Source organism: Pseudomonas sp. EpS/L25 (assembly GCF_001512295.1).
Classification (GTDB): Bacteria; Pseudomonadota; Gammaproteobacteria; order Pseudomonadales; family Pseudomonadaceae; genus Chryseomonas.
Window position 1 is genome coordinate 186326 of the sequence record NZ_LNUP01000011.1, and the last position, 111560, is coordinate 297885.

105 protein-coding genes, 1 other RNA gene and 2 pseudogenes (1 of these 108 cut by a window edge) are annotated in these 111560 nt (G+C 66.5%); 61 read left to right on the forward strand and 47 right to left on the reverse strand.

From position 1 onward, the window contains the following. The 3 genes from AR540_RS09940 to choV all read left to right on the forward strand — a co-directional run. Positions 1 to 299: glycine betaine ABC transporter substrate-binding protein (locus AR540_RS09940; RefSeq protein ID WP_330219589.1), on the forward strand; the 299-nt coding region annotated here is incomplete at its 5' end. A 116-nt stretch (positions 300 to 415) separates the two neighbouring features. After that, positions 416 to 1258: a choline ABC transporter permease subunit gene (gene choW, locus AR540_RS09945; RefSeq protein ID WP_059228469.1), complete on the forward strand. Its 843-nt coding sequence runs from the start codon at positions 416 to 418 to the stop codon at positions 1256 to 1258. A gap of 3 nt (positions 1259 to 1261) precedes the next feature. Further along, on the forward strand, positions 1262 to 2494 hold the full coding sequence (gene choV / locus AR540_RS09950) for a choline ABC transporter ATP-binding protein (RefSeq protein WP_059228471.1): 1233 nt from the start codon (positions 1262 to 1264) through the stop codon (positions 2492 to 2494). Between the two features lie 268 nt (positions 2495 to 2762). Here the strand turns inward: choV and AR540_RS26040 are convergent. Further along, positions 2763 to 2891, reverse strand: a pseudogene (locus tag AR540_RS26040) (IS110 family transposase); the annotation flags it as partial. A gap of 104 nt (positions 2892 to 2995) precedes the next feature. Here AR540_RS26040 and AR540_RS09955 point away from each other — a divergent pair. Together AR540_RS09955 and AR540_RS09960 are read left to right on the forward strand one after the other, a co-directional pair. Next, positions 2996 to 3580 (forward strand): Rhs element Vgr protein, encoded by a 585-nt coding sequence (locus AR540_RS09955; protein ID WP_177339215.1) that lies wholly within the window; start codon positions 2996 to 2998, stop codon positions 3578 to 3580. Next, positions 3577 to 4266 carry a DUF2931 family protein gene (locus AR540_RS09960; RefSeq protein ID WP_059228473.1) on the forward strand — a complete coding sequence of 230 codons (690 nt, stop codon included), beginning with the start codon at positions 3577 to 3579 and terminating at the stop codon, positions 4264 to 4266. Before AR540_RS09955 ends, AR540_RS09960 begins: the two co-directional genes overlap by 4 nt. A gap of 226 nt (positions 4267 to 4492) precedes the next feature. Here the strand turns inward: AR540_RS09960 and AR540_RS09965 are convergent, their stop codons facing one another. Next, the gene (locus tag AR540_RS09965) at positions 4493 to 5611 is read right to left on the reverse strand and encodes an aminopeptidase (protein ID WP_082706970.1); all 1119 of its coding nucleotides are present in this window, start codon (positions 5609 to 5611) and stop codon (positions 4493 to 4495) included. Between AR540_RS09965 and AR540_RS09970 the strand changes: the two genes are divergently transcribed. Both AR540_RS09970 and AR540_RS09975 read left to right on the forward strand, forming a co-directional pair. After that, positions 5610 to 6032 (forward strand): PA0061/PA0062 family lipoprotein, encoded by a 423-nt coding sequence (locus AR540_RS09970; protein ID WP_059228475.1) that lies wholly within the window; start codon positions 5610 to 5612, stop codon positions 6030 to 6032. The genes AR540_RS09965 and AR540_RS09970 overlap by 2 nt on opposite strands. Before the next feature lie 35 nt (positions 6033 to 6067). After that, positions 6068 to 6499, forward strand: a complete 432-nt coding sequence (locus AR540_RS09975; RefSeq protein ID WP_059228477.1) for a PA0061/PA0062 family lipoprotein — start codon at positions 6068 to 6070, stop codon at positions 6497 to 6499. A 23-nt stretch (positions 6500 to 6522) separates the two neighbouring features. On the opposite strand, the gene AR540_RS25720 is transcribed toward AR540_RS09975, so the two are convergent. Next, complete coding sequence (locus AR540_RS25720) at positions 6523 to 6699, reverse strand: hypothetical protein (RefSeq protein ID WP_177339216.1); 177 nt, start codon at positions 6697 to 6699, stop codon at positions 6523 to 6525. A gap of 103 nt (positions 6700 to 6802) precedes the next feature. Continuing rightward, positions 6803 to 7033 (reverse strand): DUF1161 domain-containing protein, encoded by a 231-nt coding sequence (locus AR540_RS09980; RefSeq protein WP_059228479.1) that lies wholly within the window; start codon positions 7031 to 7033, stop codon positions 6803 to 6805. Positions 7034 to 7427: 394 nt separating this feature from the next. Here AR540_RS09980 and AR540_RS09985 point away from each other — a divergent pair, with 394 nt between their 5' ends. Beyond that, positions 7428 to 8090 (forward strand): hypothetical protein, encoded by a 663-nt coding sequence (locus AR540_RS09985; protein ID WP_059228482.1) that lies wholly within the window; start codon positions 7428 to 7430, stop codon positions 8088 to 8090. Here the strand turns inward: AR540_RS09985 and AR540_RS09990 are convergent. Both AR540_RS09990 and AR540_RS09995 read right to left on the reverse strand, forming a co-directional pair. Continuing rightward, positions 8085 to 8176: non-coding RNA, sX9 sRNA (locus tag AR540_RS09990), on the reverse strand. The two genes, AR540_RS09985 and AR540_RS09990, sit on opposite strands and share 6 nt — an antisense overlap. Positions 8177 to 8237: 61 nt before the next feature. Continuing rightward, positions 8238 to 9467 (reverse strand): nucleoside recognition domain-containing protein, encoded by a 1230-nt coding sequence (locus AR540_RS09995; protein WP_059228484.1) that lies wholly within the window; start codon positions 9465 to 9467, stop codon positions 8238 to 8240. 127 nt (positions 9468 to 9594) lie between these two features. On the opposite strand from AR540_RS09995, the gene AR540_RS10000 reads away from it, so the two are divergent. The 3 genes from AR540_RS10000 to ubiA all read left to right on the forward strand — a co-directional run bounded on the left by AR540_RS10000 (position 9595) and on the right by ubiA (position 11714). Then, positions 9595 to 10164 (forward strand): DUF2780 domain-containing protein, encoded by a 570-nt coding sequence (locus AR540_RS10000; protein ID WP_059228485.1) that lies wholly within the window; start codon positions 9595 to 9597, stop codon positions 10162 to 10164. Next, positions 10148 to 10705 carry a chorismate--pyruvate lyase family protein gene (locus AR540_RS10005; RefSeq protein ID WP_059228487.1) on the forward strand — a complete coding sequence of 186 codons (558 nt, stop codon included), beginning with the start codon at positions 10148 to 10150 and terminating at the stop codon, positions 10703 to 10705. The genes AR540_RS10000 and AR540_RS10005 overlap by 17 nt, the downstream gene beginning before the upstream one ends. Before the next feature lie 61 nt (positions 10706 to 10766). After that, a complete protein-coding gene (gene ubiA / locus AR540_RS10010) occupies positions 10767 to 11714 on the forward strand; it encodes a 4-hydroxybenzoate octaprenyltransferase (RefSeq protein ID WP_059228489.1) in 948 nt (315 codons plus the stop codon). Here the strand turns inward: ubiA and AR540_RS10015 are convergent. Further along, a complete protein-coding gene (locus AR540_RS10015; RefSeq protein ID WP_059228490.1) occupies positions 11699 to 12679 on the reverse strand; it encodes a DMT family transporter in 981 nt (326 codons plus the stop codon). The two genes, ubiA and AR540_RS10015, sit on opposite strands and share 16 nt — an antisense overlap. Before the next feature lie 427 nt (positions 12680 to 13106). Beyond that, entirely contained in the window at positions 13107 to 14048 is a 942-nt protein-coding gene (locus AR540_RS10020) for a LysR family transcriptional regulator (RefSeq protein ID WP_059228493.1), read from the reverse strand. A gap of 244 nt (positions 14049 to 14292) precedes the next feature. Here AR540_RS10020 and AR540_RS10025 point away from each other — a divergent pair, with 244 nt between their 5' ends. Genes AR540_RS10025 through AR540_RS10040 form a run of 4 tightly spaced genes read left to right on the forward strand, consistent with a single transcriptional unit; the run spans position 14293 to position 19048 of the window. Then, the gene (locus AR540_RS10025) at positions 14293 to 15795 is read left to right on the forward strand and encodes an efflux transporter outer membrane subunit (RefSeq protein WP_059228495.1); all 1503 of its coding nucleotides are present in this window, start codon (positions 14293 to 14295) and stop codon (positions 15793 to 15795) included. Continuing rightward, complete coding sequence (locus tag AR540_RS10030) at positions 15792 to 17948, forward strand: FUSC family protein (protein ID WP_059228497.1); 2157 nt, start codon at positions 15792 to 15794, stop codon at positions 17946 to 17948. The genes AR540_RS10025 and AR540_RS10030 overlap by 4 nt, the downstream gene beginning before the upstream one ends. Beyond that, positions 17938 to 18138, forward strand: a complete 201-nt coding sequence (locus tag AR540_RS10035) for a DUF1656 domain-containing protein (RefSeq protein ID WP_059228499.1) — start codon at positions 17938 to 17940, stop codon at positions 18136 to 18138. The genes AR540_RS10030 and AR540_RS10035 overlap by 11 nt, the downstream gene beginning before the upstream one ends. Before the next feature lie 10 nt (positions 18139 to 18148). Further along, on the forward strand, positions 18149 to 19048 hold the full coding sequence (locus tag AR540_RS10040; protein WP_059228501.1) for an efflux RND transporter periplasmic adaptor subunit: 900 nt from the start codon (positions 18149 to 18151) through the stop codon (positions 19046 to 19048). A gap of 322 nt (positions 19049 to 19370) precedes the next feature. Here the strand turns inward: AR540_RS10040 and AR540_RS24405 are convergent, their stop codons facing one another. From AR540_RS24405 to AR540_RS10050, 3 genes are read right to left on the reverse strand one after another with little or no spacing between them, the layout of a single operon-like run. Continuing rightward, on the reverse strand, positions 19371 to 19532 hold the full coding sequence (locus AR540_RS24405; protein ID WP_007160206.1) for a DUF1328 domain-containing protein: 162 nt from the start codon (positions 19530 to 19532) through the stop codon (positions 19371 to 19373). Between the two features lie 29 nt (positions 19533 to 19561). After that, on the reverse strand, positions 19562 to 19786 hold the full coding sequence (locus AR540_RS10045; protein ID WP_177339217.1) for a hypothetical protein: 225 nt from the start codon (positions 19784 to 19786) through the stop codon (positions 19562 to 19564). Between the two features lie 10 nt (positions 19787 to 19796). Next, positions 19797 to 20051, reverse strand: a complete 255-nt coding sequence (locus tag AR540_RS10050; RefSeq protein WP_059228505.1) for a hypothetical protein — start codon at positions 20049 to 20051, stop codon at positions 19797 to 19799. 446 nt (positions 20052 to 20497) lie between these two features. On the opposite strand from AR540_RS10050, the gene algB reads away from it, so the two are divergent. Then, positions 20498 to 21847, forward strand: coding sequence for a sigma-54-dependent response regulator transcription factor AlgB (gene algB, locus AR540_RS10055; RefSeq protein WP_059228507.1), 1350 nt, complete (start codon positions 20498 to 20500; stop codon positions 21845 to 21847). Next, the gene (locus AR540_RS10060) at positions 21844 to 23634 is read left to right on the forward strand and encodes an ATP-binding protein (RefSeq protein ID WP_059228509.1); all 1791 of its coding nucleotides are present in this window, start codon (positions 21844 to 21846) and stop codon (positions 23632 to 23634) included. The genes algB and AR540_RS10060 overlap by 4 nt, the downstream gene beginning before the upstream one ends. A gap of 472 nt (positions 23635 to 24106) precedes the next feature. On the opposite strand, the gene AR540_RS10065 is transcribed toward AR540_RS10060, so the two are convergent. The 3 genes from AR540_RS10065 to AR540_RS10075 form a co-directional block, all read right to left on the reverse strand. Next, positions 24107 to 25579: an FGGY family carbohydrate kinase gene (locus tag AR540_RS10065; protein WP_059228511.1), complete on the reverse strand. Its 1473-nt coding sequence runs from the start codon at positions 25577 to 25579 to the stop codon at positions 24107 to 24109. A 175-nt stretch (positions 25580 to 25754) separates the two neighbouring features. Beyond that, entirely contained in the window at positions 25755 to 26711 is a 957-nt protein-coding gene (locus AR540_RS10070; protein WP_059228513.1) for a transketolase family protein, read from the reverse strand. Next, positions 26701 to 27537 (reverse strand): transketolase, encoded by an 837-nt coding sequence (locus AR540_RS10075; protein ID WP_027597272.1) that lies wholly within the window; start codon positions 27535 to 27537, stop codon positions 26701 to 26703. The genes AR540_RS10070 and AR540_RS10075 overlap by 11 nt, the downstream gene beginning before the upstream one ends. A gap of 351 nt (positions 27538 to 27888) precedes the next feature. On the opposite strand from AR540_RS10075, the gene AR540_RS10080 reads away from it, so the two are divergent. The 6 genes from AR540_RS10080 (at position 27889) to AR540_RS10105 (ending at position 34325) form a co-directional block, all read left to right on the forward strand. Continuing rightward, positions 27889 to 28884 (forward strand): ABC transporter permease, encoded by a 996-nt coding sequence (locus AR540_RS10080; RefSeq protein ID WP_059228516.1) that lies wholly within the window; start codon positions 27889 to 27891, stop codon positions 28882 to 28884. Between the two features lie 56 nt (positions 28885 to 28940). Next, a complete protein-coding gene (locus tag AR540_RS10085; RefSeq protein ID WP_059228518.1) occupies positions 28941 to 29873 on the forward strand; it encodes a sugar ABC transporter substrate-binding protein in 933 nt (310 codons plus the stop codon). A 187-nt stretch (positions 29874 to 30060) separates the two neighbouring features. Further along, on the forward strand, positions 30061 to 31566 hold the full coding sequence (locus AR540_RS10090; RefSeq protein WP_059228520.1) for a sugar ABC transporter ATP-binding protein: 1506 nt from the start codon (positions 30061 to 30063) through the stop codon (positions 31564 to 31566). A 14-nt stretch (positions 31567 to 31580) separates the two neighbouring features. Further along, the gene (locus tag AR540_RS10095; protein WP_059228522.1) at positions 31581 to 32345 is read left to right on the forward strand and encodes an SDR family oxidoreductase; all 765 of its coding nucleotides are present in this window, start codon (positions 31581 to 31583) and stop codon (positions 32343 to 32345) included. Positions 32346 to 32399: 54 nt separating this feature from the next. Continuing rightward, positions 32400 to 33200: an SDR family oxidoreductase gene (locus tag AR540_RS10100; RefSeq protein ID WP_059228524.1), complete on the forward strand. Its 801-nt coding sequence runs from the start codon at positions 32400 to 32402 to the stop codon at positions 33198 to 33200. 174 nt (positions 33201 to 33374) lie between these two features. Next, positions 33375 to 34325 (forward strand): sugar-binding transcriptional regulator, encoded by a 951-nt coding sequence (locus AR540_RS10105; protein ID WP_059228525.1) that lies wholly within the window; start codon positions 33375 to 33377, stop codon positions 34323 to 34325. Between the two features lie 52 nt (positions 34326 to 34377). On the opposite strand, the gene AR540_RS26475 is transcribed toward AR540_RS10105, so the two are convergent. From AR540_RS26475 to AR540_RS10115, 3 genes and pseudogenes are all read right to left on the reverse strand, one after another. Beyond that, positions 34378 to 35250, reverse strand: coding sequence for a methyl-accepting chemotaxis protein (locus AR540_RS26475; protein WP_442963782.1), 873 nt, complete (start codon positions 35248 to 35250; stop codon positions 34378 to 34380). Beyond that, a pseudogene (locus tag AR540_RS26480) lies at positions 35236 to 36009 on the reverse strand (MCP four helix bundle domain-containing protein); the annotation flags it as partial. The pseudogene AR540_RS26480 and the gene AR540_RS26475, both read right to left, overlap by 15 nt. Before the next feature lie 96 nt (positions 36010 to 36105). Continuing rightward, complete coding sequence (locus AR540_RS10115) at positions 36106 to 39576, reverse strand: acyl-[ACP]--phospholipid O-acyltransferase (RefSeq protein ID WP_059228529.1); 3471 nt, start codon at positions 39574 to 39576, stop codon at positions 36106 to 36108. 268 nt (positions 39577 to 39844) lie between these two features. Here AR540_RS10115 and AR540_RS10120 point away from each other — a divergent pair, with 268 nt between their 5' ends. Further along, complete coding sequence (locus AR540_RS10120) at positions 39845 to 40054, forward strand: cold-shock protein (RefSeq protein ID WP_007160189.1); 210 nt, start codon at positions 39845 to 39847, stop codon at positions 40052 to 40054. A 390-nt stretch (positions 40055 to 40444) separates the two neighbouring features. Here AR540_RS10120 and pap read toward each other — a convergent pair whose 3' ends face one another. Then, positions 40445 to 41929: a polyphosphate:AMP phosphotransferase gene (gene pap, locus AR540_RS10125; protein WP_059228531.1), complete on the reverse strand. Its 1485-nt coding sequence runs from the start codon at positions 41927 to 41929 to the stop codon at positions 40445 to 40447. A gap of 200 nt (positions 41930 to 42129) precedes the next feature. Between pap and AR540_RS10130 the strand changes: the two genes are divergently transcribed. The 8 genes from AR540_RS10130 (at position 42130) to AR540_RS10165 (ending at position 49004) form a co-directional block, all read left to right on the forward strand. Next, positions 42130 to 43095, forward strand: a complete 966-nt coding sequence (locus tag AR540_RS10130; RefSeq protein WP_059228532.1) for a CHAD domain-containing protein — start codon at positions 42130 to 42132, stop codon at positions 43093 to 43095. 75 nt (positions 43096 to 43170) lie between these two features. Beyond that, positions 43171 to 43434 (forward strand): PepSY domain-containing protein, encoded by a 264-nt coding sequence (locus AR540_RS10135; protein ID WP_059228535.1) that lies wholly within the window; start codon positions 43171 to 43173, stop codon positions 43432 to 43434. 105 nt (positions 43435 to 43539) lie between these two features. Beyond that, the gene (locus AR540_RS10140; protein WP_059228536.1) at positions 43540 to 44379 is read left to right on the forward strand and encodes an STAS domain-containing protein; all 840 of its coding nucleotides are present in this window, start codon (positions 43540 to 43542) and stop codon (positions 44377 to 44379) included. Positions 44380 to 44391: 12 nt separating this feature from the next. Beyond that, a complete protein-coding gene (locus tag AR540_RS10145) occupies positions 44392 to 44814 on the forward strand; it encodes an STAS domain-containing protein (RefSeq protein WP_059229719.1) in 423 nt (140 codons plus the stop codon). Positions 44815 to 44818: 4 nt separating this feature from the next. Continuing rightward, positions 44819 to 45172: an ATP-binding protein gene (locus AR540_RS10150; protein WP_082706971.1), complete on the forward strand. Its 354-nt coding sequence runs from the start codon at positions 44819 to 44821 to the stop codon at positions 45170 to 45172. After that, on the forward strand, positions 45163 to 46149 hold the full coding sequence (locus tag AR540_RS10155) for a SpoIIE family protein phosphatase (RefSeq protein ID WP_236712043.1): 987 nt from the start codon (positions 45163 to 45165) through the stop codon (positions 46147 to 46149). The genes AR540_RS10150 and AR540_RS10155 overlap by 10 nt, the downstream gene beginning before the upstream one ends. Continuing rightward, positions 46142 to 47899 carry an ATP-binding protein gene (locus AR540_RS10160; RefSeq protein ID WP_059228541.1) on the forward strand — a complete coding sequence of 586 codons (1758 nt, stop codon included), beginning with the start codon at positions 46142 to 46144 and terminating at the stop codon, positions 47897 to 47899. Before AR540_RS10155 ends, AR540_RS10160 begins: the two co-directional genes overlap by 8 nt. Continuing rightward, positions 47892 to 49004, forward strand: coding sequence for a hybrid sensor histidine kinase/response regulator (locus AR540_RS10165; RefSeq protein ID WP_059228543.1), 1113 nt, complete (start codon positions 47892 to 47894; stop codon positions 49002 to 49004). The genes AR540_RS10160 and AR540_RS10165 overlap by 8 nt, the downstream gene beginning before the upstream one ends. A 159-nt stretch (positions 49005 to 49163) precedes the next feature. On the opposite strand, the gene AR540_RS10170 is transcribed toward AR540_RS10165, so the two are convergent. Beyond that, the gene (locus AR540_RS10170; RefSeq protein WP_059228545.1) at positions 49164 to 49781 is read right to left on the reverse strand and encodes a TetR/AcrR family transcriptional regulator; all 618 of its coding nucleotides are present in this window, start codon (positions 49779 to 49781) and stop codon (positions 49164 to 49166) included. A gap of 135 nt (positions 49782 to 49916) precedes the next feature. On the opposite strand from AR540_RS10170, the gene AR540_RS10175 reads away from it, so the two are divergent. From AR540_RS10175 to AR540_RS10190, 4 genes are all read left to right on the forward strand, one after another. Continuing rightward, the gene (locus AR540_RS10175; protein WP_059228547.1) at positions 49917 to 51134 is read left to right on the forward strand and encodes a serine hydrolase domain-containing protein; all 1218 of its coding nucleotides are present in this window, start codon (positions 49917 to 49919) and stop codon (positions 51132 to 51134) included. A 101-nt stretch (positions 51135 to 51235) separates the two neighbouring features. Then, positions 51236 to 52534 (forward strand): alginate export family protein, encoded by a 1299-nt coding sequence (locus AR540_RS10180; RefSeq protein WP_059228548.1) that lies wholly within the window; start codon positions 51236 to 51238, stop codon positions 52532 to 52534. Positions 52535 to 52749: 215 nt separating this feature from the next. Beyond that, positions 52750 to 53844 carry a polyamine ABC transporter substrate-binding protein gene (locus AR540_RS10185; protein ID WP_059228551.1) on the forward strand — a complete coding sequence of 365 codons (1095 nt, stop codon included), beginning with the start codon at positions 52750 to 52752 and terminating at the stop codon, positions 53842 to 53844. Next, positions 53834 to 54358 carry a DUF3237 domain-containing protein gene (locus AR540_RS10190; protein WP_059228553.1) on the forward strand — a complete coding sequence of 175 codons (525 nt, stop codon included), beginning with the start codon at positions 53834 to 53836 and terminating at the stop codon, positions 54356 to 54358. The genes AR540_RS10185 and AR540_RS10190 overlap by 11 nt, the downstream gene beginning before the upstream one ends. 450 nt (positions 54359 to 54808) lie before the next feature. Here the strand turns inward: AR540_RS10190 and AR540_RS10195 are convergent, their stop codons facing one another. Next, positions 54809 to 55906 carry a hybrid-cluster NAD(P)-dependent oxidoreductase gene (locus AR540_RS10195; RefSeq protein ID WP_059228555.1) on the reverse strand — a complete coding sequence of 366 codons (1098 nt, stop codon included), beginning with the start codon at positions 55904 to 55906 and terminating at the stop codon, positions 54809 to 54811. A 328-nt stretch (positions 55907 to 56234) separates the two neighbouring features. Here AR540_RS10195 and gbcA point away from each other — a divergent pair, with 328 nt between their 5' ends. The 5 genes from gbcA (at position 56235) to AR540_RS10220 (ending at position 62448) form a co-directional block, all read left to right on the forward strand. Next, the gene (gene gbcA, locus AR540_RS10200; RefSeq protein ID WP_059228557.1) at positions 56235 to 57527 is read left to right on the forward strand and encodes a glycine-betaine demethylase subunit GbcA; all 1293 of its coding nucleotides are present in this window, start codon (positions 56235 to 56237) and stop codon (positions 57525 to 57527) included. 171 nt (positions 57528 to 57698) lie between these two features. Then, complete coding sequence (locus AR540_RS10205) at positions 57699 to 59321, forward strand: methyl-accepting chemotaxis protein (protein WP_059229720.1); 1623 nt, start codon at positions 57699 to 57701, stop codon at positions 59319 to 59321. 350 nt (positions 59322 to 59671) lie between these two features. Further along, positions 59672 to 61297 (forward strand): methyl-accepting chemotaxis protein, encoded by a 1626-nt coding sequence (locus tag AR540_RS10210; RefSeq protein ID WP_059228559.1) that lies wholly within the window; start codon positions 59672 to 59674, stop codon positions 61295 to 61297. 97 nt (positions 61298 to 61394) lie between these two features. Beyond that, complete coding sequence (locus AR540_RS10215) at positions 61395 to 62027, forward strand: HAD hydrolase-like protein (RefSeq protein WP_059228561.1); 633 nt, start codon at positions 61395 to 61397, stop codon at positions 62025 to 62027. A gap of 10 nt (positions 62028 to 62037) precedes the next feature. Continuing rightward, positions 62038 to 62448, forward strand: a complete 411-nt coding sequence (locus AR540_RS10220) for a DUF2141 domain-containing protein (protein ID WP_059228563.1) — start codon at positions 62038 to 62040, stop codon at positions 62446 to 62448. Between the two features lie 721 nt (positions 62449 to 63169). Here the strand turns inward: AR540_RS10220 and trpA are convergent. Together trpA and trpB are read right to left on the reverse strand one after the other, a co-directional pair. Then, the gene (gene trpA, locus AR540_RS10225) at positions 63170 to 63976 is read right to left on the reverse strand and encodes a tryptophan synthase subunit alpha (protein ID WP_059228565.1); all 807 of its coding nucleotides are present in this window, start codon (positions 63974 to 63976) and stop codon (positions 63170 to 63172) included. After that, positions 63973 to 65181: a tryptophan synthase subunit beta gene (gene trpB / locus AR540_RS10230; protein WP_059228567.1), complete on the reverse strand. Its 1209-nt coding sequence runs from the start codon at positions 65179 to 65181 to the stop codon at positions 63973 to 63975. The genes trpA and trpB overlap by 4 nt, the downstream gene beginning before the upstream one ends. Positions 65182 to 65273: 92 nt before the next feature. Between trpB and AR540_RS10235 the strand changes: the two genes are divergently transcribed. Next, positions 65274 to 66170, forward strand: coding sequence for a LysR family transcriptional regulator (locus AR540_RS10235; RefSeq protein ID WP_059228570.1), 897 nt, complete (start codon positions 65274 to 65276; stop codon positions 66168 to 66170). A gap of 234 nt (positions 66171 to 66404) precedes the next feature. Here AR540_RS10235 and AR540_RS10240 read toward each other — a convergent pair whose 3' ends face one another. Beyond that, positions 66405 to 66728: a DUF883 family protein gene (locus tag AR540_RS10240; protein WP_059228573.1), complete on the reverse strand. Its 324-nt coding sequence runs from the start codon at positions 66726 to 66728 to the stop codon at positions 66405 to 66407. Between the two features lie 220 nt (positions 66729 to 66948). On the opposite strand from AR540_RS10240, the gene AR540_RS10245 reads away from it, so the two are divergent. Next, positions 66949 to 67164 (forward strand): dodecin, encoded by a 216-nt coding sequence (locus AR540_RS10245; RefSeq protein WP_007160169.1) that lies wholly within the window; start codon positions 66949 to 66951, stop codon positions 67162 to 67164. Positions 67165 to 67202: 38 nt separating this feature from the next. Next, positions 67203 to 67430: a DUF1161 domain-containing protein gene (locus AR540_RS10250; RefSeq protein WP_059228574.1), complete on the forward strand. Its 228-nt coding sequence runs from the start codon at positions 67203 to 67205 to the stop codon at positions 67428 to 67430. 100 nt (positions 67431 to 67530) lie between these two features. Here AR540_RS10250 and hmpA read toward each other — a convergent pair whose 3' ends face one another. Then, positions 67531 to 68700, reverse strand: a complete 1170-nt coding sequence (hmpA, locus tag AR540_RS10255) for an NO-inducible flavohemoprotein (protein ID WP_059228576.1) — start codon at positions 68698 to 68700, stop codon at positions 67531 to 67533. Positions 68701 to 68831: 131 nt separating this feature from the next. Here hmpA and norR point away from each other — a divergent pair, with 131 nt between their 5' ends. After that, on the forward strand, positions 68832 to 70370 hold the full coding sequence (gene norR / locus AR540_RS10260; RefSeq protein ID WP_059228578.1) for a nitric oxide reductase transcriptional regulator NorR: 1539 nt from the start codon (positions 68832 to 68834) through the stop codon (positions 70368 to 70370). A 234-nt stretch (positions 70371 to 70604) separates the two neighbouring features. Here the strand turns inward: norR and AR540_RS10265 are convergent, their stop codons facing one another. The 3 genes from AR540_RS10265 to betC all read right to left on the reverse strand — a co-directional run bounded on the left by AR540_RS10265 (position 70605) and on the right by betC (position 74905). Continuing rightward, positions 70605 to 72245, reverse strand: a complete 1641-nt coding sequence (locus AR540_RS10265) for a methyl-accepting chemotaxis protein (RefSeq protein WP_059228580.1) — start codon at positions 72243 to 72245, stop codon at positions 70605 to 70607. Between the two features lie 221 nt (positions 72246 to 72466). Then, positions 72467 to 73384 (reverse strand): choline ABC transporter substrate-binding protein, encoded by a 918-nt coding sequence (gene choX / locus AR540_RS10270; RefSeq protein WP_059228582.1) that lies wholly within the window; start codon positions 73382 to 73384, stop codon positions 72467 to 72469. Between the two features lie 21 nt (positions 73385 to 73405). Continuing rightward, positions 73406 to 74905, reverse strand: coding sequence for a choline-sulfatase (gene betC / locus AR540_RS10275; protein ID WP_059229721.1), 1500 nt, complete (start codon positions 74903 to 74905; stop codon positions 73406 to 73408). A 117-nt stretch (positions 74906 to 75022) separates the two neighbouring features. On the opposite strand from betC, the gene AR540_RS10280 reads away from it, so the two are divergent. After that, a complete protein-coding gene (locus AR540_RS10280; protein ID WP_059228583.1) occupies positions 75023 to 76009 on the forward strand; it encodes a choline sulfate utilization transcriptional regulator in 987 nt (328 codons plus the stop codon). A 7-nt stretch (positions 76010 to 76016) separates the two neighbouring features. On the opposite strand, the gene gloA2 is transcribed toward AR540_RS10280, so the two are convergent. The 5 genes from gloA2 to prlC form a co-directional block, all read right to left on the reverse strand. After that, a complete protein-coding gene (gloA2, locus tag AR540_RS10285) occupies positions 76017 to 76406 on the reverse strand; it encodes an SMU1112c/YaeR family gloxylase I-like metalloprotein (protein WP_059228585.1) in 390 nt (129 codons plus the stop codon). A gap of 158 nt (positions 76407 to 76564) precedes the next feature. Next, a complete protein-coding gene (locus AR540_RS10290; protein ID WP_059228588.1) occupies positions 76565 to 77731 on the reverse strand; it encodes a lactonase family protein in 1167 nt (388 codons plus the stop codon). A 291-nt stretch (positions 77732 to 78022) separates the two neighbouring features. Then, positions 78023 to 78340, reverse strand: coding sequence for an RcnB family protein (locus tag AR540_RS26485; protein ID WP_177339219.1), 318 nt, complete (start codon positions 78338 to 78340; stop codon positions 78023 to 78025). Between the two features lie 521 nt (positions 78341 to 78861). Then, a complete protein-coding gene (locus AR540_RS10300) occupies positions 78862 to 79134 on the reverse strand; it encodes a YheV family putative zinc ribbon protein (RefSeq protein WP_059228589.1) in 273 nt (90 codons plus the stop codon). Continuing rightward, a complete protein-coding gene (gene prlC, locus AR540_RS10305) occupies positions 79131 to 81227 on the reverse strand; it encodes an oligopeptidase A (protein ID WP_177339220.1) in 2097 nt (698 codons plus the stop codon). The genes AR540_RS10300 and prlC overlap by 4 nt, the downstream gene beginning before the upstream one ends. A 44-nt stretch (positions 81228 to 81271) precedes the next feature. Here prlC and AR540_RS10310 point away from each other — a divergent pair, with 44 nt between their 5' ends. Further along, positions 81272 to 81823: a gamma carbonic anhydrase family protein gene (locus AR540_RS10310; RefSeq protein WP_059228593.1), complete on the forward strand. Its 552-nt coding sequence runs from the start codon at positions 81272 to 81274 to the stop codon at positions 81821 to 81823. Between the two features lie 193 nt (positions 81824 to 82016). Here AR540_RS10310 and aroE read toward each other — a convergent pair whose 3' ends face one another. Both aroE and hemF read right to left on the reverse strand, forming a co-directional pair. Further along, complete coding sequence (aroE, locus tag AR540_RS10315; RefSeq protein WP_059228595.1) at positions 82017 to 82832, reverse strand: shikimate dehydrogenase; 816 nt, start codon at positions 82830 to 82832, stop codon at positions 82017 to 82019. A 5-nt stretch (positions 82833 to 82837) separates the two neighbouring features. Then, the gene (gene hemF, locus AR540_RS10320; RefSeq protein ID WP_059228597.1) at positions 82838 to 83767 is read right to left on the reverse strand and encodes an oxygen-dependent coproporphyrinogen oxidase; all 930 of its coding nucleotides are present in this window, start codon (positions 83765 to 83767) and stop codon (positions 82838 to 82840) included. Positions 83768 to 83884: 117 nt separating this feature from the next. Between hemF and AR540_RS10325 the strand changes: the two genes are divergently transcribed. Together AR540_RS10325 and AR540_RS10330 are read left to right on the forward strand one after the other, a co-directional pair. Then, the gene (locus AR540_RS10325) at positions 83885 to 84862 is read left to right on the forward strand and encodes an NADPH:quinone reductase (RefSeq protein WP_059228598.1); all 978 of its coding nucleotides are present in this window, start codon (positions 83885 to 83887) and stop codon (positions 84860 to 84862) included. Positions 84863 to 85030: 168 nt separating this feature from the next. Beyond that, positions 85031 to 88417 (forward strand): PAS domain S-box protein, encoded by a 3387-nt coding sequence (locus tag AR540_RS10330; RefSeq protein WP_059228600.1) that lies wholly within the window; start codon positions 85031 to 85033, stop codon positions 88415 to 88417. A 3-nt stretch (positions 88418 to 88420) separates the two neighbouring features. Here the strand turns inward: AR540_RS10330 and AR540_RS10335 are convergent, their stop codons facing one another. The 3 genes from AR540_RS10335 to AR540_RS10345 all read right to left on the reverse strand — a co-directional run bounded on the left by AR540_RS10335 (position 88421) and on the right by AR540_RS10345 (position 91351). Further along, positions 88421 to 88975: an L-threonylcarbamoyladenylate synthase gene (locus AR540_RS10335; RefSeq protein WP_059228602.1), complete on the reverse strand. Its 555-nt coding sequence runs from the start codon at positions 88973 to 88975 to the stop codon at positions 88421 to 88423. A gap of 205 nt (positions 88976 to 89180) precedes the next feature. Next, positions 89181 to 90266 (reverse strand): DNA-processing protein DprA, encoded by a 1086-nt coding sequence (gene dprA, locus AR540_RS10340; RefSeq protein WP_059228604.1) that lies wholly within the window; start codon positions 90264 to 90266, stop codon positions 89181 to 89183. A gap of 53 nt (positions 90267 to 90319) precedes the next feature. Continuing rightward, positions 90320 to 91351 carry a LysM peptidoglycan-binding domain-containing protein gene (locus tag AR540_RS10345; RefSeq protein ID WP_059228606.1) on the reverse strand — a complete coding sequence of 344 codons (1032 nt, stop codon included), beginning with the start codon at positions 91349 to 91351 and terminating at the stop codon, positions 90320 to 90322. 233 nt (positions 91352 to 91584) lie between these two features. Between AR540_RS10345 and def the strand changes: the two genes are divergently transcribed. From def to rsmB, 3 genes are read left to right on the forward strand one after another with little or no spacing between them, the layout of a single operon-like run. Further along, on the forward strand, positions 91585 to 92091 hold the full coding sequence (gene def, locus AR540_RS10350) for a peptide deformylase (protein ID WP_007160149.1): 507 nt from the start codon (positions 91585 to 91587) through the stop codon (positions 92089 to 92091). A gap of 58 nt (positions 92092 to 92149) precedes the next feature. Beyond that, positions 92150 to 93094, forward strand: a complete 945-nt coding sequence (gene fmt, locus AR540_RS10355; protein WP_059228608.1) for a methionyl-tRNA formyltransferase — start codon at positions 92150 to 92152, stop codon at positions 93092 to 93094. Then, entirely contained in the window at positions 93091 to 94392 is a 1302-nt protein-coding gene (gene rsmB / locus AR540_RS10360) for a 16S rRNA (cytosine(967)-C(5))-methyltransferase RsmB (protein WP_059228610.1), read from the forward strand. The genes fmt and rsmB overlap by 4 nt, the downstream gene beginning before the upstream one ends. Here rsmB and AR540_RS10365 read toward each other — a convergent pair. Genes AR540_RS10365 through AR540_RS10375 form a run of 3 tightly spaced genes read right to left on the reverse strand, consistent with a single transcriptional unit; the run spans position 94376 to position 96183 of the window. Next, a complete protein-coding gene (locus AR540_RS10365) occupies positions 94376 to 94852 on the reverse strand; it encodes a bactofilin family protein (protein ID WP_059228612.1) in 477 nt (158 codons plus the stop codon). The genes rsmB and AR540_RS10365 overlap by 17 nt on opposite strands. 16 nt (positions 94853 to 94868) lie before the next feature. Then, on the reverse strand, positions 94869 to 95228 hold the full coding sequence (locus tag AR540_RS10370; RefSeq protein ID WP_059228614.1) for a hypothetical protein: 360 nt from the start codon (positions 95226 to 95228) through the stop codon (positions 94869 to 94871). Then, positions 95209 to 96183 carry a M23 family metallopeptidase gene (locus tag AR540_RS10375; RefSeq protein WP_059228615.1) on the reverse strand — a complete coding sequence of 325 codons (975 nt, stop codon included), beginning with the start codon at positions 96181 to 96183 and terminating at the stop codon, positions 95209 to 95211. The genes AR540_RS10370 and AR540_RS10375 overlap by 20 nt, the downstream gene beginning before the upstream one ends. A 217-nt stretch (positions 96184 to 96400) precedes the next feature. Here AR540_RS10375 and AR540_RS10380 point away from each other — a divergent pair, with 217 nt between their 5' ends. Then, the gene (locus AR540_RS10380) at positions 96401 to 96718 is read left to right on the forward strand and encodes a tetratricopeptide repeat protein (protein ID WP_059228618.1); all 318 of its coding nucleotides are present in this window, start codon (positions 96401 to 96403) and stop codon (positions 96716 to 96718) included. Here the strand turns inward: AR540_RS10380 and AR540_RS10385 are convergent. The 3 genes from AR540_RS10385 to AR540_RS10395 all read right to left on the reverse strand — a co-directional run bounded on the left by AR540_RS10385 (position 96709) and on the right by AR540_RS10395 (position 98675). Further along, positions 96709 to 96981 (reverse strand): PilZ domain-containing protein, encoded by a 273-nt coding sequence (locus tag AR540_RS10385; protein ID WP_059228619.1) that lies wholly within the window; start codon positions 96979 to 96981, stop codon positions 96709 to 96711. The two genes, AR540_RS10380 and AR540_RS10385, sit on opposite strands and share 10 nt — an antisense overlap. Positions 96982 to 97112: 131 nt before the next feature. Continuing rightward, positions 97113 to 98000 carry a lysophospholipid acyltransferase gene (locus tag AR540_RS10390; RefSeq protein WP_059228623.1) on the reverse strand — a complete coding sequence of 296 codons (888 nt, stop codon included), beginning with the start codon at positions 97998 to 98000 and terminating at the stop codon, positions 97113 to 97115. Positions 98001 to 98114: 114 nt separating this feature from the next. Next, the gene (locus AR540_RS10395) at positions 98115 to 98675 is read right to left on the reverse strand and encodes a DNA-3-methyladenine glycosylase I (protein WP_059228624.1); all 561 of its coding nucleotides are present in this window, start codon (positions 98673 to 98675) and stop codon (positions 98115 to 98117) included. A 381-nt stretch (positions 98676 to 99056) separates the two neighbouring features. Here AR540_RS10395 and glyQ point away from each other — a divergent pair, with 381 nt between their 5' ends. From glyQ to AR540_RS10415, 4 genes are read left to right on the forward strand one after another with little or no spacing between them, the layout of a single operon-like run. After that, positions 99057 to 100022, forward strand: coding sequence for a glycine--tRNA ligase subunit alpha (gene glyQ / locus AR540_RS10400; protein WP_059229722.1), 966 nt, complete (start codon positions 99057 to 99059; stop codon positions 100020 to 100022). Next, positions 100022 to 102079 carry a glycine--tRNA ligase subunit beta gene (gene glyS / locus AR540_RS10405; protein ID WP_059228626.1) on the forward strand — a complete coding sequence of 686 codons (2058 nt, stop codon included), beginning with the start codon at positions 100022 to 100024 and terminating at the stop codon, positions 102077 to 102079. The genes glyQ and glyS overlap by 1 nt, the downstream gene beginning before the upstream one ends. 3 nt (positions 102080 to 102082) lie before the next feature. After that, a complete protein-coding gene (gmhB, locus tag AR540_RS10410; protein ID WP_059228628.1) occupies positions 102083 to 102625 on the forward strand; it encodes a D-glycero-beta-D-manno-heptose 1,7-bisphosphate 7-phosphatase in 543 nt (180 codons plus the stop codon). Then, positions 102625 to 103374, forward strand: coding sequence for a lysophospholipid acyltransferase family protein (locus AR540_RS10415; RefSeq protein WP_059228630.1), 750 nt, complete (start codon positions 102625 to 102627; stop codon positions 103372 to 103374). Before gmhB ends, AR540_RS10415 begins: the two co-directional genes overlap by 1 nt. A gap of 385 nt (positions 103375 to 103759) precedes the next feature. Here AR540_RS10415 and gyrB read toward each other — a convergent pair whose 3' ends face one another. Genes gyrB through dnaA form a run of 4 tightly spaced genes read right to left on the reverse strand, consistent with a single transcriptional unit; the run spans position 103760 to position 109898 of the window. Beyond that, the gene (gyrB, locus tag AR540_RS10420; protein WP_059228632.1) at positions 103760 to 106180 is read right to left on the reverse strand and encodes a DNA topoisomerase (ATP-hydrolyzing) subunit B; all 2421 of its coding nucleotides are present in this window, start codon (positions 106178 to 106180) and stop codon (positions 103760 to 103762) included. Continuing rightward, positions 106177 to 107286, reverse strand: coding sequence for a DNA replication/repair protein RecF (gene recF, locus AR540_RS10425; protein ID WP_059228634.1), 1110 nt, complete (start codon positions 107284 to 107286; stop codon positions 106177 to 106179). The genes gyrB and recF overlap by 4 nt, the downstream gene beginning before the upstream one ends. A 10-nt stretch (positions 107287 to 107296) precedes the next feature. Beyond that, entirely contained in the window at positions 107297 to 108400 is a 1104-nt protein-coding gene (gene dnaN, locus AR540_RS10430) for a DNA polymerase III subunit beta (protein ID WP_058761357.1), read from the reverse strand. Between the two features lie 28 nt (positions 108401 to 108428). After that, a complete protein-coding gene (dnaA, locus tag AR540_RS10435; protein ID WP_059228636.1) occupies positions 108429 to 109898 on the reverse strand; it encodes a chromosomal replication initiator protein DnaA in 1470 nt (489 codons plus the stop codon). A 525-nt stretch (positions 109899 to 110423) separates the two neighbouring features. Between dnaA and rpmH the strand changes: the two genes are divergently transcribed. The 4 genes in view from rpmH to yidC are tightly spaced (at most 12 nt apart) and all read left to right on the forward strand, a layout consistent with a single transcriptional unit that may run on beyond the window. Beyond that, positions 110424 to 110558, forward strand: a complete 135-nt coding sequence (gene rpmH, locus AR540_RS10440; RefSeq protein WP_017641476.1) for a 50S ribosomal protein L34 — start codon at positions 110424 to 110426, stop codon at positions 110556 to 110558. A 12-nt stretch (positions 110559 to 110570) separates the two neighbouring features. Further along, on the forward strand, positions 110571 to 110972 hold the full coding sequence (rnpA, locus tag AR540_RS24800) for a ribonuclease P protein component (protein ID WP_082707002.1): 402 nt from the start codon (positions 110571 to 110573) through the stop codon (positions 110970 to 110972). After that, complete coding sequence (yidD, locus tag AR540_RS24805) at positions 110965 to 111213, forward strand: membrane protein insertion efficiency factor YidD (protein ID WP_082706972.1); 249 nt, start codon at positions 110965 to 110967, stop codon at positions 111211 to 111213. Before rnpA ends, yidD begins: the two co-directional genes overlap by 8 nt. Positions 111214 to 111215: 2 nt before the next feature. Next, positions 111216 to 111560, forward strand: partial view of a membrane protein insertase YidC gene (yidC, locus tag AR540_RS10450; protein WP_059228639.1) — the 5' end (the start) only. It continues 1371 nt past the right edge of the window; only the first 345 of its 1716 coding nucleotides appear in the window; the start codon lies at positions 111216 to 111218; its stop codon lies beyond the right edge, outside the window.

Genomic DNA, 111560 nt, shown 5'->3' on the forward strand with positions numbered 1-111560 from the left:
CGGGCGGCGACGACGTCTTCGGCCCCAACTACGGCGGCGCCACCATCTACACCAACGTGCGCAAGGGCTACGTGCAGGAATGCCCGAACGTGGGCAAGTTGCTGACCAACCTGTCCTTCACCCTGGATATGGAAAACCAGTTGATGGACAAGGTCCTCAACGAGAAGCAGAACGCGAATGCGGCGGCCAAGGTGTGGCTCAAGGCGCATCCGCAGGTGCTGGACCAATGGCTGGCCGGCGTGACCTCACGCAATGGCGAACCTGCTGCACAGGTGGCCAAGGCCACTCTGGCACCCTAGTAGACCAGAACATCAGACTGACTCGCGCCGGTTCGGGCGGGTTTTGCCGCAGCCGCCGCACGAATTCTCTGGATCTCGTGCGTCGACCTGTCCACTCCTAGCTGACGGGCACCGTTATGTTGATAACAGACCACAAACTTCCTCTCGGCCAGCAGATCGCTGACTTCATCGACTGGCTGACGCTGCACGGCGCCGGCGTCTTCGACAAGATCTCCGACGTCCTGTCCGGCCTGATCCATGGCCTGACCGCCGGCCTGATGTGGTTCAACCCCCTGGCCTTCATCGCCCTGGTCGTGGTCGGTGTCTATCTGTTGCAACGCAGCATCGGCCTCACGCTGTTCGCCCTCGCATCGCTGCTGCTGATCCTCAACCTGGGTTACTGGCAGGAGACCATGGAAACCCTGGCCCAGGTGGTGTTCGCCACCCTGGTCTGCATCGCCGTCGGCGTGCCGCTGGGCATCGTCGCAGCGCACAAGCCCTGGTTCTACACCGGCCTGCGCCCGGTACTGGACCTGATGCAGACGGTCCCCACCTTCGTCTACCTGATCCCCACCCTGACCCTGTTCGGCCTGGGCGTGGTGCCCGGCCTGATCTCCACGGTGGTGTTCGCCGTCGCCGCGCCGATCCGCCTGACCTGCCTGGGCATCCAGGACGTCCCGGCGGAGCTGATGGACGCCGGCAAGGCCTTCGGCTGCTCGCGCTGGCAACTGCTGACCCGCATCGAGTTGCCCCACGCCATGCCCAGCATCGGCGCCGGTATCACCCAGTGCATCATGCTCTCGCTATCGATGGTGGTGATCGCCGCCCTGGTGGGTGCCGACGGCCTGGGCAAACCGGTGGTGAACGCCCTCAATACCGCGGATATCGCCCTGGGCTTCGAAGCCGGCCTGTCCATCGTCCTGATCGCCATCCTGCTCGACCGGGTGTGCAAGCAACCCGCCCCACGCGAGGTTAAATAAGTCATGACCGCCATTCGTTTCGAACACGTCGACGTCATCTTCGGCAAGCAGAGCAAGCGTGCCCTGGAGCTGCTCGACCAAGGCAAGGGCCGCAGCGAGATCCTGCAGGAGACCGGCCAGGTGCTGGGCGTCGAGGACGCCTGCCTGGAGGTCCAGAAGGGCGAGATCTGCGTGCTCATGGGCCTGTCCGGTTCCGGCAAGTCCAGCCTGCTGCGCTGCATCAACGGCCTGAACACCGTGAGCCGTGGCAAGCTGCTCATCGAGCACCAGGGCAGCGAGGTGGATATCGCCAACTGCTCGCCTGCGGTGCTCAAGGACATGCGCACCACCCGCATCGCCATGGTGTTCCAGAAGTTCGCCCTGATGCCCTGGCTGACCGTGGCCGAGAACGTCGGCTTCGGCCTGGAAATGCAGGGCCGCTCCGCGGCCGAGCGCAAGAAGCTGGTCGACGAGAAGCTGGAGCTGGTGGGGCTGACGCAGTGGCGCAACAAGAAGCCCGATTCCCTCTCCGGCGGCATGCAGCAGCGCGTCGGGCTGGCTCGCGCCCTGGCGATGGATGCCGACATCCTGCTGATGGACGAGCCGTTCTCCGCCCTCGATCCGCTGATCCGCCAGCAGCTGCAGGATGAACTGCTGCAGCTGCAGGCCAAGGTCAACAAGACCATCGTCTTCGTCAGCCACGACCTGGACGAGGCGCTGAAGATCGGCACCAACATCGCCATCATGAAGGACGGCCGCATCATCCAGCACGGTCGCCCCGAGGACATCGTCCTCAACCCGGCCGACGAGTACGTGCGCACCTTCGTCGCCCATACCAACCCGCTCAACGTGCTCAGCGGCTACAGCCTGATGCGCGGCATGGACAAGTGCGGCCGCGAGGGCAACGAGATCTGCCTGGAGCGCAGCCACGACATCTGGCTGGCACTGGATGGCCAGAAGGTCAAGGCGCTGCGCCGTGGCGGCGAGAGCCTGTCCCTGCAACGCTGGACCCCGGGCATGCCGGTCACCAGCCTGCAACGCCAACCGACCCTGGCCCCGGCCGATATCCGCATGCGCGATGCCCTGGAAATCCGCTATCACACCGGGCACAAGCTGGTGCTGGAAACCGACGGCCATGCCGTGGGCATCCTCGGCGACAAGGAGCTCTACCACGCCCTGCTGGGCAAGAATCTGGAAAAGGCCGGCGAAGACATCGAACCGCCCGCGGTCCACTCCCCGCTGTCCCAGGCGGGCTGATACCACGCCCCGGCACCCCGTCTACTGGAAAGGCGCGGGTGCCGGGCCCTCTCTCCCGCTGGCCGCCACCACAGCCATGCTCCCGCGCCCACTGCCACGCCCTACGGTCACCACCCCACCCCCTGGCTCTTGCCACATGATCGACCCGTAGGAGCAACTGTCTTGTCGCGGTCATGCCGGTGCGCCGTAGCGACCGCTCTGGCTTGGACTATCGCGGCCATGGGCCGCTCCTACAAAAGCCTCACCCCCTGTAGGAGCAACTGTCTTCTCAATCGGGCTCAGATCGCCAAGGAGTACCGTCCCTGAGCATGGCATTGAGCCGAATCAGCAAGACGCGTAGGCAGGCGATCAGGGCTACCTTGGCGGGTTTTCCACGCTGGCGCAGGTCTTGGTAGCGTCGAGCAGCGGCGCAATTTCGCCCTCACCCGCGTCGCGCCCCAGCACGAGGAAATCGTCCTGCCCGGCGCCCATGCCGACCTGGGTGGCGGCTATCCGGCCGAGATGACCGAGCGCCTGCTGCTGACCCGGCCGCTCGTCTCGCGCGAGCGCTATGGCACCGACAGTCACGCTGCCTGGAGCTATCGCCAGGCCCAGGTCGAGCTGGCGCGCATCCAGCAGGAATCCTGGTTCGATCCAGGCCAGGCCCGGCTGACCCTAGACACTTGGCGCACCAGGCTGCCAGCCACTCGCGGCGAACTGCCGGAGTCCGAGATCTTCGCCGCCGTACGCCTGGAGCGCCAGGTGCGGGGTGAGTTGTCCCTGGTCTATCTGCGGGTGATGCAGCGCCTAGCCAGTGCCCACGGGGTGCCCTTCTCCCCCATTCCTGGCACACCGGACCTGGCCATTCCCGACGAGTTGCAAGGTATCGCCGCCAAGCTCCAGGCCCATGCTCAGGGTGGCGCGCTAAAGCTCGACCAGGCCGAAACCCGGCTGCTGTTCGGGCGCTACGTGCACCTCTCCGCCCATTGGCAGGCCCAGATCGGCCGCGGCCTGGGCAATGTGGACGCGGTCTTCGTCCATGCCCCCACGCCCGATGGTCGGCGTTACGTCTATCCCAATCGTCCTCAGGCAGGCTATCCGCAATGAGCCGCTGGCTGCTCTGCCTCATCCTGGCGCTGGGCCTGGCCGGCTGCCAATCCAGCGCCGTGCCCAAAGCCAAGCTGCCCTATGCTGCTTGGTACCTGGGCTTCCTGGCCCCCAACTATATGCAGGTCTGGCTGGAGCGGGCCGACATCAGCGACATCAACGGTCTCATCTTTCCCAATGCCATGGGGGGCGTGGTCGCCATGGGTGAGCCTGCCAGTCTATCGGCCACCGCCAAGGGCTGGCCCAAGCGAATCGGCTCGGGCAAAGGCCGCTCTATGACCGGCTTGGATCTACCCTATGTGGTTTCGCTGCGTTGGCAATCCCTGGTCGAGCCCCAGACCTACCATGCGGCGTTCCTTATCCCCGACTGGGCGCGGAAGAAGATGGTCGAGCGTCTGCCGGCAGAATGCCCCGTCAGTGGTCGTACCTCGGATTATCGCAAGGATCTCACCATCGGCTTGGCGCCCGGTGGTGTGGTCAAGGTCTGGATCATGGGGCCCTGCCTGGACCCCATCGAGGTCCTGACCCTCCAGGCCGAGATCGAACCCCAGGGGCCCTATCAGGGAAAGATGAAAGGCCAATACGCCCTGCCACTGACCGAGGTCACCCAGGCCTATATCGCCAAGTACGGCGTCCCCTATGGCAGCTGGTGGGCACCGATCCCCTACACTACGGTGGGACCTTGAGGGGTGCCGGCGACCGGCGAGATCCTCCTGGCTTGACACCACCTGTCGGAAGGACCAAGACGAAAGAGCAGCAGGGAGCCACCGGCCGAGCCAAGGAACGCTCGGGTCGAAACGATGTGGGGCGCCTCGCCCCCATCGAGCCCCTGGTCGCCTACGGTGGGCGAGCCTGTCGCTCTCGGGCCCTCAGGAAGACACCGCTGCTTCAAGGCGAAAACCGCTCGGGCATTCAGGGCGCGCTGGACTGGCCAAGCAGTGCCTTGAGCACCTGCTCCCGCTCGGCGGCCGGGCGCTCGCCGAGCAGCTGGACCCGATGGAAGAACGCTGGCCAGTTGCCCGGATGTTGGGCATAGAGGGCGGCGAAGGCCGGTACCCACTGTTCGTAGAGGCCGTAAGGTACCAGCCGTGCATTGTTGAGCGGCTGGCTCATCCAGCCATCGAAGCGCCGATCTTCTCGCCAGGCCAGGGTGGCGCGCAGACGCTGGTAGTCGGCGCGCAATCGCGCGAAACGCTCGGCCTTGGCCGCGCGCATGGCGGCCGGACTGAGCGGCTGGGCATAGAGCCTGGCCAGGTCCGCGCGGGTGGTCAGCAGCAGGTCGCGGAATTGCTGGTAGCGCGCTTCCCGCCCCGGGTCCGGGGGCGGCAGGCCACGACTGACACGCCACTGGCGCAGGCCTTCCTGCTCGACGAAGGTGGCGTAGGACTCGTTGAAGGCCGTATCGCCCGGCAGGTAGAAACGCTGGTGGGCCAGCTCGTGGAAGATGGTCGCCGCCACCTGGTCGTCGTCCCAGCGCAGCATGCTGCTCAGCAGCGGATCGCTGAACCAGCCCAGGGTGGAATAGGCCGGTACGCCGCCGACATAGGTGTCGAGGCCCTGCTGCTGCAACGCCAGGGCAGCGGCGCGGGCCGCGGCCTCCCGGTAGTAGCCGCGATAGGCCACGCAACCGGCGATGGGAAAGCAGTGGGTGGTGGGCTGGGTAGAGAATTCGGCGGTGGCGAAGACGTTCCACAGCACGAAGGGCCGATGCAGCTCGACGAAGCTGCGGTAGCTGGCATTGTCCGGCAGCGCCAGTTGGGCACTGGCGAAGCGCCGAGCAGCGGCCGCGGCGGCGAGGCGCTCGCGCAAGGCGGCGGGACGCACCGGGTCCGCGACGACTGTCGCAATGGGCTCGCGATCACGGATCAGCGCCCACTGGCCCTGTACCATCTGACCGTAGTACCCGACCGAGGTACAGCCGCCCAGTCCGATGGCCAGGGACAGCCACGCCAGCCAACGGCCCGCGCGTCGCGCAGGCAGGATGCTGGATTGGGCATCGCGCCCTTCCCTGCCTGGAGTTGTAGCCGTCATGCGTAGACTGTGCCTGCTGTTACCTGTGCTGTTCCTCAGCGCCTGTTCCCTCTGGCCGCTGCCGAAACCCGATCCGGCGCAGGCCTGGATCGATCTGGACAGCGACGGCAAGGCCAAGCTCGAGGCCCTGCGGGCCGACCGCAAGGAACTCGAGGACAAGCGCTACTTCCAGGTCTGGCCGGGAAGCCATGACCTGCAGGTACGCTATCAGTTCGAGGTGCAGCCCACCAACATCGGCGCTCAGGTCGCCGATCCACAGGCGCGCACCTGCCTGGTGACCCTCAACTACAAGCAGTTCGCCGCCGGCGAGCGCTATCGCCTGGAAGCCGGCCAGACCGGCTGGCGGCCCTGGGCGCGGCTCTATGACGAACGCAACCAGGAAGTGGCGCGCAGCAATGCCAGCCGCTGTGGCGACGTGTAGACTGGATTCGTCCTTCCTGTCACGAGTCGTCGACCATGCGCCTGCGGTTGTTGGCCCCCCTGCTGCTGCTCAGCGGCTGTACCACGCCGCTGCCTCCCGTCGATCCGAACCAGGCCTGGGTCGATCTCCAGCTGCGCGAACCCGCCGTTGGCGCCTCGCTGCTGGCGGAATCCCAGGATGGCCGGCGCCTGGACGATGGCCGTTACTTCCAGCTCAGCCCGGGCGCCCATAGCCTCAAGGTGAGCTACAGCTACGAACTCTATGGCGGCGGTGGCTTCGGCCCACGTTTCGGCTGGAACGAACCGCTGCGATTCCAGTGCTACCTGGAGCTGGACTACCCCGACTTCCAGGCCGGCAAACGCTATCGCCTGGAAGGCCGGCACACCTTCGGTCGCGGGGAGATTACCCTCTACGACGGCCAGCGGGAGCTGGTGAGTTCGGAGCGGGGCATCTGTACCCCTATCTGAATCAAACGCCTTGGTCCCGGCGCTCAGGCCGGTACGCTGAGCCAATCGTCCTGGCTGTGATCCAGTGTGCGGACGGCCATAGCGCGTGGCTTCTGCTCGCGCAGTTGACGGCTCAGGCGCAGGAAATCCTCGCGCTCCATCCAGCGCGGAGCGGGTTGGGCAAGGGACAGAGCTTGGCGAATCCGGGCGAACAGCGACATGGCATTACCCTCTTGGCTAGATACTGTATGCGCAAACAGTACTAAGCCAAGCGAAACTGTACAAGCATCCAGCTGATGAACGGTCCGCCTTCTGCTCGGAGGCTCAGTCGTTGCGCTGGTAGATGATCTTGTAGGTACCGTTGGCGCAGCTGCCCACCACCATGTTGGGATCACGGACTTCGGCGTTGGGTACCGCTTCCAGGGTATAGGCGGTCACCCCGGCCGACTGGATCTTGACCTCGATGTCCGCCTTGAGCTGTTCGCAGGACAGGGGTTCGGCCAGCACCGAGGTGCTCAGCAGAGCGGTACAGCAGATCAGCGATAGACGCAGCATGGCGATTTTCCTTGGTGGGATGACCTCAGAACCTGTTCAGACCCTCGCGAGCCAGAGCCAAACAGGGCGCAACGACCAACGGGAGTAACAGCCAACGGCTGGCCCGCAGGGTGAGCGCCAGCGAATCAAAGACCTGAGGAAGCGGACCGGACTCGCGCTCGAGTCTACGAGGGGTAAATGAGCATGGCGACGGGGCCGCCCAGGCCGGGCTGGCGACCCAAGGGCTTTTAAACGCCGTTTGGCCGACGCGCAGCAGATCATGAACAGGTTCTAAGGCTTGGACGCCTGAGCTGTGGCGACGTTCTCAGGCCTGTTCATCGGCCAGCGAAGCGGTGGAACCAGCCACCCGAACGTTCTTTCCGATGAGGTTCCTCATCCGCGAAGTACCCCCACCATGTTCCAGTGGTTGAAAGACAATTCCCAGGTGCTCACGCTGTTCGCCCAGTGCTGCACCCTGGCCGTCTGGATTCTCTACGCCCAGTTGCTGCTCAACAACTACAAGCGCCAGCGCCAGCCGCGGCTGATCATCAACCGCGGCGCCGGCAAGGGCGTGGGCGCCCTCTGCCTGCTGTCGAACATGAGCGCCGAACCGGTGTTCATCAACCAGCTCACGGTGATCCTCAAGACCAATAGAGGAACGCTGTTCACCGACGTCACCGACATCCGCGAGAGTGGCCAGGATGACTTCGATCCCGATCTGGTGCTGGGCGAGGCGACCCACCAGGGCCCGCTCAATACCGGTGATTTCACCCATATCGGTACCTTTCAGGGGCTGATCCGCCGCGCCGCCGAGCACAACGGCCTGGCCTTGGAAAACCATCGGCCGCCCGAGGGCTGGGTGTTCGAGGGCCTGGAGATCCGCGCCGTGGCCTTCTACGGTTCGGATCATGATCCCATCGGGGTACGCCGACGCTTTCGCCTGGGCCAGCACGACGGCACCTACTGCGCCCTGATCGCCGAAGACTGGCAGACCCAGCAGCTGACCTCCCGTCGTCAGCGACGCATGGTGCAGGACGTCTGGATGCTCGAGCCGGAGCACAAGGATCAGAGCGGCTAAGAAAACGTAGCGAGCGGTTGTCAGACGGGCGCGCGCGGCGCGCAGGAACCGCACCGGGCTCGCGCACGAGTGTACGAGTGGTACGTGAGGATTCCGAGCACTGCACGCGCCCGTTTGGCGAACGCGCAGTAGTTTTATTAGCTGCTCTCAGCCGAAGAACCAGTAGCAGACCAGGATCGAGGCCGTCACCCCGGTGAACTCAGCCAGCAGGGCGCAGCCCACCGCGTGGCGGGCACGCTGGATGCCCACCGCGCCGAAGTACACCGCCAGCACATAGAAGGTGGTCTCGGTGCTGCCCTGGATGGTGGCCGCCACCAGCGCCGGGAAGCTGTCCACGCCATGGGTCTGCATGGTCTCGATGAGCAGGGCGCGGGCGGCGCTGCCGGAGAAGGGCTTGACCAGGGCGGTGGGCAGGGCCTCGACGAAACGAGTGTCCCAGCCGAGAAAGGTCACCGCGTGGCGGATGCCTTCGAGGATGGCCTCCAGGGCACCGGAAGCACGCAGCACCCCTACCGCGCAGAGCATGGCCACCAGATAGGGCAGCAGCGACTTGGCGACGTCGAAGCCTTCCTTGGCGCCTTCGACGAAGGCCTCGTAGACCTGCACCTTGCGCAGGGCGCCGAGGATCATGAAGGCCAGGATGATGCCGAACAGGGTGAGGTTGCCGAGCAGCGACGACAGCCCGGCCAGCGCCGTGGCGGTGAGGGTGAAGAGGAAGGCGACGAAGGCGCCGAAGGCCAGGGCGCCGCCGCCGATCCAGGCCAGCACCACCGGATCCCAGAGCTTCAGGCGCTGCATGAAGGCCACCGACAGCAGACCCACCAGGTTGGCGCAGGTGTGCGCGAGCAGGATCGGCAGGAACACCAGGGTCGGGTCCGGCGCGCCCTGCTGGGCGCGGTACATGAACACCGTCACCGGTAGCAGTGTCAGCGAGGAGGCGTTGAGCACCAGGAAGAGGATCTGCGCATTGCTCGCCGTGGTGCTGCTCGGGTTGAGCTCCTGCAGGGCGCGCATGGCCTTGAGGCCGATGGGCGTGGCGGCGTTGTCCAGGCCCAGGCCGTTGGCGGCGAAGTTGAGGGTGATCAGCCCCAGCGCCGGATGACCGCGCGGCACCTCGGGCATCAGGCGGGCGAACAGCGGGCCGAGCAGCCGCGCCAGGGCGTCCACCAAGCCGGCCTTTTCGGCGATGCGCAGGATGCCGAGCCAGAGGGTGAGGGTGCCGAACAGGAGCACCATGACCTCCACCGACAGCTTGGCCATGGCGAACAGGCTCTCCACCATGGCGGCGAAGACCCCGGCGTTGCCGGCCACCAGCCACTGCCCGAAGGCGCTGATCCCGGCGACGATGAAGAAGCTCAGCCACAACCCGTTGAGCATCGGTGTTCTCCCGGCAAAACGGCGATGATAACCGCAGCGTCGGGTCCGCGCCGGGAAGCCGTTCAGTCTGCGGTCATCGCCGCCGGGTTATCCTGTGATCTTTCAGGAAAATCGCTGGAGTCCGCTCATGCGTCTGCCCCTTCTCGCCCTGCCGCTGGTACTCGCCGCCAGCCCGGTGTTCGCCTTCAATCTCAACGACGCCGTCAACGCCTATAACGGTGCCAATGGCAACAACAACGCCAAGGCCACCGCCGCCGCGGCCGCCACGCCCCAGGCCCAGGGCCTGCTGCAGGCCCTGACCACCCAGCTCAACGTCACCCCGCAACAGGCGGTGGGCGGCACCGGCGCGCTGCTCGGCCTGGCCAAGAACCAGCTGGTGGGCAACGACTACAGCCAGCTGGCCAAGGCCGTGCCGGGGCTGGACCAGCTCGCCGGCGCCAACGCCGCGGGCGGTCTGGCGCAACTCGGCGGCCTGGGCAATCTACTCGGCGGCGGTGGCCAGGATGCCAAGCAGAGTCCGCTGGGCAGCCTGCTGGGCAACGCCGACAGCCGTCAGGACGTCAACAAGACCTTCAATGCCCTGGGCATGAACAGTGGCATGAGCACCCAGTTCGCCCAGGTCATCCTGGGTTATCTCGGCAAGCAGGGCACCCAACCCTCCCTGCTGAGTACCCTGGGCAATGTCTGGGGCCTGTGACGGCTCACCGCGCTGGCTGACCCGCGCAGCGGCAGGCACGGAGCCGGACTATGCCGAGGCGCCTCTCGGCTGGCTCTACGCCGACCGGGGCTCCCTCACCGAACGCTTGACCGCCCTGAGTGGGGGGCACTTCGCCGTGGAGGTGCTAGCCCAGGGCTGGCAGCCCCTGCGCCCGGACGAATGCCAGGCGCTGGACGTGCCGTCGGCCAGCCCCGGCTGGGTACGCGAGGTCTGGCTGCTGGGTGCTGGCGAGCCTTGGGTGTTCGCTCGCAGCGTGGCGGCGCGCGAGGCCCTGGAGGCGGCCGACTTCGACCTGGCGGCGCTGGGCGATCGCCCGCTCGGCCACTGGCTGTTCCAGGCGCCGGCCTTCGTCCGCGGGCCGCTGCAGGCCTGTCGCTATCCTCAGGCCTGGCTGCCCGAGGGTACGGAGGCCACGGCCTGCTGGGCCCGCCGCTCGGTGTTCCGCCGCGCGCCCCTGGCGATCCTGGTAGGCGAGGTGTTCCTGCCGGCGTTCTGGCTCCACGCCGAACGCGAGTCCTGAGCGCTCCATTGCCGCGGCAGGGCCCTTATAATCGCCGGGCCCTTCGCCACGCAGTCGCCCGATGAAAAAGAACGCCTCCCGTCCCCGTGATCGCCGTCCTGCCGCGCCCCGCGGCCCCGAGCCCAGCGCCCGGGTGATCGCCACGCGTCCGCGCCGCGAGCGCATCCGCGACTTTGTCCAACTGACCCGGCTGGACCGACCCATCGGTATCTATCTGCTGCTCTGGCCCACCCTCTGGGCGCTGTGGATCGCCGCCGAGGGCGTGCCGAGTCTGAAGAATCTGCTGATCTTCGTGCTCGGCGTGGTGCTGATGCGCTCGGCCGGCTGCGTGATCAACGACTTTGCCGACCGCAACTTCGACGGCCACGTCGCCCGCACCAAGAATCGTCCCCTGGCCACCGGGCGCATCTCGCCCAAGGAAGCCCTGCTGTTCTTTGCCGTGCTGGTGCTGCTCAGCTTCGGCCTGGTGCTCTGCACCAATGCCACCACCGTCTGGCTGTCCTTTGGCGCCCTTGGCGTGGCGGCGCTCTATCCCTTCATGAAGAGATATACCTACTACCCGCAGGCGGTACTGGGTGCGGCCTTTTCCTGGGGCATGCCCATGGCCTTCACCGCCGAGACCGGCCAGTTACCGGCAGCCGCCTGGCTGCTGTTCGTCGCCAACGTGATCTGGACGGTGGGCTACGACACCTACTACGCCATGGCCGATCGCGAGGACGACCTGAAGATCGGCGTGAAATCCACCGCCATCTTGTTCGGTGACGCCGACCGGGTGATCATCGCCATCCTGCAGGGCCTGACCCTGCTCTGCCTGGCGTTGGCCGGCGGCCGCTTCGGCCTGGGGCTGCCGTTCTACCTGAGCCTGGTGGTGGCGGCCGGTTGCTTCGCCTGGGAGTTCCACGCCACCCGCCATCGTGAGCCGCTGGTGTGCTTCAAGGCCTTCCTGCACAACCACTGGGCGGGCCTGGCGATCCTCTTGGGGATCATCGCCGACTACGGGCTACGCTGAGCCGGCGAGCCCTCGGCGGCGTCGGCCACCACTTCCGGCGACGCCTCGGGTTGCGGTGCCGGGACCGGCTTGGCCTTGGGCCGCTTGCGACTCTGCTGCCAGGCCACCGCCAGGCCACTGGCACAGATGATGAGGATGCCGATCAGCGCGCCGCCATCCGGCACGTGGCCGAAGACGAAGTAGCCGATGATGCCGGCGGTGACGATCTGGCCGTAGCTGAAGGGCGCCAGCAGCGCCGGCGGCGCATAGCGGAAGGCCTGGGTCAGCAGCAGGTGGCCGGACATGCCGAAGAAGCCGAGCAGCGCCAGCATGAAGCCATGGGTCAGCGTGGGGATCTCCCAGAAGAAGGGCACCACGCTGCTCAGCACCAGGGTATTGATGATGCCGGTGAGGAAGTTGCTGGTGGTGGGGCTATCGATGCCGCTGAGCAGCCGGGTCAGCAACTGGTAGAGGCCGAAGCACACCGCCGAGCAGACCGGCAAGAGCACCGCCGGGGTGAACAACTGGCCACCCGGCCGGACGATGATCAACACCCCGACGAAGCCGGCCAGTACCGCGGCCCACTGGCTGCGGGTGACCCTCTCCTTGAGCAGCGGCACCGACAGCGCCGTTACCATCAGCGGTGCGAGGAAGTTGACCGCCGTGGCCTCGGCCATCGGCAGATAGCGCAGCCCGGTGGTGAAGAACAGGCTGCAGCCGATCAGGCACAGCGCCCGCAGCACCTGCAATCCGGGGCGCTTGGTGCGGATCACCGCCAGGCCCGAGCGGGGGATGAAGATGCCCATCATCAGCAGGGTGTGGGACAGGTAGCGGGCCCAGACCACCATGACCACCGGATAGAAACCGGACAGGTACTTGGAGAGGGCATCGTGGGAAGCGAACAGCCAGACCGCCAGGCAGATCAGGGCGATACCCTTGAGCGGCTGGTCGGCGAATCTCAGAGTGGGTCCTGCTGGGGCGCTCATTGGACTCCCGTGGCGCTTGGAGTCTGTTCAAAGTCTGCTGCGCGTCGGTCACACGGCGTTGAAGATGCCTTCGGAATGCTCATTTACCCCTCGTAAACTCGAGCGCGAGCCCGGCCCGCTTCCTCAGCCATTTTCCTGGGGCCACCCAGGCCTTGTTTGTCTCCGGCTCGCGAGACATCGAACAAACTCGTCGGCGGTTTGCGACCACCTACATGATCCGGCCGTCCTGCACGGCGGTCCGTCGGCGAGAGCGCCGACTCGGGACATGGACCTCGACGACCGCGAAGCGTGCCGCGAGGAAGCCGTCCTGTCGCCCCCCAGGACCGCGATACCGGGCGATATTTCAATAGCTTACTAACTATGACCGCGGCCTCGCCGCCGTCTCCCCGAGCTTAGTCCAACCGCCCCGCGAAGCTCAATGCGATTGTCAGACAAGTCCGCTGGCAGCACGCACCACGGCTTCGTCCGCCGCCAGCGCCTGGGGGATCTGCTCGCGCAGGTAAGCGACCCAGGTCTTGATCTTGGCATCCAGGTATTGCCGCGAGGCATAGAGGGCGTAGGCGTTGAGACGTTGCAGGCGATAGGCCGGCAGCACCCGTACCAGGCTGCCGTCGCGCAGACCGTCCACCGCCGAATAGATCGGCAGCACGCCGATGCCCAGGCCCTGGCGCAGGGCCTCGGTCATGGCGTCGCCCACGTTGACCTGGAAAGGCGTCTCGCCGAGGCGGAAGGTTTCCAGTCCGTTGGGTCCCTCGAAGTTCCAGCGGTCGAAGGACACCACCGGGCTGATGAATCTCAGGCAAGCATGGCCTGCCAGTTCCGCCGGGGTCTGCGGCTGGCCGTGCTCCGCCAGGTAGGCGGGCGAAGCGCAGAGGATGCTGTAGGTCTGGCCGATCTGCTGGGAGACGAAACCGGAATCGGGCAGCTCGGCGGCGACCACGATGGCCAGGTCGAAGCCCTCTTCCAGCAGGTCGGGGATGCGATTGGCCATGGTCAGGTCGAAGCGCACCTCGGGATGCAGCTGGCGATAGCCGGCAACGGTGCGGATCACGTAATGCTGGCCGATACCGGTCATGCTGTGCACCCGCAGCCGGCCTTCCGGCCGGGCCTGGGCATGGCCCGCCTCGGCCTCGGCCTCCTCGACGTAGGCGAGGATCTGCTCGCAGCGCGCCAGGTAGCGCTGGCCGGCCTCGGTCAGGGCGATGCGTCTTGTCGTCCGGTGCAGCAAGCGGGTGCGCAGGTGGGTCTCCAGGTGGGCCACCGCCCGGGAGACGTGGGCCGTGGTGGTCTGCAGGGTCTGGGCCGCCCCGGTGAAGCTGCCGCTTTCCACCACGGCGACGAAAACGCGCATGTTGTGCAGGGTATCCATGCCGCCTCGACAGTCTGACGAAAGTGCCATTTTCCACATTATTTCAGTATGTGAAACAAAGATTCGCTGGCTGATGCCCTAATCGCTCTACAGAGAATTTTATAGAATCGTTAGCATCCTAATGGTAACCCCGCCCGGCCGTTCGCCCTGAGGGATGCCCGCTTCTCGTTCCAGCCCATTCCGCCGTCCTGCCCGCGCCGCCGGCGCCACCCCAGGGACGGCCTCGTTGCAAACGGACCCCCACGTGCCGCCTTCCCCTTGCAGAGGATGGCCCGCGCTGGCGGTGGTCGCTCTGGCGACCCTGCTGGCCGGGTGCATCAGTACCGGTCATAACGCGCCCCAGGCGCAGCGTCTCGACGATCAGGCCCTGGCCACCGATGCCGCCATCCAGGCCGCCGCGCGCCAGGCGGCCTGGCCCGAGCGCCAGTGGTGGCGCGCCTATGGCGATGCCCAGCTGGATGACTGGATCGTCAGCGCCCTGGCCGACAACCCCCGTTTGGCCACCGCCGCCGCCCGGGTACGCCGCGCCGAGTCCCTGGCCGGTCTGGCGGAATCCCGCGAGGCCCTGCAGATCGAGGCCAAGGGCGCCTTCAAGCGCTACAGCTGGCCCACCGATGGCTTCTACGGCCCCGGTGAGCTGGCCGACCGCACCACCTGGAACAACAACGCCGAGCTGGGGCTGAGCTACGCCCTGGACTTCTGGGGCCGCGAGCGCGATGCCAGCGCCCAGGCCCTGGACCAGGCCCACCAGGCCGCCGCCGAGGTACGCGCCGCCGAGCTGGAGCTGGCCGGCAACATCGTCCGTACCTACATCGGCTTTGCCCTGCACCACGACCAGCGCGATATCCTCGCCGCCACCCTGGAGCAGCAACGCCAACTGGCCGCCCTGGCCCAGCGGCAGCTGGACGGCGGCCTCGGTACCCAGTTCGAGGTGAGCCAGGCCCGCGCCCTGTTGCCCGAGACCGAGCGCCAGCTGGAAGCCCTGGACGAGACCCTGGCGCTGGATCGCAACCAGCTCGCCGCCCTGGCCGGCAAGGGCCCGGGTGCCGGTGCCGGCCTGCAACGGCCACGCCTGACCCTGGGTGCGGCGCCGCGGCTGCCCAGTGCCCTGCCGCTGGAGCTGATCGGCAAGCGCCCCGACGTGGTGGCGCGCCGCTGGCAGATCGCCGCGGCGGCCAAGGGCGTGGACGTCGCCCGCGCCAGCTTCTATCCCAACGTCGACCTGGTGGCCAACGTCGGCCAGTTCCTCACCCTGGGCCGGCTCAGCGAAATGCTGACCCACGCCAAGACCGGCTCCTTCATAGGTCCCGCGTTCTCCTTGCCTATCTATGATGGCGGTGCCCTGCGCAGTCACCTCGGCGCGGAATCGGCAACCTACGACCTGGCCGTCAGCGCCTACAACCAGACCCTGGTGGACGCGCTCAAGGACGTCTCCGACGCCCTGATCAAGGCCGACTCGACCGCCAGGCAGGCCACCCTCGCCGACCAGGCCAGCCAGGAGGCCCAGCGCACCTACGACATCGCCCGCGAGGCCTTCCGCCGTGGCCTGACCGACTACCTGCACGTACTCGATGCCCAGACCCGGCTGTTCGCCCAGCAGCGCGTCACCGTCCAGGTGCACGCCCTGCGCCTGGCCGCCCAGGCCGACGCCCTGGTCGCCCTGGGCGGTGGCGCGGCGCTGGAACCCAGTCCGGCCGACCAGGACCTGGTACCGGCCCGCGTGGCCGTCGAGCGGGCGGCTCGATGAGCGCCAGCGCCGCCACCGCCACGCCACTGCGCCAGGCCCTGGTCGCCTGGGCGCGCAGCGACGGCAGCCTCTGGCTGTACCAGGCCAAGGTGCTGCTCGCCGCCAGCCTGACCCTTTGGCTGGCCATGCGCCTGCAGCTGCCGCATCCCAGCTCGGCGGTGATCACCGTGTTCATCGTCATGCAGCCGCAGAGCGGCCAGGTCCTGGCCAAGAGTTTCTACCGGGTACTGGGTACCCTGTTGGGACTGGCGGTGATGCTGGTGCTGATCGCCCTGTTCGCCCAGGAGCGGGTGCCCTTCCTGATCTTCCTGGCGCTGTGGATAGGTCTCTGCGTGGCCGGCTCGGCGCGCTACCGCGACTTTCGCAGCTACGCCTGCATGCTGGCCGGCTACACCGCCGCCCTGATCGGCATTCCTGCGGCGCTGAACGCCGATACCGCCTTCATGTCGGCGGTGATGCGGGTGCTGGCCATCACCCTGGGGGTGCTCTGCAGCGGCGCGGTGAGCGCGGCGGTCTTTCCGCAGACCAGCACCACGGCCATGCGCGCGGCGCTCCATCGGCGCATGGGCGGCTTCGCCGGGCTGGCCGCCGATGTCCTGCGCCGGCGCCTCGACCGCACCACCCTGGAAGCCGCCGGGGTGCGCCTGGCCGCCGAAGCGGTGGGGCTGGAGAGCCTGCGCAGTGCCACCGCTTTCGAGGACCCGCACATGCGCATGCGCAGCGGGCGGTTGGCGCGCCTCAATGCCGAATTCATGGGGCTCACCACTCGCCTGCATGCCTTGAGCCGGCTACTGATGCGCCTGCGCGAACGCGAGGCCGAGGTGCCGTTGCAGGCGCTGGAACGCCTCTGGGCGCCGCTGCTCGAATGCCTTGAGGAATGGCGCGGCCAGTCCATCAGCGATCGCGCGGCACCGGCGGCAGCCGCGCGGCTGGACGCCCTGCACCAGGCCCTGCGCCCCCGCATCCGCGCCCTGCGCGCCGAGTTGCCCCCACTGAGCGAGCTGGACCGGCGGGATTTCGAGACCGCGGTGGAGCTGCTCTTCCGCTTCATCGGCCAATGGCACGCCTATCTGCAGACCCACGCCTCCCTCGCGGCGCCGCGGCACAGTCGCGAGCTGTGGAAGCCGCGCTTCGTGGCCAAGGCCAATGCCTTCGGCGCGGCGGTCACCGGAATTCGCAGTGCCTTCCTGGTGCTGGTGCTCGGTGCCTTCTGGATCGCCAGCGCCTATCCCAGCGGCGGCATGCTGGCACTCAACGCGGCGGCCGTCTCGGCGCTGGCCTCGGCCTCGCCCGATCCCAAGCGCACCGCCCTGCAGATGGCCGTCGGCGCCAGCGGCGGCGTGCTGCTGGGCTTCTTCCTGACCTTCTTCGTCTTTCCCTGGATCGCCGGCCTGCCACTCTTGCTGCTGACCCTGGCGCCGGTGTTCATGCTCGGCACCTGGCTCTCTCTGCGCCCGGGCTGGCTGGGCTACGGCCTCGGCTGCCTGGTGTTCTTCTGCTTCACTTCGATCCCCGACAATCCACCGGTCTACGATGCCTACGCCTTCATCAACAACGGCATCGCCGTGGTGCTGTCGATGGTGATCACCGCGGCGGTCTCGGCGGTGTTGCTGCCGCCCAATAGTCCCTGGCTGTGGCGCCGCCTGGAGCGCGACCTGCGCCAGCAGCTGGTGCGGGCGGTGAGCGCACCGCTGCCGCACCTGGCGCCCACCTTCGAAGGCCAGACCCGCGACCTGCTCAACCAGGCCTATGGCGTCAGCGCGGGTCGGGACGAAGCCCAGCGGCGGCTGATCGGCTGGGCCTTCAGCGTGCTGGAGATCGGCCACGCGGTGATCGAGCTGCGCCAGTTACAGGCGCGGCTGCCCGCTGCGCCGCACTATGCCGAGCGCAGCCCCTGGCGCCAGGCCATCCGCGTGCTCGGGCGCGCCCTGGTGCGGCTCTTCCTCAAGCCCGACGCGGAGAACCTGCGCCGCGCCCTGGCGGCGGTGGAAGCGGCCATGACGGCCGTGAGCACAGTGACCGAGCCGCCCGAATTGCCCTACGACGACTCGCCCCTGCGCCAGGTGCAGAGCGACCTGCACTTCATCCGCAGCGCCCTGCTCGATCCCCAGGGACCGCTGGCCCGCTACCTCGAGATCCCCCATGCCGCGTGAAATCGCCTTCCATGGCCTCTACCTGCCCACCGTGACGGTGCTGTTCCTGGTCGCCGCCCTGCTCGCCTGGGCGCTGGACCGGCTGCTCGCCGCGGTGGGGCTCTATCGCCTCGTCTGGCATCCGGCGCTGCTGCGCCTGGCCCTCTTCACCTGCCTCTACTGCGCCCTGGCGCTGTGCGTCTATCGCTAGGACTTTTGCCATGATCCTCAAGAAACTCTTCGGCGTGCTTTTCACCCTGCTGGTGGTCTGCCTGGCCCTGATCCTCGGGCGGCTGCTCTGGGTGCACTACATGACCGATCCCTGGACCCGTGACGGCCGGGTGCGCGCCGAGGTCATCACCATCGCCCCCGACGTCGCCGGGCTGGTCACCGAGATCGCCGTGCGCGACAACCAGTGGGTGAACAAGGGTGACCTGCTGCTGCAGATCGATCCGGAACACTACGAGATCGCCGTCCACCAGGCCGAAGCCACGGTCGCCGCGCGCAAGGCCACCCTGGCCATGCGGCAGCAGAATGCCCGCCGCCGCGCCGACATCGACAGCCTGGTGGTTTCCCGCGAGAACCGCGAGGATGCCAGCGCCGCCGCCCTCGCCGCCGAGGCCGATCTGCGCCAGGCCCTGGCCCAGCTGGAAGCTGCTCGCCTCAATCTCAAGCGCACCCGGGTGCTGGCGCCGGTCGACGGCTACGTCACCAACCTGTCGGTGTTCAAGGGCGACTATGCCGCCGCCGGTGCACCCAAGCTGGCCGTCATCGACGCCCATTCGTTCTGGGTCTATGGCTACTTCGAGGAAACCAAGCTGCCCCACGTGCAGGTGGGCGCCGCCGCCGAGATGCGCCTGATGAGCGGTCAGGTCCTGCATGGCCACGTGGAAAGCATCGCCCGTGGCATCTACGACCGCGACAATCCACAAAGCCGTGAACTCACCGCGGACGTCAATCCCACCTTCAACTGGGTGCGCCTGGCCCAGCGGGTACCGGTACGCATTGCCCTGGACCCAGTGGCGGACGGCGTGCTGCTGGCCGCCGGTACCACCTGTACGGTGGTACTGGAAGACGCCCGCGGCGAGCGTTCCTGGTGGGATGCCTTCTGGCAGGGCTGAGCGGTTCACTGCGCGTCACGCTTTCCAGGTGCCTGAAACGACAACACCCCTGACATCGACAGACCTCGGCAATAGCCGAATTCGGTCGAGTTCAGGGGTGTAGTCGTATCCAGCCCAGTCCGCTACGCGTGCGAAGGTACTCCCTGTACCCTTGGAACGCGCTCTTACTGCAGAGCGTCCCGACCTTGTGGCCCTTGCGTCTCCTCGGGTAAGACGGCTTCGAGGTTGTTCATTGAACCGGCTTAAAGCTGCAGTTCGATGACAGCGCCTCGGCTACCGGTCGTCACGACCGGTAGCCTGTCCAGCCTTCCGGGGTCTGGCGTCAGGGACGCCGGCGACCCATGAAGAAGGACACCACGAACAGCACCAGGAACAGCACGAAGAGGATCTTGGCGATACTGGTAGCGGTACCGGCGATGCCACCGAAGCCCAGGACGCCCGCGATGATGGCGATGATCAGGAAAGTGATAGCCCAGCTCAGCATGGTGTTTCTCCTATGTATTGCAAGTGCACTCAGCGGACGACAGCACCTGTCCAGCGAGCAGTGGTTGTAGTAGCGATATCCTGGGTGTCCAGACTCGCCATCCGTGGTTCCACATCGGTTACTTCAAGATCTATACCGTTGAGGTTGTGCGTCTGGTTGAGCGCGCGACCCATCATCAAGGCGCTGAGCAACATCCCGACACTCACGACCGCAGCTGCGACGAACAACGAAATCAATAGCAGCATCCAGGTCATGGCCATCTCCTCAGAACACCCAGCGGGTCTGCTTTACCAGACGGTCACCGTTGGACTGTGCAGGGATGGCCTTGAGTTCCCCACGACCTTGGCTCGCCAGCGGTTTGGCAGCGGGCACCATGGCCTGGGCGGCGATGCGGGTGGAGTCGATGAGTGCCTGTTCGCGGCTGACGTCCTGCCCCTGGGGAGCGGCGACGGCGGCGCTGGCGAAGCAAGCGAAGAGCGCAGTACCTACCAAGTGCTTGCGAAGGGTCTGGCTGATCATCGGGTCTCTCCTGCATTGCGTTGGCCCTCTTGGGGCCGGCTTGCCAAGGAGACTGCAGACTGCGTGCCAGCTTTTTCTAAATAAAATAATCTATAAAAATCAATAACTTAATACTTTTTAGCGAGTACTGGGAACTTGCACCTTGCAAGGTGCAACGCCTGGAGCATTGCGTTTTGCATGATGCCTGGCGGCCCTGGCTGGCCTGTCAGCAGTCGGACTCGACACTCAGGCTCGAAGACGCGGGGCGGAAAGTGGCCTTTTTCTGTCTTGAACGCCCTTTCGTTGGCCTTCATCGCGTGAGGATTGCGTTCTGCACGACCTTCACCAACGGACTCTCCCGATCTCCGCCGGTCCAGCGGATTGCAACTTGCACGATGTATCATGGACTAACTGCCAGCTCTGTCCTTTCGCGCGTGTCGGCCTGCGGGCCCGGAGTCTTTCCCGTCATGGAACAAACCAGCGGTCGCATCCTGCTCGTGGACGACGAAGCCGCCATCCTGCGTACCTTCCGCTTCTGCCTGGAGGACGCCGGCTACAGCGTCGCCACCGCCAACAGCGCCGCCCAGGCCGAAGCCCTGTTGCTACGCCAGGTCTACGACCTCTGCTTCCTCGATCTGCGCCTGGGCGCGGACAACGGTCTGGACGTCCTGCAGCAGATGCGCATCCAGGCGCCCTGGATGCGGGTGGTGATCGTCACCGCCCACTCGGCCATCGACACCGCGGTGGACGCCATGCAGGCCGGTGCCGCCGACTACCTGGTGAAACCCTGTAGCCCGGACCAACTGCGCATGGCTGCGGCCAAGCAGCTGGAATTCCGCCAGCTCTCGGCGCGCCTGGAGGCCCTCGAAGGCGAGGTGCGCAAGTCCAGCGCCGGCCTCGACTCGCGCAGCCCGGCGATGATGAGCATCCTCGAGACCGCGCGGCAGGTCGCCACCACCGACGCCAACGTACTGATCCTCGGCGAATCCGGCTCCGGCAAGGGCGAACTGGCCCGCGCCATCCACGCCTGGAGCCGCCGCGCCAAGAAGACCTTCGTCACCATCAACTGTCCGTCGCTGTCCGCGGACCTGATGGAAAGCGAGATGTTCGGCCATACCCGCGGTGCCTTCACCGGCGCCAGCGAGAGCACCCTGGGCCGGGTCAGCCAGGCCGACGGTGGCACCCTCTTCCTCGACGAGATCGGCGACTTTCCCCTCGCCCTGCAACCCAAGCTGCTGCGCTTCATCCAGGACAAGGAATACGAGCGCGTCGGCGATCCGGTGACTCGCCGCGCCGACGTACGCATCCTTGCCGCCACCAACCGCAACCTGGAACAGATGGTGGCAGAAAACGAATTCCGCGAAGACCTGCTCTACCGCCTCAACGTCATCGTGCTCACCCTGCCGCCGCTGCGCGAACGCAAGGAAGACATCGTCGACCTGGCCGAGCGCTTCCTTGCGCGCTTCGTCAAGGACTACAACCGACCGGCCCATGGCTTCAGCGAGGCGGCGCTGGAGGCCCTGCGTACCTATGGCTGGCCGGGCAACGTCCGCGAGCTGCGCAATGTCATTGAGCGGGCCAGCATCATCTGCGGCCAGGACCTGGTGGACGTCAACCACCTGGGCCTGGGCGACGGTCCGACCCCCAGCGGCGCTGCCAGCGCACCGCGGGTCGGCGAGGCGCTGAGTCTGGAGGCGCTGGAACGCGCCCATATCGCCGCGGTGATGGCCACCAGCGAAACCCTCGACCAGGCCGCCAAGACCCTGGGCATCGATGCCTCCACGCTCTATCGGAAACGCAAGCAGTACGGGCTATGAAACTGCCGATCAAGCTGCACACCCGCCTGTTCCTCAGTATTTCCGCCCTGATCGCCGTGGCCCTCATCGGGCTGCTGGTAGGACTGGTGAGCGTCCTGCACCTGGCCCGGGAGCAGAGCGTCCAGACGCGCAGCAACCTGGACTTCATCAACCTGACGCTGAACATGCGCCAGGAGCTGAGCAACAGTCTGTTCCAGATGCTCGACGGGGCGCCCGATCCCCGGTCGCTGGCGGCGGCCCAGCAACGCTTCGAGCAGTACCTGCATATGGTCGAGGGCCAGATGCGCAAGCCCGAGCAGTTGGCCATCCTGGAAGACGTCAAGCAGCGCTACCAGCGCTTTGCCGACTACCTGCGGTCTCCGCCCACGGGCTATGGCGAGCTGCGCGCCGATCAGGGCTTCCAGCAAACCCTCAATGCGCTCCGTACCCGCATCTACGATCTGCAGCGCAGCTACGTGGTGACCCTGGAGCGCATGCAGGACGAGGCCCATGACCGGGCCGTGATCATCGCGCTGCTGCTGGCGCTGATCGGCGTGGCCATCCTGGTCACCGGGGTAGTGACCGCCAACGGCATCGCCAAGCGCTTCACCGGCCCCATCGATGGCCTGGCCAAGGCCGCCGAGCGCATCAGCCAGGGCAACTTCGACGTCCAGTTGCCCACCTCGCAGATCGCCGAATTCACCCTGCTGAGCCGACGCTTCGGCAACATGGCCCAGGCCCTGCATCGTCTCAGCCAGACCAACGTCGAGGCCCTGGTGGCCGGCCAGCGACGCCTGCAGGCGGTGCTCGACAGCATCGACTACGGCCTGGTGATCCTCGATCCCCAGGGCAATATCGAGCACGCCAACCCGGTGGCCTGTCGCCAGCTCGGCTGGAACGAGAATCACCTGGGCGAATCCCTGATCGCTGCCCTGGAACGCCCGGAGATCGAGGCGAGCCTGCAGCGCGTGCTCGAAGGTGGCGCCCTGAATGCGGCGCCCGAAGACCTGGAGATCCGGGTCGACGACGAGGTGCGGCTGCTGGCCTGGAGTCTGACCCCGGTCAACCATGCCGATGGCCGCAGCGTCGGTGCGCTCATGGTGCTGCGCGACGTCACCGAACAGCGTGCCTTCGACCGGGTACGCAACGAATTCGTCCTGCGCGCTTCCCATGAGCTGCGCACCCCGGTCACCGGCATGCACATGGCCTTCGGGCTGTTGCGCGAAAGACTCAAGGTGGCGCCGGAGTCCCGCGAGGCCTATCTGCTGCAGACGGTGGACGAGGAAACCCATCGCCTGGTGCAACTGATCAACGACCTGCTGGACTACTCCCGTCACCAGAGCGGCCTACAGCGCCCGGAAAAGCTGCCGAGCGAGATCGGCGACCTGCTCGAAGAGGCCCGCGCCCGCCATGCCGACGAAGCCCGCGAGCGCGATGTCGAATTGACCGTGGAGTTGCTGCACACGCCGCTGCCGCGGGTCAGCCTGGACCCCAGGCAGCTGGCCCGGGTGTTCGACAACCTGCTGAGCAACGCCTTGCGCCATACCCCGGCGGGGGGCCGTATCGTCATCCAGGCACTGCGCCAGAACGACCAGTTGCTGATGGCGGTACAGGATAATGGCGAAGGCATCGCCTACGCCCAGCAGGGCCGGGTGTTCGAGCCCTTCGTGCAGATCGGCAGCCAGAAGGGCGGCGCCGGCCTGGGCCTGGCGCTGTGCAAGGAAATCATCCGCCAGCACGGGGGCCGCATCGGCGTGGTCTCCCGCCCCGGCCAGGGCACCCAGATCTTCATGACCCTGCCGACCTGAGCCAGGCGGAATCGCCGGCTGATCGCGAGCTTGCCTGGGCTGATGGCGATCAACGCCCGCTCGGACAGCCCCCTCTCCCCTCGGGAGAGGGTTGGGGTGAGGGCCTCCTCGCCACCAAGTCTCCAGTGGAAAAGGCTACGCCGTTTTCCACGCTACGTGAGGTATCCCCACAGCGATAGGACAGTTGCTCCTACAGGCTGAATCGGTGTCTGTAGGAGCGACCGCATCGGCGGACCCCCCTGGCCGCGGTCATCGCCGTAGCGTGGAAAACGGCGCAGCCTTTTCCACGGGGAGTGCGAAACTGGGTGTTCCCTCACCCCAGCCCTCTCCCAAAGGGAGAGGGGGCGCTTCGAGCGGATGTTCGTCTCCGGTGGCTCAGGCGATAAGACAGTTGCTCCTACAGGTACAGATGCCACTGTAGGAGCGGCCGCATCGGCGGACCGCCATGGCCGCGATAAAGACAGCTCCTGGTTTACAGCAGCGTCCGCGTCAGGGCCTGGCGCCAGCCGGCGTACAGCTCGGGGACGGCATTGGCGCGGGGCTCGTAGCGGCGCCGTGGGCGGTCGAGATCGGCCAGGGCCGTCGCGTCCTGCCACCAGCCCAGGGCATGGCCGGCCAGGTGCGCGGCGCCCAGCGCCGAGACTTCCGGCGACAGGCTGCAGATCACCGGGCGCTGCAGCAGATCGGCCTGGAACTGCAGCAACCATTCGTTGCGCGTCGCCCCGCCGTCCACCCAGAGTTCGTCCAGGGGCGTGGGGCTGTCCTGCCGCATGGCGTCGAAGACGTCGCGGATCTGGTAGGCGATGGCCTCCAGCGCCGCGCGCATCAGGTGCGCCCGGCCACAATTCTCGGTGAGACCGCAGAACAATCCACGGGCTTCGGCCCGCCAGTGCGGCGCCCCAAGGCCACCCAGGGCCGGGACGAAGTAGACGCCGCCGTTGTCCGGCAGCGCCGCGGCCTCGGCGGCCAGGACATCCAGCTCGCCAGCGTCGCCCAGCAGCCGCGCCGTCCAGCCCACGGCAGCGCCGGTGTGGACGATGTTGCCTTCCAGGGCGTAGGTCGGGGTGTCGCCCAGGCGCCAGGCCAGGGTGGTGGCCAGGCCGTGAGCAGAAACGACCGGTTCGGCGATGGGGGTCATCAGCGAAGAGCCGGTACCCAGGGTGGCCTTGACCTTGCCCGGGACGAAACCGCCCTGGCCGAACAGGGCCGCGTGGGAGTCGCCGAGCATGGCCAGGATCGGCAGGCCGCCCGGTAAGGTGCCCTGGGCACGGGTCTCGCCGAAGCAGCCGGCGCTGGGCCGGATTTCCGGCAGCGCCGCACGGGGAATGTCGAACAGCTTGAGCAGTTGCTCGTCCCAGGCGCCACCGCGCAGGTCGAGCAGCTGGGTACGGGCGGCGTTGGCCGCATCGATGAGGAAATGGGCGCCGCCGCTGAGCTGCCAGAGCAGCCAGCTGTCCACGGTGCCCAGGCAGATCTCGCCGGCAGCGGCGCGAGCCGAGCCGTTGGGGATGTGGTCGAGCAGCCAGCGCCATTTGCCGGCGGAGAACATCGGGTCCAGCGCCAGGCCGCTGCGCTCGCGGATCAGCTCGTCGTGGCCGGCGGCATGCAGGGCCTCGCACTGCGGCTGGGATCTCTTGCACTGCCAGCTCACCAGCGGACCGAGCAACTGGCCGCTGCTGCGCTCCCAGGCCAGGGCGGACTCGCGCTGGTTGCTGATGGCGATGGCCGCCAAGGGTGCGTCCGTCTGGGCCAGGCAGTCGCCGATGGCGCCCTGCAGGGCCTGCCAGATGGCCAGGGGGTCCTGCTCGGCATAACCCGCTCGCGGATGCTGGACGCTGAGCGGCCGGGAACCACGGGCCACGACGCGGCCGGCGCGATCCACCAGGATCGCCTTGGCATTGGTGGTGCCCTCGTCGAGGGCGAGGATCAGCGGTTCGGCGGCCATGGCAGCTCCTGTTGTTCTTAGAACCTGCTCACGATCTGCTGCGCGTCGGCCAAACGGCGTTGAAAATGCCTTCGGAATGCTCATTTACCACTTGTAAACTCCGCTTCCTCAGGCTTTTTCGCCTTGTTTGTCTCTAGCTCGCGAGATCGTGAACAGGTTCTTGTAGTCCTGCGGCTCAGCGCAGCCGCTGCACCGCGGCGACGATACCGGCGGCATCGATGCCGTGCTTGGCGCGGGTCGGTCCGCGGGCACCGGCGGACGCATACTCGCCATCGGCGATGCCCAGGCGGATCAGTGGCACGCCCAGCGCGGCCTCGGCCATGACCTCGGCGACCAGGCTGCCCACCCCGCCGTTGGCGTTGTGCTCTTCCACCGTGACCACCCCACCGCGAGCGGCGCAGAGGGCTTCCAGCAGCACCTGGCGCTGCAGCGGACGGATCGACGACAGATTGATCACCTGGGCGCTGATGCCCTGCTCGGCCAGCAGTCGGGCGGCGTCCACCGCCTCGTGGACCACCGAGCCCAGGGCCACCAGGCTGACGTCATGACCCTGGCGCAGCACGTCGACCTGACCGGGGACGAAGCGGTAGTCGGGACCGTGCAGATCGGGCAGCGCCTTGCCGTCCAGGCGGACATAGACCGGGCCGTCATGGGCCAGGGCGTGCTCGACGATCTGCCGACACTCGCTGCCATCGGCCGGCGCATAGATTTCCACGTTGCCGAAGCCGCGCATCACGGCGATGTCGTCCAGGCTGTGGTGGGTGCTGGCCAGGGGACCGTAGCTGGCCCCGGCGTTGAGGCCGAACATCTTGACGTTGGACCTGTTGTAGCAGACGTCCACCTTGACCTGTTCATTGGCCCGGGAGATCAGGAAGGGCGCGGCGTTGCAGGTCACCGCCACCTTGCCGGCGAGGCCCAGGCCGGCGGCCACCCCGACCAGGGTCTGTTCGGCGATGCCGACGTTGACCAGGCGCTCGGGGAAGCGTTTGACGAAGGGGCCGATCTTGGCCGTGGAGGTGGAATCGCTCACCACCGGCACCAGGTCGACGCCGGCGTCCACCGCGGCGATGAAGGCCTCGACCATGACGCTGGCGAGATGGGCTTCGCCCGGGGTCTGGGTATCAGTGGCCATGGTCGAGCTCCTCCAGTGCAGCGGCGATCTCGTCGCCCTTGGGCACCCGGTGGTGCCATTCGGGTTTGCCCTCGATGAAGGAAACCCCCTTGCCTTTCACGGTGTTGGCGATCAGCACCTGGGGCTGGCCGCGGTGTTCGCGCAGCGCCTCCAGGGTTTCCACCAGTTGGGCGACGTCGTTGCCGTCGCACTCGACCACATGGAAGCCGAAGGCGCGCCATTTCTCGGCCAGGGGCTCCAGCGGCAGGATCTCCGCGGTGGGGCCGGCCAGTTGCAGGCGGTTGTGGTCGACGATCACCGTGAGATTGTCCAGCCGGTACTTGGCGGCGGTGAGGGCCGACTCCCAGTTGGAGCCTTCGCCCAGTTCGCCATCGCCGGTCAGCACATAGACGCGGCGCGGGCTGCCATCACGCTGGGCGGCCAGGGCGATGCCGGTGGCCACGGGCAGGCCGTGGCCCAGGGCGCCGGTATTGAGCTCGATGCCGGGGGTCTTCTGCCGCACCGGATGGCCCGGCAGGTGGGAGTCGAAGTGCTGGTAGGTGTCGAGCCATTCCGGCGGGAAATAGCCGGCTTCGGCCAGGCAGCAGTAGAGGCCGCCCACGCCATGGCCCTTGCTCTGGATGTAGATGTCGCGCCGGGGATCGGCGAGGCGTTCCGGTGCGACGTCGAGCAGGCGAAAGTAGAGGGTGGCGAGGATGTCGGTCTCCGACAGATCGGCCCCGGTGTGGCCGCCGGCGGGCGAGGCGGCGTTGAGCTGGATGACGCGCCGGCGGATCAGCCGGGCCTTCTCGCGAATCTGCGCGACGTCGTACTGGAACGGATTCATCAGGCGACCCCCTCGGGTATCCGAAGCTGCGATGGAGCAGACGCCTGCCGAGGTTTCAGTGGGCGTCTTATGAATATTTATTCGTCACTGAAAATATATTTATCATTTAGACCCCATTCCGGGAGGTCGTCAATAGCCATCGACGGACCTCGTTCGGCTGCTCGAGCGGGTAGGATGGGCGGCTGGCAAAAGGATTGCCGAACGCATCGCCTTCCGGAGGACGTAACCAAAAGGCGCTTGACTTCCATTCGGAACAGGCGGAGTCTGAATTAAAAATCAGGCACGCATAAATATTCAGGCGAGCCGTCACAAGAACACTCACTACAAAAACAATAACCCCAGGAGAAGCTCGTGGACGCCAAAGCCCCGACCGCCTCGCCACCCGCCAAGCCCCTCGCCCGTCTGGCCTTGCGCCTGCCGCGCAACATCGGCGGCCCGCTGATCGGGCTGGCGCTGCTGATCGCCGTGTTCTCCTTCGCCTCGGAGTACTTCTTCTCCGTGCGCAACGCCCTCAACATCCTCGATCAGGTGACGGTGCTCGGCATCCTCGCCATTGGCATGACCCTGGTCATCGTCATCGGCGGCATCGACCTCTCGGTGGGCTCGGTGTTGGCCTTCGCCATGATGCTGCTCGGCTGGCTCTACCAGGACATCGGCTGGCCCCTGGGGCTGGCGATTCCGGCCGCCATCCTCGGCGGCCTGGTCTGCGGCCTGGTCTCGGGACTGCTCATCGCCAGGGCGCGGCTACCCGCCTTCATCGCCACCCTGACCATGATGTCGGTGGCCCGCGGCCTGGCCAACATCCTCACCGATGGACGCCAGATCGTCGGCTTCCCGGACTGGTTCACCAGCCTGGCCACGGTGCGCCACTTCGGCTTCCTCTCGGTCACCGTCGGGCTGTTCCTGCTGATGCTGCTGGTGGCCTGGGTGTTCCTGCGCTTTCGCGCCGGTGGCCGCAACCTCTACGCCATGGGCGGCAGCGCCGAGGTGGCGCGGTTGTCGGGCATCAAGGTGCGCACCCTCACCGTCTGGATCTATGCCCTGAGCGGCGCCCTGGCGGGCCTGGCCGCGGTGGCCATGGCAGCGCGCCTGGACTCGTCCCAGCCCAGCGCCGGCCTGTCCATGGAGCTGGATGCCATCGCCGCGGTGGTGATCGGCGGCGCCAGCCTCAGCGGTGGCGTCGGCAGCGTCGGCGGTACCCTGGTGGGCGTGCTCATCATCGGCGTGCTGCGCAACGGCCTGAACCTGCTAGGGGTCTCGCCCTTCGTGCAGCAAGTGGTCATCGGCATCGTCATCGCCCTCGCCGTCACCCTGGACACCCTGCGCCGCCGTAACGGGCAGCGCTAGGTCCGATCCGCTTCGTCTCGTCACCGCAGTACAACAATAACAACGGAGTGCCATCCATGCTGACCCCCAAGAAGCTGTTGCTCAGTACCCTGTTCGCCGCCATCACCTGCACCGGCGCCCTCAATGCCCAGGCCAAGGAACTCACCGTGGGCCTGGCCGTGGCCAACCTGCAGGCCGACTTCTTCAACCAGATCAAGCAGGCCGTCGAGGCCGAGGGCAAGGCCAAGGGCATCAAGGTCATCACCGTGGACGCCCAGGGCAACTCGGCGACCCAGGTCAACCAGATCCAGGACCTGATCACCCGCCAGGTCGACGCCCTGATCTACATCCCGGCCGGCGCCACCGCCGCCGGTGTCCCGGTGAAGGCGGCCAAGGCCGCCGGCATCCCGGTGGTGGCGGTGGACCGCAACGCCCCCGATGCGCCGGGTGACACCTTCATCGCCAGCGACAGCGTCGCCGCCGCCCGCACCCTGGCCGAGTACGTCGGCAAGGTCACCGGCGGCAAGGGCCGCGTCGCCATCCTCCAGGGCCAGATCGGCACCACTCCGGAGAACGACCGCGCCAAGGGCTTCGCCGAAGGCCTGGCCACCTTTCCCGAGCTGAAGGTAGTGGCCCAGCAGCCCGCCGAATGGGCCCAGGACAAGGGCTTCGCCGTGGCCCAGGACATGCTCCAGCGCGATCCCAACATCACTGTCTTCTTCGGTCGCGCCGACGCCATGGCCCTGGGCGCCGCCCAGGCGGTCAAGGTGGCCAACCTCGATCATCCGGTGACCGTCGTCGGCTTCGACGGCGACGTGGCCGGGCTCAAGGCCGTGGCTGCCGGCACCCTGTCCGCCACCATGACCCAGCAGACCCGCAAGATGGGCCGCATGGCCCTGGAATCGGCCGTGGCGCTCAAGGAAGGCAAGCAACTGCCCAAGGAGCAGCTGCAGGAGGCGATCCTGACCACCAAGGAGAATGTCGCCCCCTTCATCGAGAACCACCCGTAACCACGATCTGCTGCCCGTCGGCCAACCGGCGTTGAACCCCGCTGCGGACTGCTCGTTTACTACGTGTAAACGCCGCGTCCTCAGAGGGGTTCGACTGGGTTGGCTCCAGCTCGCGAGATCGTGTCGGCTCCCGCATCAGGTGCTTCCCGCGTGGGAGGCATCGTTCAAGCTCTCCCTCGGAGGCCCCATGTCCGTCGTCATGCCCCTGGAACAGCCCGCAGCCCTCAGCCTGAGAAACATCGGCAAGAAATACGCCGGCATCGAGGTGCTGGCCGGCGTGGACGTCGACATCCAGCCGGGTGAGGTCCTGGCCCTGCTCGGCGAGAACGGCGCCGGCAAGTCCACCCTCTCGTCGATCATCGCCGGCCTGGTACCGCCCGAAGCCGGCGGGCGCATGACCTGGCTGGGACGGGACTACGCCCCGGATTCCCCCGGCGCCGCCCTGGCCGCCGGCATCGGCCTGATCCACCAGGAAATCCGCCTGCTGCCGGAGCTGACCATCGCCGAGAACATGTTCGTCGGTCGCCTGCCCATGCGCGGCGGCCGTATCGATCGCACCTTCATGGAAACCGAGGCCCAGCGCCAGCTGGATCGCCTGGGCCTGAAGGTACCCGCCACGCGCACCGTGGCCGGCCTCAGCGTGGCCGCCCAGCAGCTGGTGGAGATCGCCAAGGCGCTGACCCTCAAGGCGCGCCTCCTGATCCTCGACGAGCCCACCGCGGCCCTCGGCGGGGAAGAAACCGAGTTGCTGTTCGCCCAGGTCGAGCGCCTCAAGGCCGAGGGCGTCTCCTTCATCTACATCAGCCATCGCCTGGAAGAGATCGCACGGATCGCCGACCGGGTGCTGGTCCTGCGCGACGGTCGCCAGATCGCCCTGCACGCCACCGCCCAGGTGCCGGTGCGGCAACTGGTGGAAGAGATGGTCGGCCGCAGCGTGGAGCGCATCTTCCCGGCCATGGCCGCCCCCGCCGCCCGTGAGGTGCTCAGGGTCCGGGGCCTCAACTGTCGCGAGATGCCGCTCAAGGACATCGACTTCAGCGTGCGCGCGGGCGAAGTGTTCGGCGTGGCCGGGGTGGTCGGCGCGGGGCGTACCGAGCTGGTCCGCGCCATCGCCGGCGCCGCCGAGCAGGTCACCGGCGAACTGGTGCTGGAGGGCCAGGCCTGTCGCTTCGCCAGTCCCTACGACGCCATCCACGCCGGCATCGTGCTGGTCCCCGAGGATCGCAAGCAGCAGGGTGTGGTGGTCGACCATGCTATCGAGGAAAACCTCATCTATGGCAACACCGACCTGCTCGCCGCCGGTGGCTGGGTCTCCCCCGGCGGCCTGCGCGCCTTCGCCCGCAAGGCGGTGGCGCGGCTCGGCGTGAAGGGCCAGCCGGAACAGGCCATCGCCGCCCTCTCGGGTGGCAACCAGCAGAAGGTGATCATCGCCAAGTGGCTGGCGCGCAATCCCAAGGTCTTCATCCTCGACGAGCCCACCCGCGGCATCGACGTCGGCGCCCGCGCCGCCATCTACCAGGTGATCGCCGAACTGGCGGCCACCGGCATGGCGGTGATCGTGGTCAGCTCGGATCTCGACGAGGTCCTCGGCCTGTCGCACCGGGTCATGGTGATGAGCCGTGGCCGGCAGATGGGCATTCTGGAACGTGAACAGGCCACTCCGGTGGCCGTGATGGAATTGGCTACCGCCTGACTAGGAGTTTTCCCATGCGTCTCTTCGATCTCGGCGGCCAGACCGCCTTCGTCACCGGTGCCGGCAGCGGCATCGGCCAGGCCATCGCCGTCGGTCTCGCCGAGGCCGGTGCCCAGGTGGCCTGCTTCGACCTGCCCGGGAGCCGCGACCTGGCCGGTACCGTCGAGCGTATCCAGGCCCACGGCCGCCGTGCCCTGGCCCTGGAAGGCTCGGTGACCAGCGCCGCCGATCTCGAGGCCGCCGTGGCCCGCACCGAGGCCGAACTTGGCCCCCTGAGCCTGGCCGTCAACAGCGCCGGCATCGCCAACGCCCAGGCCGCCGAAGAGCTGGAGCTGGAGCGCTGGCAGCGCATGCTCGACATCAACCTCACCGGGGTGATGCTCAGCTGCCAGGCCCAGGCCAGGGTCATGCTGCCGCGTGGTCGCGGCGCCATCGTCAACATCGCCTCCATGTCCGGCAGCATCGTCAACCGCGGCCTCCTGCAGGCGCACTACAACACCTCCAAGGCCGGGGTCATCCACCTGACCAAGAGCCTGGCGATGGAGTGGGCCGAGCGCGGCATCCGGGTCAATTGCATCAGCCCCGGCTACACCGCCACGCCCATGAACACCCGCCCCGAGGTGGCCGAGCAAGTGAAGATCTTCGAGCAGACCACCCCGCTGGGCCGCATGGCTGAGGTGGAGGAAATGGTCGGTCCGGCGATCTTCCTCTGCAGCCCGGCCGCGTCCTTCTGCACCGGGGTCGATCTGATCGTCGATGGTGGTTTCGTCTGCTGGTAACAACCCGCTGGCGATCACGCGCGCCGGATCGCCAACCGCTCTAGGAGGTTTCACGTGGAACGTCGCTTCGCAGGTCAAACCGTGGTCATCACCGGCGGCTGCCGGGGTATCGGCGAAGGGATCGCCGAGCGCTTCGGTCGTGAGGGCGCCAACCTGGTGCTGGTATCCAACGCCGAGCGGGTGTACGCCACCGCTGCACGCCTGGCTGCAGACACCGGCGCCGAGGTGCTGCCGCTGGTGGTGGACATCACCGATGAGGCGGCGGTGGCCGACCTCTATGCCCAGGCCGAGGCGCGCTTCGGTCGCATCGACGTCTCGGTGCAGAACGCCGGGATCATCACCATCGACGCCTTCGACCGCATGCCACGCGAGGACTTCGATCGCATCCTGCAGGTCAACACCACCGGCGTCTGGCTGTGCTGCCGCGAGGCGGCCAAGCGCATGGTCGCCGCCGGACGTGGCGGACGCCTGATCAACACCAGCTCCGGCCAGGGTCGCCAGGGCTTCATCTACACGCCGCACTATGCGGCGAGCAAGATGGGCGTCATCGGCATCACCCAGAGTCTGGCCCACGAACTGGCGCGCCACGGCATCACGGTCAACGCCTTCTGCCCCGGCATCATCGAAAGCGAGATGTGGGACTACAACGACCGGGTCTGGGGCGAGATCCTTTCCACTCCGGAAAAGCGCTACGGCCAGGGCGAACTGATGCGCGAATGGGTCGGCAACATCCCCATGAAGCGCGCCGGCACCCCCGCCGACGTGGCCGGCCTGGTGGCCTTCCTCGCCTCGGCGGACGCCGCCTATATCACCGGCCAGGCGATCAATGTGGACGGTGGCCTGATCATGTCTTGATCGCCACCCCGGGACGCCAGGCCGCAAAAGCCTTGGCGTCCAGCGGAGGCTGAGGGAAAATAGCGGGAAAATGCGTCTTTCTAACAGGTAAGTGCCCGCTTTTTCGCACTTCGTCATGGCCAGGCCGGCCCGGCGACCCTGGGCGCAACCTAGCCGCTGGTACCGGGAATCTGGATGAGTAACCTCGAAGAACAACGCCTGCTGACCAAGATCGCCTCCCTCTACTACGAAGAAGGGCTCAAGCAGTCGCAGATCTCCGAACAACTCGACCTGTCGCAATCCTTCGTCAGCCGCGCCCTGAGCCGGGCGCTCAAGGAAGGCATCGTCCGCATCTCGGTGCAGCGACCGCGCAACTTCCATCTGGAACTGGAGCGCCAGCTGCAGCAGCGCTACGGCATTCGCCAGGCCATCGTCGTCGAGCCCACCGGCGACGACGAAGAGGCCATCAAGCAGGCCATCGGCTCGGCCGCCGCCCACTACCTGGAAACCAGCGTCACCGAAAAGGACCACATCGGGATCTCTTCCTGGAGCTCCACCATCCGCGCCATGGTCGGCCACATGCATCGCGGCAGCAGCCGCCAGGGCGCGACCGAGGTGGTGCAACTGCTCGGCGGGGTCGGCAACAAGGGCGCCTTCGAGGCCACCCTGCTGACCCAGCAACTGGCCAACCTGCTGGGTTGCCCGGCCTATCTGCTGCCGTCGCAGAGCATCGAGCAGTCCCCGGAGAGTCGCCAGCGCATCCTGCGGCTGGACGAGGTCCGCGAGGTCACCGAGCGCTTCGCCCGGCTCACCGTGGCCCTGGTCGGCATCGGCGAGCTGGAGCCTTCGCAGCTGCTGCGCAACAGTGGCAACTACCACGGTGAAGCCATGCTGGAAGTGCTCGCCGCCCGTGGCGCGGTGGGGGACATCTGCCTGAGGTACTTCGACGCCCAGGGCCGCCCGGTGCTGGACGAGAGCGAGGAAACCGTGGTCTCGGTGGACCTGCCGCAACTGCTCGAGATCGACCGCGTCGTCGGTCTCGCCGGTGGCCTACGCAAGGTCAACGCCATCCGCGGCGCCCTGCAGGGCGGCTACCTGGATGTGCTGGTGATCGATCTGCGCACCGCGCTGGCCCTGGTGCCCTGAGCCTGCCGCGCAGCTGATTCGACCCGGGAAGCCGCGGCTTCCCGAACGCGGCTCAGAGGTGGAATTGCCGCACCGTGCCGTGCAGATCCCCGGCCAGGCGGGCCAGGTCGTTGCTGGCGGCGGCGGTCTGCCCGGCCCCGGCGGCGTTCTGGGTGGAGAGATCGCGGATGCTGGTGAGATTGCGATCCACCTCGCGCGCCACCTGGGCCTGCTCCTCGGTCGCCGCGGAGATGCTCAGGTTACGCTCGGTGATCTGCACGATGTGCCGGCCAATCTCGGCGAGGGCCTCGCCCGCCGCACCGGCCACGGTCAGACAGGCACCGGCCTGCTCGGTGCTGGTGAGCATGGCGTTCACCGCCTTGCCCGTCCCGCCCTGGATGGCACCGATCATGTTCTCGATCTCACCGGTGGACTGCTGGGTCCGGGCCGCCAGGGCCCGCACCTCGTCGGCCACCACGGCGAAGCCCCGCCCCGCTTCGCCGGCGCGCGCGGCCTCGATGGCGGCATTGAGGGCCAGCAGGTTGGTCTGTTCGGCGATGCCACGGATGACGTCGAGCACCCCGCTGATGCGCTGGACCTGGGCGGCCAGGCCATCGATCTCCTCGCTGCTGCTGGTGACGGCGGCGTGCAGGGCATGGATGGTCTGCAGGGTCTCGCCCACCCGGCGCTGACCGAGATCGGTGGAGACACGGGAGTCCTGGGCGGCGGCACTGGCGGCGGCGGCATTGCGCGCCACCTCCTCCACCGCGGCGGTCATCTGGTTGACCGCCGTGGCGGCCTGGGCCAGCTCGTCGTTCTGCCGCTGGATGCCGCGCAGCCCCACCTCGGTCACCGTCGACATCTCCTCGGAGGTGGCGGCCAGGGTGGTGGAGGACTGGCTCAGCCGCTCCAGGGTGCCACGCAGGTTGTCCTGCATCCGCGCCATGGCGGCCAGCAGCCGGCCGGGCTCGTCGTTGCCGTCGCGCTCGACCGGCCGGCTGAGGTCGTTGGCGGCGATGCGCTCGGCCACCGCCAGCGCCTTGGCCAGCGGCCCGGTCAGGCTGCGGGTGAAGCGCCAGGCCAGCAACAGGGTGCCGGCCAGGGCCGCCAGCATCACTGCCACGGTAATGGCGATGACGGTGCGGTAGCTGTCCGTGGACGCCGCGGTGAGCTCACTGACCTTGCCGTCGACCAGGCCGGCGAGTTCGGTGACGGTGGCGCTCAGGGCATTGCCGCTGCGCGCCATCTCGCCCTCCTGGCCGGTGAGCTTGAGCAACTCGGCGTCGTTCTGGTCGTCCAGCGCCTTGAGATAACGGGCCTGGTTGTTCAGGTAGGTAGCCAGCTGGCTCGTCAGCCGGGCATAGACTTCACGGCCCTTGTCGGTGACCAGCAGCGTCTCGAACTGGCGCACATGCTTTTCCAGGATGACCCTGGCCTCGTCGAGGTTCCTGTGCACCGCCTGGGTTTCGGCGTTCGAGGTGGCCAGCATCAGCCCCTGGTTGTACAGCCGCACGGTCAGCAGGTCGGCGCGGATCTCGCCGATGATGCGTACGCTGGGAATCACGTTGCCGACGATCTGCTCTTCGCCCTCCTTGATGACGCGGCTCTGGCCGAGGGAAAACAGGCCGAAGCCGGTCACCAGCAAGGCGAAGAAGCCAAAGGCGACCAGGGCGCGCGGAGCGATGTTGAGGGAGCGAAGCTTCACCGGAGACTCCTCGGAAAAATGAATAGCCCCCTCATGATCGGCAGGACAGCGTCAGGCTTTAGCGCTCTTCTGACGACAGTCCTGCGATGTATCGCCTCAGCTAGACACCTCCGCCGCCAGTCGCTCCTGTGCCAGGCGCTTCGCACCGGCCACGTCGGCCTTGCCGGTGCCCAGTTTCGGTAGTGCCTCCACCGCCAGCCACGCCGAGGGCAACAGCAGCCCACTCACGCCCTGGGCCAGCAGGGTCTTCTCCACGTCGTCGCCGTCCAGGGTGCCGGTATGCAGCACCACGATGCGCTCGCCCTTCCTGGCATCCGGCAGGTTGACCGCCAGCAGTTCGATCTCCGGATCGGCCACCGCCTTGGCCAGGGCCTGCTCCACGGCGCCCAGGCTGACCATCTCGCCGCCGATCTTGGCGAAGCGTGAATAGCGGTCGACGATGGTGAGAAAGCCGTCTTCGTCCAGCCGGCCCTGGTCGCCGGTCACGTACCAGCGCTCGCCGTCCAGCTCGCGGATGACCTTGGCGGTGCGCTCGGGATCGTTCAGATAGCCCTGCATCAGTTGCGGACCACCGATCAGCACCATGCCGGCTTCGCCGGTGGGCAGCTCGGCGAAGGTCTGGGGATCGACGATCTTCAGGCCGGTCCCCGGCAACGGCATGCCCACGGTGCCCAACTTGCCACCGCGCTGCACCTGCAGGTAGCTGACGTCCAGGGCATCGGGCAGGTTGACCGAGGCCACCGGCGCCGTCTCGGTGGCGCCGTAGCCTTCGTAGATGTCCTGGTTGAACTTGAGCTTGAAGGCCTCGCGCACCGCCGGGTCCAGGCGCTCGGCACCGGCCACCACGATGCGCAGGCTCTCCAGCATCAGCGGATGCACCTTCTGGTTGCGCACGAACAGCCGCAGGAAGGTCGAGGTGCCGCAGAGCACCGTGGCGCGATGGGTAGCCACGGCCTTGGCGATGCCGGCCACGTCGGTGGGGTCGGCCTGGCAAACCACCGGCAGGCCCTCGATCAGCGGCAGGAACTGGGTCACGGTGAGACCGAAGGCGTGGAACAGCGGCAAGGACGCCATGAAGACGTCGTCGTCCTGGGTGTTGAGCACGTCCGAGGTCTGCTTGAGGTTGGCCATGAGATTGCGATGGCTGAGCATCACCCCCTTGGGCGTGCCCTCGCTGCCACTGGAGAAGAGGATGGCGGCGGTGGCCTCAGGGTCGTGGGCACGACTTACCAGCACCTGCAGCATGGCGGTGGGCAGCAGCCAGACCGCCAGCCAGTTGGCCAGCAACTCGGCCTTGCCGATGCCGGCGCGCAGGCTCTCCAGATCGATTACCTCACGCCCGGCGAGCAACTCGTCCACCGGCAGACCGCGCTTGCGCAGGCGCTCGAGAAAGCGATTGGAGGTGTAGACGGTACGGATGCCCGCCTGGTCCAGGCCGGAGCGTAGCGCCTCGGGGGTAGCCGTGTAGTTGAGGTTGACCAGGGTCTTGCCGGCCAGCAGCACCGCCATGTTGGCCAGCATGCCGCCACTGCTGGTGGGCAGCAGCAGGCCGAGATTCTGCTCGGGCCGCTTACGCATCCGCCGGGCCAGGCAGGCGGCACCGGTGAGCGCCTGGGCGGCCTTGAGCGGCGCGCCCAGGTCATCCACCAGGGCCAGGCCATTGGGCCGACGCTTCACGCTGGCGACCCAGGCATCGGCCAGCGACGGCAGTCCTTGCATGTAGCGCTCCCAGGAGCGGATCGACAGCTCGAAGATGCGCCGCTTGAGGACGTCGGCCGGGGTATCCTTGGCCAACGGCCTGCCGAAGGCCACCACCACCTCGCGGTGCAGCGGACTGTCGCGCAACTCCTTGAGCTTGCTCGACGAACGCGAGAACTGGCTGCCCCAGAGGCCGCGCAGATAGAAGGGCACGATCTGCACCTCGGGGCCGACCTGCTGGCAGGCCTTCTCGTAGCCGCGGCGGAATTCGCCGAGCTGGCCGGTGCGGCTGATCGCCCCTTCCGGGAACAGGCAGACCACCTCGCCGGCCTGGAGCAGGCCGGCCACCTGTTCCAGCGCCGAACCGGCGCCGCTGCCCTGGGCGATGGGCAGGCAACCCATGGCCTTGAGGAAGGGCTTGAGGTACCACCGCTCATAGATCGACCTGAGCATCACGAAGCGCACCGGGCGCGGGCTGGCGATCTGCACCATGGCCCAGTCCACCCAGCTGATGTGGTTGCCCAGCAGCAGCACCCCGCCCTGGGCCGGCAGATTCTGCAGGCCCTGTACCTGGATGCGATAGTGGCGGGTCACCATCAGGCCGAGCAGGAAGCGCACCAGACTCTGCGGCAGCTTCCACACCGTGTAGGCGCCGCCGATCAGCGCCACGGCGGCGATCAGCAGGAGCAACCAGCGGCTGTCCAGGCCGAGCAGGGCGATCACCGCGGTGAGCACCAGGAAGCCCAGCATGGCAACGTTCTGCACCCAGTTGTTGGCGGCCAGTACCGTGCCGAGCTGGTCCTCGCGGGCATGGAACTGGATCAGGGCGTTGAGCGGCACGATGAACAGGCCGCCCATCAGGCCGATGAAGATGAAGTTGAGCGCATGCACCCAGGCCGAGCTGGGCGCCGGCAACCACCATAGGCCGAGCGCGATGCCCAGGGCACCCACCGGGATCAGCCCGGTCTCGATGCGTCCGCGCGAGGCGCGGCTGGCCAGCGCCGAGCCGATGGCGATGCCGATCCCGGCGCAGGCCAGGATGCCCTGCAGCACCAGCACGTTGTCGATGCCCAGATGGTCCTTGGCGTAGGCCGGAAAGCTCGCCAGCAGCACCTGGCCCACCGACCAGAACACCGCCAGGCCAACGATCGACAGGCGGATCACCGGATTCTCGCCGATCACCGCCAGGTTGCGCCGGGCGCTGCGCAGGCGCACATAGGCATGCCAGTCGAAGGGTTCGCGCGGCTTGGGCTCTTCGAGGAACGGCAGGCGATAGAGCAGCGCCACCTCGGCCAGGCTGCACAGCACCAGCAGCCAGCCCAGCGGGGCGATGTCCTGCAGGATGGCGTGGGGCGTGGCATGGCCCTCGCCCAGGTGCAGCTGGAAGAAGGCGGTGAAGACCACGGTGCCGGCGAGGATGGCGATGATGGAATTGGCCTGCACCAGGCCGTTGCCCTCGGCCAGCCGCTGCTTGCCGAACAGCGCCTTGATGTAGCCGTACTTGGCCGGCGAGTAGAAGGTCGCCTGGGTGGCCAGCAGGAGCGTCATGGCGAAGGCCAGCTCGAACAGCCCGGCGTAGTAGGCCAGGGTGATGCCGAGGGTGATGGCCACCGCCGCCCAGGCCCCGAGGCGCAGCACCCGCACCTTGGCGAAGCGATCGGCCACATGGCCGGAGGGACTGAACAGCAGGATGAAGGGTAACAGCATCATGCCGTTGACCAGGGACGTCAGCACTACCTGGGTGGAGCCGTCGTAGACCTTGAACACGGTATTCTGGATGACGATCTTGTGGCCAAGATCGACGAAGGCGTTGAGAAAGACGGCGATCAGGTAGGGCCAGGCCCCCTTGATCCGGTGCAGCTTGTCCATGCGGAGTCTCTTTCGAGCAGGGGAATCCGTAGCCTGAGTGAGACGCTCTGGCAGCGCAAGCAGCGTCATTGGTCAACAAATATGCGAATCAGGACTATACAAGCTCGCGAAAGCGAGTATGGTGTGGGCACTGCTACTGCAATAGTTACTCGATACCTGCTTGATGTTGCTTCATTTTCATCTCCTGGCTCGTCTCACTCTCGCATTACAGTCCCGGTGGCGAATGTCTCGCTAACGTGGTTGTTCCCCCTACATCCTGGAGATACTCATGTCCAATCGTGAAAATGGCACCGTCAAGTGGTTCAACGATGAGAAAGGCTACGGCTTCATCACCCCGGAAAGCGGCGCCGACCTGTTCGTGCACTACCGCTCCATCGAAAGCGCCGGCTTCAAGAGCCTGAGCGAAGGCCAGAAGGTCACTTTCGTGGCTGTCAAAGGCCAGAAGGGTATGCAAGCTGACCAGGTTCAAGTCGTCTAACGACTGATCCGGTTGCAGAAAGGCCCCGCTTCGGCGGGGCTTTTTCGTTTCTGGGATTTGGCGATTGCCTGGGATTTCGTCGCTTAGCTGATTATCGCGTTTGCCGGCGACATTTGTTTCGCCCTCCCGGGCGAGTCACTTTTGCCAGTCGCGGCAAAAGTAACCAAAAACGCTTGCCCCGCCATCGGCCCCGGCTGCGCCGGGGTTCGTTCGCTCCATCGCCGCTCCAGGGGCACGCCGCGAAGGGCCATCCTTGGCCCTCGCGACTCTCGCGGCATCCATGCCGCTCGACCCCCTACGCAACGATTCCGCTCACCCTTCTGGAAGGGGCGTAACCTCCGCGCCTGATCGTCCCCGGTAAGGTCGCAGCCTAGGAATGAAGCGAAGCGCCTAGCCCTTATCGTATACCCGCTCCAATGCCTCATTGAGCGTCCGCAACACCTTCACCCGCGCGAACCTCTTGTCGTTGGCCTCCACCAGCGTCCAGGGCGCCACGGCGGTGCTGGTCTGCCCCACCATGTCGTCGACCGCCTGGCTGTAGAGATCCCACTTGTCGCGATTGCGCCAGTCGTCCTCGGTGATCTTGAATCTCTTGAAGGGCGTCTCCTCGCGGGCCTTGAAGCGTTCCAGCTGGGTGTCCTGGTCGATGGCCAGCCAGAACTTGGCCAGCACGATGCCGGCATCGCTGAGCTGCTCTTCGAATTCGTTGATCTCGCCATAGGCGCGCTGCCAGTCGGCCACCGGGGTCAGCTCCTCTACCCGCTCCACCAGCACCCGGCCGTACCAGGACCTGTCGAAGATGGTGAAGTCACCCTGCCGCGGGATGTGCCGCCAGAAACGCCAGAGATAGGGCTGGGCCAGTTCCTCGTCGCTGGGTGCGGCGACCGGGACGATACGGTACTGACGTGGGTCCAGCGCACCGGTGACGCGGCGGATGGCGCTACCTTTGCCCGCCGCGTCGTTACCCTCGAAGGCCGCCACCAGGGCGTGCCGGCGATACTTCTTGTCGCGCAGCAGCTTGGCCAGGCGGGCCTGCTGGGCGAGCAACTGGTCCTCGTAGTCGGCCTTGTCCAGGTGCTGGCTCAGGTCCAGCGCTGCCAGCACGCCCCGCCCATCCACTGGCGGCGGACTCACGGCAGCAGCCTTGCGTGGCTTGCGCGGCTTGCTGGCCAGGGCGCGCTGCAGCGCCTTGAGCAGCACGGTACCCACGGTCAGGCTGCGAAAGCGCTCGTCGAAGCCGGGCACCACGTGCCAGGGCGCGTAGTCGTGATGGGTGCGGCGCAGTACCCGCTCGCCCTGCTTGACGAAGCGGTCATAGACCTTGGCCTGGCGCCAGTCCAGCGGGCTGAGCTTCCAACCCAGGCGCGGATCGTTCTTGAGGTGCTTGAGCCGCTGCTTGAGCTGGGGCTTGGAGAGGTGGAACCAGAACTTGAGGATCAGCGCGCCTTCGTCGGCGAGCATGCGTTCGAAACGCTCGGCCTGGTCGATGGCGGCGTCCAGCTCGAGCCTGGACAGCTCCTTGTTGACCCGGGCGTGCAGCATCTGGCTGTACCAGTTACCGAAGAAGACGCCGATGCTTCCCTTGCCCGGCAGGCGCTGCCAGTAGCGCCAGGCCGGCGGGTGCTGGCGCTCTTCGGCGGTGGGCTGCAGGAAGGTCTCGACGCGGATCAGGCGCGGGTCCATCCATTCGTTGAGCAGCTTGACGGTCTCGCCCTTGCCGGCGCCTTCGATGCCGTTGATCAGCACAATCACCGGGAAACGTCCCTGCGCCTTGAGCTCGTACTGGGCGGCGAGCAATGCCTCGCGCAACTTCGGCAGCTTGGCCTCGTAGGTGGCCTCGTCGAGCAGGTGTTCGTTCTCGGCGGCTTCGAACATCCGGATCTCCTCGCTAGCGTGGTGGGGGCAACTATAGCCCTTCTGACCCATTGCGCGGCAGGCGGTGCCAGAAGTGGAGTTGCATGACGGCAATATGACGATTAAATGAAATTTGGCATCAACCGCTGTTGTAGAGGTCTTCCTTACCGTTACGCTCCCGCGCCAGCGGGCGCTGCAGTCCACCTATTGAGGAGAGTTCGATGGCCTTTCGTTTCGATGCGCGGCAACCGGCAGACGAAGAAGTACGCCGTGTGGTGACGGATCGTCTGGTTCAGGCTGAGGCGTCACTGGCGAGCGGTACCCCCAAGGGGGTGCATGAAACCCGCAAGCGACTCAAGGAATTGCGCGCCCTGCTGCGCCTGTTGCAGGCCGCGCTGGGCAAGCGCGCCTTCGCCAGCCGCAATCGCCGCCTGCGTGACCTGGGCCGCGAACTGTCGTCGCTGCGCGACAGCGCCGCCCTGGTGGAAAGCTGGGACAAGCTCGGCGAGACCGATCGCAAGAGATTCGCCTCGCCGGCCATGAAGCGGGTACGCCAGCGCCTGCAGGAACGCGCCGACCAGCAGACCGCCGCGGCCAGCAGCCATCCCGAGCTGCTCGCCGAGCTCGTCGCCCTGCGCCAGGACGTACCCGGCTGGAAACTCGCCGGCCAAGGCTTCGGTCTTTTCATCCGCGGCCTGGAAGACAACTACAAGGCCGGTCGCCAGGCGCTCAAGACCGCTCGCGACAAGCCCACCGACGAGACCCTGCACGATTGGCGCAAGCGGGTGAAGGACCACTGGTACCACACCCAGCTGCTCGCCGCCGCCTGGCCGACGGAGTTCAAGACCCGCCAGAAGAGCCTCAAGCGGCTCTCCGAGTACCTGGGCGACGACCACGACCTGGCGGTGATGCAGCAACTGCTGGACAGCGAGCCCACGCTGTTCGGTGCCAGCAACACCCGCCAGGCCATCGCCGAGAGCCTCGCCCGCCAGCGGGAGGTGCTGCAGACCAAGGCCTTCACCCTCGGCCGCCGGCTGTACCTCGACAAACCCACGGCGCTGGCCGAGCGTTGGCGCGATCTTTGGCGCCTGGCCAGCCGGCCCCACAGCCCGCGCAAGAGCAAGGCTAAGGACAGGACCGCGCCGCTGGGGCTGCTGCCGCACCTGGTGGACCAGGCCGATACCTGAGGCCTGGGTACTACGGGATTTGTCGCGCGTCGTGGTGGTCCAAGCGGGGACATACCACCACGACGAGGTCTCGCGATGAAATCCAAGCTGCTCGCTTCCCTGTTTGCCTGTTCCGTCCTGGCCAGCGGTGCGGCCCTGGCCGACCAGCCCGGTGCCGACTGGATGCCGATGAACGAGGTCAAGACCAAGCTCATGGAACAGGGTTACACCTCGATCACCAAGATCGAAGCCGATGACGGCCAATGGGAAGGCGAGGGCCTGAAGAAGGACGGCATGAAGTATGACTTCCATGCCGACGCCAAGACCGGCAAGATCACCAAGGAAAAGATGGACATGTGATCACCTGGAGACCGGGTCTCGGTGCCCGGTCTCCCGCGTCCCTCCGCCTCTCGCTACGCCAGATCGCCCCCTCCCGGGTCGCCTGCCTTCTCCCTAGGAATTCCCATGTACAGTACCGCTTTGGTCGAGCTGCTGCGCACCCATGAGCGCACCCTGCTCGACGCCTGGATCGGAGCCCAGCGCGCCGCCGGCATGCGCGTCGACCTGCTCGACGAAACCACCATCCTGGCCAATTCCGCCGAATTGCTGCGGCGCATCACCGTGGCCAGCGCCCAGGGCATCGGCGACCTGCGCGAACCCCATTGGCAACCGGTGCGCGCCCTGCTGGAGCGCTTCTCCTTCGACCAGAGCCGCGCGGGCCTCACGCCCTCGCAGACCGCCACCTTCGTCTTCTCGCTGAAGGAGCCGCTGTTCACCCTGATCCAGAACGAATGCGACGATCCCCTCGCCGAGATGTGGGCCGCTACCCGACTGATCGACGCCCTGGGCCTCTACAGCATCGAGAGCTACGTGAGCGGCCGCGAGACGGTGATCCGCGAGCAGCAGGAGAGCCTGCTGGAGTTGTCGACCCCGGTGGTGGAGCTGTGGGACGGCATCCTCGCCATCCCGCTGATCGGCGCCCTGGACAGCAACCGCACCCAGGTGGTGATGGAGTCGCTGCTGGAGAAGATCGTCCAGACCGAGTCGGACATCGCCATCATCGACATCACCGGCGTACCCACGGTGGACACCATGGTCGCCCAGCACCTGCTCAAGACGGTGACCGCCGCGCGGCTGATGGGCGCCCAGTGCATCATCAGCGGCATCCGTCCGCAGATCGCCGCCACCATCGTCCACCTCGGCGTGGACCTGGGCGACGTCATCACCAAGGCTTCCCTCGCCGATGCCTTCCGCCTGGCGTTGCGCCAGCAGGGCGTGCGCCTGGCCGCGCCGGCCAAGGGCTGAGGACCAGACATGATCGACAGGATCCCGATCCTCAAGCTCGGCCCCTTCCTGCTGCTGAGCATCCAGGTGGACATGCACGACCAGCTGGCGCTGGACCTGCAGGAAGACCTCACCGAGCAGATCGTCCGTCACAAGGCCAAGGGCGTGCTCATCGACATCTCGGCGCTGGAGATCGTCGATTCCTTCATTGGCCGGATGCTGTCCCATATCGCCCAGGTCTCGCGCATCCTCGATGCCAAGGTCATCGTGGTCGGCATGCAGCCGGCGGTGGCCATCACCCTGGTGGAACTGGGGCTGTCGCTGGAGGGCATCGCCACGGCGCTGAACATGGAAAAGGGCATGCGCCGACTCGAGGCCATGGTGGCCGCGGACGAACTGCCGGGGGAGTCAGAGGGTGGCGAAGATGCAGACGCTTCCACTCCGCCAGGAGACTGACATCGTGCTGATCCGTCAGCAGGTGCGCAAGGTCGCCGAAGCCCTTCGCCTGGGCCTGATCTCCCAGACCAAGATCGTCACCGCGGCCAGCGAGATCGCCCGTAACGGCCTGGTCTACGGCCTGGGCGGCGAATGCCTGATCGAGGAGACGGTGCGGGCCGGCAGGCCGGCGATCCGCCTGGTGATCCGTGACAACGGTCCGGGGATCGCCGACCTCGACCGTGCCATGGTCGACGGCTATACCTCGGGCAAGGGGCTGGGGCTGGGGCTGTCCGGCTCGCGCCGGCTGGTGGACGACTTCCGCATCGAAAGCCAACCCGGTCAGGGCACCACCGTGGAGCTGTGGAAATGGCGCTGAGCGGTCAGCCGTCCAGCCTGGTGCTGCCGGTGAGTACCGCGGTGCACGTGGATGCCGCCCGGCGCGCCCTGGTGCGCCTGGCCGGCAACGTCACCCAGGACGAAACCCTGCTCGGCCGCCTGACCATCGTCGCCCAGGAACTGGGCTACAACCTGGTCCGCCATGCCGGCCATGGCGAGCTGTGCGCCACCCTCGGCGACGCCGGCGTGCTCGATGTGCTGGCGGTGGATCGCGGCCCGGGCATGCAGGACGTCGCCCGCTGCCTGACCGATCACTACAGCACGGCGGCCACCCTGGGCGCCGGGCTGGGCGCGATCCGCCGGCAGTCCGACGTCTTCGACATCCATTCGCGTCCAGGCCAGGGCACCTTGGTGCTGGCGCGCTTCCACCTGGTCGGCGCGCCGAATAGCCGGCTGCAACTCGGCGCCCTCTGTACCCCGCACCCCGAGGAGCAGGTCTGTGGCGACACCTGGGCGGTGAGCGGGCGGCGCCTGCTGGTGTGCGACGGCCTCGGCCACGGCCAGCAGGCCGCGGCGGCCAGTCGTCGCGCCCGCGAGCTGTTCCTGCGCCAGGCCGCCCATCTGCCGTTGCAGCAGCTGATGGAGAATCTGCACCAGGCGCTGATGGAAACCCGTGGCGCTGCCCTGGCGCTGGCCGAGCTGGATGCCGACCAGGGCCAGGTGAGCTTCTGTGGCATCGGCAACATCGCCGGGCGCCTGTTCGGCAACGGTACGCGCAGCCTGGTGTCCAACAACGGCACCCTGGGCTATCGGATCGGCCGCATCCAGACCTTCACCTACCCCTGGACGCCGGGCACCCTGCTGGTGCTCAACTCCGACGGCCTGACGTCCAAGGTAAGCCTGGGCGAGCACTCGGGCCTGGCCGGGCGTCATCCGGCGCTGATCGCCGCGCTGCTGCACCGCGACTTCCGTCGTCCCGCCGACGACGCCACCGTTCTGGTACTCAAGCATGTCTGATGCCCCGCCCCTGCTGACCCTCACGCTGCGCAGCGAGCAGGACGTGGTGCATTGCCGCCAGGCGGCCAAGCGTCTCGCCGCGGCCCTGGACTGGCCGCCGCTGGAGCAGATCCGCCTGGCCACTGCCGTCTCCGAGCTGGCCCGCAACATCCACCAGTACGCCGGCCAAGGCCGCTTCGAATTCGTCCTGCTGCCCGGCGAGGGCCAGGTGCTGCGCGGCCTGCAGATTCGCGCCCTCGACCAGGGTCCGGGCATCGCCGCGATAGAGGCCATCCGCGACGGCAGCTATCGCTCCGCGACCGGCATGGGCATCGGCCTGCGCGGCGCCCAGCGGCTGTTCGACGACTTCGACCTGCACACCTCCCCCGCCGGCACCCGCATCATCGCCTGCAAGTACCAGGCGCCCCGCCCGTCGCCCGACCCGGCCGCCCTCGCCGCCCTGGTCAGCGAACTGCAGGGCGCGCCAGCTCCCGATCCCTACCAGCAGATTCGCCTGCAGAGCGAGGAATTGCTGGTGACCAACACCGAGTTGCAATCCAAGCAAACGGAGCTGGAGGCCACCAACAAGGAGCTGGAGAACACCAACCAGGGCGTGGTGGCGCTCTACTCCGAGCTGGAGAAGGCGACCCAGGAACTCAAGGAGGCGAGCGAGGCCAAGGCGCGCTTCTTCTCCAACATGACCCACGAATTCCGCACCCCGATCAACATCATCGAGAACGTGGCCAAGTTGCTGGCCAGCGGGGTGGACGGCGCCCTCAACGCCGAACAGCAGCGCCAGGTGCGCTTCATCAGCGACGCGGCGCTGGAGCTGGCCAACCTGGTCAGCGAACTGCTCGCCCTGGCCGAGGTACAATCCGGGCGCCTGACCATCGTGCCCCAGCCCTTCCTGCTGGGTGACTTCATGGAGCGCCTCGCCCAGTTCGCCGCGGCCCTGGCGCCACGCTATCCCCAGGTCAGCTGCGAGATCGTGCCGGCACCGGACGCCACGACGCTGGAGACCGACGAGACGCGGCTGTTCCAGATCCTGCGCAACCTGATCTCCAACGCCTTCAAGTACACCCCCCAGGGCCGGGTACGCATCCAGGTGTTCCAGCCCGACGACGACCATCTGGAATTCCTGGTGGAAGACAGCGGCGTGGGCATCGCCGCGGCGGACCAGCAGAAGATTTTCGAGGAATTCGAGCGCATCCGCTCGCCGCACCTGACCCACATCGAGGGTACCGGGCTCGGCCTGCCCCTGGCCCAGCGCCTGGCGGTGCTGCTCAGGGGCGAGCTGTCCCTGGATAGCGAGGTCGGCCGCGGCAGCCGCTTCATCCTGCGCCTGCCCCGCCGCTACCTGACCTCCGGCGCCGCCGAGGAGCCGCTCGACCTGAGCGGTCTCACGGTGCTGGTGATCGAGGACAACGAAGGCGATCGCTACCTGGTCCGGCGCACCCTCGAGGTCGCCAACCCGGTGCTGCTGGAGGCCGACAGCGCCCGCAGCAGCCTGGACCGCCTCAACGCGGTGCGGCCCGACATCATCATCCTCGACCTCGACCTGCCCGACATCAACGGCGAGGACCTGCTCGCCAGCATGGACTGGAGCATGCATCGCCGGGTGCTGATCAACACCGCCCAGCCGCTGGACGACACCCGGCGCGAGCGGCTGCAGGAGAGCTGCCATGCCATCCTGTCCAAGCACCAGCCCGACCATGCCGAGCGCCTGCTCGCGGAGGTCTATGCCCTGGCGCGGAGTCTGAGCCATGAATAGCGCCGCGCAGCGCATCGTCATCATCGACGACACCGAGGCCAATCGCTACGTGCTGCGCAAGATCCTGGAAAGCCAGGCGCAGTACCAGGTCTGCGAAGCCGCCAGCGGCACGGCCGGGCTGGCGCTGATCGAAGACGACGTGCAACTGGTGATCATCGACGTCAACCTGCCCGACATGACCGGCTTCGAGCTGATCCAGGCCATCGAGCGCCAGCGCGGGCGGGGCCGCCTGCCGGCCATCATCAATATCTCGGCCACCTTCGTCTCCGGCCAGGACAAGGCGCGCGGCTTCAATACCGGTGCCCAGGCCTACCTCACTCACCCGATCAACCCGGACGAGGTACTGGCCACCGTCGCCGCCCTGCTCAAGGCCAGCTCCCAGGTCGGGCACATGGAGCAGCAGCGCAATTCGGCCATCGCCCGCAGCGAGAACCTGCAGGCGGAGAAGGTGATGCTCGAACGCTTCATGAGATCGCTCAACCACGACCTGCGCTCGCCCCTCACCGCCGCCACCATGGTGGTGAACCTCATGCAGCGCAACCCGGCGCGGCGCACCGACGACCTGCTGCAGACCCTGCACGACAACCTGCAGCGCATGAACCAGATGATCACCGACGTGCTCGACATCACCCACATGAGCCTGGGCGGCGGGGTGCGCCTGAGCGGCGAGCCGCTGCTGCTCGGGCCCCTGCTGACGGATGCCGCGGCCAATCTGCGCCTGCAGTTCGCCAACCCGCTCGAGCTACGCCTGGACACCCCGGAGCTGGAAGTGCGCTGGGACAGATACGCCTTCCTGCGCATCCTCGACAACCTGGTGCTCAATGCTGCCAAGCACGGCCAGGCCGGCACGCTGATCTGGGTGCACCAGCGTCTGGCCGATGATGGGGTGCTGCTGGAGCTGCGCAACCGCGGCCAGTTCCCGGACGATGTCCTGGCGAACCTGGCCACGCCCTATTTCATCTCCACCCGCAGCGACAAGCGCGGCTGGGGCCTGGGCCTGCCCATCGTCAAGGCGCTCAGCGAAAGCTTCGGTGGCGAGGCGCGCTTCGCCAATGGCGACGGCGAGGTGGTCATCATCCTGAGATTGCCGCTGCGCCTGAGCTAGTGTGGTGTTTCAGAGGTTCGCGCAAGAATTGGCGAGTGATTCTTCTGCTCGGGCCAGGCGCAGCGACGAGTCATGGCAGGGCTATGGCGAGGAGTGGCAACGCCGCCCGGGCAAAAAAAGCGCCGCCAAAATTGTGCAGTCAACTTCTGAAACACCACGCTAGGCCCTGGGCAGCATGCCTTCCAGGATCAACCGACTGGTACGGCGCACCTGTTCACGGTGGGCGGCCAGGTCCAACGGCGACTGATTGACCAGGCGCAGCAACTGCAGGTGGGAATAGTCGTTGAGCAGGAAGGCCGCCAGTTCGATGTCCAGATCCTGGCGCAGCTTCCCCAGCCGTTGCAGCTCGCGCAGGATCAGGGCGATCTCTCGTTGCAGGCGTCTGTTGAGCGTCTGGTACTTGGCCGCCACGCCCTCGTCGCCGCCGCGTAGCACCGCCGGCAGCAACTGCCGCCACAACTCGGGCGGCATGGCGTCGAGTGCATAGCCCACCAGTCGGCTTTCCAGGTCGCACAGGGCGTCCAGCGGATCGGCGTAGCTCGCCAGGCGTTCGCGACTCTCCTGCACGGCGCGGCCATCGGCCTGGACCAGCAACTCCAGCAGGATCTCCTGCTTGGAGCCGAAGTAGTTGAACACCGTCGGCGGCGAGACCTGCGCCTCACGGGCGATCTGCTCGATGGTGGTTTCCTGGAAGCCCTGGTCGACGAACAGCTGCAGCGCCGCGTCGCTGATCTGTTGCCGGCGCCTGGCTTTTTGTTGGCTACGTAATTGCGACATGGTCCGCCTCTTTGGCCGAAGTCTCTATTCTAGTCAGACAATAGTGAGAGGCAAAAATATTCTACGCTTAAATATTTTATTGACTAAAAAATTTAATGGAGACAAATTGGCTTTGCCCGCGCAAGGAGAAGCCATATGGACTCGTCCAGCCAACACCCTACTACTCTTGAATTGATGCAGGGTTTTCCGCCGCCACCGGCGCAGCGGGTGACCTGGAGCAACTGGCTACGCCCGCCCTTCAACCGCTGGGGTCTCCAGCATCTCGACCAGTTGCGACCGACCCTCGCCGTGCGCGCCGGGCAGGGTGCCCTGTCCCCCCTGGCCGCCGGGCCTGACCAACTGCTGGATTACCGTTTCACAGGTGTGCAGGGTGATTCGCTCGATCTGGCGCAGCACCTGCAGGACAGCTACACCGATGCCTTTCTGGTGCTCAAGGGCAATCAGGTCCTCTGCGAACGCTATTTCAACGGCCAGACGCCGGACAGCCGCCACAGCATGTTCTCGGTCACCAAGTCCGTGATCGGCACGCTGGCGGAACAGGCGCTGCTCCAAGGGGTGCTGTCGGCCGAGGCCCTGGCCGGTGACCTCGTCCCGGAGCTGGCCGGCAGCGCCTTCGCCGACGCCAGCGTGCGGCAGTTGCTGGACATGACCGTGGGCATCGACTACGACGAGGTCTACGACGACCCTGATTCCGCCAGTTCGCGCTATGGCTACGCCTGCGGCTTCGAGCCGGCGCCTCCCGGGCATGGGCAGCACGCCTCGCTTTACGAATACCTGCCCAGCCTGAAAAAGCGCGGCGAACACGGTGCCGCCTTCCACTATGTCACCGCCTGCACCGAGGTGCTGGCCTGGACCCTGGAACGCGCCGGTGGCCGCTCCTGCGCCACCCTGCTGGAAGAGCTCTGGCTGCAGCTCGGCTGTCGTCGCGACGGCTTCTTCGTCGCCGATCCCTGGGGCCGGGCGGTGGCCGGCGCCGGATTCGCCGCGACTCTGCAGGACATGGCCCGCTTCGGCCGACTGCTCGCCAATCGCGGTGCCCTGCCCGATGGCCGGACCCTGCTCGACCCGGCGGTGATCGACGCCCTGTCCGCCGGCGGCGATGCGGCGCTCTATGCCCAGGTCCCCGACTTCGCCGAGTGGACCCCCGGCGCCTCCTATCGCAGCCAGTGGTACGTGTTCCGTGACGGTCGCCCGGCGCTAATAGCCGGCGGCGTCCATGGCCAGTACCTCTATATCGATCCGGCGGCGCACTTGGTGGTGGTCAAGCAATCCTCGCTACCCAGTGCCAATACCGCGGCCGATATCGACACGGTGCGCCTGCTGCGCAGCCTTGGCGAGCACTTCGCTGATTAAAACCACAGAAATACTTCCGCCGTGACCCTGGTCCGGCGGCTTGGCGCCCACTGGCGCTCGAACTGCCCTGCGACAAAAAAAGCAAACGACAGGAGCGATACATGAAGAAGCGATACGGTGCCCTCGCACTTATCCTGCCTTTGAGCGGGCAATCCCTTGCCATTGCCGGCGAGACCTATCAATACGGTGACCTCGAGGTCACGCCGTTCCTCCATGCGGGCGCCGCCTCCATCAATGTACGCGGAGCCCAGTTCGGCCAGGGTCAGCCCAACACCGGCGCCACCCGCCTGGACTGGCAGGAGTTCTTCCTCAAGCCAGGGGTCAACCTCGGCTATCAGGTGAACGAGGACCTGCGCCTGCTGGCCGGCATCTCGGCCACCGGGGCAGCCACCCGGGGCGATGGCGATCCGGCCGGCTTCACCCGCAGCGGCGACCAGCGCGTGCACCTCGAAGAATCCTTCGTCGGCGCCCAGGTGGGGGACTGGCGCTTCACCGTGGGTCGGCAGAACTACCTGGTGGGCAGTGGCTTCATCGTCCAGGACGGTCGCGTCGACCTGGGCCGCGACGGCGCCTACTGGCTCGCCCCGCGCACCGCCTTCGATCGCGCCGGCGTGCTGGGCTGGGGTCACGACGCCTGGAAGGCGCAAGGCTTCACCTTGGGCGTGGCCGATTCCTTCGGCGGCGACTACCGGCTGAACGGCGGCAATCTCGACTACGACACCGGCTACGGCGTCCTCGGCGCCCTGGCCTTCGGCGTCAGCGCCAACACCCGCAACGCGGTCCCTCGCGATGGCATGCGCGTCTACAACCTGCGCTGGCTCAACGCCACGCCAGCCGGCTTGCCGGATCTCGCCCTCAGCGGCGAATACGCCTGGCAACGTGGCTCGGGCAATGGCCTGACCTACGATGCCAATGCCTGGTATGCCCAGGCCCAGTACCAGTTCAAGGACCTGCCGCTGCAGCCGCAGCTCACCTACCGCTATGCGCACTTCTCCGGCGACCCGAATCCCAGCGATACCCGCCTATCCGGCTGGGACCCGCTGACCAAGGGCTACACCGACTGGGGCACCTGGCTGATCGGTGACGTGGTAGGCAACTACCTGCTCTTCAACAGCAACGAGAACGTGCACAGCCTGCACCTCAAGACGCGGCTCAACGAGAGCTGGGCGGTGGGCGCGCTGTACCATGCCTTCAGCCTGGACCAGAAGAACTTCCAGGGCCGCCCGGTCAGCGATCGCCGCTTCGCCGACGAGACCACCCTGTACCTGGAATGGACGCCCACACCGTCGCTGTATGCCGCCGTCGCCTACAACTGGGTCCAGGCCAAGCAGGCGGCGCGCGAGGTCCTGGGGGAGGATCGGATCAGCGCCCTGGAAACCAACATCACCTACAAGTTCTGAAAACCTGTTCAAGACCTCGCGAGCCAGAGAAAAACCAGGCCCAGCGGAATGCCTGCGAAGCGGATCGAACTCGCGCTCGAGTTCACGATTCGTCGATGGGCATTCCGGCGAGCCGCCCAGGTGGTCGGCCCTCCAGGGCATTTTCGACGCCGTTTGGTCGATGCGCAGCAGGTCGTGACCAAGACTCTAGCCGCTCCTCTCTTTTCGGAGGCCTTATGCGCCATTTCTCCCTGCTGTTGCTGCTGCTCTGCACCCTGCTCCGCCTCGATCCGGCGTTGGCCGAACAACGCGAGGTGCGTGTCTACAACTGGATCGAGTACCTGCCCAAGGACGTCATCAAGGATTTCGAGCAGCAGACCGGCATCCACGTCCAGTACGACGTCTTCGACAACGTCCAGACCATGGAGTCCAAGTTGCTCACCGGCAACTCCGGCTACGACGTGGTCTTCCCCTCCGCCAGCCAGCTGGGCAAGCTGATCAAGGCCAAGGCGCTGGAGCCGCTGGACCGGGCACAGCTGCCGAACTGGAAGAATCTCGATCCGGCCTTCATGCAACGGCTGGCGGTGAACGATGCCGACAACCGCTATGCGGTGCCCTATCTCTGGGGCACCACCCTGATCGGCTACAACGTCGCCAAGATCCACGAGATCTTCGGGCCCGAGGTACAGTTCGACAGCTGGGACTTCATCTTCAAACCGGAAAACATCGCCAAGCTGAAGCAGTGCGGCGTCGCCTTCCTCGACGCCCCGGAAGAGATCCTGCCCATCGCCCTGCACTACCTGGGCCTGCCGCCCAACAGCAGCAAGCGCGAGGACTACGCCAAGGCCCAGGCGCTGATGCTGAGCATCCGTCCCTACGTCCTGTACTTCAGCTCCTCCAAGTTTCCCGTCGACCTGGCCAACGGCGACATCTGCGTGGCGGTGGGCTGGTCCGGTGCCTTTACCCAGGCGCGGAACATGGCCAAGGCTGCCGGCAAGGGCATCGAGATCGCCATGAGCCTGCCCCGGGGCGGCACCTTGCAATGGGCGGATGTCATCGCCATCCCCCAGGGCGTGCGCCATCCCGTGGAAGCCCATGCCTTCATCGACTTCCTGCTGCGCCCCGAGGTCATCGCGCGGATCAGCAACGCCTTGGAATACCCCAACCCCAACCTGCCCTCGCAGCCACTGATCGACGCCCGCCTGCGCGACGATCCTAACGTTTTCGTTCCAGTCGCGCGCCAGGCAGAACTCTTCGTGCAGGAACCTGCGGACCTGGCATTGGATCGCCTGAGAACCCGCGTCTGGACGACCATCCGCAATGGCCAGTGACACCCTTGCCCGGCTGAGCGCCGCTCCTGGTCTGAGCCTGGAGCGCTGCCTGACGCTCCTGGTGCGGATCGGGGAAGGCCAGCTGCTCGGCCGCTTGCCGGGTGGCGCCGGGGTGCGCATCAACTATCCGATCCTCGGCGGCTGCTTCGCCGTGTTCGAGAGCGGTCGTCCGAGCGCCGAGGGCGAAGTGCTGCCGGGCGGCGAGGACCGCTTCCTGGAAGGTGCCGATGGCCTGGATCGGTTGGATGCCCGCTACAGCCTGAGGACCACCGGGGGCGTGCTGATCAACGTGCGCAACCGCGGCTGGCTGAACGTGACGGCAGCGGGACGGCAGCGGATGGACGAAGGCCACTGGCCGTTGCCGGAAGCCGACTACCGCTGCCACGGCACGCCGGAATTCGAAGTGGGTGACGGACCGCTGGGCTGGCTGGCACGGGAGGTGTTCATCGCCCAGTGTCGCTATCCGGGGCGGAACGAAGTCCGGGTGGACGTCTATCGGTTGCCATCGAGGTAGCCGGGCCAGGCCCGGTAGCTCCTCACCCCCTGGAAAACGCTGACGCGGTTTTCCAGGCTACGGCTACGCGGCTGGATCGCGGCCATGACGGTCCGCCGATGCGGCCGCTCCTACAGGACATCGAACCTCTGTAGGAGCAACTGTCTTATCGCCTGAGTCACTGAAGACGAGCATCCACTCCAAGCCCCCTCTCCCTTAGGGAGAGGGCTGGGGTGAGGGAATCCTTCGCGACGAACTCACCCGTGGAAAAGGCTGCGCCGTTTTCCACACTACGACCTGTAGGAGCGGCCCATGGCCGCGATCGACGCGTAGCTGGCGTAGTTGGCGTAGTTGGCGTAGTTGGCGTAGGGCGGACAACGGCGCAGCCTTGTCCGCCGAAACCAACGTCAGGCACCTGTGGAAAACGCTGCGCGGTTTTCCAGGCTACGAGGCTCCACGGGCATCACGGCCTCAGAACTCGATCTGCACATCCCCCTGCGGGATGCTGCAGCAGGACAGGATGTAGCCTTCGGCTTCGTCTTCCTCGGTGATGCCGCCGTTGTGGTCCATGACCACCTCACCGCTCTTCTTGAGCACCTTGCAGGTGCCGCAGATGCCCATGCCGCAGGCCTTGGGGATGTGCAGGCCGAGCTTGGCAGCGGCGCCGTGGATGGTTTCGCCGGGGCCGATGTTGACGCTCTTGCCGCTCTCGGTGAAGGAGATCAGGCACTGGGCTTCCAGCGGGATCGGTGGCAGGTCCGCCGCGGCCTCGGCCTGTTCCGCCGCCTCCACCTTGGCTTCCGGTGGCGTCGCGCCGAAGGATTCCTCGTGATAGCGCGCCATGTCGAAGCCCTGCTCGCGGAGCATGGTCTTGACCGCGTTCATGTAGGGGGTGGGACCGCAGCAGAAGATCTCGCGCTCGCGGAAGTCGGGCGCCATCAGCTCCAGCATGCGGCGGTCGAAATAGCCGCGGTAGCCGGCCCAGGACTCGCCGTGCTCGGTGCGTTCGCACACCATGTTGAGCACGAAATTGTCGATCCGCGCGGCCATGTGCTCCAGCTCGTGGCGGTAGATGATGTCGCGCGGGGTACGGGCGCTGTGCACGAAGACCATGTCGACGTTGGCGTTGGTGTCGTAGAACCAGCGCGCCATGGACATCACCGGGGTGATGCCCACCCCGCCGGAGAGATAGAGCACCTTGTCGGCGGGGAAGTCGATGGCGTTGAACAGGCCCACCGGGCCATGCACGGCCAGGGTGTCGCCGACCTTCAGGTTGTCGTGCAGCCAGTTGGACACCTGGCCACCCGGCACGCGCTTGACGGTGATGGAGAAGCTGTAGGGCACCGAGGGCGAGCTGGAGATGGTGTAGGAGCGCATCACCTGCTGGCCGTTGATCTCCAGCTCCAGGGTGACGAACTGCCCGGGCTTGAAGAAGTACATCAGCGGGATTTCCGCGGTGAAGCAGAAGGTGCGCACGTCCCAGGTTTCCTGGATCACCTTGACGCAGCGCACGGGGTGGCGGCCATTGGTCCAGGTCTGGGTGGTAACGGGGTTGATGAAGGTATTCATGGCGCACCTCGACTGCCGCTCGGGCTATTGGCGGCGATTCTGTGAGGGCCCCACGACCGTCACTTTCCCAATCGCGACATCCACATGCCGATGGCGACCGGCCCAGCAATGACGAGGGCTGGGGCGTCGTGAACAGCGTCGGCCATGTCGCCCATGAGCAAGGCCCCCTCCCGGCTCCGGCCCCACACTCCGCCCCAAGCCGAACCTGAACAGCGCGCGACGGGCGAAGCACCGGGTCATTCGGCGGCCCTGCCCCGTCAGCCAACAGCCTTGCAATACCGTGACCAACCACTTTTCGCCACCCGCCGGGTGGCCACGAGGATGTACGATGGACGTCAGCACCTTGAGTTTGGGCGACCCTCTCGATCCGGCCCGCAAGGCCACGGCCGAGATGCTGCGCACCCGCGAGCGCACCTATTCCCTGCCCCAGCCGTTCTACAACGACGAGCGCCTGTTCCAGATCGACATGCAGGAGATCTTCGGCAAGGAATGGCTGATCGCCGGCATGACCTGCGAGATCCCCACCAAGGGCAACTTCATCACCCTGCAACTCGGTGACAATCCGATCCTGGTGGTCCGTGGCGCCGAAGGCAAGGTCCACGCCTTCCACAACGTCTGCCGCCACCGCGGTTCGCGCCTGTGCGTGAGCGACAAGGGCAAGGTCGCCAAGCTGGTCTGCCCCTACCACCAGTGGACCTACGAGCTGGACGGCCGCCTGCTGTTCGCCGGCACCGAGATGGGCGCCGACTTCAACATGGCCGACTTCAACCTCAAGCCGATCCACGTCAAGACCGCCGGCGGCTACATCTTCATCTCCCTGGCCGACGAACCGCCGGCCATCGACGACTTCCTGCGTACGCTCGAGCACTACATGGAGCCGTACGACATGGAGAACGCCAAGGTCGCGGTGCGCACCGACCTGGTCGAGCAGGCCAACTGGAAGCTGGTGCTGGAGAACAACCGCGAGTGCTACCACTGCAGCGGCTCCCACCCCGAATTGCTGAACACCCTGCTGGAATGGGACGACGTCACCGATCCGCGCGCCTCCCAGGCGTTCAAGGATCAGGTCGCCGCCTGCACCACGCGCTGGGACGCCGACAAGATCCCCTATGCCCATGCCAGCTTCGGCCTGCGCAACCGTATCGTGCGCATGCCGCTGCTCGCCGGCACCGTGTCCATGACCATGGACGGCAAGCCGGGCTGCAAGAAACTCATGGGGCGCATCACCGATCCGGACCTGGGCTCCATGCGCATCCTGCACCTGCCGCATTCCTGGAACCACTGCATGGGCGATCACATGATCGTCTTCACCGTCTGGCCCCTGGGTCCGACCGAGACCGTGGTGACCACCAAGTGGCTGGTGCACAAGGATGCCGTGGAAGGCGTCGACTACGACCCGAACAACCTGCGCAAGGTCTGGGACGCCACCAACGACCAGGATCGGCGCCTGGCCGAGGAAAACCAGCGCGGCATCAACTCCAAGGCCTACCAGCCCGGGCCTTACTCAAAGACTTACGAATTCGGCGTGATCAACTTCATCGACTGGTACAGCGAGCGGCTGCTCGCCAACCTCGGCGAAGAGGCGCCGGCAGCGCATCTGCGCCAGGTGAGCGGCGACTGATACCAGACTCCGCTGCTGCCCCCGGGGTCACAACGACTCCGGGGCATTTGTCAATAAGCTGTCTTTTCACTTTGTGCGACTTTTTGACGCACCTCGGTGCCGAGTTTTTTAGCCAGCACATCCTCTAGATTTGTGACCCTGCTCTCATTAATTCATCCTTTGCAGGCCGTCATGACTCTCCGCTCGCTCTCCATCGCTACCCGCAACCTGCTCTGCTTCGGCATCCTGGTGCTGCTCGTCGCCGCCCTCGGACTGTTCGGCTGGTATCAGCTGGCCCAGATCCGCCAGTTGGGGCACCAGGTGGAGCAACAGCATGTTCCCGCCCTCGTCGAAGCTGACGATCTCGGCCTGGGGCTGGCCCGAATCCGCAGCGAGACCCTGCGCCTGCTGGCCATGCCCGATCCCGATACCTTGGCCACCACTCGCAAGAAGCTGGACAGCCTGAACCAGCAGGTCGTGGCCCTCTTCGATAGCTATCAGCGACGGCCGCTCTCCCCGCAGCGCCGGCAGGCGCTGAACGATCTGCGCCAGGTGCTCGGCCAGTACATGCAGGGCGTACGTCAGCTGACCGATCTGGTCACGGCCGGCCAACTCGACGAAGCGCGCCAGTCGGTCCGGAGCTTGACGCAGTTGGGCATCCGGATGAACGTCGGTGTCGATACGCTCCGCGCCGCCGTGGCGGAGGATATCCACACCGCCAGCACCGAGGCGGACGAGTCCTATACGAGCTCCACGAACGTGACCTGGCTGGCGATCCTGCTGGCCCTGGCGCTCACCGGCCTGCTCGCCTGGCGTCTGACTCGTAGCGTCGCCATCCCCATCGCCCAGGCGGTGGCGGCAGCCCGTACCATCGCCTCCGGCGACCTCACCCAGCCGCTGGAAACCCGCGGGCGCGACGAGGCGGCCCAGTTGCTGCAGGCCATGCAGCAGATGCAGGGCCAGTTGCGCGAGACCCTCGCGCACATCGGCGATTCGGCCACCCAGTTGGCCTCCGCTGCCGAGGAGATGACCACGGTCATGCAGGAAAGCGCCGCCGGCCTGCAGCAGCAGAACAGCGAGATCGAACTGGCCGCCACCGCCGTCACCGAGATGAGCCAGGCGGTCGAGGAGGTCGCCGGCAACGCCAGCTCGACCTCCACCGCATCGCGCCAGGCCGCCGATACCGCGCGCCAGGGCCAGCGCCAGTTGGGCGACACCCTCGACGCCATCGAAGCCCTCACCGAGCAGGTCCTCGGCGCCAGTGCCCAGGCCCGTGAGCTGGAAAGCCAGACCCGCGACATCAGCCAGGTGCTGGACGTGATCCGCGCGGTGGCCGAGCAGACCAATCTGCTGGCGCTCAACGCCGCCATCGAAGCCGCCCGGGCCGGTGAGGCGGGCCGCGGCTTCGCCGTGGTAGCCGACGAGGTCCGCGCCCTGGCCAAGCGCACCGGGGACTCCACCAGCGAGATAGAGAAGATGATCGGCAACATCCAGCAGGGTACCGGCCAGACCGTCGATGCCTTGCTCACCAGCGCCGACCAGGCACGCCAGACCCGCGAGCAGGCGCAATCCGCCAACGCCGCCCTGGCCGCCATCGCCCAGTCGGTCTCCGGCATCGACGAGCGCAACCTGGTGATCGCCAGTGCCGCCGAGGAACAGGCCCAGGTGGCCCGCGAGGTGGACCGCAACCTGGTACGCATCCGCGATCTGTCGGTACAGACTGCCGCTGGCGCCGATCAGACCCGCGGCGCCAGCCAGCAATTGGCGAATCTGGCCACGACCTTGAGCGGCCAGGTGCAGCGTTTCCAGTTCTGAGAGCCTGTTCAACCTCTGCTGCGCGTCGGCCAAGTGGCGTTGAAAATGGCCTGGGTCGCCAGCCCCGTCTGAGCGGCCCCGTCGCCCTGCTCCTTTACCACTCGCAAACCCGTGCGCGAGTCCAATCCGCTTCCTCAGCCCTTTTCGCGGGGCCGTCTAGGCCTTGTTCGGCTCTAGCTCGCGCGACGTGGAACAGGCTCTGAGCGTGGTTGCCTCGCCATGGCCTGCAGAGGGCACTGCGGATGCGCCTCGCCAATGACGGTCATTGATCAGCTTTCTGACAAATGACCGTCAAGTCACGCGGGCGATAGCCGTTATAGGAAGCCTCAATTTCCTAAGGGGCTGCCGCCATGACCTTCCGATCCTTCTCCATCGCCGTCCGCAGTCTGCTCTGCTTCGGCCTGCTCGCCGTGCTCGTGGCCAGCCTGGGCCTGTTCGGGCTGCTGCAACTCTCGCAGATCCGCCACCAGGGCCTCGTCATCGAGACCAACAACGTCCCCAGTATCGTCGAGGCCGACAACCTGGCCCTGCAGCTGGCTCGTACCCGGGTCGAGGTGCTGCGTCTGCTGGCCATTCCCGATGCCGCGACCGTCGCGGCCACGCGCAAGAAGATCGACGGCATCAGCACCGAGGTCGAAGCCGGTTTCAACCGCTATCAGCAACTGGTCAGCACCGACGAGGAACGCCAGGCCTTCGACGCCCTGCGCCAGATCCATCGCGACTACGGGCGCTACATCGGCCAGCTCGCCGACCTCATCAACGTGGGCAAACTGGACGAGGCGCGCGCCCTGATCCAATCCAGCATGGCCCAGCTCGGCAGCCAGATGAACGAGCGCACCGAAGCCCTGCGCAAGATCAACCAGTCCGATATTCAGGCCGCGTCCCGGCAGTCCAGCGCCACCTACGGCCAGGCGCAATCCATCACCTGGATCGTCATCGCCCTGGCCCTGGGCCTCACCGTGCTGCTGGCCTGGCGCCTGACCCTGAGCATGACCCGGCCCATCGCCGAGGCCGTCGACGCCGCCAAGACCATCGCCAGCGGTGACCTGACCCAAACCCTGGATACCCGCGGTCACGACGAAGCCGCCCAGTTGCTGCAGGCCATGCAGCAGATGCAGACCAACCTGCGCGATACCCTGGCGCACCTGGGCCATTCCGCCGTGCAGCTGGCCTCGGCTGCCGAGGAGATGACCGCGGTGATGCAGGAAAGCGCCACCGGTCTGCAGCAGCAGAACAGCGAGATCGAGATGGCGGCCACCGCCGTCACCGAGATGAGCCAGGCGGTGGACGAGGTGGCCGGCAACGCGACCTCCACCTCCTCCGAATCGCGCCAGGCCGCCGATACCGCCCGCCAGGGGCAGCGCCAGCTGGGCGATACCCTGGGCGCCATCGAGGTACTGACCGAAAACGTGTTGGGCGCCAGCGAGCAGGCGCGTCAGCTGGCCGAGCAGACCCGCAACATCAGCCAGGTGCTGGACGTCATCCGCTCGGTCGCCGAGCAGACCAACCTGCTGGCGCTCAACGCCGCCATCGAAGCGGCTCGCGCCGGCGATGCCGGTCGGGGCTTCGCCGTGGTGGCCGACGAGGTGCGGGCCCTGGCCCATCGCACCGGCGAGTCCACCCGCGAGATCGAAGGCATGATTGGCAGCATCCAGCAGGGCACCGGCCAGACCGTCGACGCGCTGCTGACCAGCGCCGACCAGGCCCGTCAGACCCGCGAACAGGCGCAATCCGCCAACGCTGCCCTGGCCGCCATTGCCCAGTCGGTCTCCGGCATCGATGAGCGCAACCTGGTGATCGCCAGTGCCGCCGAGGAACAGGCCCAGGTAGCCCGTGAAGTGGATCGCAACCTGGTACGCATCCGCGACCTCTCGGTGCAGACCGCGGCCGGTGCCGAGCAGACCCGCGCCGCCAGCCAGCAGCTCTCCGAGCTGGCGGTGGACCTCAACGGCCAGATTCGTCGCTTCCGCGTGTGATCCACCCGGCAGGGGCGCCCGCCCCTGCCCCTGCTGCGGTAGCAAAAGCCCGAGGCGCCCGCTACGCTGGCGCCTTCGCCAGCCGCGTCCTCCTTGCATGAGCTACCGCTACGTCATCTTCGACTTCGACGGCACCCTGGCGGACAGCCTGCCCTTCCTGCTGAGCTGCCTCGGCGAACTGGCACGCTGCCACGGCTTTCGCGAGCCGGCCGTGGACGAACTGCCCCGGCTGCGCGCCGCCTCCCTCCCCGGCCTGCTGGACAGCCTGCGCATCCCCTGGTGGAAGGTACCCCACATCGCGCGCCATTATCGTCGCCTGCTGGCCCGGCGCGGTGGCGCCGTCGCCCCCTTCGCCGAGATTCCCGCCGCCCTCGAACGCCTGAGCGCCGCCGGTCTGCACCTGGGCCTGGCGACCTCCAATTCCGCCACCAGCGTGCATCAGGTGCTGCCCGAGGCAGCGCGGCTTTTCAGCGATGGCGAATACGATATTCCCCTGCTCGGCAAGGCCCGGCGCCTGACCCGCCTGCTCCGGCGGCAGGGTATCGCCGCGCGCGATTCGCTCTATGTCGGCGATGAGTTGCGCGACCTCGCAGCCGCGCGCCGCGCCGGTCTCGCCTGTGCGGCCGTGGCCTGGGGCTATGGCTGCCCAGCGACGCTGCGCGCCCAGGCACCGGATCTCTTCTTCGAACGACCGGCCGACCTGCTGCGGCTGACGTCCTCACCCTCCTGAAGGAAAGCCTATGAAGTCTCTGTTGCTGGTGTCTGGTCTCTGCCTGAGCGGTCTGCTGCAGGCGGCCGAATTGCAGGTGCGGGTGGAAACGGTGGATGGCTCCGGTGGCCACCTGCTGCTAGCCGTGTTCGCCAGCGAAGACGCCTGGAAGGAACACAAGTCACCGGTCGCCCAAGCTCATGTCGCGGCTCGGCCGGGCGCCCAGGAGCAGCGCTTCGAGCTGCCGCCCGGACGCTATGCCGTCTCGGTGATCCATGACAGCAATGACAACCAGCAGCTGGATACCAACTTCATCGGCATGCCGACCGAACAATACGGCTACAGCAACAATCCCCCGTTGCGCATGCGCATGGCCACCTTCGAGGAATGCGCCTTCATCCTGCCGGCGGAAGGCCTACGGCAGCAGGTGACCCTGCGTTAGCCATCGCCGTCATGCACAGGCTTCCAAACAGAAAACCCACAGAGTTATCCACAGCCTGGGTTAGCGACGAAAGCTCCCTTGAGCGCTGAGCAAGCGTGGATAACTCCTTGCAATACCAAGAAAAAGTCCTTGACGCGCAGTTATCCCCAAATATCGATCAAAATTTGACCACTACTCTGCAAGGCCCATGGCGACTGGCCTCCAGCCTGGAGCAAACACCCTATCCACAGCCCTATGCAGTTCTATTGTGGGTTGTGGAAAAATAGAAAAATGTCGCTGATCATTTTTTGTACGATCCTCTACAGGCCTTGCCGGACCTGGCATCGGCAGTAGGTCCCACATCTTTTCCACAAGCCCGCGCACAGTAGATGTGGGAAAACCACCCGGTCCTCGACGGAGGAAGCGGTCTTGGGCTGTTCGTGGAAATCGATCATTTCTTGCACAAAATCCCAGGAAGGCGCCCGGACAGACTTGCCGACAACTTGCCCCCGGCTTATCCACAGCCTTTACCTCTCAGGCAAGGACAAAAAAGCGAGTCAGGGGTCGATGACGTCGCTTTCGCGATAATCGATCAACAAGGGGGAAAACGATAAAAGCCTTCTGCAGCAAGGCTTTGCGCCGATGACGAACACACTGTTCACAGGGTTATGCACAGCTTGCACGGCTATGGGCATAAAAAAAGGACCGCGGATCGGTCCTTTTTGTTGAAGCCACGCCTGTCTCAGCGCGCGGTGCGTACGCTTTCCGACAACTGCCGGCACAGGCCCAACACGCCGTCGATGGCAGCGCCGCTGGATTCGGCCTTGGCGATCTGGTCCACCAGGGCCGAGCCCACCACCACACCGTCGGCCAGCCGCGCGATGACGCGGGCCTGCTCCGGCGTACGGATGCCGAAGCCCACTGCCAGTGGCAGGTCGGTGAAGCGGCGCAGGCGCGCCACCGCAGCCTCGACGTGCTCGGTGGTGGCCGAGCCCGCACCGGTCACGCCAGCGACGGAGACGTAGTAGACGAAGCCCGAGCTGGTGTTGAGTACCCGCGGCAGGCGAGCGTCGTCGGTGGTCGGGGTGGTCAGGCGGATGAAGTCGATGCCAGCGGCCTGGGCCGGCAGCGCCAGCTCGGCGTCGTGCTCCGGTGGCAAGTCGACCACGATCAGGCCGTCCACGCCGGCTTCGGCGGCCTCGGCCAGGAAGCGCTCCACGCCATAACGGTGGATGGGGTTGTAGTAGCCCATCAGCACCAACGGCGTCTCCCCTTCCTCGCGACGGAAGTCGCGCACCATCTCCAGGGTCTTGGCCAGGTTCTGGCCGCCGTGCAGGGCGCGCAGGGCAGCGGCCTGGATGGCCGGGCCATCGGCCATGGGATCGGTGAAAGGCATGCCCAGCTCGATCACGTCGGCCCCCGCGGCCGGCAGGCCCTTGAGGATCGCCAGGGAGGTGGCGTAGTCCGGATCGCCGGCGGTGGTATAGGTGACCAGGGCCGCGCGGCCCTCGGCCTTCAGCGCGGCGAAGCGGGTTTCCAGGCGGCTCATAGCGCGTCTCCCAGGTGGCTCATCACGGTTTGCATGTCCTTGTCGCCGCGGCCCGAGAGGCAGATCACCATGAGGTGGTCCTTGGGCAGGTGCGGAGCGCGCTTGTAGGCCTCGGCCAGGGCATGGGCGGACTCCAGCGCCGGGATGATGCCTTCCAGACGGCAGGTCTGGTGGAAGGCCTTGAGGGCCTCGTCATCGTTGATCGGCACGTATTCCACCCGCTTCACGTCGTGTAGATGGGCGTGCTCCGGGCCGATGCCGGGATAGTCCAGGCCGGCGGAAATGGAATGGGCATCGATGATCTGGCCGTCGTCGTCCTGCAGCAGGAAGGTCCGGTTGCCGTGCAGCACCCCCGGCACGCCACCGTTGAGACTGGAAGCGTGCTTGTCGGTATCCACACCGTGGCCGCCGGCTTCGACACCGACGATGGCCACCTCGGGATCGTCGAGGAATTCATGGAACAGGCCCATGGCGTTGGAGCCACCGCCGACGCAGGCGATCAGGCTGTCGGGCAGGCGCCCTTCCTTCTCCAGGATCTGGGCGCGGGTCTCGCGGCCGATCACCGCCTGGAAGTCACGGACCATGGCCGGATAGGGGTGCGGACCGGCCACGGTACCGATCAGGTAGAAGGTATCGGCGACGTTGGTCACCCAGTCGCGCAGGGCCTCGTTCATGGCGTCCTTCAGGGTGCCGGTGCCGGCGGTGACCGGGATCACCTCGGCGCCCAGCAGCTTCATGCGGAAGACGTTGGCCTGCTGGCGATCGATGTCGGTGCTGCCCATGTAGATGACGCAGGGCAGGCCGAAGCGCGCGGCCACGGTGGCAGTGGCCACGCCGTGCATGCCGGCGCCGGTCTCGGCGATGATGCGGGTCTTGCCCATGCGCTTGGCCAGGAGGATCTGGCCGATGCAGTTGTTGATCTTGTGCGCGCCGGTGTGGTTCAGCTCTTCGCGCTTGAGATAGATCTTGGCGCCGCCGAAATGCTCGGTGAGGCGCTCGGCGAAGTACAGCGGATTGGGCCTGCCGACGTAGTCACGCTGGAAGTAGGCCAGCTCTTCGAGGAACGCCGGGTCGTACATGGCGGTCTCGTATTCGCGCTGCAGATCGAGGATCAGCGGCATCAGGGTCTCGGCGACATAGCGGCCACCGAACTGGCCGAACATGCCTTGGGCGTCGGGGCCCTGGCGATAAGCGAACTGATTCATGGGGTTCTCCTGCGAAGATGGCTCTACCTTACCCGCTTGAATGCCGGTGATAAATCGATAAGATCGCGACGATCCGTCAGGAAATCTCACAGATGAGCGATCCCCGTGACCTCCCCCCTCTGAATGCCCTACGGGCCTTCGAGGCCACTGCACGCCTGGGCGGCATGAGCCGCGCCGGTGACGAGCTGCACGTGACACATGGTGCCGTGAGTCGGCAGATACGTGTCCTGGAGGAACAGCTCGGCGTGGCCTTGTTCCGCCGCGAAGGTCGGGGTCTGGCCCTGACCGAGGCCGGCCAGCGACTGCGTGAGGTGAGCGCCGAGACCTTCGCCCGGCTGCGCGAGGTGTGCGCGGAACTCAAGGCCGGCAGTCGCCAGGGACCCTTCGTGCTGGGTTGCCCGGGCAGCCTGGTCGCCCGCTGGTTCATCCCGCGGCTGGATCGCCTCAATCGCGATCTGCCCGAACTGCGTCTGCACCTGTCCACCCGCACCGACGATACCGAGCTGCACGCTGCCGGCCAGGACGCCACCCTGCTGTTCGCCGAGAGCGACCCTCCGGCGGAGGTCCGCGCCTATCATCTGGCGCCTGAGCGCATCGGGCCGGTGCTGAGCCCCTACTGCCCGGCCTATCTGCGACTCAAGGAAGGCAAGCTGTCGGCACTGCGGGCGGAGCGGCTGCTGCACACCCTGTCGCGCCCCCAGGCCTGGCCGCAATGGTTCGCCTTGCAGGGCGTGGCTGCGCCCGAGCTGCATTACGGGCAAGGCTTCGAGCACCTCTATTACCTGCTGGAGGCGGCGCTGTCGGGACTGGGCGTGGCGATCGCGCCGGAAACTCTGGTGGCGGCGGATCTCAAGGCGGGGCGGCTGGTGGCGCCCTGGGGCTTTGCCGCGACCGGCGCGGAGCTGGCGCTGTGGGCACCTGGCCGGTTGGCGGATGAGCGCGTGGAGCGCTTGGCGGCCTGGCTCAGGATGGAGCTGGCCGAAGCCTGAGCGAACAGGCGGAAGGCATCCCGGGGGATGCCTTCGCTCAGAGCCTGTTCATAATCTAGCGAGCTAGAGCCAAACAAGGCCTAGGCGGCCCCGCGAAAAGGGCTGAGGAAGCGGATCGGACCCGCGCTCGGATTTACGAGTGGTAAATGAGCATTCCGAAGGGGCTGGCCTTCCAGGCCATTTTCAACGCCGTTTGGCCGACGCGCAGCAGATTTCGAACAGGCTCTCAGGCCATCAGTGGTCGCCGCGCAAGAGCGCCCAACCGACCAGGATGGTCACGCCAGCGGCGATGCCGACGGTGGCCCAGGGATGCTCACGAGCGACGCCAGTGGCGGCACGACCATACTGGCGGGTCAGGCGGCGTACGTCGTCGTAGACTTCTTCCAGGGAATCACCCGAGTGATGCAGGGCTTCGCGGGCAGTGCTCTTGAGCGAGTGCAGGCCGCTGCGGGATTCGCGGGCCGCACTCTTCTTCAGGGACGCCAGCGAGTCGAGCAGGCTGCTGATTTCGTTCTCGATGCTGGCGATGGACGCCTGGTAATCGGTATTGCGGGCCATGACAACCTCCTGAGGTGGACAGATTCATGAAATGTGACTGCCGGGCCGCTTGAAAGTGCAGCAAAGCCCTGCGCGAGAGCCCGGGCAATGAACTTATCGGGGCTTTCCGCGGCCTGAAATGACAGCGGCACCTTTCCCGGCGAGTCGACCGCGACACCGGTCAACGCGTTGCCAGCCGCCGGCTGCGACGCCCGTCATTGCTGACTTAAGGAGACAGTTCATGTCCGATCACCACACCTACAAGAAGCTGGAAATCGTCGGCTCCTCCACTACCAGCGTCGAAGACGCCATCAACAACGCCCTGGCCGAAACCGCCAAGTCGGTGAAGAATCTGGAATGGTTCGAAGTCGGCGAGATTCGTGGTCATATTCAGGACGCCAAGGTGGCGCATTATCAGGTCACCCTGAAGATCGGCTTCCGTATCGAAGCCAGCTGAGCCGTAATCCCTCCCTCCCCCGCAAAAGGACAGGCAAGATGCGTAGACTCGTGATGACCCTCGGTTTGTTGGCCCTGAGTGGCGGCGCCTTTGCCGCAGGCACCTCGTGCGACACGGTCAAGGCCGATATCGATGCCAAGCTGCAAGCCAAGCACGTGGCGAACTACAGCCTCGAGGTGGTGGACAAGGGCAGTGCCGCGGCATCCGCCAAGGTGGTGGGTAGCTGTGAGGCCGGTAGCAAGGACATCGTCTACCAGCGCCGCTAGTGCCTGGTCGAAGGCGCCGCCGCCCAGCGGTGCTCTTCGTCAGCCGATGAAACGCCCGCTACCTTCAGGTCGCGGGCGTTTTCTTTGCAGAGATCCGTGTTCAGAGATCCGTCGCGGGCCCGAAGAACTCGTGGCGGATCTGCCCTGCCGGCACCCCCAGTTCGAGCAGATCGCGGCGCACCTGGGCCATGAAGGGCTGCGGGCCCAGGACATAGGCGTCCAGGTCAGGCTCCTTGGGCAGCCAGCGCTGCAGGCGCAGCAGATCCAGGCGTGACACCAGGGCTTCGCCGGCCAGCGGCTGGCTGTAGCAGAAATACAGCTGCAGTTGCGGATGATGGGCGGCCAGCTCTTCCAGCCAGTGAGCGAAGGCCTGCACCCCCGGATGGCGCGTGCAGTGGATGACCTGGATCGGCCGCCCGCTGGGCAGCGCCGCCGAGACCATCGGCAGCAGGGGCGTGATACCGACGCCGCCGGCGATCAGCAGCAGCGGCTTGGTCGACTCCTGCAGGACGAACTCCCCGGCTGGTGCGAAGACCTGCAGCACAGTGCCTTCATGGGCCTCGCTGTGCAGGAAGCGCGAGACCACGCCACCTGGCTGGTGCTTGACGCTGATTCGATAGCCCTGACCGCTGCTGGCCGCCGAGATCGAATAGTTGCGGCGGTATTCGACGCCCTCCAGGGCGATGCTCAGCCCCAGGTACTGGCCGGGTTGGGCAATGCTGGTCGCCAAGCCGTCCACCGGTTCCAGGTAGAAGGAGCTGATCTCCTCGCTTTCCGGTTCGATCCGCGCGATGCGGAACGGCCGGCCGCCGCGCCAGCCACCGGTGGCCTCGGCCTGGGCGGCGTATTTCCGCTCCTCGGCCCCGATCAGGATATTGGCCAGCTGGCCATAGGCAGCGGCCCAGGCATCGATCACCGCGTCGGTGGCGACGTCGGCCCCCAGCACCTCGCGGATACTCTGCAGCAGGGCGATACCTACCAGCGGATAGTGATCCGGCTGGACCTGCAGCGAGACATGCTTGTTGACGATCTGCTCGACCAGCGGCCCCAGGGTATCCAGTCGCTCGATGTTCCGGGCATACATCAGGACCGCCCGCGCCAGCGCCCGGGCTTGGGCACCGCTGGTCTGGTGGGCGTCATTGAACAACGGGCGGATCTCGGGATTGTGGCCGAGCAGCTTGTCGTAGAAATGTCGGGTCAGGTCCTCACCGCCCGTTTCCAGCAGCGGGATGGTGGCCTTGATGATGGCTCTTTGGTCGGATGACAGCATGGCAGGAATCTCCAAACAGGACTGCGCTGCTCTTTTCATGAGTCATGCCAGGTGAAAAGTCGCGCCAATACAGGCTTTTACCTGGGTGCCAGGTCATAATGACCAGGTCCCCGTGACTCCCCGAGGTCAAATTGACTATCCCTACCCTGCTCGAAGTGATGATCCCGCTGGTCGCCGATCTGGCCCGCGACCTGCCCGATCAGCAGCGCTATGCCACCTTGCTGGCGGCGCTGCGCAAGATCCTGCCCTTCGATGCCGTAGCCCTGCTGCGCCTGGAAGGCGAGGTACTGGTCCCCCTGGCGGTACATGGCCTCAATGCCGATACCCTGGGCCGACGCTTCAAGGTCGCCGAGCATCCGCGCCTGGCGTTGCTGCTGGCGAGTCGCACCCCTACCCGCTTCGCCGCCGACTGCGACCTGCCCGATCCCTATGACGGCCTGGTGGAAGGCCTGCATGGGCAACTGGTGGTCCATGACTGCCTGGGCTGTCCGCTCTATGTGCAGGACCAGCTCTGGGGTCTGCTGACCCTGGATTCGCTGCAGGCGCAGAACGCCCAGCCCCAGGATCTCACCACCCTCGCCGCCTTCGCCGGCCTGGCGGCGGCCACCGTGGCGGCCGCCGAGCGTATCCGTCAGCTCTCCGCGCGCCTGGTCAGCGAGCACGAACTGGCCCTGGCCTACCAGCAATCGGTGGGGCACCAGCGACCCCGGGAACTGATCGGCCAGAGTCCGGCCAGCCAGCGCCTGCGCCAGGAGATCGAGACGGTGGCGGCCAGCGACCTGACGGTACTCATCACCGGCGAGACCGGCGTTGGCAAGGAGCTGGTGGCCGAGGCGGTCCACGCCCGCTCGCGGCGTCAACAGCGGCCGCTGATCAGCCTCAATTGCGCGGCCCTGCCCGAGGCCCTGGTGGAAAGCGAGCTGTTCGGCCATGCCCGGGGCGCCTTTTCCGGCGCGGTCAGCGAACGCCGCGGCCGCTTCGAGCTGGCCGATGGCGGCACCCTGTTCCTCGACGAAGTGGGCGAGTTGTCTCTCGCCGCCCAGGCCAAGCTGCTGCGGGTGCTGCAGAGCGGTCAGCTGCAACGCCTGGGCACGGATCGCGAATTCATCGTCGATGTACGCATCGTGGCGGCGACCAATCGCGACCTGGCCGAGGCGGTGCGCGCCGGGCGCTTCCGCGCCGATCTCTATCACCGCCTGAGCGTCTATCCGCTGCTGGTACCACCGCTGCGCGAGCGTGGCCGCGACGTGCTGCTGCTGGCCGGCTTCTACCTGGAGCAGAATCGCGCGCGCCTGGGGCTGCGCGGCCTGCGGCTGGCCCCGGCGGCGCAGCGGACGCTACTGGCCTACGCCTGGCCGGGCAACGTACGCGAGCTGTCCCACCTGATCAGCCGCGCGGCGCTCAAGGCCAACGCCGAGCGCCCGGAAGTCGGCGGCATCCTGACCCTGGACAACGATCAGCTCGGCCTGCCGGTGGCCACCGCGGCCCTGCCCGTGGCCGACGAGCAGGACAGCGGCACCACCTTGCGCGATGCCACCGACGCCTTCCAGCGCCAGACCATCACCCTGGCCCTGGAACAGCACCAGCAGAACTGGACGCTGACCGCCGCGGCCCTGGGGCTTGACCGCGCCAACCTCGCCCGGCTGGCGAAGCGGCTGGGGCTGAGATGAGGACTTGAAGCCTGTGCAAAGTCTCGCGAGCTGGAGCCAAACCAGGCGCAACGACCAACGGGAGTGACAGCCAACGGCTGGCCCGCAGGGCGAGCGCCAGCGAATCAGATGGCTGAGAAGGCGGATTTTACGAGTGGTAAATGAGCATTGCGTCGGGGCCGCCCAGGCAGGGCTGGCGACCCAGGGCCTTTTCAACGCCGTTTGGCCGACGCGCAGCAGATTTTGCACAGGCTCCTAGAGGCGGAACCGCGCTACCAGTCCGGTAAAGACAGCGGTCACCTGCAGCAGCTCCTTGCTGGCCTGTCGCGTCTGCTGGGCAACCGTCGCGGTCTGGTTCGAGAGTTGCTGGATGTTGTTCAGGTTGCGATCCACTTCGTGCGCCACCTGCGCCTGCTCCTCCGCAGCGCTGGCGATGACCAGATTGCGCTCGTTGATGTCACTCACCATCTGGGTGATTTGTGCCAGCGCCTGATCCGCCAATTGCGCAGCCCCCTGGGTCTCCTGGATCAGCCCCTGGCTGTCGCCCATGGCGCGGACAGCCTGCACGGCGCTCTGCTGCACACCGCCGATCATCCGCTCGATCTCCCCGGTGGACGCCTGGGTCCGGGCGGCCAGGGCCCGGACTTCATCGGCCACCACGGCGAAGCCCCGGCCCTGATCACCGGCCCGGGCCGCCTCGATGGCCGCGTTCAGGGCCAGGAGATTGGTCTGCTCGGCGATGCTACGGATGACGTCCACCACGCTGCCGATGCTGTCCACCTGCCCGGCGAGTTGCTCGACCGTGGCACTGGACGACCCCAGGGCCTGACTCAGGCCGTCGATGGCCCCGACAGCCTCCTGCACCCGAGCCCGCCCGGTCTCGGCACCCTGATTGGCATTGCGCGTGGCTTCGGAGGTGGACACCGCATTGCGGGCGACCTCTTCCACCGCAGTGGTCATCTCGGTCACGGCCGTGGCTGCCTGCTGGATTTCATCATGCTGCCGCTCCAGCCCCTGGACGCTCTCGTCGGTGACGCTATCGAGGCCGCCAGCCGCCGTCGCCAGGCGTTTGGCGGCGCCGGTGATTTCCTGCAGGGTGAGCTTGAGCTGCTCCTGCATGCGCTCCAGCGCCTGCAGCAATTGCCCTGGTTCATCACGGCGGGAACTGCGGATCACCCCGCTCAGATCGCCTTCGGCGATGCGGCGCGCGGTCGTCACGGCGACGCCGATGGGCGCCGTGATGGAGCGGGTGATCAGCAGCCCCAGACCGATCGCCACGACGAAGGCGATGCCGATCCCGGTATAGAGCTCGGACTTGACGCTGTCGGCGGTGATGGCCGCCTGCTCGGCACCGGCACCGATCTGCTGGTTCTTGAGCGCGCTCAGCTTGTCGAAGGTGTCCATCACTTGCAGATAGAGGGGAAAGAACTCGTCACGCAAGATGTCGGGCACCCCCGCCAGGTCGTTCGCGGCCAGTGCCGCGAGGACCTTCGCCGAACTGGCCTGGTAGGCCGACCACTGGGCTTCGAGCGGTGCACCCAGCGCGCGCTCGTCCGCCTGCAGCGGCAGGGCGCGATAGCTGGCGATGGTCTGTTCGCTGGTCCGCCGGTAGCTCTCCAGCTCGGTCAAGGTCTCCGCGATCTCGCTCTTGGGCGCTCCGCCGAAGGTCATCGACAGCACCACGTAGACGTCGCGGTTGTGGGAAATGGCCGCGGCCTTGGCCTCGGCGACCTTGGCATAGGACATCAGGTCGTGGGCGAACACCTGCTGCAGGCTATTGGACAGCCGCGTAGTCCCCAGACTACCCAACCCCCCGATGATCAGGGTGATGAGCGCACAACTGACGAAGGCGATCTGTAGCTTCAGCCCCAACCGCAGATGGGAAAACCATTCCATGGGAAAGCCTCGCGACCGCCCGAGCGGCAAGGGAGATGAAAGCTCGATGGTTAATCTTGCCTATTAGTTAACACCTTTAATTAGGAACCGATTCGTCTCCCAGCTCAAGCCGGTTCGCCACCCAAATGCCTACGTCCATCGGCTTGTCCTAGAGCGCTTGGCATGGATTTTCAGGCCACGGCGAACCTTGCATGGCAGCCGTCACCGGTCGAAGGCCATCATCAGAGGACGCCCTGGACCGCCGCCAGGCCCGGCTGGCCGTCGCGGGTGGTCACGCCCTGCAGCCAGGGCTCCAGCACCTGGGGATGGGCCTGGAGCCAGGCCTTGGCCGCCGCCGGATAGCTGCCGCCCTTGTCCCGCGCGGCGCTCATGATGGCGTTTTCCATGTCGAGGATGAACTTCATGTTGGTCAGCAACCGCGCCGGGTTGGGACACTGCTCGGCATAGCCCTTGCGGGTCAGGGTATTCACCGTGCCGGCGGTACCGAAGTATTTCTCGCCACCGCTGAGGTACCTGATCGGGTAGTCGACGTTCATGGGATGGGGTGTCCAGCCGAGGAACACGATCCACTTGTCACGCTTCACCGCCCGCCCCACCTGGGACAGCATGGCCTGTTCGCTGGATTCCACCAGCTGCCAGCCGCCCAGGCCGTATTCATCGCCCTGGATGATCTTCTGCAGGGACTGGTTGGCCGGGGCGCCGGCGCCGATGCCGTAGATCTTCTTGTCGAACTGGTCGGCGTTCTTGGCGAGGTCGGCGAAGGTCTTCACCCCGGCCTCCCAGACGTAGGTGGGCACCGCCAGGGTGAACTCGGTACCGCTGAGGTTCCGCGCCAGCTCGGTCACCTGGCCGCTCTTCACGAACTGGTCGTAGTGCGCCTGCTGCGCGGGCATCCAGTTGCCGAGGAAGGCGTCCACCTGGCCGTTGGCCAGGCCGCCATAGATGATGGGGACGGCCAGGGTCTCGACCTTGCTGCCATAGCCCAGGGCTTGCAGCACCACTCCGGTAAGGGCGTTGGTGGCGGCGATGTCGCTCCAGCCCGGATCGGCCAGGCGAACCGTTCCGCAGGTCTGGTCCTCGGCCTGGGCCGACAGGCTGACCAGGGCCAGCGTGAAGGTAGCGATGATTCCGTGTTTCATGGCCGTGCTCCAGTTAGCGGTTCAAGGTTGAGGGTAGCGGGCGCGACGCTCCAGGTCGTCGAGATCGATGTGGTTGCGCATGTATTGCTGGCTGGCATCGACGAAGGGCTGGTGGTCCCAGCTGGTCCGCGCGCCCTGCGCCAGGGCCGTCGCGACGAAGCGGCGCCGCCGCTGGCTGGCCAGCACCTCCTCGTGCAGGCGCGGCAGATCCCAGCGCTGGCGGACTTCCTGCTGGAAGCTGGCGAGCAGCTCGGCGTAGTCGGCGCTGCCGGCCAGGGTCTCCTGCTCCAGTGGATCGTTCTGCAGGTCGAACAGCAGCGGCGGGTCCAGTTCGCAGTGGATGTACTTGTAGGCACCGCGACGGATCATCAGCAGCGGACTCACGGTGCCCTCGGCCAGGTATTCGCCGATGACCTCGTCGTGCCCGCCGCGTCCTTCCAGGTGCGGCAGCAGCGAGCGCCCGTCCAGTGGCAGGTCCTCGGGCAGGCTACCGCCGGCCAGCTCGACGAAGGTCGGCAGCAGATCCATCGTCGACACCGAAGCCGACACCCGCGCCGGGGCGAAGCGCGTCGGGGCATGGATCAACAAGGGCACCCGCGCGGCCATCTCGAACCAGTGCATCTTGTACCAGAGCCCACGCTCCCCGAGCATGTCGCCATGGTCGCCGGAGAAGACGATCACGGTGTCCTCGGCGAGGCCGCACTCCTCCAGGGTCTTGAGCAGGTGGCCGACCTGGGCGTCGACGTAGCTGCAGGCCCCGTAGTAGGCCTGGCGGGCGTCGCGGATCTTGGCCGCGGGCAGGGGCTTGTCCCAGAGGTCGATCACCTTGAGCAGTCGCTGGCTGTGGGGGTCCTGCTCGGCCTGGGGAATGGCATCGTCGGGCAGGGGGATGTCGACCCCTGCGTACAGATCCCAGAACTCCCGCGGGATGGTGTAGGGATCGTGGGGATGGGTCAGGGACACGGTCAGGCAGAACGGCTGGTCATCGCCGCGACGCACGTGATCGTAGAGGTACTGGCGCGCCTTGAAGACCACCTCCTCGTCGAAGTCCAGCTGGTTGGTACGCACGCAGGGTCCGGCCTGCAGCACCGAGGACATGTTGTGGTACCAGCTCGGGCGCACGTCCGGTGCGTCCCAGTTCACCGCCCAGCCGTAGTCGGCGGGATAGATGTCGCTGGTCAGGCGCTCCTCGTAGCCGTGCAACTGATCCGGGCCGCAGAAGTGCATCTTGCCCGACAGCGCGGTGCGATAGCCAAGGCCGCGCAAGTGATGGGCATAGGTGGGAATGTCGGCGGCGAAATCGGCGGCGTTGTCGTAGGCGCCGATCTTCGACGGCAACTGGCCGCTTACCAGGGTGAAGCGCGAGGGGGCGCATAGCGGGCTGTTGCAATAGGCCGAATCGAACACCACGGCGCGCTCGGCCAGGCGCTGCAGATTCGGCAGCTTGATCGGCGAGTCGGCGTCGTACAGCGGCAGAATGGGCGCCGCCATCTGGTCGGCCATGAGGAAGAGGATGTTCATCGGCTTGGACAAGAGCGCCTCCGCTAGGATCAGGGTTGCTTATGGACGGCCCATCATCCGACGCTGAAAAATCGGCGTGAAGGCCATCCGCGATGATGTTTCGGATAAGCTAGGCTTATGTCAGATCGCCATGGGAACACTCTCTTGGACGCCACCACCCCTGCCGACCGCCCTGCCCTAGCGCTGGACAGCTTGCGCACCTTCGAGGTGGTGGCGCGCCGTTTGAGCTTTACAGCGGCAGCGGGCGAGCTGGGTACCACTCAGCCGGCCATCAGCCAGCAGATCAAGCGCCTGGAAGCCCAGTTGCAGGTGCGCCTGTTCGACCGGGTGCACCGCGGCATCCTGCTCACCGAGGCCGGTCGGCTGCTGCAGGAATACGTCGAGGCAGGCCTCGCCACCCTGGACGAGGGTGTGCGCCAGGTCACCGCCCGTCCCGCTCACGAGATCCTGCGGGTGGCCACCGACTTCGCCTTCGCTTCCTACTGGCTGCTACCGCGTCTGCCGCGCTTCCATGCCCGCCATCCGGCGCTGGACGTGAGCCTGGTCACCAGCGACCGCGTCCCCCTGCCCGGCCCGGAAATCGACATCACCCTGGGCTTCGGCGACGGTCGCTTCAAGCATGGCGAGGCCTGGCCGCTGTTTCGCGAGGAAGTCTTCCCGGTATGCAGTCCGCGATTGCTCCAGGGCCGGCAGCCGCCGCTGCCCGCTACGGAACTGGGCCACTGGCCGCTGCTGCACCTCAAGGCGGCCCCCAACAGCCGCTGGTACGACTGGAAGACCCTGTTGCCGGCGCTGGACCTGGCGCCCCTGCCCGCCACGCCATCCGGTGCGGTGCTGAGCTTCGACAACTATACCCTGGTGGTCCAGGCCGCCATCGCCGGCCAGGGCCTGGCGATCGGCTGGCGCCACCTGGTGGACGACCTGCTGCAGCAGGAACTGCTCTGTCGCCCCTGCGCCGGGATGGCCACGTCACGCTACGGCTATTACGCCATCCTGCCCGAGCGCAAGCGGCGCCAACGATTGGTGCAGCGCTTTCTCGACTGGCTGCTGGAAGAGCTGGAGACCCCGCGCGAGTCGTTGGCCGGCGCACGGCTGGCGACCTGAGTGGTACTCAGCGCTCGTAGACTTCCAGCGGCAGGTCGTCGGGGTCGGCAAAGAAGGTGAATCTCTTGCCGGTCAGCTCGTCGGTGCGGATCGGCTCGGTGACCACGCCATGGCCCTGCAGGTGGGCGATGGTGGCATCCAGGTCGGCCACGGCGAAGGCCAGGTGGCGCAGCCCCTGGGCCTCCGGGCGCGAGGGCCTGGGCGGCGCATCGGGAAAGGAGAACAGCTCCAGCTGGGCATGCTCGCCCACCGCCAGGTCCAGCTTCCAGGAGCGCCGGGCTTCGCGATAGGTCTCGGCGATCACCGGCAGGCCGAGGATCTCGGTGTAGAAGCGCCGGGAGCGCTCGTAATCGGCGCAGATCAGCGCCACATGATGCAGACGGTCAAAGGGGGTCATAAGAAGTTGTTCACGATCTCGCGGGCTAGAGCCAAACAAGGCGAAAATGGCTGAAGAAGCGGAGTTTACGTAGGGTAAATGAGCATTCTGACCGGGCTGGCGATCCAGGACATTTTCAACGCAGGTTGGCCGACGCGCAGCAGATCGCGAACAGCTTCTCAGGGTACCGCGACGAATTTGAGGTCGGCCGGCGCCCCGACGTCCAGACTCTGCAATTCGTCGCCGAGCTTGCCGCTGTCGGGATCGCGGGCGAAGACCTTGAGCTGATTGGACTTCTGGTTGGCCACCAGCAGGAAGCGGCCGGACGGATCGATGGCGAACTCTCGCGGCGCCAGGCCGTTGACCGGGTGCCGCTCGACGAAGCTGAGGGTGCCGTCGGGATTCACCGAGAATACTGCCAGCTGGTTGTCGGTGCCGCGGCTGGCCACATAGAGGAAGCGCCCGTCGCCGGACAGGTGCAGCGCACCGGCATCCCGCTCGCCGGTGAATTCCTGGGGCGCCAGGCTGTAGGTCTGCAATTGGCGCAGCATGCCGTCCTGGTGCGCGAAGGCCATCACCTGGCCGGCCAGCTCCAGGGTCAGGTAGGCGTAGCGGCCATCGGCGCTGAACACCAGGTGGCGCGGCCCGCTGCCTTCCGGCACCGGCACGAAGGGCGTCTCGGCGGCCACCAGCGGCCGCTCCGGCTGCTGCGGGACGTAGCGATAGACGAAGACCTTGTCGGCACCCAGGTCGGGAGCGAAGACGAAGCGCCCATCCGGAGTGGTCACCGCCGCGTGCACATGGCTGGACTGCTGGCGGGCATGCTGCTCGCTGGGCTGGTGGAATTCGATCTGCGCCACCGGACTGAGCACGCCGCCGTCCTGGATCGGCAGCACCGCCAGGGAGCCTTCCGGCAGGCTGGAGTAGTTGGCCACGAAGAGGTACTTGCCGTCGTTGCTCAGGCTGGAATGGGTCGGCTCGTCGCCCAGGCTCTTCACCTGGCTGACCTGCTGCAACCGGCCATTGCCCGGCTCGAAGCGATAGGAGGTGACCCGGCCGATGGTGTCGCCGGTCGAGCCGCGACCATTCTCATTGACCGCGAACAGGGTGCGACCGTCCCGCGACAGGGTGAGGAAAGAGGGATTGGACGCCTTGACGATACGCAGCGGGCCGTCGATCTGGCCGTTGCGGCTGTTGAAGCGATAGACGTACAGCCCCTGACTGCCGCCGCCGGTGTAGCTGCCGACCAGCAGGTTGAACAGGCCGGGTTCGGCGCGGGCGGACGTCCCTTGCCCGATGAGCAAGGCGAACAGGGCCAGCGGCAGCAGACGGGGCAGGGTTCTCATGGGACATCCTTGACGAGCGATTGGCGTTGAGACCGATGGAAGAGGGTCCGGTTTCGTGCCCAGCCAGGCGGCTGGCCGGATACGCGCGGGCGCCATTCTACTGAAAACCACGCTGGCACTGTGCCAGGGAGGTTTCCGTACATGTCCCGAGCCGGGCCGCCGACAGCCATCGATCGCCCAGGCCAACGCGGGACGCCCAAGGCAGAGCGGTTTTCCGCCCGTCGGCCCGATCGGCTTCCTCAGCCTTTTTCGCCTCGCCTAACCTTCGCTCGGCGACTTTTCGTACAGAACCTAGTCCAGCACGCCCTGCAGAATGGCATAGACCAGGCCGGTGCCAACGGCGATCAGTACCACGTCGGTACCCAGCTGCCGCCATTGGTAGCCGGGATAGTCCGGCAGCTGCCTGACGATGCCGGGCGGCAAGGGCCGGCCATAGCCCGGCGGTAGCGGACGCCCCCCGCTCCAGGCGCAGCCCCGGCGGCAGCTCGCCGCCCGGGCCGATCTGGCCGCGCAGTGCCCGGATACGTTCTCGGGCTGGACCCAGATCACCGGGACCACCCGCCGCCGGACCGGCACCGGGTCGTTCCGGTGGACGCTGATCGGGGCCATGACCCTGGCCATGGCCAGGTGGCTTGCCCGCGTCCTGCCACGCCGACCCGTGCGGACCATGATCGTCGGGCCCACCCGGACCGCCGCCCGGAGGAGCCGCCAGGGCCAGGTTGCTGAACAGGCAGAGCGTCGCGATGGACAGCAGCGTACGCATGGCGTCTCCTCGAGCGATGATCGAAGCGATTCGGGTATGCGTTGGATCGCGAATCGTACCGAAGACTCCCGAGTCATTTCCGGACCTCAGGCCTGTGGATAAATCCGGGATAAAATCGGTATAAGTCGCCGGAAAAAATCGAATCTCGTCCGATAACTACAAAAAAATCCTTTTATATCAATAAATTAAAAAGATGATCGGCTGGCTATCGAATTACGCTTTTGTGGATAACCTTTAGGACCCCCTCCCCTGGGCAGCATTTTCCAGACCTCCACCAAGGCTCCAATAGACGAAACTCGACCCGCGAAGACATAAAAAACCGCGCCAGCTGTTTCGCCCGGCGCGGTCTTCTGCAGCTGATCCCCGACTAGTCCGGCTTCTTCAGCTTGGGATTGGGAAAGAACTGCACGGCCTGGACCTTGGGATCGGGCTTCTTGGGCTTGAGCGCACTGATGTTGACCCGCGTCGGCAATTCCTTGGGGACGGAATTGCCGCGCTCGTCCAGGGTGTCGCTGTAGCCGCAGGACAGGCACTCACGGTGGGGCGTGCCCTCCTGGGTCCACATCTTCAGGGTGTCCTGCGCCTGGCACGCCGGGCACACGGCCCCGGCGATGAACCTCTTGCGGATCGGCTCGCTCACGCCGCCTCCTCGCTCAGCCCGGAATGGCGGAGCAGGGCGTCGATGCTGGGCTCGCGACCGCGGAAGTCGACGAACAGCACCATGGGTGCCTGGGAGCCGCCACGAGCCAGGATGGCCTCGCGGAAGGCCCGCCCGGTTTGCGGGTTGAAGACACCTTCTTCCTCGAACTTGGCGAAGGCATCGGCGGAGAGCACCTCGGCCCACTTGTAGCTGTAGTAGCCCGCCGCGTAACCGCCGGCGAAGATGTGGGCGAAGCTGTTGGGGAAGCGATTGTAGGCCGGCGGGCGGACCACCGAAATCTCGTCGCGGATGCCTTCCAGCACGTCACGCACGCTGCGACCATCGCCATGGGTAGCGTGCAGCTCGAAGTCGAACAGCGAGAATTCCAGCTGGCGCAACATCATCAGGCCGGACTGGAAGTTCTTCGCCGCCAGCATCTTGTCGAGCAGCTCCTGGGGCAATGGCTCGCCGGTTTCGTAGTGGCCGGAAATCAGCGCCAGGCCCTCGGGCTCCCAGCACCAGTTTTCCATGAACTGGCTGGGCAGCTCCACCGCATCCCAGGCCACGCCGTTGATGCCGGAGACGCTGGCATGCTCGACGCGGGTCAGCAGGTGGTGCAGGCCATGGCCGAATTCGTGGAAGAGGGTGGTCACCTCGTCATGGGTGAGCAGCGCCGGCTTGCCGGGGCTGGCCGGGGTGAAGTTGCACACCAGGTAGGCCACCGGATCGATCAGCCGGCCCTGGGCATCGCGACGCTTGTCGCGGGCACCGTCCATCCAGGCACCGCCGCGCTTGTTGGCGCGGGCATAGAGATCGAAGTAGAAGCGACCGATGGAAGTGCCGTTTTCCTTGATCTCGAACAGCCGTACGTCGGGGTGCCACTTCTCGAAGTCGCGCAGCTCGGCGATCTCGATGCCATAGAGCTTCTGCACCGTGGCGAAGAGACCCGAGAGCACCTTGTCCACCGGGAACCAGGCACGGACCTCCTCCTGGGACAGCGAATAGCGCTGCTGGCGCAGCTTCTCGGCGAAATAGCCGGTGTCCCAGCTCTGCAGATCCTGCACACCCTGTTCGGCGGCGAAGGCGCGCAGTTCTTCCAGGTCGCGCTGGGCGAAGGGCTTGGAGCGCACGGCGAGATCACGCAGGAAGCCCAGCACCTGGTCGCTGCTCTCGGCCATCTTGGTGGCCAGGGACAGCTCGGCGTAGTTGGCATAGCCCAGCAGGCGGGCCAGTTCCTGGCGCAGGTCGAGCAGTTCTTCCATCACCGGGCCGTTGTCGAACTCACCGGCATTGGGACCCATCTCGGAAGCGCGGGTGGCATAGGCGGCGTAGACCTCTTCGCGCAGGGCGCGGTCGTCGGCATAGGTCATCACCGCGTAGTAGCTGGGGAATTCCAGGGTCACCAGCCAGCCGTCCAGCTCCTTGGCCTGGGCCGCGGCGGCCAGCTGGGCCTTGGCCGATTCGGGCAGGCCGGCCAGGGCCGCGTCGTCGGTGAGGTGCTTGGTCCAGGCCTGGGTGGCATCGAGCAGCTGGTTGGAGAACCTGCTGCCCAGCTCGGACTTGCGCGCCTGGATGGCGGCGTAGCGCTGCTGATCGGCCGGCGGCAGGTCGATGCCGGACAGCCGGAAGTCGCGCAGGGCGTGCTCCAGGGTGGTCTTCTGGCCGACGTCGAAGCCCTTGGCTTCCTCGCTCTCGGCCAGGCGGCTGTAGGCCTGGAAGAGGTCCTTGTTCTGGCCGATCTCGGTGGAGTAGGCCGACAGCTTGGGCAGGCAGGCCTCGTAGGCGGCGCGCAGCTCGGCGCTGTTGCATACGGCATTGAGGTGCCCGATGGGGCTCCAGGCCTGGCCCAGCCGATCGTTCAACTCGTCCATCGCCAGCACCAGGCCGGCCCAGGTGGGGTGCTCCTTCTGGGTCTCCAGCAGCTTGGCCAGGGTAGCGCGGTTCTCGGCCAGGATGGTGTCGATGGCCGGCTCGACGTGCTCGGGCTTGATGGCGGAAAAGGGCGGCAGGTCGTAGGACTGAAGCAGCGGATTGCTGGCGCTCACGGCGTTCCCCTCGGGGCGATGGCTTTGACAGGTATATATGGAGCCCATCCTAATAGGTCTCAAGACCCTTCCGACGAGAAAAGGTATCTATCGTGACCATAAGGACCTTCCAGGGTAAGACCCCGCAACTGGGCGAACGCGCCTTCGTCGACGCCACCGCCGTGGTGATCGGCGATGTGGAGCTCGGCGCAGACAGTTCGATATGGCCGCTGACGGTGATCCGCGGCGACATGCACCTCATCCGCATCGGCGCTCGTACCAGCATCCAGGACGGCAGCGTGCTGCACATCACCCACGCCGGCCCCTTCAATCCGGACGGCTATCCCTTGCTGATCGGCACCGACGTCACCGTTGGCCACCAGGTGACCCTGCACGGCTGCACCATCGGCGACCGGGTACTGGTGGGCATGGGCAGCATCGTCATGGACGGCGCGGTGGTGGAGGATGACGTGGTGATCGGCGCCGGCAGCCTGGTCCCGCCGGGCAAGCGGCTGGCAGGGGGGCATCTCTACGTCGGCCGCCCGGTCAAGCAGATCCGCCCGCTGGAAGACAAGGAACGCGCCTTCTTCACCTACAGCGCCGGCAACTACGTGAAGCTCAAGGACCAGCATCTGGCCGAGGGGTATGGGGAGGAGGGGGCTTAGCGCGGACGCCTAGGTGTCCGCGTTCGTTGGCTTCGGAGACAGAGTCGCCTCAGCCCACAGCGCGAGCGCCTGATCGCGGCCATGGGCCGCTCCTACAGGCTCCGACGCAACTGTAGGAGCGGCCCGTGGCCGCGATTGAAGTCCCGTTGTAGCGAGGAACTGTCACGGCCGCCGACACCGCCAGACCCGAATCTCACCCCAGCTGCCGCCGCAACTCCGCCAGCACCGGGGCGCTATCGGGGCGCACACCGCGCCAGAGTTCGAAGGCCTCGGCAGCCTGCTCCACCAGCATGCCCAGGCCATCCAGGCTATGGAAGGCGCCTTCGTCCAGGGCCCAGCGGTTGAAGGGGGTGAGGTCCTTGCCGTACATCATGTCGTAGGTCACCGTCTGCGGACCGATCACCGCTTCCGACAGCGGCGGACGCCCCCCGCCGAGGCTGGCCGAGGTGCCGTTGATGATGACGTCGAAGGGCTCGCGCAGGGTGGAGAAGGCCGCCACCTCGATGACGCCCAGTTCGACGAACTCTCGCGCCAGCTGTACCGCCTTGAGCTCGGTGCGATTGGCCAGCACCAGTTGCCCCGGCTTACAGGCCAGCAGGGGCTCCAGCACCCCGCGCACGGCACCACCGGCGCCGAGCACCAGGACGCGCCGGCCTTCCAGCTGCAGGCCGGCATTGACGGTGAGATCCCGCACCAGGCCGGCGCCGTCGGTGTTGTCGCCCAACAGGCGGCCATCCACCAGGCGCTTCAGGGTGTTCACCGCCCCGGCGCGGCGCGCGCGGGGGGTGAGTTCGTCGCACAGGCGGTAGGCCTCTTCCTTGAAGGGCACCGTGACGTTGGCCCCCAGACCGCTCTGGAAGAAGCTGCGCGCGCTTTCGGCGAAGCCGTCCAGCGGCGCCAGCAGCGGGCCGTAGTGCAGCCGCTGGCCGGTCTGGTCGGCGAACAGGCTGTGGATCAGCGGCGACTTGCTGTGGGCGATGGGATTGCCGAAGACGGCGTAGCGATCCATGAGGACTATCCTGCGGGCGTGGGGGCGAGGGCGAGCCAATCGCGGTCGGTGAGGAAGAAATCGGTCAGCCGCGCCTCGGGCGAACCGGGCGCGGGCTTCCAGTCGTAGCCCCAGCGCACCTCGGGCGGCAGTGACATGAGGATGGACTCGGTACGCCCGCCGGATTGCAGGCCGAACAGGGTGCCACGGTCGTAGACCAGGTTGAATTCGACGTAGCGCCCGCGACGATAGGCCTGGAACTCCCGCTCGGCCTGGCCATAGGACTGGTCGCGGCGGCGCTGGACGATGGGCAGGTAAGCCTCGACGAAGGCATCGCCGATGGCGCGCTGGAAGGCGAAGCAGGTGGCGAAGTCCCAGTCGTTCAGATCGTCGAAGAACAGACCGCCGATGCCGCGCGGTTCGCCCCGGTGCTTGAGGTGGAAATAGCGGTCGCACCATGCCTTGTAGCGCGGATAGACGTCGGTGCCGAAGGGCGCGCAGGCGTCATGGCAGACCTGGTGCCAGTGCACGCAGTCGGCCTCGTCGCCATAGTAGGGCGTCAGGTCGAGACCGCCGCCGAACCACCAGACCGGCGCCTCGCCGGGCTTCTCGGCGAGAAAGAAGCGCACGTTGGCGTGGGCGGTAGGGATATGGGGATTGCGCGGGTGCATGACCAGGGAGACGCCCATGGCCTCGAAGCTGCGCCCGGCCAGTTCCGGCCGATGGGCACTGGCGGAAGGGGGCAGGCTGTCGCCATGCACGTGGGAGAAATTCACGCCGCCCTTTTCCAGCACGGCGCCCTCGGCGATCACCCGGGTACGACCGCCACCACCGGTCGGCCGGGTCCAGGCGTCTTCGACGAAACGCGCCGCGCCATCCTCGGCTTCCAGTGCGGCGCAGATGCGCTCCTGCAGGTCGAGCAGATAGGCCTTGACGGCCTCCAGGGACGGATTCATCGCAAGCATTTTCCACAACGGCGGGGAGGGCAGAGCATAACATCCGTATCCGACCGGTTGACGTGGCCCCCGGTTGCGGCTTGGATGAAGGATCACTCTAACAAGGAGAGAGGCAGCATGGCCCAGCGCATCCAGTTCAGCCGCACCGGTGGTCCCGAAGTACTCGAACTCGTGGATTTCGCACCCGCCGCACCCGGCCCCGACGAGGTGCGCGTGCGCAACCACGCCATCGGCCTCAATTTCATCGAGACCTACTACCGCAGCGGCCTCTATCCGCCACCCTCGCTACCGTCGGGCCTGGGTACCGAGGGCGCCGGGGTGGTGGAGGCGGTGGGCAGCGCCGTCAGCCGCTTCAAGGCCGGCGACCGCGTGGCCTACGCCACCGGGCCGCTGGGTGCCTATGGCGAGGTCCATGTGCTGCCCGAGCGCCATCTGGTGCACCTGCCGGAGGCGGTGTCCTTCGAGCAGGGCGCCGCGGTCATGCTCAAGGGGCTGACCGTGCAGTATCTGTTGCGCCAGACCTATCCGCTGCAGGCCGGCGACACCGTGCTGTTCCACGCCGCGGCCGGCGGCGTCGGCTCCCTGGCCTGCCAGTGGGCCAAGGCCCTGGGCGTACGCCTGATCGGCACCGCCGGCTCACCGGAGAAGCTGGAGAAGGCCAAGGCGCTGGGGGCCTGGGCGGTGATCGACTATCGAAAGGAAGACGTCCCGGCGCGGGTCCGCGAACTGACCGACGGGGCCAAGGTGCCGGTGGTCTACGACGGCGTCGGCAAGGATACCTGGGAGATGTCGCTAGACTGCCTGGCGCCGCGCGGCCTGCTGGTCAGCTTCGGCAACGCCTCGGGCGCGGTCACCGGAGTCAACCTGGGCATCCTCTCGCAGAAGGGCTCGCTCTACGTCACCCGGCCGACCCTGGCCACCTACGCTGCCTCGCCCGAAGCCCTGCAGGACATGGCCGACCAGCTGTTCGAGCTGATCACCGACGGCCGCATCCAGGTGGACATCGGCCGGCGCTATCCGCTGGCCGAGGTGCAGGAGGCGCACCGGGCGCTATCCGGTCGGGAGACCAGCGGCTCGACCATCCTCCTGCCCTGACCGCCTAGCTGGCCGTCATCGGCGAATCCATCCCGGGGAAATCGTGACGGCCATTAAGTTTCCGCGAGCAAAGCGGCACGTCAGGGGTAAACATCGGTCTATCTCGGACAGTCGAGTCGCTTCGAACTCGACGCCTTGCCATGACTCGGCCGGATCGCTGCTCTTGCCATGCCTACTTCCAGCCCCATCGCCAGCCTGCTCGACACCGCCACGGACACGGCGCTGATCACCCTGACCGCCGAGGGCCGGATCGCGCAGTGGTGTCCGGAGGTCGCCCGGCTGCTCGGCTGGACGGCCGAGGACAAGCTCGGTGAGGCCATCGCCGGCCTGCTGGTGCCGGAGCCGCCCGCCGATCAGTGGCTGGCGCTGCTGGAGCGCTGCCAGGCCCAGGGCCTGCGCCATCGCGACGGCCAACGGGTTCGTCTCGACCTGCACCTGGTGCCCCTGCGGCGGGCCAGCGTCACCGTGGGCTGGCTACTGCACGTCTGGCAGGCGCCGCCGAGCCGGAGCCGCTTCGCCACCTGGCGGGGCGCCGAACGGGATCTGCCGCAACGTCTGCGGGCATTGGGCGAGTGGTCGCGCCGGCTCAGCGGCGCCCCGGACCTGGCCGCCCTGCGCCTCTGTGCCACCCAGGCGCTGCGCGAGCTGGCCAACGATCCCCAGGCGCGACTGCTGCTGGGCGCCGAGGTCGGGGATCCGCCCCCGAAGGGTCTACGGCTCGCGCTCGGCCCGGCGGCGCAACCCCTGGGCCATCTGCAACTGGGCAGTGCCGCGGTGGACGCCGATACCCGCCTGCTGCTCGACCAGTTGGCCCCGTTGCTCGCCACCCTGATCGAACGCCAGCGCCAGCAGGAACAGGTCCGCCAGCTCGAGCAACGCCTGTCGCTGGAGCAAGGCCTGCTGGCCAGTGTGCTGCAGCAGGCGCCCCTGGGCATCTCCATCACCGAAGCGGGCAGCGAGAAGGCGGTCATGCTCAACGACCGCGTCAGCGTGCTGCTCGGCAAATGCCCGGAAGGGGAGACGCTGGAACAACGCTACCAGGCGGTGGGAGCCCTGCACGACAACGGCCAGCCCTATGCGGTGGACGACTATCCCACCGTACGGGTGCTGCGCAGTGGCCAAGCGGTGCCGCCCGAGTTGATGCGCTATCGCCGCCCGGACGGCAGTATCCGTCTGCTGGAGGTGTCCAGCGCGCCCGTGCGCTCGGCCAGCGGCGAGGTGATCGCCTCGGTCACCCTGTTCGACGACGTCCAGCAGCGGGTCGACGCGGAAAACGCCCTGCGCGAGCACAGCGCGCGCCTGGCCAGCCTGATCAACCAGGCGGCCGTGGGCATCTGCCAGACCGACGCCCATGGCCGCCTGCTGCTGGCCAACCGGCGCTACTGCGAGCTGCTCGGTCGCAACGAGGTCGGGGTGCTGGAGCAAACCTTGCAGGCCCAGACCCATCCCGATGACCGTACCGCCCTCGAACACAGCCTCGACGTGCTGCGCCAGCGCGGCGAGAGCTTCAAGCTGGACCAGCGCTTCGAGCGCCCGGACGGCTCGGTGGTCTGGGTCAGCCTGCACGGCTCGCCCCTGCAATCGGAAGTCGGCCAGCCGCTGACGGTGAGCCTGGTGGTGGTCGACCTCACCCAGCGCAAGCAGGCCGAGGCCGCGCTGCACCTGTCCAACCAGCGCTTCCGTAACGCCGTGGAAGCGGTGCAGGGGGTGGTCTGGACCACCAATGCCAATGGCCACCTCCTGGGTGAGCAACACGCCTGGAGCACCCTCACCGGGCAGAGCTATGCCCAGTACCAGCAGGAAGGCTGGGTCGACGCCGTGCATCCCGACGACGCCCCGCGCACCCTGCGGCGCTGGCGCCTGGCCGTGCAGCAGCAGCTGGATTTCCACGACGAACACCGGCTGCGCTGCCGCGACGGCCAGTGGCGCACCTTCAGCGTCCGTGCCCTGCCGGTGCGCGAAGGCGGGGTGGTGCGCGAATGGGTGGGCGTCCACACCGACGTCAGCGAGATCCGCATGGCCGAGCACCGCCTGCGTCGGCTGGCCGAGTTGCTGGAACAGCGGGTCCACGAGCGCACCGTGGAGCGCGACCGCATGTGGCGGGTGGCCGACGACCTGCTCGGGGTGATCCAGGGCCAGCGCTGGCTGAGTCGCAACCCGGCCTGGGGCCGCGCCCTGGGCTGGGACGACGAGGAACTGCGGCATCAGCCGACCACCGCCCTGGAGCATCCCGAGGATGAGCCGGTGTTCCCCCGGCTGGCTGCCCTGCGTCAGGGCGAGGTGCTCAGCGACCTGCCCGGTCGCCTGCGAACCCGTGACGGTCACTGGCGGCACATGATGTGGAAGGCCACTGCCGATCACGACGGCCGCATCTACATCTTCGGCCGCGACATCACCACCGAGCACGAGGCTTCCCTGGCCCTGCAGAACGCCGAGGCGGCGCTGCGCCAGGCACAGAAGATGGAAGCCATCGGCCATCTCACCGGCGGTATCGCCCACGACTTCAACAACCTGCTCACCGGTATCAGCGGCTCCCTGGAATTGCTCCGGCGGCGCCTGGACCAGGGCCGCCACGACAACCTGCAGCGCTACCTGGACACCGCCGAGCAGTCCGCCACCCGCGCCGCGGCCCTGACCCATCGGCTCCTGGCCTTCGCCCGTCGGCAGACCCTGGACCCGCGTCCGGTGGACGTCAACGCCCTGATCCTGTCCCTGGAAGAACTCTTCCAGCGCACCCTGGGCGAGCGCATCGGCCTGCGCAGCAGCCTCGCGCCCAACCTGCCGCCGGCCCGGACCGACACCAACCAGCTGGAGAACGCCCTGCTGAACCTGGTGATCAATGCTCGCGACGCCATGCCCGAAGGCGGTCGCCTGGCCCTGGAAACCGCCCTCGACCACCTCGACGAGCTGGCCGCCGAGCATGAGCTGCCCGCTGGCGACTATGTGCGCCTGACCATCGCCGACACCGGCAGCGGCATGCCGGCCGAGGTGGTGGATCGGGCCTTCGATCCCTTCTTCACCACCAAGCCCATCGGCCAGGGCACCGGTCTGGGCCTGTCGATGCTCTATGGCTTCATCAAGCAGTCGGGCGGTCACGTCAGCCTGGAGAGCGCACCCGGTGCCGGCACCCGCGTCAATCTCTGGCTGCCCTGCGCCGAGCCAGCCATCCAGGCACCGGCCAACGAACCCCAGGCGGCCATCGCCCAGAGTCGTGGCGAACGCCTGCTGCTGGTGGAAGACGATGTCTCGGTGCGGCTGCTGCTGCGGGAGATGCTCGGCGAGCTGGGCTATCGCGTGCGCACGGCGGCCACCGCCTCGGCGGCGCTGTCACTGGTCGACGGCGACCTGCGCTGTGACCTGCTGATCACCGATGTCGGCCTGCCGGATCTGGATGGCGGCGAACTGGCGGCCCGGCTGCGCGAGCGCTGGCCCAGCCTGCCGGTACTCTTCGTCAGCGGCCACGCCGAGCGCCCGACTCCGAACGGTGAGCCGTCACTGGCCAAGCCATTCCAGATCGATGCCCTGGCGCGGCGGCTGCGCCAGTTGCTGGACTGACCGCTAAGGCCGGAACACCTTGCCCGTGACCAGGTCGCGGATGACGCTGGGATTCTTGCGCCCGCCCAGTTCACCGGTGAGGATGCCGTCCAGGGTGCCCGGGAAGTACTGCTGGACGCGCAGCCGCGAGCGCGCCGCCGGCCGCCCGGCCGGATTGGCCGAGGTGGAGATCAGCGGCCCGGTGAGGGCGCAGAGTTCGCCTACCAGCGGATGCTCGGAGACCCGCAGCGCCACGGTGGCGTGGGCCCCGGTGACCCAGCCGGGCAGGCGGTTGTGATGGGGCACCAGCCAGGTGTTCGGCCCCGGCCAGGTGCTGGCCAGCTTGGCCAGGGATTCCTCCGACAGGTCGTGGAGCAGGAAGTCGAACTGACGGATGTTGTCGGCGACCAGGATCAGGCCCTTCTCCAGCGGCCGCCGCTTGAGCATCAGCAGGCGATGGACCGCGGCCTGGTCCCAGGGATCGCACCCCAGGCCCCAGACGGCCTCGGTGGGATAGGCCAGCACGCCCCCCTCGCGTACGATCCGCGCCGCCTGCCGCACTCGCCAGCTGTTGTGCATCGCCTTGCCTCCGCCAAATCCCTGAAGTCTACCCGAGCGCGGCCGCGATGCCAGTCGTCCGCTCAGAGCCTGTTCAAAATCTCGCGAGCTAGAGCCAAACAAGGCGAAAAGGCCTGAGGAAGCGGAGTTTACGAGTGGTAAATGAGCATTCCGAAGGCCTTTTCAACGCCGTTTGGCCGACGCGCAGCAGACTTTGAACAGGCTCTCAGCCCAGGCGCGTCCAGCTGCCGTGCAAGGCTGCCACCCGGCCTTCCAGCTCCAGCTCGGTCAGGCGTACCAGTACCTCGGGCAGCGGCTGGCCGCTGAGCTGCGCCAGCTCCTCGCTGTTCAGCGGGCCGGCCGCGAGGTGGCGCAGCAGGGGATCGTCCTCCACCGCGGCCGGCGCCATGGTCACCGGCAGGGCTTGCCAGCCGCGCAGGGCGTCGAGGATGTGCTCCACGCTCTCCACCAGTTGCGCACCTTCGCGGATCAGCTGATGACAGCCGCGGGCACCGGGATGATGGATGGAGCCGGGCAGGGCGAACACCTCGCGGCCCTGTTCGGCGGCCAGCCGCGCGGTGATCAAGGAGCCGCTGGAGGGGCTGGCCTCCACCACCAGGGTGCCCAGGCTGAGGCCGCTGATGATGCGGTTGCGCCGGGGAAAATTGGCCGCCTGGGGCGTGCAGTCCAGCGGCAATTCGGAGACCAGCGCGCCGCCGCCGGCCAGCAGCCGCCGCGCCAGGCCCAGGTGTCGCCGCGGATAGAGGTGTTCCAGGCCGGTGCCCAGCACGGCCACGGTGGTACCCGCGGCGTCCAGGGCGCCCTGGTGCGCCGCGCCATCGATGCCCAGCGCCAGCCCACTGGTCACGCAGAAGCCGGCAGCGGCCAGGCTGTGGGCGAAGCGGCGAGCGTTGTCCAGGCCCTGGGCACTGGCCTGACGGCTACCGACCAGGGCCAGCTGGGGTCGCTCCAGCGCGGCGAGGCGTCCCGCGACGAACAGCAGCGGTGGCGGATCGGCGATTTCGGCGAGCAGGGCTGGATAGCCGTCCGTTCCCAGGCAGAGCAGATGGCGCTCGGGCGCCTCGAGCCAGGCCAGGGCGCGGGCGGCGCGTTCACGGGTTTCGGCACTGCGGCGGGCGTCGGCGGCCACCGCCGGCAGGCCTAGGGCACGCCAGGCGGATGCCGGGGCGCTGAGGGCCGCGGCGGCGCTGCCGAAGGCGTCCAGCAGCAGGCGCTGGCGCACGGCGCCGATTTCCGGCAGGGCATGCAGACGGAGCCGAGCTTCCTGCTCGGCGGGAGAGAGGCTGGCCATGGGATCGTCCTTGAAGGTCGGCGGTCGCCCTCCTGGCGACCGGGGTAGTGATGTTAGGGGTTGCGCACCTTATCCATCAGCTCCAGCTGGCGGGTGGCGGTCAGGATCAGGCCGTAGCTGATCTTGTCGTAGGTGCGGAACACCATGAGCAGACCGGCGCGCTCGTCGGGGATCTTCACCGACTCGCCGGTGATGCGATCACGTACCGTCTCGCCGGTCTTGTACACCGCCAGCACGTTGCCTTCGGTGAGGCCGTCGCGGGCCCCCTTGTTGAGGGTCACCACATCGAACTGGCCGACCTGGGTGACACCGCGGGGCACGTCGAGGATCAGCCCGGCGATGTCGCGCGCCGGGGCACTGGGCATGAAGGTGGAGTTCACCAGCCGCTCCTCGGTGGGGAACAGCCGGTCGCCGAGGCGCACCTCCTGATTGGTGCGCGTCAGCCTGAGGGTACTGATGTCACCCTCCTGGGCGACCAGGTCGGCGCTGCCGATGAAGTCGCCGTTGATGCCGAGGAAGGCGCCGGTCTTGGGATCGACGTAGGTCTTGCCCTGACGGTAGATGCCGAAGGCCGAGACATCCGGCTGCAGCTTGCCGCGCACATAGATGCGATCGCCAGCGCCACTCACCACGCGCTCGGCGTTGCCGGCCACCACATAGGGCGCCGTCTGGAACTGTTCCGCCGCATCGAAGGCGCGGTTCTGCAGCAGGAAGCTGTTCACCGCTTCCAGCGGAATGGTCGGGATGGCTTCGGCGATGGGCGTGCTGCGCACCGTGGGCGACAGCTTGACCGTGCCGCGCGAGGCTCCGCGGTTGAGCTGCAGGCGCGGCTGGCCGTCGACGTAGCTCAGTACCAGGGTATCGCCGGGATAGATGAGATGGGGATTCTTGATCTGCGGATTGGCCTGCCAGATCTCGGGCCATTCCCAGGGTTTGCTCAGGAACTTGCCGGAGATGTCCCAAAGGGTATCGCCGCGCACCACCGTGTAGCTTTGTGGATGATCCTGGCGCAGGGTCACAGCTGCATACGCCGACTGCAGGGCGCCCGCTGCAACCACCAGCAGGGCGAACAAAGATTTCCTCATGTGCCGAATCCCTTTACACTCTGAGCCTTGAAGAACCGTCTTCACGCAAACGTCGGGGAATCGCCCCTGTCGTGCCCTGATCGCCACCTTACGTCGGCACTGGGCAGCGCAGTCGCCAAAGCCCCGTCGACCGACGTCATCCGCCCTCCGGGTCCAGCCCGGGCCTGGTGGATGCAACGCTGCCGCATCTTAGCAGCGCCCCTTGACTGTATTCCACAAGTGCCCTCAACGCCATGGCGATCCTAGACATCCTCGAATTTCCCGATCCCCGCCTGCGCACCGTCGCCAAGCCCATCGACACGGTCGACGACGCCCTGCGCCAGACCATCGACGACATGTTCGAGACCATGTACGAAGCGCCCGGCATCGGTCTGGCCGCCACCCAGGTCAACGTCCACCGCCGCCTGGTGGTGATCGACGTCAGCGAAGACAAGAGCGAACCCCTGGTCTTCATCAACCCGGAAGCCGAGCCACTCACCCAGGAGCTGGGCGAGTACCAGGAAGGCTGCCTGTCGATTCCCGGTTTCTACGAGAAGGTCTGCCGCCCCGAGCGCGTCCGGGTGAAAGCCCTCGACCGCGACGGCAAGCCCTTCGAGCTGGAATGCGACGGCCTCCTGGCGGTGTGCATCCAGCACGAGATCGATCACCTCGACGGCAAGCTGTTCGTCGACTACCTGTCGCCGCTCAAGCGCGACCGCATCAAGAAGAAGCTCGAAAAGCAGCAGCGCCACAAGGCCTGATCGCCCTGGCGGACGGCATGACCGGCGTCCGCCGCTCGCCCTTTCCGCCAGGTCCGCCATGTCCAGATCCCTTCGCCTCGTCTTCGCCGGAACCCCGGAATTCGCCGCCGTGCACCTGCAGGCGCTGATCGATGCCGGCTACCCCATCGCCGCCGTCTACACCCAGCCGGACCGCCCCGCCGGGCGCGGCCAGAAACTGGCCATGAGTCCGGTCAAGCAGTTGGCGCTGGCCCACGGCATTCCCGTGCAACAGCCGCCGACCCTGCGCGATCCCGCCGCCCAGGCCACCCTGGCCGCGCTGGAACCCGATCTGCTGGTGGTAGTGGCCTACGGCCTGATCCTGCCCCAGGTGGTGCTGGACATCCCCCGCCTGGGCTGCATCAACAGCCACGCCTCGCTACTGCCGCGCTGGCGCGGCGCCGCGCCCATCCAGCGCGCCCTGGAGGCCGGCGATGCCGAGTCCGGGGTCACGGTGATGCGCATGGAAGCCGGTCTGGATACCGGACCCATGCTGAGCAAGGTCACCACGCCCCTGACCGCCGAAGATACCGGCGGCAGCCTGCACGATCGCCTGGCCGCCCTGGGCGCCGCCGCCGTGGTCCAGGCGCTGCCGGGGCTGGCCGATGGCAGCCTGGCAGGCGAGGTGCAGGACGATAACCTGGCCACCTATGCCCACAAGCTGAACAAGGACGAGGCCCGGCTGGACTGGGAGCGTCCGGCCGCGGAGCTGGAACGCCGCATCCGCGCCTTCGATCCCTGGCCGCTGTGCCACACCGCCCTGGCCGGTGAACCGCTCAAGGTCTGGTCCGCCGAGCTGGCCGAAGGCCAGGGCGTCCCCGGCATGGTGCTGGATGCCGATCGCCACGGTCTGCTGGTGGCCTGCGGCGAGGGCGCCTTGCGCCTGACCCGGCTGCAACTGCCCGGTGGCAAGCCGCTGGGCTTCGCCGACCTCTACAACGCCCGCCGCGAGCGCTTCGCGCCTGGCCAGGTACTGGGCCTATGAATCCGCGGCTGGCGGCGACCCGCGCCCTGGCGGCGGTGCTCGCCGGTCGTGCCTCCCTGGGCAGCAGCCTGCCCGAACAATTGGCCAAGGTCGAGCCACGCGACCGCGCCCTGGCCCAGGACCTGGCCTTCGGCACCGCCCGCTGGCAACCGCGGCTGTCGCTACTGGCGGAGAAGCTGCTGCAGAAGCCGTTCAAGGCCAGCGACCGGGATCTCGAAGCCCTGCTGCTGATCGGTCTCTACCAACTGTTCCACACCCGCATCCCGGCCCACGCCGCCATTGGCGAGACGGTGGGCTGCGTCGACAAGCTGAAGAAATCCTCGGCCAAGGGCCTGCTCAACGCCGTGCTGCGTCGCGCCCAGCGCGAATACGACAGCCTGCTGCCGGCCCTGGAGCATGACCCCGCTGCGCGCCTGGCTCATCCGCGCTGGCTGCAAAAGGCGCTCAAGGCGCGCTGGCCGGAACAGTGGGAAGCCATCGCCACCGCCAATAACCTGCACCCGCCGTTGATCCTGCGGGTCAATCGGCGCCAGGGCAGTCGCGATGCCTATCTGGCCGACCTGGCCGCCGCCGGCATCGAGGCCGTGCCCTGCGCCTTCAGCGCCGATGGCATCCGCCTGCTAGCGCCCCAGGACGTCACCGCCCTGCCGGGCTTCGCCGCCGGGCGCCTGAGCGTGCAGGACGAAGCCGCCCAGCTGGCCGCCGAGCTGCTGGAGCTGGCGCCCGGCCAGCGGGTGCTGGACGCCTGCGCCGCGCCCGGTGGCAAGACCTGCCATCTGCTGGAGCGTGAACCGAAACTGGCCGAGGTGGTGGCGCTGGACGCCGATGCCGGCCGTCTGGAGCGGGTCCAGCAGAATCTCGCCCGCCTGGGGCTCACCGCCCGCACCCTGGCCGCCGATGGTCGCGCCGTGGCCGACTGGTGGGACGGCACGCCCTTCCAGCGCATCCTGCTGGACGCGCCCTGCAGCGCCACCGGGGTGATCCGGCGCCATCCGGACATCAAGCTGACCCGCCAGGCCGGCGATATCGCGCCTTTGGTGCAGTTGCAGGGCGAATTGCTGGACGCCCTCTGGCCGACGCTGGAGGTGGGCGGCATCCTGGTCTACGCCACCTGTTCGGTATTGCCCGAAGAGAACAGCGACAACCTCGCCGCCTTCCTCGCCCGCACCCCGGGTGCCCGCGAGCTGGACATCCCCGCGCCCTGGGGCCTGGCCCAGCCACACGGCCGCCAGCTGCTGCCGCAGCCCGAAGGCCACGACGGCTTCTACTACGCCAAGCTGATCAAGATCGCTCGCTAGTCTCGGTGGTGGGCGGCTGATCCGCCTCCTGCCGCGGCTGCGACAACTGCGCCGGCGCTTCCGGCTTGGGCAGTTCCAACACCGGCGCCTCTTGGTCGAGGCGGCGCAGGGTACCTTCCACCACCGCACCATTCTCCATGCTCAGCTGGCGGTAGGTGATGTTGCCCCGTACCCGGGCGTTGGAATGCAATTCGAGCAGGTGCTCGACCCGCAGATCGCCGACGATGGTGCCGTCGATCAAGGCGTCGTAGCTGCTCACGTTGCCTTCCACCACACCGTTGGCGCTGATCGCCAGCAGGCTGGTGGTGCCGACCTTGAAGCTGACGCTGCCGCGGACCCGGCCATCCACCTTCAGGCCCTCGCTGAATTCCAGATCACCCTGGATCGACAGGTTGTCGGCGATGAGGCTGGAAAAGCCATTCACCGCGGGGCGGGGGGCCGCCTTCTTTCTATTGAACATCCGTGCTGCTCTCCGGCTAGGGTTTCTGATTCTGGCGGCGGAAGAAGGCCAGCTCCGCGCTCAGACGCTCGATCTGCGCCAGCAAGGCGGCGTTGCGCTCGGTCAGCTGGCGCTCGGTGGCCGTGCCCAGCTGCAGATCCAGCGCCCGCCGTGTCAGGCTGTCGCTCAACCGCTGATTCTCGACCTGTAACTGCTGCAGTTCGGCCTGGTGCGCCAGCTGGAGCCGGTAGCCGACGGCCAGCAGCACCAGTGGCAGCAACAGGAGCAGGGCTAGCCCCAGCCGCGCCAGCAGGCGTCGCCGCGGCCCCAACTCCAGGCGCACCTCGCCGCGCAGCAGGTCCCGGCTCGACGACCGACTAGTCGCGCGCCGGGCCATCGCTGTCACGCTCCAGCTGGCCCAGGGCGAGGAAGCGCTGGGGATCGACGAACTGACCCTCGCGCAGGATCTCGAAATGCAGGTGCGGCCCGGTGGAGCGCCCGGTGGAGCCGACGGCGCCCAGGAGCTGTCCGGGCGTGACCACCTGGCCTTCCTTGACGAAGGTGCGACTCAGGTGGGCATAGCGGGTGACCAGGCCGTTGCCGTGGTCGACCTCCACCCGATAGCCATAGCCGCCCAGGGCGCCCGTGGCCTGGACCCGGCCGCCCGCAGCGGCCCGCACCTGGGTTCCGGTGGGCGCGGCGAAATCGACGCCGGAGTGGAAGGCCAGGTGACCATTGAACGGATCGACCCGATTGCCGAACAAGGAGCCCAGGCGGGCCTGCACCACCGGACGCTGCGAAGGAACCGCCATCAGCGCGGCATTGCGGCTGGCCACCCGGTTCAGCAGTAGATCCAGCTGCTGGCGCAGGCACAGCGCCACCTGCTCGCTGGTGCCGAGCATCCGCACGGGTAGACCCTCGCTGGCCGCGCTGGCATTGCAGGCGCGGGGAGGCAACCAGGCGCCGCCTTGGGCGCCATGGGCCTGGGGCTCCGCGAGCAGTGCGGGCAACAGCGAGGGATCGACCGCCGTCACCTGGTCGCGCAGGGCCTGGTTCTGTTCCAGCATGCGCTGCAGGGCCTGGGTGTCGGCCTCCAGGGATTGCAGTCGGCCGACCAGTGTCCCCATCCGCTCAAGGGCCAGTGGCTCGCTCGTGGCACTCGCTGGCAACGCGACCGGCGCAATCGCCGGGCCGTCCAGCGGCAGTCGCCCGCCGAACCAGCAGCCCAGGGCGAAGGTCGCCAGGCAGCTCGCCACCAGCAGCAACAGCAGCGAACCCCGTGCACGCTGCGGATAGACGACGCAAGCACCATCGCGCACGAGCTTGCGACTGGAGGAAGAGAAGAGTTTCATCGAGATCCTGCGGCCATCCTGAACGCCGAAAGATCGAACAGCTTAAGGTGAAATCCATCACAAATTGCCAGGGAAATGGCCTATTCCGGACCAACTCGACCGTCCACCGGACATATGGCATCTGAGCGCCCGCTCGCCAGTCCGCCATGGCGCCAGGCAGAATGTCTTGCTCAGGGGCTCACCTCAGCCTTCCCTAATCTGCCTGACGGAACCCACCATGCTCGAATCCCTGGAGAAGATGCTCGCCCGCGGCCAGGACAACGCCCTGCTGAGATTCGGTCTGGGCAAGGGGTACCTGGATGCCGGAGAACCGGGACGGGCCGTCACCCATCTGGCACGCTGCGTGGAATTCGATCCGGCGTATTCGGCGGCGTGGAAACTGCTGGGCAAGGCCCATGAAGGGCAGGGCGACCTGACCGCGGCCGAGGCGGCCTGGACCCAAGGGCTGAGCGCCGCCCAGGCCAAGGGCGACAAGCAAGCCGAAAAGGAAATGACGGTGTTCCTCAAGCGTCTGGCGCGCCGTGCTCAGTCCTGATCGCGCAGGAATCTCAAGCCCGCCCCCTGACCATCGGTGCGCATGACTTCCATGGTCACCTTGGGCGCCTCCATCGGCAGGTCGAGCACCTGGCCGATGACCCGCGTACCCCGCGCCAGTCGGGTCAGCTCGGGATGCACCACATAGACGCCGCCGTCGGACAGGTCGCGCGTCTCGCCCACGATCTCGCCATCCGGATAGGCGATCCAGAGCCGGCACTTGAGGGGGGTACGGGTATGCTGGCGTTGGTCGCGCGAATTCATCGCCTGACTCCCTGGCTAGGCACTTCCTTGGGTCGTCGCAGCTTCCGGCAAAGCCCAGCGGCTGTCAGCCCCGCAACAGCCGAACGGTCCCGACGGGCAGCCGAGCGATCAGTCGGCCCGCCGCCAGCGACTCAGTACCACTTCTCTTCGCCATCCGGGCGATTCTTGAACCTCTTCATGCTCCACATGTACTGGGTGGGATAGCGGCGTACGTAGCCGGCCAGTACCTCGCTCATGGCAGCGACCGACACTTCCGGGTCCGGGTCGTACATGGCCGGGGGCGCCGCCTCCAGGATCACCTTGTAGCCGCTGCCGTCCTCCAGGCGCACCGCGTGGAAGAACACCCCGCGCGCCTTGCCCCGCGCCAGCAGCGAAGGCACGAACTTGCTGGTCAGGGCGGTGGTGCCGAGAAAGGGCACGAAGAGGCCGGCGCTGCGACTCGGTTCGGGATCGGCCGGGATGCCTACGGCACCACCGCGACGGACTTCCTTGATCACGCTGATGATGCCTTCTGGAGTGGACGGCGCCACGCGATTGCCCAACTGCACCCGCTGGCGCTTGAGCAACTCGTCCACCGCCTTCAGCTTGGGTGGCCGGTAGAAGATGATCGGCTTGGCATGGGAGCAATAGAAGTGATTGAGCAACTCCCAGTTGCCCAGGTGGCTGGTGATGCCCACCACGCCATCACCCGAAGCCAGGGCCTCCTGCAGTACGTCCATGCCTTCCACCTCGCGCACCAGGCGCAGGGAGCGCTGGGGCGACCAGATCCAGGCGCAGGCGCTCTCGGTCAGTGTCTTGCCGATGCCGCGCAGGCACTCGCGCGACAGCCGCTCGAGCGGCTCGGCGTCGAGTTCGGGGAAGCAGTGGGCGAGATTGATGCGGGTGACCTTGCTGGCGCGGGTCGGCAGCTTCCACATGCACCAGCCGATGAATCCGCCCAGACGCTGGACCAGCGGCCAGGGCAGCAGGGCGAAAAGGCGCAGGAAGGCGATCATCAGCGCGCCTTTGAATCTTTCCAAAAGAGGGGCTCCTGTCTGAATGCACGGACAGTCTAACTTCTACAGGCCCCGGAAACGTTAAGAAAGCTTAAGGTTCGCCCCTGTTAGCGACGATACATTCGACTTTTGATGCACTCATGCTGACGAGTGGGCCAGTTCGGCATGACGGTCGCAGTCGAGGGTGTGGTCCATCACCAGGCCCATGGCTTGCATGAAGGCGTAGCAGATGGTCGGGCCGACGAAGGTGAAGCCAGCCTTCTTGAGTGCCTTGCTCATGGCCTCGGCCTCCGGGGTGATGGCCGGCACCTCGCTGCGATCGCGGAAATGATTGATGCGCGGCGTATCGCCGACGAAGGACCACAGCCAGCCGGCAGGGTCGTCCAGTTTCAGCCAGGCCTGGGCATTCTGCCGGGCGGCGCGCAACTTGGCGCGATTGCGGATGATGCCCGGATCCTGCATGAGGTCTTCGATCTCCACATCGGTGAGCCGGGCCAGGCGCTCGGGATCGAAGCGGTACAACACCTCGCGATAGCGTTCGCGCTTCTTGAGGATGGTGATCCACGACAGACCCGCCTGGAAGCCCTCCAGCAAGAGGAATTCGAAGAGCACCGCCGGATCGCGCTGGGGCGTGCCCCATTCACGGTCGTGGTAGTCGATGTACAGCGGATCGGCGGTGCACCAGAAGCAACGCGGCATGGCGACAAATCCAGCGGACGGGGAACCGCCACCTTACCGCAATCGCCCGGCAGAGGAGACGACAGGCCCGCCGGACCTCGCAGGAGCGGCCCATGGCCGCGATAAGACAGTTACAGACCGTAGTGTGGAAAACGGCGCAGCCTTTTCCACGGGTGAGTTCGCCGCGAAGGATTCCCTCACCCCAGCCCTCTCCCGAAGGGAGAGGGGGCGCTTGGAGCGGACGCTCGTCTTCAGTGACTCAGGCGATAAGACAGTTGCTCCTACGACCAGCGGCCCCGGCAGGTGCCTAATACCGCCGGACAGCCCTACGAGCCCATGCGGTCACCCCTGGCTTTCAGCTATACTCCCCGGCTTTTCGTCGCAGCCGAACGGGTATTTTTCGTGAGCCAGTCCAAGCCCACCGTGCGCACCTTCCAAGACTTGATCCTGGCCTTGCAGCAATACTGGGCCGAGCAGGGCTGCGTGGTACTCCAGCCCTATGACATGGAAGTCGGCGCCGGTACCTTCCACACCGCCACCTTCCTGCGCGCCATCGGTCCCGAGACCTGGAACGCCGCCTACGTGCAGCCCAGCCGCCGTCCCACCGACGGCCGCTACGGCGAAAATCCCAATCGCCTGCAGCATTACTACCAGTTCCAGGTGGTGTTGAAGCCCAACCCGGACAACTTCCAGGAACTCTACCTGGGTTCCCTGGCCGCCATAGGCCTGGACCCGCTGGTGCACGACGTGCGCTTCGTCGAGGACAACTGGGAATCGCCCACCCTGGGCGCCTGGGGCCTGGGCTGGGAAGTCTGGCTCAATGGCATGGAAGTCACCCAGTTCACCTACTTCCAGCAGGCGGGTGGTCTCGAGTGCTACCCGGTGACCGGCGAGATCACCTATGGCCTGGAGCGCCTGGCCATGTACCTGCAGGGCGTGGACTCGGTCTATGACCTGATCTGGGCCGACGGTCCCTTCGGTACCGTGACCTACGGCGACGTCTTCCACCAGAACGAGGTGGAGCAGAGCACCTACAACTTCGAGCACGCCAACGTGCCCAAGCTGTTCGAGCTGTTCGACTTCTATGAGTCCGAGGCCAATCGCCTGATCGCCCTGGACCTGCCGCTGCCTACTTACGAGATGGTGCTCAAGGCCTCCCACACCTTCAACCTGCTGGACGCCCGTCGCGCCATCTCGGTGACCGAGCGCCAGCGTTACATCCTGCGCGTACGCACCCTGGCGCGCAGCGTCGCCCAGGGCTACTTCAAGGCGCGCGCCCGCCTGGGTTTCCCCCTGGCCACCGCCGCGCTGCGTGACGAGGTCCTGGGCCGCGACGATGTCCAGGCGCTGCTCAAGGAGGGCGAATGATGAGCACCCATCTGGATTTCCTGGTCGAACTGGGGACCGAAGAACTGCCGCCCAAGGCGCTCAAGACCCTTGGCGACAGCTTCCTCGCCGGCATCGAGAAGGGCCTCAGGCAGGCCGGCCTCGGCTACACCAGCGCCCGCGCCTATGCCGCCCCGCGCCGCCTGGCGGTGCTGATCGAAGCCCTGCAGACCCAGCAGCCCGAGCGTAGCGTCAACCTGGACGGCCCGCCGCTCCAGGCCGCCTTTGGCACCGACGGTCAGCCGACCCAGGCCGCCCTGGGATTCGCCCGCAAGTGTGGCGTCGACATCAGCGCCATCGACCGCAGCGGGCCCAAACTGAGATTCTCCCAGAGCATCCCCGGGCAGCCGGCCGCTACCCTATTGCCCGGCATCGTCGAGGCGTCGCTGGCCGAGCTGCCGATTCCCAAGCGCATGCGCTGGGCGGCCCGCCGCGAGGAATTCGTCCGTCCGACCCAGTGGCTGGTGATGCTGCTCGGTGACCAGGTGATCGATTGCGAGATCCTCACCCGCCGCGCCGGCCGTGACTCCCGTGGCCATCGCTTCCATCACCCCGACGCCGTGCGCATCAACGCCCCGGCCAGCTACCTCGCCGACCTGCGTGCCGCCCATGTACTGGCCGACTTCGCCGAGCGCCGCCAGTTGATCGAGTCCCGCGTGGCCGAACTGGCTGCGGCGGAGCAGGGCAGCGCCGTGGTGCCGCCCGCGCTGCTGGACGAGGTGACCGCCCTGGTGGAATGGCCGGTGCCCCTGGTCTGCGCCTTCGAGGAACGCTTCCTCGAAGTACCCCAGGAAGCCCTGATCACCACCATGCAGGACAACCAGAAGTACTTCTGCCTGCTGGATGCCCAGGGCAAGCTGCTGCCGCGCTTCATCACCGTGGCCAACCTGGAGAGCAAGGATCCGGCGCAGATCGTCAGCGGTAACGAGAAGGTGGTCCGTCCCCGTCTCACCGACGCCGAGTTCTTCTTCAAGCAGGACCAGAAGCAGCCACTGGAGAGCTTCAACGAGCGCCTCAAGAACGTGGTCTTCCAGGCCCAGCTCGGCAGCGTCTACGACAAGGCCCAGCGCGTTGCCGCCCTGGCCGCCTTCATCGCCGAACCCATCGGCGGTGATGCCGAGCGCGCCCGCCGTGCCGGCATCCTGGCCAAGTGCGACCTGGCCACCGAGATGGTCGGCGAGTTTCCCGAGATGCAGGGCATCGCCGGCTACTACTACGCCAGGAAGGGCGGCGAGGCCGATGACGTGGCCCTGGCGCTCAACGAGCAGTACATGCCGCGTGGTGCCGGCGCCGAGCTGCCGCAGACCCTGACCGGTGCCGCCGTGGCCCTGGCCGACAAGCTCGACACCCTGGTCGGCATCTTCGGCATCGGCATGCTGCCCACCGGCAGCAAGGATCCCTTCGCCCTGCGCCGCCAGGCCCTGGGCGTGCTGCGCATCCTCATCGAGAAGCAACTGGAGCTGGATCTGCCAGCCGCCGTCGCCTTCGCCATCGCCGGTTATGGCGAGCGGGTCAAGGCAGAGGGCCTGCAGGAACAGGTACTGGACTTCATCTTCGATCGCCTGCGGGCGCGCTACGAAGATGAAGGCGTCGACACTGCCGCCTATCTCGCGGTGCGCGCCCTGCGTCCGGCCTCCGCGCTGGACTTCGACCAGCGTGTCCAGGCCGTGCAGGCCTTCCGACGTCTGCCCGAAGCCGAAGCCCTGGCCGCCGCCAACAAGCGCGTCTCCAACCTGCTGGCGAAGTTCGAAGGCCGGGTCGCGGCCCAGGCCGATGCCGATCTGTTCGAGACCGATGCCGAGCGCACCCTGGCCGCGGCCATCGCTGCTGCAGAGCGCGATGCGGCGCCCCTGGCCACAGCCCGGCGCTATCGCGAAGCCCTGGAGCGCCTGGCCAACCTGCGTGCCCCGGTGGATGCTTTCTTCGACGAGGTGCTGGTCAACGCCGAGGACGAGCGCGTACGCGCCAATCGCTATGCGCTGCTTGCCCACCTGCGCGGCCTGTTCCTCGGCATCGCCGACATCTCGGTGCTGGGCTAAGGCATGAAGTTGATCGTGCTGGACCGCGACGGCGTCATCAATGTCGATTCCGATGACTACGTGCGCAGCGCCGAGCAGTGGCAACCGTTGCCCGGCAGCCTCGCCGCCATAGCCCGGCTGAAGCGGGCCGGCTGGCAGGTGGCCGTGGCCACCAACCAGTCCGGCCTGGCGCGCGGTTACTTTACCGAAGACGACCTGGCGGCCATGCACGAGAAGCTGCAGCGCCTGCTGGCGGAGGAGGGCGGTCGGGTCGATCTGATCCTGCACTGTCCCCATGGCCCGGAAGCGGCATGCGACTGCCGCAAGCCACTACCCGGTCTGTTTCGTGCCATCGCCACCCATTATGGTCGCAGCGATCTCGCCGGCATTCCCGTGGTCGGCGATAGCCTGCGCGACCTGGAAGCCGGCCTGGCCCTGGGCTGTACGCCCTACCTGGTGCGGACCGGCAAGGGCGAGCGCACCCTGGCCAAGCCTTTGCCATCCGGTACCCGGGTCTTCGCCGATCTGGCTGCGGTGGTCGATCACCTGCTGGAGGAAGCGCCCTGATGCGGCTCTTGCGTACCCTGCTGTTCTACCTGCTGCTGGGCACCAGCGGCATCCTCTGGTCCTGCGTCAGCCTGCTGATCGCACCCTTCCTGGCCTATCGCGCCCGCTACCGCCTGGTAGTCAAGGCCTGGACCGGCTTCGCCGTCTGGCTGGCCAAGGTCGTCTGCGGCATCCGCTATGAAATCGAAGGCCTGGAGCACGTCCCGGCGCAGCCCTGCGTGATCGTGGCCAACCACCAGAGTACCTGGGAGACCTTCTTCCTCTCCGCCCAGTTCGACCCCACCTCTCAGGTGATCAAGCGCGAATTGCTACGGATTCCCTTCTTCGGCTGGGCCTTTTCCCTGCTCAAGCCCATCGCCATCGACCGCGACAACGGCAAGCTGGCCTTGCAGCAGTTGACCGAGCAGGGCGGCCGCTATCTGGCCCAGGGTTGCTGGGTACTGATCTTTCCCCAGGGCACCCGGGTCGATCACGGCCAGATGGGCAAGTTCTCCCGCGGGGGTGCGGCCCTGGCCTGCAGCCTGAACGTGCCCATCCTGCCCATCGCCCACGATGCCGGCGCCTACTGGCCAAATCGCTCCTGGATCAAGTCGCCGGGGACCATCAAGGTCCGCATCGGCCCGCTGCTCTATCCCCAGGGCCAGGATCCGCGTGCCATCGTCGACCTCAACGCTCGCTGCTTCGCCTTCATCGAACAGGCCCTCACCCCCAGGCCCGATGCCAGCCAGGCGCAGCGCTGCGTGGCCTGACCGCCAGGCCCCCGTGGCCTGCCGATCCCCCTTGTTTTCCTCCGTTTGCCCACAGACTTATCCACAGGCTCCACCCAGCTCGGCAGAGCCCTAGCGAAAGACTGCCTACTCCGAACGGATGGCGTTCCACAAGTACCTACAAGCTTATTCCCAGGCTTATCCACAGGACCCGCCGTTATAGCCTGTGTCTCTATGCCGCATGGCACGGCCTCTTTGCCCGTTTTCGGCAGACTGGCGAAAAGGCACTGAGCAAAACTATCCACAAAACATCTGGCTATAAGATGAGCGGTGTTCCGGTCTGGGAACGAAAGTGCCGTCCTCTCTAGCCAGAATGTTTTCCACAAAAAAGCCCCGCATGGCGGGGCTTGTGCATAACCGAGTCCGATCAGACGTCGAGGTTGGATACCGCCAGGGCGTTGCTCTCGATGAAGTCGCGGCGCGGTTCCACCTGATCGCCCATCAGGGTATTGAAGATCTGGTCGGCGGCGATGGCGTCCTCGATGGTCACCTGCAGCATGCGACGCACGTTCGGGTCCATGGTGGTTTCCCACAGCTGATCCGGATTCATCTCACCCAGCCCCTTGTAGCGCTGGATGTTGAATCTCTTGCTCGTCTCGTTCATCAGCCATTCCCAGGCTTCCTTGAAGGTGCTCACCGGGCGCCGGCGTTCGCCGCGCTTGGCATAGGCGCCTTCTTCCAGCAGGTTGTCCAGCTGGGCGGCCAGTTCGGTCACCAGGCGGTAATCGTTGCTGCCGAAGAAGTCCCGGTTGAAGGTGACGTAGCTGGACAGGCCATGAGCACGGGTCTCGACTTCCGGCAGCCACAGGCTACGCTCGCGATCTTCACGCAGGCTCAGGGTGTAGGTGGTGCCATTGCGCTCGGCGGCCTTCAGGCGCGCTTCCAGACCGGTCAGCCACTGGCGCATGGCCGCCTCGTCACCCAGCTGCTCCACGCCGACGCGGGGCAGGTACAGCAGGTGTTCGCTGACGTCGGCCGGATACAGCCGTGACAGTCGCTTGAAGGTCTTCATCACCTGGCGATAGCTGTTCACCAGCTTCTCGAGTTCGACGCCGGACAGCCCCGGGGCGTTCTCGTTGACGTGCAGGCTGGCTTCCTCGAGGGCGGTCTGGGTCAGGTATTCCTCCATCGCCTCGTCGTCCTTGATGTACTGCTCCTGCTTGCCACGCTTCACCTTGTACAGCGGCGGCTGGGCGATGTAGATGTAGCCCCGTTCGATCAGCAGCGGCATCTGGCGGAAGAAGAAGGTCAGCAACAGGGTGCGGATGTGCGAACCGTCGACATCGGCATCGGTCATGATGATGATGTTGTGGTAGCGCAGCTTGTCGATGTTGAACTCTTCGCGACCGATGCCGCAGCCCAGGGCGGTGATCAGGGTGCCCACTTCCTGGGAGGAAAGCATCTTGTCGAAACGTGCCTTTTCGACGTTGAGGATCTTGCCCTTGAGCGGCAGGATCGCCTGGGTGCGCCGGTTGCGGCCCTGCTTGGCCGAACCACCGGCGGAGTCACCCTCCACGATGTAGAGTTCGGACAGCGCCGGATCCTTTTCCTGGCAATCCGCCAGTTTGCCGGGCAGTCCGGCGATGTCCAGGGCGCCCTTGCGGCGGGTCATCTCACGCGCCTTGCGCGCCGCTTCCCGAGCCCGGGCGGCGTCGATCATCTTGCCGACCACCGCCTTGGCTTCGTTGGGATTCTCCAGCAGGAAGTCGGAGAAGTGCTTGCCCATCTCCTGTTCCACCGCGGTCTTCACCTCGGAGGAGACCAGCTTGTCCTTGGTCTGGGAGGAGAACTTGGGATCCGGCACCTTGACCGAGATGATGGCGGTCAGGCCTTCGCGGGCATCGTCACCGGTGGTAGCGACCTTGAACTTCTTCGCCAGGCCCTCGGCCTCGATGTAGTTGTTCAGGTTGCGCGTCAGCGCCGAGCGGAAGCCCGCCAGGTGGGTACCGCCATCGCGCTGCGGAATGTTGTTGGTGAAGCAGAGGATGTTCTCGTTGAAGCTGTCGTTCCACTGCAGCGCCACTTCCACGCCGACACCATCGTCCTCGCGCTGTACCTGGAAGTGGAACACCTGGTTCACCGCACTCTTGTTGGTGTTCAGGTAGTCGACGAAGGCACGCAGGCCACCTTCGTACTTGAACAGCTCTTCCTTGCCAGTGCGCTCGTCACGCAGCAGGATGCCGACGCCGGAGTTGAGGAAGGATAGCTCGCGGATGCGCTTGGCCAGGATGTCCCAGCTGAACTGGATGTTGTTGAAGGTCTCGGCCGACGGCTTGAAGTGCACCTGGGTACCGGTGGTATCGGTCTCGCCGATCACCGCCAGCGGCGCCTGGGGCACACCGTGCACATAGACCTGTTCCCACACCTGGCCGGCGCGGCGAATGGTCAGCCGCAGCTCCTTGGACAGGGCATTCACCACCGAGACGCCCACGCCGTGCAGGCCGCCGGACACCTTGTAGGTGTTGTCGTCGAACTTACCACCGGCGTGCAGCACGGTCATGATGACCTCGGCCGCCGAAACGCCTTCTTCCTTGTGGATATCCACCGGGATGCCGCGACCGTTGTCGCGTACGGTGATGGACTCGTCCATGTGGATGGTGATGCTGATCTCGCTGCAGAAGCCCGCCAGCGCCTCGTCGATGGAGTTGTCCACCACCTCGAAGACCATGTGGTGCAGGCCCGTGCCGTCATCGGTGTCACCGATGTACATGCCGGGGCGCTTGCGCACGGCATCCAGTCCCTTCAGCACCTTGATGCTGGAAGAGTCGTAGGTATTGGTCTCGCTCATGCTTGGCTCCCGCTAGTGTGGGTCTGCTTGATATGGCCGTGTTCCACGTGGAACACGCTGACCTCTGTCTCCGGCCGCCAGGCGGCCTGTAGCGTCTCGCGCTCGACACAGGTGATGAATACTTGGCACTCCAGTGCCTCCAGCAGCCGGCACAGGGCCAGCCGGTGTCCCTCGTCCAGCTCCGAAGGCAGGTCGTCAATGAGATAGACGCACTGGCCTCGCTTGACCTGGTTGACCAGCCGCCCCTGGGCGATGCGCAGTGCGCACACCACCAGCTTCTGCTGGCCGCGCGACAGGATGTCCGCCGCGTTGTGATTGCCGATGCGGATCCGCAGGTCGGCGCGCTGCGGACCGGCCTGGGTATGCCCCAGCTGTAGATCCCGCGGCAGACTGTCCGCCAGCACCTCGCGCAGATCGCGCTCGCGGTCCCAGCCGCGGTAGTAACTCAAGGTCAGGCCGTCGAGCTGGATCAGCTCGGCCAGCACCGCGGTGAACTCCGGCTTCAGGCGCTGGATATAGGCCTGGCGAAAGCCATCGATCTCGCCGCTGGCCAGGGCCAGTTCCTGATCCCAGGCGGCCTGCGCCGCAGGGTCGATTTTACCACGTCTGAGCCAGTGATTTCGCTGCCTGAGCGCCTTTTGCAGGCGTTGCCACAGCGGCAGGAAACGCTGTTCTTCGTGGAACACGCCCCAGTCGAGAAACTGCCGTCTGATCTTGGGACTGCCTTCGAGCAGGCGGAAGCCATCCGGGTTGATCAGCTGCAGTGGCAGTACCTCAGCCAACTGCGCCGCGCTACGGGCATTCTCGCCATTGATGCGGATCTGGTAGTCGCCGCCACGCTCACGCTGGATACCCAGGTTGCAGTCCTGGCCACCGGGCAGCCGTACCTGGCCGAATACCGTGCAACTGGCCTGCTCGTGCTGGATGACCGGCGCCAGCTTGGTACTGCGAAAGGAACGTGCCAGCCCCAGCAGGTGGATGGCTTCCAGCAGGCTGGTCTTGCCACTGCCGTTGGCACCGTGCAACAGGTTGACCCGCGGCGAGGGCTGAAGCGCGACCGCCTGCAGGTTGCGCAGGCGGTCGGCAGTGAAGCGGATCAGCGTCATCGAGTGGCGATCAGAGGCGCATCGGCATCACGACGTAGGAGGAGTCATCGTTGCCCGCCTCCTGCAACAGCGCGCTGCTGCTGGAATCGGACAGGGTGATGCGCACCTGGTCGGTGGTCATCACGCCCAGGACATCGAGCAGGTAGCTGACGTTGAAGCCGATCTCCAGACTGCCGCCGTCGTAGTCGACCTGCAGTTCTTCCTCGGCCTCTTCCTGCTCCGGGTTGTTGGCCTGGATCTTCATGAAGCCGTTTTCCAGCTGCAGGCGGATGCCGCGGTATTTCTCGTTGGAGAGAATGGCGGTACGGCTGAAGGCCTCGCGCAGATGCTGGCGCTCACCGAGGACCAGCTTGTCGCCGTGGCGCGGCAGCACGCGCTCGTAGTCGGGGAACTTGCCGTCCACCAGCTTGGAGGTGAAGGTGAAGTCGCCGGTGGTGGCGCGGATGTGGTGCTGGCCAAGGACCACATTGACCGGCTCTTCCGGTTCGGTGAGCAGGCGCGACAGCTCCAGAATACCCTTGCGCGGCACGATGACCTGGTGCTTCTCGGCCTGCTCGACATCGGCCTCCAGCATGCACATGGCCAGGCGGTGACCGTCGGTGGCCACGGCGCGCAGGCGCCCGGTGCTGGCTTCCAGCAGCATGCCGTTGAGGTAGTAGCGCACGTCCTGCTGGGCCATGGCGAAGCCGGTGCGTTCGATCAGGCGACGCAGGCGACCCTGGGGAATGCTGAACTTCAGCGAACCCGGACCTTCCTCCACGGTGGGGAAGTCATTGGCCGGCAGGGTGGACAGGGTGAAGCGGCTGCGCCCGGAACGGATCAGCAGCTTCTGCTCCTCGGTGCGGATGTCGATCAGCGCATCAGGTTGCAGGCTCTTGCAGATGTCCATCAGCTTGCGCGCCGGCACGGTGATCTCGCCGGCCTCGGCGGCTTCTTCCAGCTCGACCCGGCCCACCAGCTCGACTTCCAGGTCGGTACCGGTGAGGGACAACCGCTGGCCTTCCACGACCAGGAGTACGTTGGACAGCACCGGCAGCGTTTGCCGACGTTCCACGACACCGGCCACCAGCTGCAGCGGTTTCAACAGGGCTTCGCGTTGAATGGTGAAATGCATGGTCAGGTCCTTGCCAGGGCCGCGTCCGTCAGGTGGTCAGGGTACGCAGCAGGTTCTTGTAATCCTCGCGAATATCCGCGTCGGATTCCCGAAGTTCGGCGATCTTGCGACAGGCGTGCAACACCGTCGTATGATCGCGTCCGCCAAAGGCGTCGCCGATTTCCGGCAGGCTATGGTTGGTCAATTCCTTGGACAGCGCCATGGCGACCTGCCGCGGTCGGGCCACCGAGCGCGAGCGGCGTTTCGACAGCAGATCGGCGATCTTGATCTTGTAGTACTCGGCCGCGGTGCGCTGGATGTTGTCGATGCTGACCAGCTTGTCCTGCAACGCCAAGAGATCCTTGAGCGATTCGCGGATCAGCTCGATGGTGATGTCGCGGCCCATGAAGTGGGCATGGGCGATCACCCGCTTGAGCGCGCCTTCCAGCTCACGGACATTGGAGCGGATGCGCTGGGCGATGAAGAAGGCCGCATCGTGGGGCAGGTCGACCTTGGCCTGATCGGCCTTCTTCATCAGGATCGCCACCCGCGTCTCCAGCTCCGGCGGCTCCACCGCCACGGTGAGACCCCAGCCGAAGCGCGACTTGAGCCGCTCCTCCAGGCCATCGATCTCCTTGGGATAACGGTCGCTGGTGAGGATCACCTGTTGTCCACCTTCGAGCAGGGCATTGAAGGTGTGGAAAAACTCCTCCTGCGAACGCTCCTTGCGGGCGAAGAACTGGATATCGTCGATCAGCAGCGCATCCACCGAACGGTAGAAGCGCTTGAATTCGTTGATGGCGTTGAGCTGCAGCGCCTTGACCATGTCGGCGACGAAGCGCTCCGAATGCAGGTAGACGATCTTGGCGTTCGGATTGCGCTTGAGCAAGTGGTTGCCCACCGCATGCATCAGGTGGGTCTTACCCAGACCCACGCCTCCATAAAGGAAGAGCGGGTTGTAGCCATGCTTGGGGTTGTCCGCCACCTGCCAGGCCGCGGCGCGGGCCAGCTGGTTGGATTTACCCTCGACGAAGTTCTCGAAGGTGAAGGTACGGTTGAGATAGCTGGTGTGCTTGAGCGCGCCCTCCACCTGTACGGTACGCTCGGTCTTCACCGCTGGCTCGTCGGCCTCGGCCAGTTCCGCGGTCACGTCTTCCAGGGCCACGCCTGCGGTGACGATGTCCGACTGGATCGGTTGCGGTGCCTGCACCGGTGGCGGCAGGGGCACGCTCGGGCTACTGGGCGTCTGGGCGGCCCGCGGCTTGTTGCTGCGCTTGCTGCCGATCAACAAGGAAAGCACCGGCGCGATGCCATCGTCGGCGTGCTCCTCGAGCAATTCGAGAATCCGGCTCAGGTACTTTTCGTTGACCCAATCGAGCACGAAGCGGTTGGGCGCGAACACCCGCAGCTCATCCCCTTCCGCTTCCACCTGCAGTGGCCGGATCCAGGTATTGAATTGTTGCGAGGGCAATTCGTCGCGCAGCACATCCACGCAACGTTGCCAGAGTTCGACCGACACAGCGTCTCCCGGGACTTTCGCGGCCCGTGCGGGCCATGAGCAAACGCCCATTGTATCCCTCCCCACCCAGGTTATCCACACGGCTGCATGGTTTCCCAGCGAATGGGGGCTGGTCAGTCAGGCATCCCCTCGGCAACCCTGGGCTCTGTGGATAACGCCGCCTGGCCTCTCTGGACATCTACCGGGTTTACGCTGTGGATAATCCGGGTGTGCGTAACCTGCTCCTTTATCCACAGGCTCTGTTCAGGCTAAGCACGGCTACCACACCTGTTGGAAACAGCCTTCCCGCTCCCGCTCGGCTCAGGCAGCATCTGCCATTCAAGGATCTATCCACAGAAATCGACTTATCCATACATATTCACTTCAACAGTCCTTTAAAACCTTCTGACCTGTTGATTTTGTTTACGCCCTGGTCCGTCAGCCGGCGTTGGTTGGAAATTGACCTGCACCGCGGCTTTCTCTAGAATCCCCGGTCTCTTTGCGCGGGGCGCTCATGCCTTGCCGCTTTCACCTAGGTAAAAGTCCATGAAACGCACCTTCCAACCCAGCACCCTGAAGCGCGCCCGTGTCCACGGTTTCCGTGCTCGTATGGCAACCAAGAACGGCCGTCAGGTTCTCGCCCGTCGCCGTGCCAAAGGCCGCAAGCGTCTGGCGATCTGATTGCCCGGTCAGGTGGTGAGTCAGGGTTTCGGTCGGGACAGGCGCTTACTGAGCTCCCAACAGTTCCAAGCGGTCTTTGACTCTCCCACCCACAAGGCATCCGGCAAGCACCTGCTGCTGCTCGCCCATGCCAATGGGCTCGACCATTCCCGCCTGGGGCTGGTCATCGGCAAGAAAAGCGTCAAGCTTTCCGTCGAGCGCAATCGCATCAAGCGGGTCATCCGAGATTCCTTCCGTCTGAATCAGGACCGCCTCGGCAGTTTCGATCTGGTCTTCGTCGCCCGGAAAGGGCTTGGCGAAGTCGGCAATCCCGAATTGCACGACCAACTGCTGCAACTGTGGAAACGTCTGAATCGCCAAGCGACCAAGGCTGTTGTCCACCCAACCGACAGTCCCGACGGTGCTCATGCGTAAACCGGCCCTGCTGCTGATTCGCTTATACCGTTATGCCATCAGCCCCATGATGGCCAGTCACTGTCGTTTCTATCCGACCTGTTCCGGTTACGCCCTCGAAGCCATCGAGCGCCACGGGCTGCTGCGTGGTGGCTGGCTGACCACAAGGCGTCTGTGCCGGTGCCATCCCTGGCATCCAGGCGGATACGATCCCGTTCCTCCCGCAAAGAACCCAGCCCCGACCTCTTCGATGGCCGAGTAAACATGGATATCAAGCGCCCGCTACTCATTGCCGCCCTGGCGATCGTGTCCTACACCCTGGTTTTCCAGTGGAACAAGGATTACGGCCAGGCCGAATTGCCCACGGCCAAGACGCAGACCAGCGTCCTGCCGGGCGATACCCCCAACGTGCCCACCGACGTACCGGCCGATGCCAAGGCCGCCGCTCCGGTGGATAACGCGACCGCCAAGCCGAGCACTGCGCTCATCAAGGTACGCACCGACGTCCTGGACCTGGCCATCGACCCCCGTGGCGGCGACATCGTCCAGCTCGGACTGGTGCAATACCCGCGTCGCCAGGACCACCCCGATGTGCCCTTCGCGCTGTTC

What these genes read in the sequence shown, in the direction of transcription:
- choW (WP_059228469.1), top strand. Translation starts at nt 416, where the DNA reads ATGTTGATAACAGACCACAAACTTCCTCTCGGCCAGCAGATCGCTGAC.
- choV (WP_059228471.1), top strand. Translation starts at nt 1,262, where the DNA reads ATGACCGCCATTCGTTTCGAACACGTCGACGTCATCTTCGGCAAGCAG.
- AR540_RS09955 (WP_177339215.1), top strand. Translation starts at nt 2,996, where the DNA reads ATGACCGAGCGCCTGCTGCTGACCCGGCCGCTCGTCTCGCGCGAGCGC.
- AR540_RS09960 (WP_059228473.1), top strand. Translation starts at nt 3,577, where the DNA reads ATGAGCCGCTGGCTGCTCTGCCTCATCCTGGCGCTGGGCCTGGCCGGC.
- AR540_RS09970 (WP_059228475.1), top strand. Translation starts at nt 5,610, where the DNA reads ATGCGTAGACTGTGCCTGCTGTTACCTGTGCTGTTCCTCAGCGCCTGT.
- AR540_RS09965 (WP_082706970.1), bottom strand. Translation starts at nt 5,611, where the DNA reads ATGACGGCTACAACTCCAGGCAGGGAAGGGCGCGATGCCCAATCCAGC.
- AR540_RS09975 (WP_059228477.1), top strand. Translation starts at nt 6,068, where the DNA reads ATGCGCCTGCGGTTGTTGGCCCCCCTGCTGCTGCTCAGCGGCTGTACC.
- AR540_RS25720 (WP_177339216.1), bottom strand. Translation starts at nt 6,699, where the DNA reads ATGTCGCTGTTCGCCCGGATTCGCCAAGCTCTGTCCCTTGCCCAACCC.
- AR540_RS09980 (WP_059228479.1), bottom strand. Translation starts at nt 7,033, where the DNA reads ATGCTGCGTCTATCGCTGATCTGCTGTACCGCTCTGCTGAGCACCTCG.
- AR540_RS09985 (WP_059228482.1), top strand. Translation starts at nt 7,428, where the DNA reads ATGTTCCAGTGGTTGAAAGACAATTCCCAGGTGCTCACGCTGTTCGCC.
- AR540_RS09995 (WP_059228484.1), bottom strand. Translation starts at nt 9,467, where the DNA reads ATGCTCAACGGGTTGTGGCTGAGCTTCTTCATCGTCGCCGGGATCAGC.
- AR540_RS10000 (WP_059228485.1), top strand. Translation starts at nt 9,595, where the DNA reads ATGCGTCTGCCCCTTCTCGCCCTGCCGCTGGTACTCGCCGCCAGCCCG.
- AR540_RS10005 (WP_059228487.1), top strand. Translation starts at nt 10,148, where the DNA reads ATGTCTGGGGCCTGTGACGGCTCACCGCGCTGGCTGACCCGCGCAGCG.
- ubiA (WP_059228489.1), top strand. Translation starts at nt 10,767, where the DNA reads ATGAAAAAGAACGCCTCCCGTCCCCGTGATCGCCGTCCTGCCGCGCCC.
- AR540_RS10015 (WP_059228490.1), bottom strand. Translation starts at nt 12,679, where the DNA reads ATGAGCGCCCCAGCAGGACCCACTCTGAGATTCGCCGACCAGCCGCTC.
- AR540_RS10020 (WP_059228493.1), bottom strand. Translation starts at nt 14,048, where the DNA reads ATGGATACCCTGCACAACATGCGCGTTTTCGTCGCCGTGGTGGAAAGC.
- AR540_RS10030 (WP_059228497.1), top strand. Translation starts at nt 15,792, where the DNA reads ATGAGCGCCAGCGCCGCCACCGCCACGCCACTGCGCCAGGCCCTGGTC.
- AR540_RS10035 (WP_059228499.1), top strand. Translation starts at nt 17,938, where the DNA reads ATGCCGCGTGAAATCGCCTTCCATGGCCTCTACCTGCCCACCGTGACG.
- AR540_RS10040 (WP_059228501.1), top strand. Translation starts at nt 18,149, where the DNA reads ATGATCCTCAAGAAACTCTTCGGCGTGCTTTTCACCCTGCTGGTGGTC.
- AR540_RS24405 (WP_007160206.1), bottom strand. Translation starts at nt 19,532, where the DNA reads ATGCTGAGCTGGGCTATCACTTTCCTGATCATCGCCATCATCGCGGGC.
- AR540_RS10045 (WP_177339217.1), bottom strand. Translation starts at nt 19,786, where the DNA reads ATGACCTGGATGCTGCTATTGATTTCGTTGTTCGTCGCAGCTGCGGTC.
- AR540_RS10050 (WP_059228505.1), bottom strand. Translation starts at nt 20,051, where the DNA reads ATGATCAGCCAGACCCTTCGCAAGCACTTGGTAGGTACTGCGCTCTTC.
- algB (WP_059228507.1), top strand. Translation starts at nt 20,498, where the DNA reads ATGGAACAAACCAGCGGTCGCATCCTGCTCGTGGACGACGAAGCCGCC.
- AR540_RS10060 (WP_059228509.1), top strand. Translation starts at nt 21,844, where the DNA reads ATGAAACTGCCGATCAAGCTGCACACCCGCCTGTTCCTCAGTATTTCC.
- AR540_RS10065 (WP_059228511.1), bottom strand. Translation starts at nt 25,579, where the DNA reads ATGGCCGCCGAACCGCTGATCCTCGCCCTCGACGAGGGCACCACCAAT.
- AR540_RS10070 (WP_059228513.1), bottom strand. Translation starts at nt 26,711, where the DNA reads ATGGCCACTGATACCCAGACCCCGGGCGAAGCCCATCTCGCCAGCGTC.
- AR540_RS10075 (WP_027597272.1), bottom strand. Translation starts at nt 27,537, where the DNA reads ATGAATCCGTTCCAGTACGACGTCGCGCAGATTCGCGAGAAGGCCCGG.
- AR540_RS10085 (WP_059228518.1), top strand. Translation starts at nt 28,941, where the DNA reads ATGCTGACCCCCAAGAAGCTGTTGCTCAGTACCCTGTTCGCCGCCATC.
- AR540_RS10090 (WP_059228520.1), top strand. Translation starts at nt 30,061, where the DNA reads ATGTCCGTCGTCATGCCCCTGGAACAGCCCGCAGCCCTCAGCCTGAGA.
- AR540_RS10095 (WP_059228522.1), top strand. Translation starts at nt 31,581, where the DNA reads ATGCGTCTCTTCGATCTCGGCGGCCAGACCGCCTTCGTCACCGGTGCC.
- AR540_RS10105 (WP_059228525.1), top strand. Translation starts at nt 33,375, where the DNA reads ATGAGTAACCTCGAAGAACAACGCCTGCTGACCAAGATCGCCTCCCTC.
- AR540_RS26475 (WP_442963782.1), bottom strand. Translation starts at nt 35,250, where the DNA reads ATGGCGCGGATGCAGGACAACCTGCGTGGCACCCTGGAGCGGCTGAGC.
- AR540_RS10115 (WP_059228529.1), bottom strand. Translation starts at nt 39,576, where the DNA reads ATGGACAAGCTGCACCGGATCAAGGGGGCCTGGCCCTACCTGATCGCC.
- AR540_RS10120 (WP_007160189.1), top strand. Translation starts at nt 39,845, where the DNA reads ATGTCCAATCGTGAAAATGGCACCGTCAAGTGGTTCAACGATGAGAAA.
- pap (WP_059228531.1), bottom strand. Translation starts at nt 41,929, where the DNA reads ATGTTCGAAGCCGCCGAGAACGAACACCTGCTCGACGAGGCCACCTAC.
- AR540_RS10130 (WP_059228532.1), top strand. Translation starts at nt 42,130, where the DNA reads ATGGCCTTTCGTTTCGATGCGCGGCAACCGGCAGACGAAGAAGTACGC.
- AR540_RS10135 (WP_059228535.1), top strand. Translation starts at nt 43,171, where the DNA reads ATGAAATCCAAGCTGCTCGCTTCCCTGTTTGCCTGTTCCGTCCTGGCC.
- AR540_RS10140 (WP_059228536.1), top strand. Translation starts at nt 43,540, where the DNA reads ATGTACAGTACCGCTTTGGTCGAGCTGCTGCGCACCCATGAGCGCACC.
- AR540_RS10155 (WP_236712043.1), top strand. Translation starts at nt 45,163, where the DNA reads ATGGCGCTGAGCGGTCAGCCGTCCAGCCTGGTGCTGCCGGTGAGTACC.
- AR540_RS10160 (WP_059228541.1), top strand. Translation starts at nt 46,142, where the DNA reads ATGTCTGATGCCCCGCCCCTGCTGACCCTCACGCTGCGCAGCGAGCAG.
- AR540_RS10165 (WP_059228543.1), top strand. Translation starts at nt 47,892, where the DNA reads ATGAATAGCGCCGCGCAGCGCATCGTCATCATCGACGACACCGAGGCC.
- AR540_RS10170 (WP_059228545.1), bottom strand. Translation starts at nt 49,781, where the DNA reads ATGTCGCAATTACGTAGCCAACAAAAAGCCAGGCGCCGGCAACAGATC.
- AR540_RS10175 (WP_059228547.1), top strand. Translation starts at nt 49,917, where the DNA reads ATGGACTCGTCCAGCCAACACCCTACTACTCTTGAATTGATGCAGGGT.
- AR540_RS10180 (WP_059228548.1), top strand. Translation starts at nt 51,236, where the DNA reads ATGAAGAAGCGATACGGTGCCCTCGCACTTATCCTGCCTTTGAGCGGG.
- AR540_RS10185 (WP_059228551.1), top strand. Translation starts at nt 52,750, where the DNA reads ATGCGCCATTTCTCCCTGCTGTTGCTGCTGCTCTGCACCCTGCTCCGC.
- AR540_RS10190 (WP_059228553.1), top strand. Translation starts at nt 53,834, where the DNA reads ATGGCCAGTGACACCCTTGCCCGGCTGAGCGCCGCTCCTGGTCTGAGC.
- AR540_RS10195 (WP_059228555.1), bottom strand. Translation starts at nt 55,906, where the DNA reads ATGAATACCTTCATCAACCCCGTTACCACCCAGACCTGGACCAATGGC.
- gbcA (WP_059228557.1), top strand. Translation starts at nt 56,235, where the DNA reads ATGGACGTCAGCACCTTGAGTTTGGGCGACCCTCTCGATCCGGCCCGC.
- AR540_RS10205 (WP_059229720.1), top strand. Translation starts at nt 57,699, where the DNA reads ATGACTCTCCGCTCGCTCTCCATCGCTACCCGCAACCTGCTCTGCTTC.
- AR540_RS10210 (WP_059228559.1), top strand. Translation starts at nt 59,672, where the DNA reads ATGACCTTCCGATCCTTCTCCATCGCCGTCCGCAGTCTGCTCTGCTTC.
- AR540_RS10215 (WP_059228561.1), top strand. Translation starts at nt 61,395, where the DNA reads ATGAGCTACCGCTACGTCATCTTCGACTTCGACGGCACCCTGGCGGAC.
- AR540_RS10220 (WP_059228563.1), top strand. Translation starts at nt 62,038, where the DNA reads ATGAAGTCTCTGTTGCTGGTGTCTGGTCTCTGCCTGAGCGGTCTGCTG.
- trpA (WP_059228565.1), bottom strand. Translation starts at nt 63,976, where the DNA reads ATGAGCCGCCTGGAAACCCGCTTCGCCGCGCTGAAGGCCGAGGGCCGC.
- trpB (WP_059228567.1), bottom strand. Translation starts at nt 65,181, where the DNA reads ATGAATCAGTTCGCTTATCGCCAGGGCCCCGACGCCCAAGGCATGTTC.
- AR540_RS10235 (WP_059228570.1), top strand. Translation starts at nt 65,274, where the DNA reads ATGAGCGATCCCCGTGACCTCCCCCCTCTGAATGCCCTACGGGCCTTC.
- AR540_RS10240 (WP_059228573.1), bottom strand. Translation starts at nt 66,728, where the DNA reads ATGGCCCGCAATACCGATTACCAGGCGTCCATCGCCAGCATCGAGAAC.
- AR540_RS10245 (WP_007160169.1), top strand. Translation starts at nt 66,949, where the DNA reads ATGTCCGATCACCACACCTACAAGAAGCTGGAAATCGTCGGCTCCTCC.
- AR540_RS10250 (WP_059228574.1), top strand. Translation starts at nt 67,203, where the DNA reads ATGCGTAGACTCGTGATGACCCTCGGTTTGTTGGCCCTGAGTGGCGGC.
- hmpA (WP_059228576.1), bottom strand. Translation starts at nt 68,700, where the DNA reads ATGCTGTCATCCGACCAAAGAGCCATCATCAAGGCCACCATCCCGCTG.
- AR540_RS10265 (WP_059228580.1), bottom strand. Translation starts at nt 72,245, where the DNA reads ATGGAATGGTTTTCCCATCTGCGGTTGGGGCTGAAGCTACAGATCGCC.
- choX (WP_059228582.1), bottom strand. Translation starts at nt 73,384, where the DNA reads ATGAAACACGGAATCATCGCTACCTTCACGCTGGCCCTGGTCAGCCTG.
- betC (WP_059229721.1), bottom strand. Translation starts at nt 74,905, where the DNA reads ATGAACATCCTCTTCCTCATGGCCGACCAGATGGCGGCGCCCATTCTG.
- AR540_RS10280 (WP_059228583.1), top strand. Translation starts at nt 75,023, where the DNA reads ATGTCAGATCGCCATGGGAACACTCTCTTGGACGCCACCACCCCTGCC.
- gloA2 (WP_059228585.1), bottom strand. Translation starts at nt 76,406, where the DNA reads ATGACCCCCTTTGACCGTCTGCATCATGTGGCGCTGATCTGCGCCGAT.
- AR540_RS10290 (WP_059228588.1), bottom strand. Translation starts at nt 77,731, where the DNA reads ATGAGAACCCTGCCCCGTCTGCTGCCGCTGGCCCTGTTCGCCTTGCTC.
- AR540_RS26485 (WP_177339219.1), bottom strand. Translation starts at nt 78,340, where the DNA reads ATGGCCCCGATCAGCGTCCACCGGAACGACCCGGTGCCGGTCCGGCGG.
- prlC (WP_177339220.1), bottom strand. Translation starts at nt 81,227, where the DNA reads ATGGGCTCCATATATACCTGTCAAAGCCATCGCCCCGAGGGGAACGCC.
- aroE (WP_059228595.1), bottom strand. Translation starts at nt 82,832, where the DNA reads ATGGATCGCTACGCCGTCTTCGGCAATCCCATCGCCCACAGCAAGTCG.
- hemF (WP_059228597.1), bottom strand. Translation starts at nt 83,767, where the DNA reads ATGAATCCGTCCCTGGAGGCCGTCAAGGCCTATCTGCTCGACCTGCAG.
- AR540_RS10325 (WP_059228598.1), top strand. Translation starts at nt 83,885, where the DNA reads ATGGCCCAGCGCATCCAGTTCAGCCGCACCGGTGGTCCCGAAGTACTC.
- AR540_RS10330 (WP_059228600.1), top strand. Translation starts at nt 85,031, where the DNA reads ATGCCTACTTCCAGCCCCATCGCCAGCCTGCTCGACACCGCCACGGAC.
- AR540_RS10335 (WP_059228602.1), bottom strand. Translation starts at nt 88,975, where the DNA reads ATGCACAACAGCTGGCGAGTGCGGCAGGCGGCGCGGATCGTACGCGAG.
- dprA (WP_059228604.1), bottom strand. Translation starts at nt 90,266, where the DNA reads ATGGCCAGCCTCTCTCCCGCCGAGCAGGAAGCTCGGCTCCGTCTGCAT.
- AR540_RS10345 (WP_059228606.1), bottom strand. Translation starts at nt 91,351, where the DNA reads ATGAGGAAATCTTTGTTCGCCCTGCTGGTGGTTGCAGCGGGCGCCCTG.
- def (WP_007160149.1), top strand. Translation starts at nt 91,585, where the DNA reads ATGGCGATCCTAGACATCCTCGAATTTCCCGATCCCCGCCTGCGCACC.
- fmt (WP_059228608.1), top strand. Translation starts at nt 92,150, where the DNA reads ATGTCCAGATCCCTTCGCCTCGTCTTCGCCGGAACCCCGGAATTCGCC.
- rsmB (WP_059228610.1), top strand. Translation starts at nt 93,091, where the DNA reads ATGAATCCGCGGCTGGCGGCGACCCGCGCCCTGGCGGCGGTGCTCGCC.
- AR540_RS10365 (WP_059228612.1), bottom strand. Translation starts at nt 94,852, where the DNA reads ATGTTCAATAGAAAGAAGGCGGCCCCCCGCCCCGCGGTGAATGGCTTT.
- AR540_RS10370 (WP_059228614.1), bottom strand. Translation starts at nt 95,228, where the DNA reads ATGGCCCGGCGCGCGACTAGTCGGTCGTCGAGCCGGGACCTGCTGCGC.
- AR540_RS10375 (WP_059228615.1), bottom strand. Translation starts at nt 96,183, where the DNA reads ATGAAACTCTTCTCTTCCTCCAGTCGCAAGCTCGTGCGCGATGGTGCT.
- AR540_RS10380 (WP_059228618.1), top strand. Translation starts at nt 96,401, where the DNA reads ATGCTCGAATCCCTGGAGAAGATGCTCGCCCGCGGCCAGGACAACGCC.
- AR540_RS10385 (WP_059228619.1), bottom strand. Translation starts at nt 96,981, where the DNA reads ATGAATTCGCGCGACCAACGCCAGCATACCCGTACCCCCCTCAAGTGC.
- AR540_RS10395 (WP_059228624.1), bottom strand. Translation starts at nt 98,675, where the DNA reads ATGCCGCGTTGCTTCTGGTGCACCGCCGATCCGCTGTACATCGACTAC.
- glyS (WP_059228626.1), top strand. Translation starts at nt 100,022, where the DNA reads ATGAGCACCCATCTGGATTTCCTGGTCGAACTGGGGACCGAAGAACTG.
- gmhB (WP_059228628.1), top strand. Translation starts at nt 102,083, where the DNA reads ATGAAGTTGATCGTGCTGGACCGCGACGGCGTCATCAATGTCGATTCC.
- AR540_RS10415 (WP_059228630.1), top strand. Translation starts at nt 102,625, where the DNA reads ATGCGGCTCTTGCGTACCCTGCTGTTCTACCTGCTGCTGGGCACCAGC.
- gyrB (WP_059228632.1), bottom strand. Translation starts at nt 106,180, where the DNA reads ATGAGCGAGACCAATACCTACGACTCTTCCAGCATCAAGGTGCTGAAG.
- recF (WP_059228634.1), bottom strand. Translation starts at nt 107,286, where the DNA reads ATGACGCTGATCCGCTTCACTGCCGACCGCCTGCGCAACCTGCAGGCG.
- dnaN (WP_058761357.1), bottom strand. Translation starts at nt 108,400, where the DNA reads ATGCATTTCACCATTCAACGCGAAGCCCTGTTGAAACCGCTGCAGCTG.
- rpmH (WP_017641476.1), top strand. Translation starts at nt 110,424, where the DNA reads ATGAAACGCACCTTCCAACCCAGCACCCTGAAGCGCGCCCGTGTCCAC.
- yidD (WP_082706972.1), top strand. Translation starts at nt 110,965, where the DNA reads ATGCGTAAACCGGCCCTGCTGCTGATTCGCTTATACCGTTATGCCATC.